Annotated in this window: 96 protein-coding genes and 3 pseudogenes (2 of these 99 only partly in view); 46 read left to right on the top strand and 53 right to left on the bottom strand. The window is 71.2% G+C overall.

What is annotated here, in order from left to right; all coding sequences use genetic code 11:
- A protein-coding gene (locus ACTMTU_RS01505; protein WP_441261564.1) for a TetR/AcrR family transcriptional regulator crosses the window boundary here: on the top strand, positions 1-318 show its 3' portion. The gene continues 285 nt to the left of window position 1, outside the view; only the last 318 of its 603 coding nucleotides appear in the window; the start codon falls outside the window, past its left edge; the stop codon is at positions 316-318.
- Between the two features lie 179 nt (positions 319-497).
- Here ACTMTU_RS01505 and ACTMTU_RS01500 read toward each other — a convergent pair whose 3' ends face one another.
- Entirely contained in the window at positions 498-758 is a 261-nt protein-coding gene (locus ACTMTU_RS01500) for a hypothetical protein (protein ID WP_441261563.1), read from the bottom strand.
- A 350-nt stretch (positions 759-1,108) separates the two neighbouring features.
- On the opposite strand from ACTMTU_RS01500, the gene ACTMTU_RS01495 reads away from it, so the two are divergent.
- Positions 1,109-4,156 carry a glycosyl hydrolase gene (locus ACTMTU_RS01495; RefSeq protein WP_441261562.1) on the top strand — a complete coding sequence of 1,016 codons (3,048 nt, stop codon included), beginning with the start codon at positions 1,109-1,111 and terminating at the stop codon, positions 4,154-4,156.
- Between the two features lie 189 nt (positions 4,157-4,345).
- Here the strand turns inward: ACTMTU_RS01495 and ACTMTU_RS01490 are convergent, their stop codons facing one another.
- Together ACTMTU_RS01490 and ACTMTU_RS01485 are read right to left on the bottom strand one after the other, a co-directional pair.
- On the bottom strand, positions 4,346-5,785 hold the full coding sequence (locus tag ACTMTU_RS01490) for an MFS transporter (RefSeq protein ID WP_441261561.1): 1,440 nt from the start codon (positions 5,783-5,785) through the stop codon (positions 4,346-4,348).
- Positions 5,786-6,009: 224 nt separating this feature from the next.
- On the bottom strand, positions 6,010-7,887 hold the full coding sequence (locus tag ACTMTU_RS01485; protein ID WP_441261560.1) for a DNA/RNA non-specific endonuclease: 1,878 nt from the start codon (positions 7,885-7,887) through the stop codon (positions 6,010-6,012).
- A gap of 272 nt (positions 7,888-8,159) precedes the next feature.
- On the opposite strand from ACTMTU_RS01485, the gene ACTMTU_RS01480 reads away from it, so the two are divergent.
- Positions 8,160-9,032, top strand: a complete 873-nt coding sequence (locus tag ACTMTU_RS01480) for a leishmanolysin-related zinc metalloendopeptidase (RefSeq protein ID WP_441261559.1) — start codon at positions 8,160-8,162, stop codon at positions 9,030-9,032.
- A 255-nt stretch (positions 9,033-9,287) separates the two neighbouring features.
- Here the strand turns inward: ACTMTU_RS01480 and ACTMTU_RS01475 are convergent, their stop codons facing one another.
- Positions 9,288-10,085 carry a VOC family protein gene (locus ACTMTU_RS01475; protein ID WP_441261558.1) on the bottom strand — a complete coding sequence of 266 codons (798 nt, stop codon included), beginning with the start codon at positions 10,083-10,085 and terminating at the stop codon, positions 9,288-9,290.
- Between the two features lie 325 nt (positions 10,086-10,410).
- Between ACTMTU_RS01475 and ACTMTU_RS01470 the strand changes: the two genes are divergently transcribed.
- On the top strand, positions 10,411-11,277 hold the full coding sequence (locus tag ACTMTU_RS01470) for a hypothetical protein (protein ID WP_441261557.1): 867 nt from the start codon (positions 10,411-10,413) through the stop codon (positions 11,275-11,277).
- A 62-nt stretch (positions 11,278-11,339) separates the two neighbouring features.
- Here ACTMTU_RS01470 and ACTMTU_RS01465 read toward each other — a convergent pair whose 3' ends face one another.
- Positions 11,340-12,836 carry an alpha/beta fold hydrolase gene (locus ACTMTU_RS01465; protein ID WP_441261963.1) on the bottom strand — a complete coding sequence of 499 codons (1,497 nt, stop codon included), beginning with the start codon at positions 12,834-12,836 and terminating at the stop codon, positions 11,340-11,342.
- Between the two features lie 586 nt (positions 12,837-13,422).
- On the opposite strand from ACTMTU_RS01465, the pseudogene ACTMTU_RS01460 reads away from it, so the two are divergent.
- The 7 genes and pseudogenes from ACTMTU_RS01460 to ACTMTU_RS01430 all read left to right on the top strand — a co-directional run.
- Positions 13,423-14,025, top strand: a pseudogene (locus tag ACTMTU_RS01460) (N-acetylmuramoyl-L-alanine amidase); the annotation flags it as partial.
- Positions 14,026-14,392: 367 nt separating this feature from the next.
- Positions 14,393-15,340 (top strand): hypothetical protein, encoded by a 948-nt coding sequence (locus ACTMTU_RS01455; RefSeq protein WP_441261556.1) that lies wholly within the window; start codon positions 14,393-14,395, stop codon positions 15,338-15,340.
- Between the two features lie 111 nt (positions 15,341-15,451).
- Entirely contained in the window at positions 15,452-16,198 is a 747-nt protein-coding gene (locus ACTMTU_RS01450; RefSeq protein WP_441261555.1) for an AfsR/SARP family transcriptional regulator, read from the top strand.
- 284 nt (positions 16,199-16,482) lie between these two features.
- Complete coding sequence (locus ACTMTU_RS01445) at positions 16,483-17,202, top strand: peptidoglycan-binding protein (RefSeq protein WP_441261554.1); 720 nt, start codon at positions 16,483-16,485, stop codon at positions 17,200-17,202.
- A 10-nt stretch (positions 17,203-17,212) separates the two neighbouring features.
- Positions 17,213-17,905, top strand: coding sequence for a peptidoglycan DD-metalloendopeptidase family protein (locus ACTMTU_RS01440; protein WP_441261553.1), 693 nt, complete (start codon positions 17,213-17,215; stop codon positions 17,903-17,905).
- Between the two features lie 105 nt (positions 17,906-18,010).
- Positions 18,011-19,468 (top strand): hypothetical protein, encoded by a 1,458-nt coding sequence (locus ACTMTU_RS01435; protein ID WP_441261552.1) that lies wholly within the window; start codon positions 18,011-18,013, stop codon positions 19,466-19,468.
- Positions 19,469-20,121: 653 nt separating this feature from the next.
- Positions 20,122-21,159 carry a hypothetical protein gene (locus ACTMTU_RS01430; RefSeq protein WP_441261551.1) on the top strand — a complete coding sequence of 346 codons (1,038 nt, stop codon included), beginning with the start codon at positions 20,122-20,124 and terminating at the stop codon, positions 21,157-21,159.
- Between the two features lie 121 nt (positions 21,160-21,280).
- Here ACTMTU_RS01430 and ACTMTU_RS01425 read toward each other — a convergent pair whose 3' ends face one another.
- The 7 genes from ACTMTU_RS01425 to ACTMTU_RS01395 all read right to left on the bottom strand — a co-directional run bounded on the left by ACTMTU_RS01425 (position 21,281) and on the right by ACTMTU_RS01395 (position 28,028).
- A complete protein-coding gene (locus tag ACTMTU_RS01425) occupies positions 21,281-21,862 on the bottom strand; it encodes a hypothetical protein (RefSeq protein WP_441261550.1) in 582 nt (193 codons plus the stop codon).
- Positions 21,859-23,025, bottom strand: coding sequence for an ROK family glucokinase (locus ACTMTU_RS01420; RefSeq protein ID WP_441261549.1), 1,167 nt, complete (start codon positions 23,023-23,025; stop codon positions 21,859-21,861). Before ACTMTU_RS01420 ends, ACTMTU_RS01425 begins: the two co-directional genes overlap by 4 nt.
- 83 nt (positions 23,026-23,108) lie before the next feature.
- On the bottom strand, positions 23,109-23,954 hold the full coding sequence (locus ACTMTU_RS01415; protein WP_441261548.1) for an ATP-binding cassette domain-containing protein: 846 nt from the start codon (positions 23,952-23,954) through the stop codon (positions 23,109-23,111).
- Positions 23,955-25,016, bottom strand: coding sequence for an ABC transporter permease (locus ACTMTU_RS01410; RefSeq protein ID WP_441261547.1), 1,062 nt, complete (start codon positions 25,014-25,016; stop codon positions 23,955-23,957).
- Positions 25,013-26,026, bottom strand: a complete 1,014-nt coding sequence (locus ACTMTU_RS01405) for a sugar ABC transporter substrate-binding protein (RefSeq protein ID WP_441261546.1) — start codon at positions 26,024-26,026, stop codon at positions 25,013-25,015. Before ACTMTU_RS01405 ends, ACTMTU_RS01410 begins: the two co-directional genes overlap by 4 nt.
- A gap of 151 nt (positions 26,027-26,177) precedes the next feature.
- Positions 26,178-27,176: a sugar ABC transporter substrate-binding protein gene (locus ACTMTU_RS01400; RefSeq protein WP_307709184.1), complete on the bottom strand. Its 999-nt coding sequence runs from the start codon at positions 27,174-27,176 to the stop codon at positions 26,178-26,180.
- Between the two features lie 132 nt (positions 27,177-27,308).
- A complete protein-coding gene (locus ACTMTU_RS01395; protein ID WP_441261962.1) occupies positions 27,309-28,028 on the bottom strand; it encodes a GntR family transcriptional regulator in 720 nt (239 codons plus the stop codon).
- 156 nt (positions 28,029-28,184) lie between these two features.
- Between ACTMTU_RS01395 and ACTMTU_RS01390 the strand changes: the two genes are divergently transcribed.
- A complete protein-coding gene (locus tag ACTMTU_RS01390; RefSeq protein ID WP_441261545.1) occupies positions 28,185-29,189 on the top strand; it encodes a Gfo/Idh/MocA family protein in 1,005 nt (334 codons plus the stop codon).
- Between the two features lie 30 nt (positions 29,190-29,219).
- On the opposite strand, the gene ACTMTU_RS01385 is transcribed toward ACTMTU_RS01390, so the two are convergent.
- From ACTMTU_RS01385 to ACTMTU_RS01365, 5 genes are read right to left on the bottom strand one after another with little or no spacing between them, the layout of a single operon-like run.
- The gene (locus ACTMTU_RS01385; protein ID WP_441261544.1) at positions 29,220-29,639 is read right to left on the bottom strand and encodes a PaaI family thioesterase; all 420 of its coding nucleotides are present in this window, start codon (positions 29,637-29,639) and stop codon (positions 29,220-29,222) included.
- A complete protein-coding gene (locus tag ACTMTU_RS01380; protein WP_441261543.1) occupies positions 29,626-30,540 on the bottom strand; it encodes a hypothetical protein in 915 nt (304 codons plus the stop codon). The genes ACTMTU_RS01385 and ACTMTU_RS01380 overlap by 14 nt, the downstream gene beginning before the upstream one ends.
- An 8-nt stretch (positions 30,541-30,548) precedes the next feature.
- The gene (locus ACTMTU_RS01375) at positions 30,549-31,754 is read right to left on the bottom strand and encodes a cytochrome P450 family protein (RefSeq protein WP_441261542.1); all 1,206 of its coding nucleotides are present in this window, start codon (positions 31,752-31,754) and stop codon (positions 30,549-30,551) included.
- Positions 31,755-31,763: 9 nt separating this feature from the next.
- A complete protein-coding gene (locus tag ACTMTU_RS01370; RefSeq protein WP_441261541.1) occupies positions 31,764-32,435 on the bottom strand; it encodes a response regulator transcription factor in 672 nt (223 codons plus the stop codon).
- Entirely contained in the window at positions 32,432-33,661 is a 1,230-nt protein-coding gene (locus tag ACTMTU_RS01365) for a sensor histidine kinase (protein ID WP_441261540.1), read from the bottom strand. Before ACTMTU_RS01365 ends, ACTMTU_RS01370 begins: the two co-directional genes overlap by 4 nt.
- Before the next feature lie 146 nt (positions 33,662-33,807).
- Between ACTMTU_RS01365 and ACTMTU_RS01360 the strand changes: the two genes are divergently transcribed.
- Positions 33,808-34,008, top strand: coding sequence for a hypothetical protein (locus tag ACTMTU_RS01360; RefSeq protein WP_307709177.1), 201 nt, complete (start codon positions 33,808-33,810; stop codon positions 34,006-34,008).
- A 183-nt stretch (positions 34,009-34,191) separates the two neighbouring features.
- On the opposite strand, the gene ACTMTU_RS01355 is transcribed toward ACTMTU_RS01360, so the two are convergent.
- The 3 genes from ACTMTU_RS01355 to ACTMTU_RS01345 form a co-directional block, all read right to left on the bottom strand.
- Entirely contained in the window at positions 34,192-34,590 is a 399-nt protein-coding gene (locus ACTMTU_RS01355) for a hypothetical protein (protein ID WP_441261539.1), read from the bottom strand.
- Between the two features lie 11 nt (positions 34,591-34,601).
- A complete protein-coding gene (locus ACTMTU_RS01350) occupies positions 34,602-35,528 on the bottom strand; it encodes a DMT family transporter (RefSeq protein ID WP_441261961.1) in 927 nt (308 codons plus the stop codon).
- A gap of 86 nt (positions 35,529-35,614) precedes the next feature.
- Complete coding sequence (locus ACTMTU_RS01345; RefSeq protein WP_441261538.1) at positions 35,615-36,235, bottom strand: dihydrofolate reductase family protein; 621 nt, start codon at positions 36,233-36,235, stop codon at positions 35,615-35,617.
- 176 nt (positions 36,236-36,411) lie between these two features.
- Here ACTMTU_RS01345 and ACTMTU_RS01340 point away from each other — a divergent pair, with 176 nt between their 5' ends.
- On the top strand, positions 36,412-37,143 hold the full coding sequence (locus ACTMTU_RS01340) for a 3-oxoacyl-ACP reductase family protein (protein ID WP_441261537.1): 732 nt from the start codon (positions 36,412-36,414) through the stop codon (positions 37,141-37,143).
- 262 nt (positions 37,144-37,405) lie between these two features.
- Here ACTMTU_RS01340 and alc read toward each other — a convergent pair whose 3' ends face one another.
- The gene (gene alc, locus ACTMTU_RS01335; RefSeq protein WP_441261536.1) at positions 37,406-38,527 is read right to left on the bottom strand and encodes an allantoicase; all 1,122 of its coding nucleotides are present in this window, start codon (positions 38,525-38,527) and stop codon (positions 37,406-37,408) included.
- Positions 38,528-38,530: 3 nt separating this feature from the next.
- On the bottom strand, positions 38,531-39,874 hold the full coding sequence (gene allB, locus ACTMTU_RS01330; RefSeq protein WP_441261535.1) for an allantoinase AllB: 1,344 nt from the start codon (positions 39,872-39,874) through the stop codon (positions 38,531-38,533).
- Between the two features lie 302 nt (positions 39,875-40,176).
- On the opposite strand from allB, the gene ACTMTU_RS01325 reads away from it, so the two are divergent.
- Positions 40,177-40,977: an IclR family transcriptional regulator gene (locus tag ACTMTU_RS01325; protein WP_053556767.1), complete on the top strand. Its 801-nt coding sequence runs from the start codon at positions 40,177-40,179 to the stop codon at positions 40,975-40,977.
- A 360-nt stretch (positions 40,978-41,337) separates the two neighbouring features.
- On the opposite strand, the gene ACTMTU_RS01320 is transcribed toward ACTMTU_RS01325, so the two are convergent.
- The gene (locus tag ACTMTU_RS01320; RefSeq protein ID WP_441261534.1) at positions 41,338-42,423 is read right to left on the bottom strand and encodes a DUF5937 family protein; all 1,086 of its coding nucleotides are present in this window, start codon (positions 42,421-42,423) and stop codon (positions 41,338-41,340) included.
- 99 nt (positions 42,424-42,522) lie between these two features.
- On the opposite strand from ACTMTU_RS01320, the gene ACTMTU_RS01315 reads away from it, so the two are divergent.
- Positions 42,523-43,764 (top strand): MFS transporter, encoded by a 1,242-nt coding sequence (locus ACTMTU_RS01315; RefSeq protein ID WP_441261533.1) that lies wholly within the window; start codon positions 42,523-42,525, stop codon positions 43,762-43,764.
- 89 nt (positions 43,765-43,853) lie between these two features.
- Here the strand turns inward: ACTMTU_RS01315 and ACTMTU_RS01310 are convergent, their stop codons facing one another.
- Together ACTMTU_RS01310 and ACTMTU_RS01305 are read right to left on the bottom strand one after the other, a co-directional pair.
- Entirely contained in the window at positions 43,854-47,150 is a 3,297-nt protein-coding gene (locus ACTMTU_RS01310) for a GH92 family glycosyl hydrolase (protein WP_441261532.1), read from the bottom strand.
- A gap of 64 nt (positions 47,151-47,214) precedes the next feature.
- A pseudogene (locus ACTMTU_RS01305) lies at positions 47,215-47,412 on the bottom strand (hypothetical protein); the annotation flags it as partial.
- 145 nt (positions 47,413-47,557) lie between these two features.
- Between ACTMTU_RS01305 and ACTMTU_RS01300 the strand changes: the two are divergent.
- Together ACTMTU_RS01300 and ACTMTU_RS01295 are read left to right on the top strand one after the other, a co-directional pair.
- Positions 47,558-47,659, top strand: a pseudogene (locus tag ACTMTU_RS01300) (DNA-binding response regulator); the annotation flags it as partial.
- Between the two features lie 145 nt (positions 47,660-47,804).
- On the top strand, positions 47,805-47,978 hold the full coding sequence (locus ACTMTU_RS01295; protein WP_005309793.1) for a hypothetical protein: 174 nt from the start codon (positions 47,805-47,807) through the stop codon (positions 47,976-47,978).
- A 281-nt stretch (positions 47,979-48,259) separates the two neighbouring features.
- Here the strand turns inward: ACTMTU_RS01295 and ACTMTU_RS01290 are convergent, their stop codons facing one another.
- Positions 48,260-48,586, bottom strand: coding sequence for a DUF5955 family protein (locus tag ACTMTU_RS01290; RefSeq protein ID WP_189465703.1), 327 nt, complete (start codon positions 48,584-48,586; stop codon positions 48,260-48,262).
- 120 nt (positions 48,587-48,706) lie between these two features.
- Positions 48,707-50,632 carry a serine/threonine-protein kinase gene (locus ACTMTU_RS01285; protein WP_441261531.1) on the bottom strand — a complete coding sequence of 642 codons (1,926 nt, stop codon included), beginning with the start codon at positions 50,630-50,632 and terminating at the stop codon, positions 48,707-48,709.
- 190 nt (positions 50,633-50,822) lie between these two features.
- Here ACTMTU_RS01285 and ACTMTU_RS01280 point away from each other — a divergent pair, with 190 nt between their 5' ends.
- The 5 genes from ACTMTU_RS01280 to ACTMTU_RS01260 all read left to right on the top strand — a co-directional run bounded on the left by ACTMTU_RS01280 (position 50,823) and on the right by ACTMTU_RS01260 (position 61,390).
- Entirely contained in the window at positions 50,823-51,437 is a 615-nt protein-coding gene (locus tag ACTMTU_RS01280) for a nucleotidyltransferase family protein (protein ID WP_441261530.1), read from the top strand.
- A 252-nt stretch (positions 51,438-51,689) separates the two neighbouring features.
- A complete protein-coding gene (gene aceB, locus ACTMTU_RS01275; protein ID WP_441261529.1) occupies positions 51,690-53,312 on the top strand; it encodes a malate synthase A in 1,623 nt (540 codons plus the stop codon).
- A 642-nt stretch (positions 53,313-53,954) separates the two neighbouring features.
- Positions 53,955-58,814, top strand: coding sequence for an RICIN domain-containing protein (locus tag ACTMTU_RS01270; protein WP_441261528.1), 4,860 nt, complete (start codon positions 53,955-53,957; stop codon positions 58,812-58,814).
- 81 nt (positions 58,815-58,895) lie between these two features.
- Positions 58,896-60,209: a hypothetical protein gene (locus tag ACTMTU_RS01265; RefSeq protein WP_441261527.1), complete on the top strand. Its 1,314-nt coding sequence runs from the start codon at positions 58,896-58,898 to the stop codon at positions 60,207-60,209.
- Positions 60,210-60,547: 338 nt separating this feature from the next.
- Positions 60,548-61,390, top strand: a complete 843-nt coding sequence (locus tag ACTMTU_RS01260) for an alpha/beta fold hydrolase (protein WP_441261526.1) — start codon at positions 60,548-60,550, stop codon at positions 61,388-61,390.
- Positions 61,391-61,782: 392 nt separating this feature from the next.
- Here the strand turns inward: ACTMTU_RS01260 and ACTMTU_RS01255 are convergent, their stop codons facing one another.
- A complete protein-coding gene (locus ACTMTU_RS01255; RefSeq protein ID WP_441261525.1) occupies positions 61,783-63,198 on the bottom strand; it encodes an amidase in 1,416 nt (471 codons plus the stop codon).
- A 401-nt stretch (positions 63,199-63,599) separates the two neighbouring features.
- Here ACTMTU_RS01255 and ACTMTU_RS01250 point away from each other — a divergent pair, with 401 nt between their 5' ends.
- Positions 63,600-64,076 carry a hypothetical protein gene (locus ACTMTU_RS01250; protein WP_441261524.1) on the top strand — a complete coding sequence of 159 codons (477 nt, stop codon included), beginning with the start codon at positions 63,600-63,602 and terminating at the stop codon, positions 64,074-64,076.
- A 164-nt stretch (positions 64,077-64,240) separates the two neighbouring features.
- On the opposite strand, the gene ACTMTU_RS01245 is transcribed toward ACTMTU_RS01250, so the two are convergent.
- Entirely contained in the window at positions 64,241-64,687 is a 447-nt protein-coding gene (locus ACTMTU_RS01245; protein WP_441261523.1) for an Lrp/AsnC family transcriptional regulator, read from the bottom strand.
- Positions 64,688-64,780: 93 nt separating this feature from the next.
- Between ACTMTU_RS01245 and ACTMTU_RS01240 the strand changes: the two genes are divergently transcribed.
- Both ACTMTU_RS01240 and ACTMTU_RS01235 read left to right on the top strand, forming a co-directional pair.
- Positions 64,781-65,599 carry an LLM class flavin-dependent oxidoreductase gene (locus ACTMTU_RS01240; RefSeq protein WP_441261522.1) on the top strand — a complete coding sequence of 273 codons (819 nt, stop codon included), beginning with the start codon at positions 64,781-64,783 and terminating at the stop codon, positions 65,597-65,599.
- Positions 65,596-66,027 (top strand): nucleoside deaminase, encoded by a 432-nt coding sequence (locus ACTMTU_RS01235; protein ID WP_441261521.1) that lies wholly within the window; start codon positions 65,596-65,598, stop codon positions 66,025-66,027. Before ACTMTU_RS01240 ends, ACTMTU_RS01235 begins: the two co-directional genes overlap by 4 nt.
- Positions 66,028-66,331: 304 nt before the next feature.
- On the opposite strand, the gene ACTMTU_RS01230 is transcribed toward ACTMTU_RS01235, so the two are convergent.
- Positions 66,332-66,976 carry a hypothetical protein gene (locus ACTMTU_RS01230; RefSeq protein ID WP_441261520.1) on the bottom strand — a complete coding sequence of 215 codons (645 nt, stop codon included), beginning with the start codon at positions 66,974-66,976 and terminating at the stop codon, positions 66,332-66,334.
- A 242-nt stretch (positions 66,977-67,218) separates the two neighbouring features.
- Positions 67,219-68,163, bottom strand: coding sequence for a helix-turn-helix domain-containing protein (locus tag ACTMTU_RS01225; protein WP_441261519.1), 945 nt, complete (start codon positions 68,161-68,163; stop codon positions 67,219-67,221).
- Positions 68,164-68,264: 101 nt separating this feature from the next.
- Here ACTMTU_RS01225 and ACTMTU_RS01220 point away from each other — a divergent pair, with 101 nt between their 5' ends.
- Together ACTMTU_RS01220 and ACTMTU_RS01215 are read left to right on the top strand one after the other, a co-directional pair.
- Complete coding sequence (locus ACTMTU_RS01220; RefSeq protein WP_441261518.1) at positions 68,265-69,344, top strand: saccharopine dehydrogenase family protein; 1,080 nt, start codon at positions 68,265-68,267, stop codon at positions 69,342-69,344.
- Positions 69,345-69,443: 99 nt separating this feature from the next.
- Positions 69,444-70,769, top strand: coding sequence for an MFS transporter (locus tag ACTMTU_RS01215; RefSeq protein ID WP_441261517.1), 1,326 nt, complete (start codon positions 69,444-69,446; stop codon positions 70,767-70,769).
- Between the two features lie 246 nt (positions 70,770-71,015).
- On the opposite strand, the gene ACTMTU_RS01210 is transcribed toward ACTMTU_RS01215, so the two are convergent.
- On the bottom strand, positions 71,016-71,357 hold the full coding sequence (locus tag ACTMTU_RS01210; protein WP_441261516.1) for a hypothetical protein: 342 nt from the start codon (positions 71,355-71,357) through the stop codon (positions 71,016-71,018).
- 249 nt (positions 71,358-71,606) lie between these two features.
- Between ACTMTU_RS01210 and ACTMTU_RS01205 the strand changes: the two genes are divergently transcribed.
- Positions 71,607-72,722, top strand: a complete 1,116-nt coding sequence (locus ACTMTU_RS01205; RefSeq protein WP_441261515.1) for an AI-2E family transporter — start codon at positions 71,607-71,609, stop codon at positions 72,720-72,722.
- A gap of 54 nt (positions 72,723-72,776) precedes the next feature.
- Here the strand turns inward: ACTMTU_RS01205 and ACTMTU_RS01200 are convergent, their stop codons facing one another.
- The gene (locus ACTMTU_RS01200) at positions 72,777-73,178 is read right to left on the bottom strand and encodes a DUF3662 domain-containing protein (RefSeq protein ID WP_441261514.1); all 402 of its coding nucleotides are present in this window, start codon (positions 73,176-73,178) and stop codon (positions 72,777-72,779) included.
- A gap of 52 nt (positions 73,179-73,230) precedes the next feature.
- Entirely contained in the window at positions 73,231-73,458 is a 228-nt protein-coding gene (locus ACTMTU_RS01195; RefSeq protein ID WP_441261513.1) for a DUF5133 domain-containing protein, read from the bottom strand.
- 305 nt (positions 73,459-73,763) lie between these two features.
- Between ACTMTU_RS01195 and ACTMTU_RS01190 the strand changes: the two genes are divergently transcribed.
- The 3 genes from ACTMTU_RS01190 (at position 73,764) to ACTMTU_RS01180 (ending at position 76,254) form a co-directional block, all read left to right on the top strand.
- A complete protein-coding gene (locus ACTMTU_RS01190; protein ID WP_441261512.1) occupies positions 73,764-74,090 on the top strand; it encodes a GYD domain-containing protein in 327 nt (108 codons plus the stop codon).
- Positions 74,091-74,252: 162 nt separating this feature from the next.
- The gene (locus tag ACTMTU_RS01185) at positions 74,253-74,651 is read left to right on the top strand and encodes a DUF4440 domain-containing protein (protein WP_441261511.1); all 399 of its coding nucleotides are present in this window, start codon (positions 74,253-74,255) and stop codon (positions 74,649-74,651) included.
- Positions 74,652-75,027: 376 nt separating this feature from the next.
- Entirely contained in the window at positions 75,028-76,254 is a 1,227-nt protein-coding gene (locus tag ACTMTU_RS01180; protein WP_441261510.1) for an NAD(P)/FAD-dependent oxidoreductase, read from the top strand.
- Between the two features lie 115 nt (positions 76,255-76,369).
- Here ACTMTU_RS01180 and ACTMTU_RS01175 read toward each other — a convergent pair whose 3' ends face one another.
- Positions 76,370-77,293, bottom strand: a complete 924-nt coding sequence (locus ACTMTU_RS01175; protein ID WP_441261509.1) for a hypothetical protein — start codon at positions 77,291-77,293, stop codon at positions 76,370-76,372.
- A gap of 173 nt (positions 77,294-77,466) precedes the next feature.
- Complete coding sequence (locus ACTMTU_RS01170) at positions 77,467-78,375, bottom strand: NAD(P)-dependent oxidoreductase (protein ID WP_441261508.1); 909 nt, start codon at positions 78,373-78,375, stop codon at positions 77,467-77,469.
- 85 nt (positions 78,376-78,460) lie between these two features.
- Here ACTMTU_RS01170 and ACTMTU_RS01165 point away from each other — a divergent pair, with 85 nt between their 5' ends.
- Together ACTMTU_RS01165 and ACTMTU_RS01160 are read left to right on the top strand one after the other, a co-directional pair.
- A complete protein-coding gene (locus tag ACTMTU_RS01165) occupies positions 78,461-78,832 on the top strand; it encodes a winged helix-turn-helix transcriptional regulator (RefSeq protein ID WP_441261507.1) in 372 nt (123 codons plus the stop codon).
- 319 nt (positions 78,833-79,151) lie between these two features.
- On the top strand, positions 79,152-79,730 hold the full coding sequence (locus ACTMTU_RS01160; protein ID WP_441261506.1) for a peptidoglycan-binding domain-containing protein: 579 nt from the start codon (positions 79,152-79,154) through the stop codon (positions 79,728-79,730).
- Between the two features lie 382 nt (positions 79,731-80,112).
- Here the strand turns inward: ACTMTU_RS01160 and ACTMTU_RS01155 are convergent, their stop codons facing one another.
- Complete coding sequence (locus ACTMTU_RS01155; RefSeq protein WP_441261505.1) at positions 80,113-81,123, bottom strand: ArsR family transcriptional regulator; 1,011 nt, start codon at positions 81,121-81,123, stop codon at positions 80,113-80,115.
- 153 nt (positions 81,124-81,276) lie between these two features.
- Between ACTMTU_RS01155 and ACTMTU_RS01150 the strand changes: the two genes are divergently transcribed.
- The 3 genes from ACTMTU_RS01150 to ACTMTU_RS01140 all read left to right on the top strand — a co-directional run bounded on the left by ACTMTU_RS01150 (position 81,277) and on the right by ACTMTU_RS01140 (position 86,442).
- A complete protein-coding gene (locus ACTMTU_RS01150; RefSeq protein WP_441261504.1) occupies positions 81,277-83,169 on the top strand; it encodes a BTAD domain-containing putative transcriptional regulator in 1,893 nt (630 codons plus the stop codon).
- Between the two features lie 123 nt (positions 83,170-83,292).
- Positions 83,293-83,829, top strand: a complete 537-nt coding sequence (locus ACTMTU_RS01145) for a hypothetical protein (protein WP_441261503.1) — start codon at positions 83,293-83,295, stop codon at positions 83,827-83,829.
- A 270-nt stretch (positions 83,830-84,099) separates the two neighbouring features.
- A complete protein-coding gene (locus ACTMTU_RS01140; RefSeq protein WP_441261960.1) occupies positions 84,100-86,442 on the top strand; it encodes a beta-N-acetylglucosaminidase domain-containing protein in 2,343 nt (780 codons plus the stop codon).
- A gap of 144 nt (positions 86,443-86,586) precedes the next feature.
- Here the strand turns inward: ACTMTU_RS01140 and ACTMTU_RS01135 are convergent, their stop codons facing one another.
- The 3 genes from ACTMTU_RS01135 to ACTMTU_RS01125 are packed head-to-tail and all read right to left on the bottom strand — an operon-like array spanning position 86,587 to position 88,196.
- Positions 86,587-86,793, bottom strand: coding sequence for a DUF5988 family protein (locus ACTMTU_RS01135; protein WP_441261502.1), 207 nt, complete (start codon positions 86,791-86,793; stop codon positions 86,587-86,589).
- Positions 86,786-87,640: an SGNH/GDSL hydrolase family protein gene (locus ACTMTU_RS01130; RefSeq protein WP_441261501.1), complete on the bottom strand. Its 855-nt coding sequence runs from the start codon at positions 87,638-87,640 to the stop codon at positions 86,786-86,788. The genes ACTMTU_RS01135 and ACTMTU_RS01130 overlap by 8 nt, the downstream gene beginning before the upstream one ends.
- The gene (locus tag ACTMTU_RS01125; protein WP_441261959.1) at positions 87,627-88,196 is read right to left on the bottom strand and encodes a PadR family transcriptional regulator; all 570 of its coding nucleotides are present in this window, start codon (positions 88,194-88,196) and stop codon (positions 87,627-87,629) included. The genes ACTMTU_RS01130 and ACTMTU_RS01125 overlap by 14 nt, the downstream gene beginning before the upstream one ends.
- 116 nt (positions 88,197-88,312) lie before the next feature.
- On the opposite strand from ACTMTU_RS01125, the gene ACTMTU_RS01120 reads away from it, so the two are divergent.
- Positions 88,313-88,747: a nuclear transport factor 2 family protein gene (locus ACTMTU_RS01120; RefSeq protein ID WP_441261500.1), complete on the top strand. Its 435-nt coding sequence runs from the start codon at positions 88,313-88,315 to the stop codon at positions 88,745-88,747.
- 80 nt (positions 88,748-88,827) lie between these two features.
- On the opposite strand, the gene ACTMTU_RS01115 is transcribed toward ACTMTU_RS01120, so the two are convergent.
- Entirely contained in the window at positions 88,828-91,443 is a 2,616-nt protein-coding gene (locus ACTMTU_RS01115; protein ID WP_441261499.1) for an MXAN_6230/SCO0854 family RING domain-containing protein, read from the bottom strand.
- A gap of 374 nt (positions 91,444-91,817) precedes the next feature.
- On the opposite strand from ACTMTU_RS01115, the gene bla reads away from it, so the two are divergent.
- Positions 91,818-92,753, top strand: a complete 936-nt coding sequence (bla, locus tag ACTMTU_RS01110; RefSeq protein ID WP_441261958.1) for a class A beta-lactamase — start codon at positions 91,818-91,820, stop codon at positions 92,751-92,753.
- 272 nt (positions 92,754-93,025) lie between these two features.
- On the opposite strand, the gene ACTMTU_RS01105 is transcribed toward bla, so the two are convergent.
- The 5 genes from ACTMTU_RS01105 to ACTMTU_RS01085 all read right to left on the bottom strand — a co-directional run bounded on the left by ACTMTU_RS01105 (position 93,026) and on the right by ACTMTU_RS01085 (position 99,169).
- Positions 93,026-93,256, bottom strand: coding sequence for a hypothetical protein (locus tag ACTMTU_RS01105; protein ID WP_441261498.1), 231 nt, complete (start codon positions 93,254-93,256; stop codon positions 93,026-93,028).
- A gap of 245 nt (positions 93,257-93,501) precedes the next feature.
- Positions 93,502-95,016 carry a methionine--tRNA ligase gene (metG, locus tag ACTMTU_RS01100; RefSeq protein WP_441261497.1) on the bottom strand — a complete coding sequence of 505 codons (1,515 nt, stop codon included), beginning with the start codon at positions 95,014-95,016 and terminating at the stop codon, positions 93,502-93,504.
- Between the two features lie 338 nt (positions 95,017-95,354).
- Complete coding sequence (locus tag ACTMTU_RS01095; protein WP_441261496.1) at positions 95,355-96,041, bottom strand: uracil-DNA glycosylase; 687 nt, start codon at positions 96,039-96,041, stop codon at positions 95,355-95,357.
- A 30-nt stretch (positions 96,042-96,071) separates the two neighbouring features.
- Positions 96,072-96,608 carry a hypothetical protein gene (locus ACTMTU_RS01090; RefSeq protein ID WP_441261495.1) on the bottom strand — a complete coding sequence of 179 codons (537 nt, stop codon included), beginning with the start codon at positions 96,606-96,608 and terminating at the stop codon, positions 96,072-96,074.
- Between the two features lie 20 nt (positions 96,609-96,628).
- Positions 96,629-99,169, bottom strand: coding sequence for a SpoIIE family protein phosphatase (locus tag ACTMTU_RS01085; protein WP_441261494.1), 2,541 nt, complete (start codon positions 99,167-99,169; stop codon positions 96,629-96,631).
- 271 nt (positions 99,170-99,440) lie between these two features.
- Here ACTMTU_RS01085 and ACTMTU_RS01080 point away from each other — a divergent pair, with 271 nt between their 5' ends.
- The 3 genes from ACTMTU_RS01080 (at position 99,441) to ACTMTU_RS01070 (ending at position 101,219) form a co-directional block, all read left to right on the top strand.
- On the top strand, positions 99,441-100,199 hold the full coding sequence (locus ACTMTU_RS01080) for an IclR family transcriptional regulator (protein ID WP_441261493.1): 759 nt from the start codon (positions 99,441-99,443) through the stop codon (positions 100,197-100,199).
- Between the two features lie 100 nt (positions 100,200-100,299).
- Positions 100,300-100,626, top strand: coding sequence for a putative quinol monooxygenase (locus ACTMTU_RS01075; protein WP_441261492.1), 327 nt, complete (start codon positions 100,300-100,302; stop codon positions 100,624-100,626).
- Between the two features lie 65 nt (positions 100,627-100,691).
- Complete coding sequence (locus ACTMTU_RS01070; RefSeq protein WP_441261491.1) at positions 100,692-101,219, top strand: DinB family protein; 528 nt, start codon at positions 100,692-100,694, stop codon at positions 101,217-101,219.
- 43 nt (positions 101,220-101,262) lie between these two features.
- Here the strand turns inward: ACTMTU_RS01070 and ACTMTU_RS01065 are convergent, their stop codons facing one another.
- A complete protein-coding gene (locus ACTMTU_RS01065) occupies positions 101,263-102,252 on the bottom strand; it encodes a fibronectin type III domain-containing protein (protein WP_441261490.1) in 990 nt (329 codons plus the stop codon).
- A 295-nt stretch (positions 102,253-102,547) separates the two neighbouring features.
- On the opposite strand from ACTMTU_RS01065, the gene ACTMTU_RS01060 reads away from it, so the two are divergent.
- On the top strand, positions 102,548-103,390 hold the full coding sequence (locus ACTMTU_RS01060; RefSeq protein WP_441261489.1) for a CAP domain-containing protein: 843 nt from the start codon (positions 102,548-102,550) through the stop codon (positions 103,388-103,390).
- Here the strand turns inward: ACTMTU_RS01060 and ACTMTU_RS01055 are convergent.
- From ACTMTU_RS01055 to ACTMTU_RS01035, 5 genes are all read right to left on the bottom strand, one after another.
- Positions 103,387-104,799 (bottom strand): YncE family protein, encoded by a 1,413-nt coding sequence (locus tag ACTMTU_RS01055; RefSeq protein WP_441261488.1) that lies wholly within the window; start codon positions 104,797-104,799, stop codon positions 103,387-103,389. The genes ACTMTU_RS01060 and ACTMTU_RS01055 overlap by 4 nt on opposite strands.
- Positions 104,800-105,035: 236 nt before the next feature.
- Positions 105,036-106,682: an adenosine deaminase family protein gene (locus ACTMTU_RS01050; RefSeq protein ID WP_441261487.1), complete on the bottom strand. Its 1,647-nt coding sequence runs from the start codon at positions 106,680-106,682 to the stop codon at positions 105,036-105,038.
- Positions 106,683-106,807: 125 nt separating this feature from the next.
- Complete coding sequence (locus tag ACTMTU_RS01045) at positions 106,808-108,106, bottom strand: sensor histidine kinase (protein WP_441261486.1); 1,299 nt, start codon at positions 108,104-108,106, stop codon at positions 106,808-106,810.
- Positions 108,103-108,795, bottom strand: a complete 693-nt coding sequence (locus ACTMTU_RS01040) for a response regulator transcription factor (protein WP_441261485.1) — start codon at positions 108,793-108,795, stop codon at positions 108,103-108,105. The genes ACTMTU_RS01045 and ACTMTU_RS01040 overlap by 4 nt, the downstream gene beginning before the upstream one ends.
- A gap of 53 nt (positions 108,796-108,848) precedes the next feature.
- Positions 108,849-109,205 (bottom strand): hypothetical protein, encoded by a 357-nt coding sequence (locus ACTMTU_RS01035; RefSeq protein ID WP_441261484.1) that lies wholly within the window; start codon positions 109,203-109,205, stop codon positions 108,849-108,851.
- Between ACTMTU_RS01035 and ACTMTU_RS01030 the strand changes: the two genes are divergently transcribed.
- Complete coding sequence (locus ACTMTU_RS01030; RefSeq protein ID WP_441261483.1) at positions 109,198-109,419, top strand: hypothetical protein; 222 nt, start codon at positions 109,198-109,200, stop codon at positions 109,417-109,419. The genes ACTMTU_RS01035 and ACTMTU_RS01030 overlap by 8 nt on opposite strands.
- Positions 109,420-109,548: 129 nt before the next feature.
- Positions 109,549-111,609 carry a pectinesterase family protein gene (locus tag ACTMTU_RS01025; RefSeq protein WP_441261482.1) on the top strand — a complete coding sequence of 687 codons (2,061 nt, stop codon included), beginning with the start codon at positions 109,549-109,551 and terminating at the stop codon, positions 111,607-111,609.
- Between the two features lie 236 nt (positions 111,610-111,845).
- On the opposite strand, the gene ACTMTU_RS01020 is transcribed toward ACTMTU_RS01025, so the two are convergent.
- Positions 111,846-112,712: a PhzF family phenazine biosynthesis protein gene (locus ACTMTU_RS01020; protein WP_441261481.1), complete on the bottom strand. Its 867-nt coding sequence runs from the start codon at positions 112,710-112,712 to the stop codon at positions 111,846-111,848.
- A 192-nt stretch (positions 112,713-112,904) separates the two neighbouring features.
- Between ACTMTU_RS01020 and ACTMTU_RS01015 the strand changes: the two genes are divergently transcribed.
- A protein-coding gene (locus tag ACTMTU_RS01015; RefSeq protein ID WP_441261480.1) for a carboxylesterase/lipase family protein crosses the window boundary here: on the top strand, positions 112,905-113,999 show its 5' portion. The gene runs 417 nt beyond the window's last position; 1,095 of the gene's 1,512 nt are visible here — the first part of the coding sequence; it begins with the start codon at positions 112,905-112,907; its stop codon lies off the right edge, out of view.

Here is a 113,999-nt window from a genome sequence, read left to right as displayed (position 1 = left end):
CTCTCCGTCGAACACCGTGACAACGCGGCGGACGGCTGCCCGGTCGCGGCTCTCGCCACCGATATCGCGCGCGGACCCGAAGGCCGCGAGGCGCGCCGTACCTACGCGGAGGGCGTGGCCGACTTCGCCGCGTTCCTCGCCCCCGCCGAGGCCGTCGCGGACGGCGAGGGCGTCGGTGGCGTCGGGGGCGGCGAGGGCGGCCTCGCCCGGCTGTGCACCCTGGTCGGTGCTCTGGTCCTGTCCCGGGCCACCCAGGGCTCCCCGCTCTCCGAGGAGATCCTCGCCGCCGCGCACGCGGCCCTGACGGAAGCCGGCTGACCGGGGGCCCGGCATCGGGCGCCGCGCGGCGTGTGCGCACCGGCCTCACCCGCGAGGTGACGCGGGGCCCGAGGCTTCCGTGCTCGCGGCCTGATCGGTCTGGCGTAGTTCCGTGCTCCCTACGGCAGTTGTCGTGCAGATGCGACACCTATCGTGCTCAGGCTCATCACAACGCAGCGTTACCGAAGCAAGATCCGCCAACTACTGTGCTCGTCCGCCAAGTAAAAATCTCGGTCGCACGGATCGAGCGCCGGCCGGGCGACGGCCGCGGTGGCCGCGGCGTCGGCGTCGGCGTCGGCGTCGGTGTCGGTGTCGGTCGACGGTCCGGCGTTCGGGACGGCGGCCGCCACGGTGGAGGCGGCCGCGGCCGCGGCGGCGGTGACGGTGACGGCGAGGACGTGGCGGCGGGTGGGGCTGGGCGCATGGGGTCGCGCGGACAAGAGCCGGCTCCTTCGGGGCAGGGAAGAAGCACTCGGTGACTGGCCGTTGCGCGCAGGGGCGGCGGGACGCGACGCGGTCCGATACAGCCGACCCTGCAGCGAGTTGAAACGTTTTTGTCACGCCGAACGGAAAGGTAGGCGGAGGCTTCATACGCGTCAAGAGTTCCGGCAAACACTCCCGGGCCCGGGGACCTCGCACGACGTTCCGAGCCCGGAAAAATACCTGCTGGTAGCGCCATCTGACACGACGATACGGAGGACTGATCCGCCTCGGCCAAGGCCTTGCGGGCCACGCCGCGGCCTGCGTATGTTCCAACCCGGCAATTAAAACGTTAAAAAGTAGGTGCGCGATGAGACACATCCCTGGACCGGAAGACACATCGGCGGACAGCAGTCTTCGGCGGCGGGCCCTGCTCAAGATGGCGACAGCGGCCGGTGTCGTGGCGGCGCTACCAGCAGCCACGGCCGGAGTCGCCGCAGCCGCCGGAGCGCCTGCTGCGCCCACGACGGCGCCTCACTCCGGCGGTGCCTTCGCCCGCTCGTTCGCCGCCCCCGGGGCACGGGTGCGCCCCAAGTTCCGCTGGTGGTGGCCGGACGCGCTGGTCGACGCGGACGAGATCGAGCGCGAGATCGACCAGATGGCCGCCGCCGGCTTCGGTGGCGTGGAGATCGCAGCGGTCACCCACAGCGTCTCCGAGCCGATCAACCCTTCCCGGCACGGATGGGGCACACCGGCCTGGGTCGCCGCCGTCGAGACGGCCCTTCACCAGGCCGCCAAGCGCGATGTCGTCGTGGACCTCACCATCGGTCCGGCGTGGCCCGCCGCCGTACCGGGCATCACGCCCGACAGCACCGCCGCGACCAAGGAGTTGGCGCACGGCGTCGCCGTCGTCACCGGCGGGACGGCGTTCACGGGACCCCTCCCCGAACCGGTGACCGCCGCGGCCACCGGCGTCACCGCCCGGAAGCTGCGGTCCGTGCAGGCCGCCCGCATCGTCGCCGGGACCTCGCCCGCCGCCTTCCCCGCCCAGCTCGAGAAGACCTCGGTCACCGACCTCACCCCGCATGTCTCGGCGGACCGGCTCCACTGGACCGCACCGGACGACGGGACCTGGCTCGTCATCGCCTGCTACGAACGCGGCTCGGGCCAGCGCCCCGAGGGCCCCGCGCACACCAGCCCGCTCAGCTACGTCGTCGACCACTTCAGCGAAGCCGGCACCCGGGCAGTGATCGACTTCTGGGAGAGCCGCATCCTCACCCCGCGCATGCGCAAGCTGCTGCGCGAGACCGGAGGCGCCCTCTTCGAGGACTCGATCGAGATGGAGACGCACGCGACGCTGTGGACGCCGGGCATCGTGGCCGAGTTCGAGCGCCGCATGGGCTACTCGCTTCTCCCCTACCTGCCCGCGCTGCTCCAGTCGAAGGAGAAGTACGCCTTCTCCTTCGACGCCACCACCAACAAGGCGGTCCGCCGTGACTACATGGAGGTGGTCACCGAGCTGTACGTCGAGAACCACCTGCTGCCGGTACAGAAATGGGCCAACGGCCTCGGCCTCGAACTGCGCATCCAGCCGTACGGCCTGCAGACCGACGCGATGTACAAGTCGGCGCTGCTGGACGTGACCGAGGGTGAGTCCCTCGGGTTCAAGAACCTCGACGACTTCCGCTGTCTGGCCGGCGGCCGGGACATGGGCGGCAAGCTGGTGCTCTCCAACGAGGCGGGCGGCACCGCGGGCGGCGCCTACGCGACCACCTGGGACACCACGCTCAAGAAGCTCGTCACCCAGTACGCGGCCGGCGTCAACCAGGCCGTGTTCCACGGGTTCGCGTACGCCGACGCCCCCGGCGCCGCCTGGCCGGGATTCGCCGCGTTCGCGCCGTACAACGGCGGCACCGGCTACGGCGAGGCGTGGGGTCCCCGCCAGCCCACCTGGGGTCATGCGGCGGACATCGCCGGATATCTGAGCCGTACGCAGCAGGTCCTCCAGACCGGCGTCAACAAAGTGGACATCGGCGTGCTGTGGCAGAAGGGCTACGCCGGATCCGGCCTCGGCGCCTCCTGGTTCTCCGCCGACGGCGTACCGGTCGGCTGGACGCATCTCTTCCTCGGCCCGCGTCTGCTCTCCCTTCCCGGCGCTGTCGTGCGCGAGCGCCGGTTCGCCCCGGACGGCCCGGCGTACAAGGCGCTCCTCGTCGACGGTGACGTCATGATCGGCCGTGAGCACACACTCCAGCTGGACGTCGCGGAGAAGCTCGTCGGCTACGCGAAGCAGGGCCTTCCGATCATCGTCATCGGCGACTGGAAGGACGGACACGTGCCCGGCCTGCCGAGATCCGGCGACAACGAGCGTCTGCTGCGGCTGATCGCCGAACTGCTGGCGCAGCCCAGCGTGTTCAACGTCCCCGATCGCCCCGACGTCCCCCAGGCCATCGCCGCGCTGGGCCTGAAGCGCGACGTCGAGTACGCGCAGTCGTCGATGCTCCTGCACACGCACCGGGCCGACACGGAGGCGGACTACTACTTCTTCGCCAACGACGCCGTCAGCAAGAAGGGTTCGACCGGCACGCCCATCAGCCACGACGTCACGCTCACCACCCGCAGGCCGGACGTCGTCCCGTACCGGCTGGACGCCTGGACCGGCACCATCGAACCGCTCACGTGCTACACCCGTCTCGACGACGGACGCATCCGGCTCCGCATATCTCTGGCGCCGGGAGCCACGACGATCATCGCGACGGCCCGGGCCGGCAAGTGGGCTCCCGGCCCCGCACCCAGCTGGAACGCGACATCCAGCCAGGCGTCCGAGGTCCGCCGCACGAAGGACGGCCGGCTGGAGATCCGAGACGGCCGGCCGGGCACCTACGCCACCACGCTCCAAAACGGCACCACCGTCAGCGCCACCATCGAGGACGTCGCCGAGCCGATGGCGCTCACGCGCTGGACGCTGACGGCCGAGGACTGGACGCCCGGGGCCACCGCGTCGAGCACCACCAAGCACCTGCGCACGATCGAGCTCGACGGGCTCAGGCCCTGGCCCGAGATCCCCGAGCTGGCCGATTCGTCGGGCGTGGGCAGGTACCGCACCACTGTGACGCTGGGACCGGCCTGGACCGGCGGCCACGGAGCCCTGCTGGAACTGGGCGAGGTCTTCGACACCTACCGGGTCACGGTCAACGGACGCGCACTGCCGCCCGCGGACCAGCTGACGGCCGTCGTCGACGTCGGCCCGTGGCTGCGCCGCGGCACCAACACCATCGAGGTGGAAGTGGCCACGTCGCTGCTCAACCGGCTGCGGGTCTCCAACGCACCGGTGTTCGGGGTCGCCAAGCGGCAGAACTACGGACTGGTGGGGCCGGTACGACTCGTCCCGTACGGGCGGGCCGTCACGGAAGTCTGACCGTCCGCACCGGCCGGCGGGTCGGCCACGGACCGACAGCGGTCGAACACGGCCCGGACTCGGCGCCTCCCGGAGGGCTGAGCATGCGCTGTCGAACTCGCGGAAAGGGGCCGCCCGATGTCTTCCTGAGACATCGGGCGGCCCCTGCGCATCGGACCTGCCCACCCCCGGTTTGCAGCAACCCATCGGCTACACGCCGACCTGCTCACCGTCCGAGGCAGGAGCGGCCTTGTTCGGTGCGGCTGCGGACTTCTCGCCACGCATGACCAGGAGGGTGATGACGCCCCCGACCGCGGCGATCACGGCGGCACCGACGAACGCGGACGAGAAGCCGTCGGTGAGGGCGGGCAGGTTGCCCGGCTCACCGGCTCCCTGGGACATGGCGAGTGCGGTCAGCGCGGCCAGGCCGAGGGCAGAACCCACGTTGTAGGTCGTGTTGACGATGCCGGACGCCAGACCCGCCTGCTCCTGCGGTGCGCCGGACATGGCGGCCATCATGGCCGGGATGTAGGCGAGCGACATACCGAGCGCCGCGACGAGCGACGCGGGAAGAACGTCGATGAGGAACGTACCGGTCGGCTCCACGGCCGACAGCCAGAGCAGGCCGGCGGCGAGGACCAGCAGACCGCCGGCGATCAGCGGCCTGGCCCCGAACCTGCCCATCAGCCGGGCCGTGATGGCCGTCATGAAGATCATGAGGAGCACCGTCATGGGCAGCAGCGCGGCGCCGGAGGCGAAGGCTCCGTAGCCGAGGACCTGCTGGAGGTAGAGGTTGAGGAAGTACCACATCGGGATCCACGCGGCGCCGAGCAGCGTCATGGCCAGGTTGGCCGAGCCGAGGCGCGGCACACGCCAGACCCCGAGCGGCATGAGCGGCTGACGCACCGACTTCTGGATCACGAAGAAGAGGATCAGCAGCGCCGCGGCGCCTGCCAGTTGCAGAACCGTGCCGGTCGAGGCCCAGCCGACCTCCGGCGCCCGGACGACGGCGAAGACGGTGAGCGCCAACCCTGCGGTGACGGCGACCGCGCCCAGTACGTCGACGGAACCGCGACGGCTCTCGACGGGCGGCAGCAGCTTGGTCGCGGCGAGGGTCGCCAAGCCGATCGGGACGTAGATGATGAACACCCAGGGCCAGCTCAGCCACTCGGTGAATACGCCGCCGAGGAACACGCCGGCCGTTCCGCCCGCCGGCGCGGCGGCTCCGTAGAGGGCCATCGCCTTGCCGAGTTCCTTCGGGTTGTGCCCGAAGAGCATCATCAGCAGCGTCATCGCGGCCGGCGCGATGAGCGCGCCGCCGACACCCTGGACCGCCCGGCCGACGACCTCGACCGCGGCTGTCTGGGCCGCCGCGGCGACGACGGAGCCGGCGATCATGACGACCCAGCCGGCGTTGAACACCTTGCGTGCGCCGAGCAGGTCTGAAAGACGTCCGCCGAGGAGCAACAGGCCGCCGAAGGCGATGACGTACGCGTTGAAGACCCACTGGAGCTCGCCCTGCGAGAAGCCGAGGTCCTTCTGCATCTCGGGGAGCGCGACCCCGATGATCGACGTGTCCATGATGACCATGAACTGGGCGGCCGCGAGCACGCCGAGCGCCCACCACCGCCGCGGATTGACCGTTGGCATGACCGTTTCTCCCTTGGCTCGCTATATACCCCCTGGGGGTATCTTTGAAGCGCACCGTAGCATACCCCTGGGGGGTACGCGAGAGACTTCACGACCTGTTCTCGGTCAGAAGGACATGCGGCGGAGACAGCAGGCACCGCAAGCAGGGCGCGCACCGGGCGCTGGGCTGCGCGCCGACGGGACCCGTCGGCACCACCGGCGCAGGCCTCCAGGCCCGGCACGCCCTAGCTCCAGTCGATGTCGGACTGACGCTCCAGCGGGGTCCGGTCCTCCACGGACTCCGGGACCAGCAGCGTGTCCGCCGCGGTCATCGCGGTGGGGAAGCGCAGGTGGGTCCGCGTCCGGATCTCGGACAGCTTGACCTGGAAGACCCGGAACTCGTCCAGTTCGAGGGCTTCGGGCACCTCCAGGTTCTGCGTCAGCAGGAACGCCTTGCACTTGAGCTTGCCGCCTTCGGAGAAGACGAGCACCTTCCAGAACTCGCGCGGGAGCTTGACCCCCCGGAAGACCCGGTCGTCCTCGTGGAAGACCGGCCCGCCGAACACGCTGACCTTGAGCTCGTCGACACGGACGTCCTCGAAGACCGCGTCCTCGAGGTGGCCCCAGATGCCGTTCCGCCCGCTCTGGTTGAAGTCGTCCATCTGCGGAGTGATGTTGGTGTAGAAGAACGAGTCCTTGTTGGCCTTCTTCGCCTCGGGCAGCGCGCCCCACACCACATCGGCGCGGCGCGCGATGTGGCCGCGGTCGAGCCGGTTGTTGCGGCCCTTGTAGAGCTCGTTGCTGACCTGGGCGGCGGCCGGAAGGCGCGGGTCCTTGACGAAGTCGATGCCCTTCCGGTCGAGCTTCTTGAGGGTGCCGCCGTCGATGTTCCAGGCCACCCAGACGGCGAAGCGCCGCGACGTGCTGAGGGCCAGCGAGAAGTGCGTGTAAGGGATCACCTCGGACCCGTTGATCCGGACGGCGTCCTCCTTGATCGATGCGTTGAGCTGCGGGGTTGCGATCGGTACCGCGAGGAAGCCCGGGTCGTACCCGGTCAGGGCCTCCAGCGATTCGGGGTCCGGCGGTGCGAGGGTGATCTTCAGTTCGTCGAAGACCGCCTGGGGGAGGCAGGCCAGAGCGCGGTCCTCGGGGTCCTCGTCCGCCTCGCCACCGAAGTGAAGACCCGCCATGACATCCGTGGGCCTTCCGGAACGGCCCGTGAACATCCAGACGGATCCGGAGTCGCCGGGCAGGCTGATCTCGTCTCCTTCTGCCGGGTGCCTGGGGTCGGGGCCTATCTCGAAGCATTCGATGTCGCGGACTCCGACCGACCCCCCGTAGTTGATGCTGACGATGGCGAAGGGCCTGCTCACGAGGCCGTGCGTGACCCCCGTGGTGCGGCCGCTCTTGACGACCTTGTCGTCGATCTGCGGTTCGCCCAGCTTCGTCGGCGTGACGTCGAGGTCGAGGATCTCCCTGGCGAAATCACGATCGGTGACCGTCGACACGGCGCAGTCGCCGACCCTGCCGAGGTGGGCGCGCTTGAGCCTGCCGAGACGGTTCATGGCGATGCGGCTGTCGTCGGCCTTGCCGGGTTGCACGACCACGTCGCCGAGTTCGCCCTTACGGCCGTTCAGCACGTGCCAGTTGCTCAGCAGGCACGGCGAGCCGTCGTTCCTGTCGAAGGCGACGCACCCGAAGGTGCCGGCGCTCACCTTGACGTTGCCGACGCTCACGCCGGGGCGGACCGGATCGACGCGCTTCTGTCGCTGCGGCGTCTCGCCCTCGGCCACCACGAGGAAGTGCGGCTTGTAGGAGCGCTGGACGACATCGGTCGGCACGGTGACGCCGTCACCGATGTCGATGGTCGCGGGGATCTCGGAGGTCTTCAATTCGTCCAGCCCCTCCGGCCGGACCTTTTTGTCGACCGTGAACTGAAGGGCCAGTTCCTTGCCCCGTTTCCCGTTCTTTTCCTTGTACCCGATACCGATCGAGGACACATTCGGGTCGCGGAGGAAGCCCGATCCCCGGGTACGGATGAACTGCTTGAGGTCGCTGATCAGCTTGTTCTGACCGCTTGGGGAGGGGCCGGGATCAGCGGACGCACGCTTCTTGGCAGCCATGGAAGGCTCCCTTCACGCATGGAGTTCAGGCGTGAGAAGCCCGACCGAAGTCATGGGGACCCAGCGGTGGTTGAACCCGAAGCGAACGGCCCGGGCTTCCCGCTCTGTCGTGCACCTTCCAGGATACGGCAGGGCCCGAACATGTAATGCCGTGCACTGCACGGAAAACAGACGAATATTCAACGATATTTGATTGCATCGCCTACAACTCTGAACAAGTTTAACGTTGTTCAGGGGGCAAAAGACGGCTACAAGCGATGGGAGCAGCAGCCATGGGCAGGCAGATCAATGACGCCTTCGAAACCTACAGAGCAGTCGCTGACATCGGCCGCGCCGAGGAGCTCGCAGCGACCACGTCTCCGTTCCAGATCGAGGTGCGGTTCCTCGGAGGGCTGACAGGCAGCCAGAAAAGCGTTTTCGCCGAGGCCGCGGACCGTTGGGCGCGCGTCATCGTAGGAGACCTGGAGACCGCGATCATCAACGATCTCACCGGCAGGGTCGTGATCGACGATCTCCTGATCGACGCCGAAGGCGTGCCGATCGACGGTGTCAACAACGTCCCCAACATCCTCGGACAGGCCGGCCCTACGCGGTTCCGCAGGGACGACGCCGCCAGCGGAGCGGGACTTCCCGTGAAGGGGCGCATGATGTTCGACAGCGCCGACCTGGCGCAGATGGAAGCGGAGGGCTCACTCCTCGACGTCATTACGCACGAGATGGGACACGTACTGGGAATCGGCACCGTCTGGCAGGACTTCGGCGTCCTGAAGGACTTCCCCGGCGACGACCCCACCTTCGTCGGACCGGGCGCCATGAAGGAGTTCGGCACACTCACCGGAGAAGGGCCCACCCCCGTGCCCGTCGCCAATGTCGGCGGCGCCGGAAGCGCGGGCGGCCACTGGCGCGAGAGCGTCTTCGACAACGAGCTCATGTCGCCGAACATCGACGGCAACGACAACCCGTTGAGCCGGCTGACGGTGGCGAGCCTGAGCGACCTCGGATACACGGTCGATCTCGACGCGGCACAGGACTACGAGCTGCCGGATCTTCTCGGGATCGCACGCTCCGGCCGCGTACCGACCTCGGTGCCGGAGCACATGGTGCTGCCGACCATCCCGACCCGTGTCCCGGCGGAAAGGCCCTGACGGACCTGGCCCGGCCGGCGTGCGGCGCGCACTGCGGCCGGCTCACTCACAGCGAGACGCACACCGTGCCGATCGCTCGACCGGGCACTTCCGACCGGGCGTCTCCTTGCGGCTCCGTCCGGGCGGACGGAGGGGAGGCTTCCACCGGTGGGCGGGACCCCCGGACGACGTACTGTGAGTGGTCAAGCACTCATATGAGTCGGAGCAAACCGGGCCGGTCGGCGCACAGCAGCCGCCGGCCCGGCCTTCCGGCGGTCAGCTCTCGCTCGGGGTCAGCACGACGAAGTCCGCGTTCGACGGGTCGAGGCAGACCGCCAGACGGCCGACGCCCTCCGCGTCCTCCGGCCCCATCTGCACGCTGCCGCCCTTCTCGTTGACCTGCGCGACCGCGGCATCGCAGTCGGCCACCGCGAACACGGGGTGCCAGTACGGCTTCCCGTCGGCCAGAGCGAGGTCCTCCTTGCGGAGCTGCATGAGGCCGCCGTGCATACGCTCCTCCGGCTGCCCGGCGGGAGTGATGAGGGAGTACGTGCCCCCGCCGCCCGGCAGCTCCATGTCGCTGAACTGCCAGCCGAAGATCCGGCCGTAGAAGTCCTTCGCAGCCGCGACGTCGCTCGTGTACAGCTCGGTCCAGGACAGCGAGCCCGGCTGGTCCACAAGGTCGACGCCCTTGTTCTGCCCGGGCTGCCAGACGGCGAACTGGCCCCCCAGCGGGTCGCTGTACTGCGCCATCCTGCCCCACTCGTCGAGGTCCCTCGGCGCCACCCGTACCGTGCCGCCCGCGCTCTCCACGGCCTGGGTCGTGGCATCCGCGTCGGCGACGCAGTAGTAGATCATCCAGGCGGGACGCGCGCCCTTCTCCGTGAGCTTGCCGAGCCCGGCGACGATCTTGCCGTCCTTCCGGAACATCCCGCCCTCCATGTCCTCCCCCTCCCCCATGGACTCGTAGTCCCACCCCAGCACCGCGCCGTAGAAGGCCGCGGCGGCCGGGACGTCTGGGGCACCGAGGTCCAGCCAACAGGGGGAGCCGGGGACGAAATCAGTGGTGATCACGACGATTCCCTTTCGCAGATCAGGTCTCGTCCCAGACTGACACCCGGCATCCACACTCCCCCGTCGGCTTGGCCGTGACGTCCCTCCACCAGATCCGTGAATGCACCAGATCCGTGAATGTCGTCCGCCCGGTCCTTGCGATGCCCGGGGGCGGCGGCAGCCGGCGCGCCGAGCCGTGGTGGGGTCCAGCGTCCGACCGTGGCGGCCCGGGCGCTGTCGGCACACGACAGCAGCGCAACTGCAGCGCGACCAAGATGGTTTCACGCGCTGCGATTGCCTAATCTCCTTGTGACCTCTTGGGCACGGCGACGCAAAGGACACGGGGATGAGCGGAAACGGGGGCGGTGCCGGGGCGCCCTGGAACCCGTACGGCGGCGGGCGCCCGCCGGGACCGGGCGGGCCACCCCTGCCGCCGCCGGGCCCTTGGCCGCCTGCCCCGGCGCCTCGGCGCCTGACCTTCGGGCGTCTCTTCAACCCGATCGCCGTGGGGCGCGCGGTGTTCACGCCGTCCCGTCCCGACCGTGTGCACGACCCGATGGTGAAGAAGGTCCAGGTCGTCCGGACGGTCGTCGGCCTGGTCGCCGTCACGTGGATGCTGCTGTCCTACGGGCTGGCCTCGGACGCCGACGCCGTGGTGGACGACCGCTTCGGCCAGATCCGTACGACCCTCATCGTGCTGGCGGTGACCTTCCCGGTCGCCGTCGCCGCTTTCGTCGCGGCGGCCCGCCCGCCCAACCGGCGTCTGTTCCTGCGCCGCGTGGGCAAGCCCGCCGGGGCGCTGCTCGCGCTGGTCGTCACCCTCGCCGTGCCGAGACTGATCACGGGGCTGGGCTACGTGACCGAGGACACGAACTGGACGGCATCCGCAGGGCGGGTGGTGCTTCTCTTCGCCCTGGGCGCGTTCCTGCTGTGGCTCGCCCCGTTCGGTCTCTACGGCATCGCGCAGTCGCTCGTGCACGTCTTCCGGACAGCGGACCTCCACGAGACGGTTCCGCCGCTGCTCGCGACGCTGCTCGTGTGGGAGGTCGCTCTCTTCGACCTGTTCCGCGGCGCCTACGACAGCGTGCCGTTCTGGGTGCGGATGGCCTTCACCCTGGGAGCACCACTGTCCGTCACCCTCGTGGCGATGTGGGAACTGCGGCGGCTGCGCACACGGCACGGCATCACCCTGCGCGGAGCGCTGCTTCGCTGAACCGTCACGACGAAGGAGGTCCTTCGGGGCGGGCGCTCGAGTCCGCCGTCCGGCCGCCGCCGTCACGTCCAGGGCGTGACGGTCAGCCGGATGCGAGCCTGCTCGCCGAGGATCGGCTGCGCGGAGGCGGGCAGCGGAATGTTTGCCACCCAGGTCCCCTCGCTGGTGTCCTCGTCCTGGAGCGAAGCGCCGCTGGGCTCATGGCTCCTGATGGTGCCGCGGATGAGTGAGTTCCAAGCGGCCCATGTGCCCTCACCGATGTCGACCACAAGGGTGTCGTCGAAGTCGGCGGTCTGCTCGAGGTGGTCGCTGAAGCTCAGCAACCCGCGCCTTTCACGCAGCGACAGGACGCGCAGCTGGAGCGCGTAGCGCATGGTCGTGTCGCTGCCGTGCGGCCGCAGGCCGCTGCACAGGAACACGGTGGTCAGCGGAACGTCCGCCAGGGCGCCCGACGAAGGCAGTTGAACAGGGCACCAGTGCTCGGCCGTCTGCTCGTGCATGACGATCGGCAGCCCCCGTACGGACAGCCGGACCTCGGCCTGCCAGGTGGTCCCTTCGACCGACGGAAGCCGGCAGTCGGCGAGCGTGGCCTCGACCTTGCGGTCGCCGAAGAGGAACCGCCGCAGGTTCTGGTAACCCTCCTCCGAGTTCACGAGGCCGTAGCGGCCGCTGTGGCTGCGGTGCACGAACGCCCTGTGTGCGCCGGGGACATAGGCGTTCTCGATCTGCACCAACCCGTCGCTGTGCGCGCCGACGACGGCGGCGGAGAGGCCGAAGGCGACGTCGTAGTCCTTCGGATTGGTGCCGACCAGGCAGAAGATGCGAGAGCGAGGAAATGCTTTCGGGTGCGTACTGTCGCGCTCGGGCATGTCCCGGGCGCGCCAGTCCGGTGGGCGTCCCTGTGGATCGTGGTCCGATGTCGGGGTCAGGTACTCGTACATGCGCTCCGGCCCGAACACCTCGGCACCGTTGAGGCCCGTCGCGTCACGCACCCTCTCGAAGAGGCCGAACCCGGCGTCGAAGGTGATGCCTCCGTGCGGTGATCCGTACGTGAAGACCTTGGCCACGCAGTCGGCCGGATCACGGCCGGCGTCGGGGAGCAACTTCTGCAGGAGGCAGCGGCAGATGAGCCCGCCCATGGAGTGGGCGACCAGGTGGACGTGCGTCGCCCCCGACTTCTCGCGAAGCTTGTCGATCAACTTCAGAAGGTCCGCGGCGGCATCCTCGATCCGGAACTTCTTCGGCTCCGCGCCCCACGTAGTGGCGGAGACGTCGTAGAAACGCAGAATCCAGATCGAATTGGAGGGGACGCTTTCATGGGTGTCCAGATAGGCATCCTGGCCGCCCTCCACCAGAATCCTGTAATCCTCGTCGAGGATGAGCCGCAGCAGCGGGCTTTCGAACTGGTGGAAGCTGGGCACGTTTCCCGCTCCCACTCGGACATGGGTGGAGCCCTCGTTGAAGCCGTAGAACGGGTCCTTGACGGTTTTGTCTATCCCTTCTGTGTCGCCGGCGAATCCCCGGACGTACACGATCGGGAGCCTGGTCGTGTCGGGCATGGGAACCTCGCTGTCCCCGGGCGGCATCTGCTTCCCGGACACCGCCCGTCTCGCTCCTCGCCGCCGACCGGTCGATGAGGGTGCTGCGGTGCGCCACCCCCGGTGCGGGCGCTCGGCTGATGTGACCTGTGTCCAGTGGATGAGCCGTGGACGAAGTCACGGAAATACCCCGCCCGTCGGGGTCCGGTCCCTCACCGCTTCCCGCGCCGGGACGGCGATATCGCCTTCAGTTTAGGCGCGATCAAGGGGGTCTACTACCGGAGTTCCGCGGATGGAACGCCGCGATTATCGGTTCGCATTCAACGAACCACGCATGAATGGCTTCGCATTCAACGAGCCGGACCAATTGAAGAGTGAATGGAGGCTGTCGGTCGTCAGGGCACCGGTCTACAGTGGGAATCGAGCTGGTCTGCACGACTTCAGATGTCTGACGACACCTCGAAGTTCGTCACCCTGCCGAAGGTGACCGGTCGCGCCGTTCGGAATCCCGCGGCCCCCGGCCATCGGTCGGCCGCCCTGTACGTCGGGACTTCCCGGCTCCTCGGGCTCGAAGCAGGAGCCGGTTCGAATTCTCGCAAGGAGAATCATGGCCACCCCACTCTCACCCGACCGGTTGCTTGCCGCGCTGCGCGCCGAAGGACTCACCGTTGTCGAACACCGGTCATGGCGAACCCACAACCGCAACCACAAGGGCCCCTGGGGCCCGCTGCACGGCGTGATGATCCACCACACGGTCACCTCCGGCACCAAGACCAGCGTGGAGCTGTGCTACAACGGGCACTCCTCGCTGCCCGGGCCGCTGTGCCACGGAGTCATCGCGAAGGACGGCACCGTACACATGGTCGGCAACGGCCGTGCCAACCACGCCGGGAAGGGCGATCCCGACGTCCTGCAGGCGGTGATCGACGAGGTCGCGCTGCCTCCGGACAACCAGGCCAAGGCCGACGGGAACGCTCACTTCTACGGCTTCGAGTGCGTGAACCTCGGTGACGGCCAGGACCCGTGGCCGCAGGCGCAGGTGGAGGCGATCGAGAAGGCGGCCGCCGCCATTTGCCGAGCGTTCGGCTGGAGCGAGCGCAGTGTGATCGGCCATCTGGAATGGCAGCCGGGCAAGGTCGATCCGCGGGGGATCGAGATGGCGGCAGTGCGCCGGCGTATCGCCGACCGCCTGGGCGTGGCGGCAGCCGGCACCCGGTGAACTCGGTGCCGCCCTGGAACTTGTAATGGCGAACACATGGCGGTCGATCTCGTCGTCCTCCAGATGCAGCGAGGTGAACGGGGGCTGGAAGGCCCGGTGTCCCCGCGGGGCGAGTTCGGGATGTGCCTTCATGAGTTGCTCACCAACCCCGTAGGGGTTCACCGAAGTTGAGGTATCCGCCGAGGAGGACGGACCCATGATGGGTGGCAGAGGCGGTACAGACCCCGACGTTACGGTCAAGGGATCCTCCTGGTATCAGCGTGCAAATGCTCACGTGGCACATCTCCAAGGGCAGCTGAACAAGTTCGAAGAACGACGGAAGTCCGGGGGGAAGGTGTCCGCCGAGGATGCCAGGACCGTGGCAACAGCGAATGCCCACCTTGATGCCGCCCGGAATACATTGCGGGACTGCTCCTGGTGGCAACGCCTTCTGGGCGCATCGGCGGACAGGGCTCTCGCGAATGTGCACGAAGCAGAAGTGGCTCTGCTCAGGATTGCCCCGGAAGCCGAGCTGCACGACAAAGGCCTGTATGCCCTCTCGCACGCCAAGCTGCACCTCACGCATGACGACGTACTTCTGCAGCAGCTCAGCGCCGCGTTGCACAGCCCTGAACGAAAAATATTCGGCCTCAGCCGGGCACCAAAATCACTGGGCTCGAACGACAGGGAATTGGCGGCCCTCACGCTGCACGCCGCCTACCAGGCGGAAGAAGCAGAAAGAGCACGAGTCCGGAGCTTCACCCAGATAGTCGTCATGGCCGCTGGAGCTCTCTGGCTGATAGCCGTGGCCCTGGGCATATGGGGCATCTTCGCCCCGGACGTTGCCGAGCGAGTGTGCTTCACGAACACGGAGGGGACGCCGGGCAGGGGAGGCGCGACCAAGGTCTGTCCCTTGGGAGAGACACCGAAGGCGGCAAGCATCTTCTTTCTCGAATTCATCGGACTGTTCGCGGCAGCCGTAGCGGGGGCCGTGTCCCTGAAGGGAGTCAGAGGCACTTCTGGGCCGTACCACGTGGCAACAGGGCTGATAATCCTCCGGCTCCCCGTCGGGGCGCTGACGGCGGTGGCGGGGATACTCCTGATGAGTGGCGAGTTTCTTCCCGGCCTGACCAACCTCGACACGTCGACCCAGGTATGTGCGTGGGCCTTCGCCTTCGGAGTCCTGCAAGAGTCCGTCACGCGCGCAGTCGACCGGCAGGGCCAGCATCTGATCGACAACGTCAAGGCGCCCGGCAGTAATGTCGGGGATGCCGAAAAGGAAAAGGAGGAAAAACGCGCACGAGCCCAAGGACCGGCCAATAGATAGGTGCAGCGGAACCGGGCGGGTAGGGCTTCGCTACTTGCACCGCTCGCCCGGCGGCCGGAAACTGAAGATGACGGGCTTCCTTGGGAGCAGGGTGGCGGTCACGAGGAACTGTTGAGCGAGGCGATCAAACTGGCATCCCCTCCCCCCCGGTTGTGGCTGCTCGGCCAGTTCCGACTGGAATTCGGGGCCGAGCCCGTGGAACTGTGCCGGAACGCCCAGCGCCTGCTGGCCTTCGTAGGACTGCGGGGACGGGTGTCGCGCACGGTACTCGCCGGCATTTTGTGGCCCGAGGTCACCGAAGAGCATGCCCGGGGCAGTCTGCGTACGACTCTGTGGAAGTTGCCGCGCGGCGATCGACCTTTGGTCCAGTGCTGCGGCGACTGGCTCGTGGGCACGGAAACGATGCAGGTGGACGTCCACACCTTCACCGAGACGGCACTCGGCGTCGTACAGGGCCACGGTTCACCGCTCCCCGGTCACCTGTCGCTCGGGCTGCTGGGAGGAGAGGATCTCCTGCCCGGCTGGGACGAGGACTGGGTGCTGCTGGAACGTGAACGCCTGCGTCAGTTGCGGTTGCACGCGCTCGACGCGCTGGCCGAGACGCTCGTCAGGCAGGGAATGCCGGCCCTGGCGCTGGAAGCGGCCTGGGCGAGTGTGCGCGCGGAACCACTGCGGGAAAGCGGCCATCGGGTCGTCGTGTCGGTGCACCTCGCAGAGGGCAACCTCAGCGAAGCGTTCCACCACTACCAGGCGTTCCGCCAGTTGTTGAACGAGGAACTGGGTGTGGAGCCGTCCCCCCGGTTCTCCCGGATGCTTCCTGTGCACCGGCGGGGCCGCGCCCTTGGTGACCGACCGTGAGCCGTGGTCTCCCGGCCGGACGACGGCGGTTGACGCTGAGCTGACGGCACGTCCGTAGCCTTGGTCGCGAAGGCGCGCCGGCATCGGTCGTCCTTCCGTACGTGGCGGACGACCGGGCGCCGGGCCGACATCGACCAGGAGGCCACCATGTCGCGGCGCCTCGCGAACAGACATCGGTGAATGCTGAGCCGGCGGCGGACCGTGTCCCGACGGCCCGTCCTCCACGACACGTCCGCACCGGCTCACCGTGCGGCCCCTGGAACCACGAGAGGAGGGGAGGCGTCATGGTCGCCCTGTCCAGCGTGCGCTTCGGCCTGAAGAACGAGGACGTGCGGATCGTACAGAAGGCCCTGATCGCCAGGGGTCACAGGATCCCGGGCGGAGCCACCGGGCTCTTCGGCGAACAGACCAAGGCCGCCTACCGTGCCGAACAGATCGCCCAGGGCTTCAAGGGAGCGGACGCCGACGGCATACCCGGGTGCACTTCCCTCACCGCACTGGGCCGTCACGCCGGCTTCACCGTCGACTGCAGAGGCGCCCGGCCCACCGCCGGCAACGGCAGGATCAGCCTCAGCCAGGTGACCTACGACGACCCTGACGACGACGCCGGGGAGGCTGCCATGCGGCGCTACGCCAAGAAGGCGTGCGAACTGACGGGAATGGAAACGCGGTTCGGCGTCCCGGCGTTGACCACCATCACCCGGCGCGAGTCCATCCACAACCACCCGAGGTTCAGGGTGAACCTGGTGGACGCCAACGCGCGCGGCCGACTCGCGCCGGACGGCCACCCGCAGAACTGCTCCCGCGGCGCCACGCAGTGCGTCCCCGCGACATTCGCCACGTACCACCAGGCGGGCACGGCGACCACGCCCTACGACGTGGTCGCGGACATGTGCGCGACGATCAACTACGTGCGCGACCGCTATCACGTGAACCAGTCGGGCTCGAACTTCGCCGCCCGTGTACAGCAGGCGGACCCGAACCGGCCTGCCCGCGGATACTAAGGAGACCGCCATGGTCGCACTCTCCAACGTCCAGTTCGGCAAGAAGAACGCGGACGTCCGCACGGTGCAGAAGGCCCTGATCGCACGGGGCCGCAAGATCCCTGACGGAGCCACCGGGCTCTTCGGCGAACAGACCAAGGCCGCCTACCGTGCCGAACAGATCGCCCAGGGCTTCAAGGGAGCCGACGCCGACGGTGTGCCCGGCTGCAAGTCGCTCACCACACTGGGCCGTCACGCCCGCTTCACCGTCGACTGCAAAGGCGCACGCCCCGCCGCCGGTGGCGCGGGCGCCCCGAGCAAGGGACGCGTGAAGTCCCCTGTGCCCGGCCACAGGGTCACCTTCGAATTCTTCTCACCCGGCCCGTACAAATGGAAGCCGGACGGCATCGGCCGGCACACCGGCCAGGACTTCGCCGCCCGGTCGGGCACCCCGGTGATCGCCGTACGCAGCGGCACCATCGCCTGGTCCAACAGCGCGGGGGGCGCGTACGGCCAGTGGATCGGACTGCGTGGGGACAACGGTCACATCTACACCTACTGCCACCTCTCACAGCGGCAGGTGAAGGCCGGCCAGAAGGTCGCCGCGGGCCAGCAGATCGGGAAGGTGGGAAACACAGGAAACTCCACCGGGCCGCACCTGCACTTCGAGATGTCGAAGGGGCGTGAATGGGCCTACGGCCAAGTCGCCAAGCCCCGCTACTGAGGCCGGGCCGCGGCACCGTGCTCGCGGGTCGGGCCGCGGCTCCGTGCTGCGCTGGACGGGTCAACCTGGTTTGCACGCACCCGGGGCGAATCTGATCGTGGCCCCATGAACAAACCCAAGGTGGTGGTGCAGCCACCGGACGGCCGCGGCCTGCGCGAGGTCACCATGGGTGGCCAGACGGTGGGCAGCGCCTGGTCACTGCGGGGGTTGAGAAAGCTTCTCCGTCGCCTCGGTCATCCGGAGGACGTGGATGTCGAGGACCGGTCACTCATAGTCTGGCTCGGCGGTGACAGCGGGACATGGCCGGCCCCCACCGGGCGGAGGCGCGCGACCATCGCGCTCATGATGGCGGGTCTGCTGGGCTCCATGGTCCTGCTCGTCGCCGTGGGGATGCCCGACGCCATCGGGGCCCTGACTTTCGCGGGGCGTGTCACCGGGTTCTTCTTCGCCTTCGCGGGGGCGGTGCAGGGCGTGGCGGCACTGGCGGTGCTCGATTACTGGGGAAAGCGCCGGCTGAGATTTTCCGGAGCAGTGATCCTGCTCGGCGCGTTCATCGCGCTGGTCACCAACGGCCTGCTGTCATTCATGTGGCTCGAGGAAAGAGAATACACACCCTATGTGCTGACGTACCTTCCGCTCACAGGCTGGTCCATCTGGGCACTCCAATTGCTTCTCAGGGAGAGGGCATGGACAGGCATTCCCTATCCCAAACAATTTGCGGCCGGTGTGACAGCAACGACGCTTCTGGCCACCTTCAACCTGGCATATTCTGCGCTCTATCAACCGACCTCGGCTCCGGTACTGTTCGACCTTGAAGTGAAATTCGGGACGCCGCAACCGGATGCGAAGCGGCAGATCATCCATCTCCCTGTCACCTTCCGGGCGCGCAATTCCGGAAAGGTTCCGGCTTACATCGCGAGCGACAATTACGGGATCTACGGGGTTTCCGTGAAGTACGCCAGTGACGGCAGCGGGCTCCGGGAGTGGAGAAGGATGATGGACGCCGATACGGAGGGATCAAGAGTAGGGCGCTACGTGAAGTCCCCCACCCGGGAGACGATCAGTGCCGCACGCTTCTACGGGCCCAGCAACTGGCTCGAGCCCGGTGAACAGTACGTCAGAGAACGAGTCGTCCAACTGCCCCGGTCCGCCACGTACGACATGATCGAGGCCGACCTGACCATGACCGTCATGCGGAAGGACCGCGGGCGGATCGACGACGCATTCGCGATCCCGCATTATTCCTGGCATACAGACACGCAGTTCTACTGCCCTCCCATTGAATGTGATGACCACATCATCAACCGCGGCAGGGTCCTCCACAACAACAACATGATCAATGTGACCCGCCGGCCTCGATACGTGGTTTCCTACTACGGGTGGACCGGATCCGGCGCCGAAAACGAATTCTATATCTTGTCACACAGACCACGAGAAGTCATTGATTTCAGGAGGGGGGCGGCAGAAGAGGACGAGCGAGAAAGAGAAAGGTATGGCGTTGCTCTCACCAATGCCATGGCCACAATTCCCTTCGCACGGCTCCTGGGGACGAACAGCAACTGACCAGTAGCGATAAGCGCGACCGCGCGGGGCCGGACCCGATTGATCGCGACACCTTTCACCTCTCACACATTTCCCGGTTCAAACAGTCACGGGCAACCAGCGGGCCGCGTTGCGGGATGCGCCGTCCGGGTAAAGAGTGGAAATCAGATCGCTCAAGCCGATACAACCGAGCAGCGCATCTGGAACACATCATGGCCATAGTCGCCCGGCGCAACCTCTACCGCGTGGCTGGAGCATGCGCCTTGGCCGCCTCGCTCGCACTGCCTGCCGGAGTGGCGACTGCGGCGGCAGCGCCTCACACCGGCGGCGGAAGCACGGCGGCACCCATTCAAACAACGCCTCCTCCCCCGCCGCCGGACGAACCTCCCCCAACGCCGGATACGCCTCCTCCCCCGCCCCCGGACGAACCTCCCCCTCCACCCGACACGCCTCCTCCCCCGCCCCCGGACGAACCTCCCCCTCCGGGGGACACGACCACGCCGGGCGAGACCACCACACCGGGAGAGACACCAGGTCCTGACGGGTCGCCGGGGACCGGAGAATCGGACCCATCGGTCTCCGGACAACTGGCTCAGCAGAACGAAGAGATCGAAACGGCAACGGCGAACCTGAAGGAGGCAGGAAAGAGCGCCCCTGCGGAACTCGCGCAGGCCGTGCAGCAGCTGACTGCCACGCTCAGGACGGTCCAGGATCCGATGACGGCACCGCAGGAGCGTGAAGAGGTCACCGATATCGCACAGCATGTCACCTCCGCGCTGGCAGTGATCAGCAACCGTGAGACACCCTCTGAACTGAGGGAGCAGCTGACCCCGATCGTGCGGCAGGTGGCCTCCGCGGTGACGGGCAGCCACGATCCGCGGGTGCCGCCCGAGCTGCGGGCAGGCACCATCTCGGCGGTGGAGCGGGCGACTTCGGCTTTGGACGTGATCAGTGACCCCGGGACGCCCCCCGAACTCCGGACCGAGTTGCTCCTGATCCTGAACCCGCTGACCGCCTCACTGACTCCGGAAGGAGCCGGTGGGTCAGGCGGATCGGAGAGCTCCGTCCCGGAACAGCCGACGGGGCCGCAGGGACCGAAGGCGGAGCTGGCCGGAGCGACAGAAATGGCGAGCGATCCGAGCATCCCCGCGGCGCAACGGCTCGACCTCGCGAGGACCACGGCTCGGGCCGCCTCGTTGCTGCCACAGATGGGTGATTCCGGTGGACCTCGGGAGGATCGGGCGAAGGCTGAGGAGGTCTTCCGCGAGCAGACCGAAGAGATGAGGGAGAAGCAGGAGGAAGCCGCTTCCGCCAGGGGTGTGCCGGACGTACCGCTGGGTGAGGCCGCGGAAGTGTGCACCAACGCCATATTCACGACCGTCTCCGATCGTGCTCTCGCGTTGAGTCTGAGGACTCTGCTTCCCCCGAAGTGGGAACTCGAGGGAGTTCGGGACTTCTGGAAGGCGAGAGACAAGGAAGACGACTCCCTCGACGTCATCGCGCAGCTCCGGACCGGAGAGCACGCCGACGCGCCGTTCGATGTGCGCCGGCTCACCCCTCGGCTCGCCGAACTCGTTCCGGCACGCGATCTGTTCGGGCGGCTCGGCATTCCGGCGCTCCATTGCCTGCAGGCCGCCTGGCACCTCGACCAGGCCGGGATCACGGCGGGGACCTGGGTCGAGAAGGCCCACGAGAAGAAGGGGGACAGCTGAGCCTGCCCGACCGGCCCGCCGGCCCGCGCCGAGTGGGCGACCCCCCGCCCCACGGAACCGTGGCCCTCATGAGGAGCCACGGGTGGGCCAGGAACCGGCTGTCGGACGGCTGAGCGGGCTCCTACGGGTTGGCCGTGGAGACCACGTACACCCAGGGGCGGTCCGGCTCCGTCAGGTCGACCATGATGTCCTTGCTCGGCCGCGGGTCCTTCTGGTTGTGGACGGTGCCGGCCCAGGCACGGCCCTTCAGCTTGAAGTTCCAGCCGACCACGGCCGAGTCCCGCTCGCTGATGGTGACCTTGCCGTTCTCGAGTGCCGCGCGGCTCGTCCCCGCTCCCTTCAGGAAGCTGTCGAGGCCCTTGGCCGAGGTGCGGAACTGGACGTACAGCCGGCTGGTCTTCCAGTTGCTGGTCTCGAAGTAGGAGACGCGCTTGGCGCCTTCGGGGACCGGCACCTCGAAGATGCGGCGCTTCATGATGGAGGGCCAGAAGTCGCGCAGGCCCTGGGCGGCGGACTCCGCCTCCTTGTCACGGCCACTGGCGCGGCTCTGCCCGGCGGAGATCACCAGGTAGCCGGCCGGGATGCCGATGAGCAGCACGATGACGATCGCGGTGATCCAGCGGCGCACGATCATGTGGCGCCGGCCCTCGGGGGTCGGCGGAGTGGGCTGCGGCGTGGGCTGGCGGGTGGTCAGCGTTGTCATGACGGCGGTTCCTGGGTGGGGCGTACAGAACTCGGGTTGCGCAGGGCCTGGGCGTAGCGCTCGTAGCGCTCGTGGCGTTCCACACGGCGGCGGTTGGCCCGGCGGAAGCGTCGGGCCACCAGCCGCGCGAGGTCGGCCGCGCCGACCATACCCGCTTCGGGGCCGAGCTGGGCCTTGGCGATCCGGGCCTCCGGGCGGTAGCCGCGGCCCGTGAGATGACGGCGGAACGCTTCTCTGGCGGGGCCGATCAGCAGATCGTCGGCGGCGCTGACGCCGCCGCCGATGACGAAGCACGACGGGTCGAGGGCGGCGGCGAGGTTGGCGATGCCGACACCGAGCCACTGCCCGATGTCCTGGAACAGCTCGACGCACATCGCGTCGCCCTCGCGGGCCAGCTCGGTGATGAGCGGCCCGGTGATGTCGCCGATGTTGCCGCCGACCCGGTCGATGATGCTGTAGGCGACCGGCGAGTCGGCGGCGGCGAGCTCGCGGGCCTCACGGACCAGGGCGTTGCCGGAGCTGTACTGCTCCCAGCAGCCGCGGTTGCCGCACGGGCAGCGGTGGCCGCCGGGCACGACCTGCATATGGCCGAACTCGCCGGCGACACCGAACTTGCCCCGCTTGACCTGGCCGTCCTCGAGGATCGCGCCGCCGATGCCGGTACCGAGCGTGATCATGACGATGTGGTCCTCGCCACGTCCGGCGCCGAAGCGCCACTCCGCCCAGGCGGCGGTGTTGGCGTCGTTGTCGACCAGTACGGGGACGGCGAGACGGGCGGAGAGGGCGTCGCGCAGGGGCTCGTTCCGCCAGGCGAGGTGGGGTGCGAAGAGCACCTTGGAGCGGTCCGCGTCGACCCAGCCGGCCGCACCGATGCCCACGGCGTGCACGTCGTGCCGGTCGGAGAGGTCGAGCACCAGCTCGCAGATGGTGTCCTCGACGACCTTGGGGCTCTTGGACTTGTCGGGGGTCTCGGTGCGGATCTTCTCGAGGATGAGTCCGTCGGCGTCGACGACGCCCGCCATCACCTTGGTGCCGCCGATGTCGATGCCGACCGTGGGTACGCGGGGCGCGGTGAGGTGCGAGCGCCGCTCGCGCGTGCCGACCGTCTTGAGGACGGTGGCGCGGGCGGTGCCTCGGTTCGTGAAGTCGCGGTACGTACTCAAGTCGTCCCTGCGGGGTCGTGGTGGCCGGTCGGAGTCCCGGGTCGGGCGGCGCCCGCCCTCCCGATGCTAGTAGGCCCGCGGGCTCAGTCCTTCCGGCGCGCCTCGCCGGCGGGCTCTCCGGTACCGGCGGCGTGGCCGCCGAGATGGGTGGGCGCCGGGGCGCGCTCCAGCTCGTGGCGGAGGTCCTCCAGCTCGCTTCCGCCCGCCATCTGCCGGGTGAGCTCGTCGAGTGTGACGCTCTGCTTGGTGTGGCTTCCGGACATCACACCGCGCTTGAGGAGCACGAAACGGTCGCCGACCAGATAGGCGTGGTGCGGGTTGTGGGTGATGAGCACCACGCCCAGACCCGCGTCGCGGGCCGCGGCCACATACTTCAGCACCACGCCGGACTGCTTCACACCCAGTGCGGCCGTCGGCTCGTCCAGCACCAGTACCTTGGCGCCGAAGTAGACGGCGCGGGCGATGGCCACGCACTGCCGCTCACCGCCGGACAGCGTCCCGATGGGCTGGTCGACGTCGCGGAGGTCGATACCCATCCGCAGCAGCTCGGCCCGGGTGGTCCGCCGCATCGTCTCCACGTCGAGGCGCTTGAAGGGGCCCTTGCCGCGGGTCGGCTCAGACCCGAGGAAGAAGTTGCGCCAGACCGGCATCAGCGGGACGACCGCCAGATCCTGGTAGACGGTGGCGATCCCCCGGTCCAGCGCCTCGCGCGGGCCGGTGAGGGAGGTCTCCTCGCCCTCGATGCGCAGGGTGCCGGCGTCGTGCCGGTGCAGTCCCGCGATGATCTTGATCAGGGTCGACTTGCCGGCGCCGTTGTCACCGAGGACACAGGTGATCTCACCGGCGTGGCACTCGAGGGAGACACCTTCGAGGGCCCGGATGTTGCCGTAGTACTTGCTGACGTCGTCGAGCTCGACAAGGGCACTCATTTAGGTGGTCGCCTCCGCACGCTTGCGTACCCATGCGTTGAGCAGGGTGGCCAGGAGGAGCATCGCTCCGAGGAAGAACTTGAACCAGTCCGGGTTCCACTCCGCGTAGACGATGCCCTTGCTGGTCATGCCGAAGATCAGCGCGCCGACGGCCGAACCGATCGCCGAGCCGTAGCCGCCGGTGATCAGACAGCCGCCGATGACCGCGGCGATGATGTACGTCAGCTCGTTGCCGACGCCCTCCCCGGACTGCACGACGTCGAACGAGAACAGCAGGTGCTGGCCGGAGACCCAGGCGGCGAAGGCCACACCCATGTACAGGAGGATCTTGGTCCGCTTGACCGGGACGCCCACGGCGCGGGCCGCGTCGGCGCCGCCGCCGACCGCGAAGATCCAGTTGCCGAAGCGGGTGCGGAGCAGGATCCAGGTGGCCAGCGCGATCAGCACGACCCACCACACGATGGTCGCCTTGATCGTCGTGCCGCCCACGGTGAACTCGCCGAAGACGCTCTTGGCGGACGGGAAGCCCTCCATGTCGCCGATGGACTTGGTCGAGACGGTGCCGCTGATGAGTTTGGTGAGGCCGAGGTTGAGGCCCGTCAGCATCAGGAACGTGCCGAGCGTGATGATGAAGCTGGGCAGTTTCGTACGGGTGAGCATCAGGCCGTTGAAGGCGCCCAGCCCGAGGGTGACCAGCAGGGAGACAAGGGCTCCGACCCAGACGTTGGCCGTCATCTGGTAGCTGAACATCGAGGAGATCAGCGCGGAGCTGGTCACCATGACACCCGCGGAAAGGTCGAACTCCCCGCCGATCATCAGCAGCGCGACCGGCACGGCCATGATGCCGAGGGTCGAGGCCGCGTACAGGACGGTGGCGAGGCTGGACGTCCGCAGGAAGGCGTCCGCGACGACGGAGAAGAAGACGAAGACGGCGACGGCGCCGACGACCGAGCCCAGCTCGGGGCGGCCCATCAGCTTCCGCAGCGGGGACGTGCGCAGCAGCCGCTCGTCCGTCCTGTCCGGCGCCTTGTCGGGTGTGGCCGGTGGTGCGCTCGTGCTCATCGGGTCCCCCGCTCCGTGAATTCCTCGAGCTCGGCGGCGTCCTTCTCGGTGATGATCTGGGGTCCGGTCAGGACGGGCCGCCCTCCGCCGAGGACGTCGGCGTTGTACTTGTAGAGCCACAGCAGGTCCACTGCCTGGTAGCCCTGGAGATAGGGCTGCTGGTCGACGGCGAAGCCGAGCGTGCCCTCCTGGAGTGCCTTCGCCACCTTGGGGTTGAGGTCGAAGGTGTCGATCTCGGCCTTGGACCCCGCGGTCCTCCTGGCCTGGACGGCGGCGTCCGCGAAGGGCGCGCCGAGGGTGACGACGGAGTCGATGGACCGGTCGGCCTGGAGCTTCGCCTCGATGGAGGCCTGGACGTCGGGCATGTTGGTGCCGTCGACGTACAGGTTCTGCATGTCGCCGCCGAAGGTCTTCTTCGCGCCCGCGCAGCGCTGCTCGTGGCCCACGTTGCCCTGCTCGTGCAGGACGCACAGGGCCTTCTTCTTGCCGCGCGCGTCGAGCTCGTCGCCGACGGCCTCGCCGGCGATCGTCTCGTCCTGGCCGATGTGGGTGAGGGCGCCGTACGCCTTGGACTGCTCGGATCCGGAGTTCACCGTGATCACGGGGATGCCGGCCTTGCGGGCCTTGGCGACGACGGCCTTCATCGCGTCGGGCTTGGCGAGCGTGACGATCAGCGCGTCGACCTTCTTGGAGATGTAGGAGTCGACGAGCTGCGCCTGCTGCTGTCCCTCGTCGCTGTGGGCGTAGAGGAAGTTGATGTTGTCCTTGGCGGCGGCCTGCTCGGCGCCGCTCTGGACGATGTCCCAGAACGTGTCGCCGTCGCCCGAGTGGGTGACCATGGCGAAGGTCCAGCGCGGCGTGTTCACCGCGGCCTTCCCGGCCGCGGCCTGGGCCTTGCGGGCGTCCTCCGCCCGCTTGCCGCCGGTGCTGCTGCATCCCGCGAGGGACATGCCGAGTACCGCCGCCAGCACCGCGCCGAGCGCGCGTACCCCTGTCCTTGCCCTTGCCACGACGTGGTGCCCTTCTTGCCGTACTCGCTGTCCTGCCTGCTGCGGCCGGCCCCGGGACGGACCCGGCCGGCCGCCCAAGTATCGGTCATCGCTGGTCGCGGGGTCGGCAGCGGGGGCGGGCAGGCGGCTGCGGGGGCCGCTTCGAGCGCGTTCACCGCGTGCCGTCGGCCGTGAGCTTCTCGAGCGCGGGGACATCCTTCTCGGTGACCAGGGCGGGACCTGTGAGGATCGGCTTGCCGCCGCCGATCACGTTGCCGTTGACCTTGTTGAGCCACAGTTCGTCGACCGCGAGATAGCCCTGGAGGTAGGGCTGCTGGTCGACCGCGAAGGCGATCTCCTTGGCCTTGAGACGGGCGACGACCTCCGCGTTGAGGTCGAAGGTGCTGATCTCCGCCGCCGACCCTGCGCCCTGCTTCGCCTTCACCGACGCGGCGGCGAAGGGCGCCCCGAGGGTGACGACGGCGTCGATGTCCTCGGCGCTCTGGAGTTTCGCCTCGACGGAGGAGGTGGTGGCGGGCATGTTGGTGCCCTCGACGTTGAGGTTCTCGACCGTGCCGTCGAAGGTCTTCTTCACGCCGGCGCAGCGGGCCTCGAGGGAGACGTTGCCCTGTTCGTGGATGACGCAGAGCGCCTTCTTCTTCCCCTGGGCGTTGAGCTCCTCGCCGACGGCCTCGCCGGCCACCGACTCGTCCTGGCCGATGTGGCTGAGCGCGCCGAGGCCGTCGGAGAACTCCGCTCCGGAGTTGATCGTGACGACGGGGATGCCCGCCGCCACGGCCTTCTTCACCACGTCGCTCATCGCTTCCGGCTTGGCGAGGGTGACGATGATCCCGTCGACCTTCTGGTCGATGTACGTCTGGACCAGCTGGGCCTGCTCCTTGCCCTCCGGGTTCGCCGCGTAGAGGAAGTCGACGTTGTCCTTGCGTGCGGCGACCTTGGCCCCGCTCTGGACGATGTCCCAGAAGGTGTCGCCCTGACCTGAGTGCGTCACCATGGCGATCTTCATCCGGGGGGTCTTCGCGGCCTCGCCGCCCGCGCCGTCCCCCGACGGCTTCTCGTCGGCGTCCTTGCCACCGGAACTGCTGCATCCGGCGACGACGACCAGGGCACATGCGGCGAGCAGGGCTGCTGCCGTGCGGGGGCTACGCATGGTGGGTCCGCCTTCTCTCCCGGCCGCCCGGTTGCGGCTGGGTGAGTTTCTACGGCTGCTCCGCGACCCCGTCAAGACTTTGTCCGAACATTCTTACGCGAGAGCCCCGCCCGCGGCCGGAGACGCGGTGATCTACGGCCGCACAAGGAGCTGGAACTCGAAGGCGTAGCGCGAGGCGCGGTAGACGTGGGAGCCGAACTCGACCGGCCGGCCCGTGTCGTCGAAGGTGGCGCGTTCCATCGTCAGGAGCGGTGCTCCGGCCGGCTCGCCGAGCAGTTCGGCCTCCTGCTCCGTCGCCGTGCGGGCGCCGACCGACTGGCGGGCGCTGTGCAGGGTGATGCCCGCGGCCCGCATCATCCGGTAGAGGCCGGTGGACTCCAGCCGTTCGGTGTCGCACTCGAGGAGGCCGGCCGGCAGATGGTTACGGAGCCGGGCCATCGGCTCGCCGTGGGCGTAGCGCAGCCGCTCGATCAGCCGCACGTCGCTGCCCTCGGGGACGCCGAGGGCGGCCGCGACCTCGGCGCTCGCGGGCTCGATCTCGTTGGTGAGCACGACCGTCGCGGGCCGCTGGCCGGCCGCCTCCAGGTCGTCGTAGAGGCTGCTGAGCTCCAGCGGCCGCCTGACCTGGCTGTGCACGACCTGGGTGCCGACGCCTCGGCGGCGCACCAGCAGTCCCTTGTCGACCAGGGACTGGATGGCCTGGCGGACGGTGGGCCGGGACAGCCCGAGCCGGGCCGCGAGCTCTATCTCGTTGCCGAGCAGACTGCCGGGGGTGAGCGCCCCCCTCTCGATGGCTGATTCCAGCTGCTGCGAAAGCTGGAAATAGAGCGGGACCGGGCTGGTCCGGTCCACGCTCAGCTGGAGCGACAGCGACGGTCCCGTCTCGTGTCTGGGCTGCTTGGGCACGTGAGGGAGCGTAGTCGCACGCCATGTTGACGGGAAGTCGTGAGGTTCGATTGTCAGGACAAAGTCTTGACAGCGCGGTGGCCCCACCTCCACCTTTGGGCCATGCGCATCGGACTCATCGGGACGGGACGTATCGGCAGCTTTCACGCGGGGGTGCTCAGCCGCCACCGCGAGGTGGGTTCCCTGGTCGTGGCGGACACCGACGCCGTCCGGGCGGCGGAGGTGGCGGACCGCTGCGGCGCCACCGCCGCGCCCAGCAGCAACGAGGTCTTCACATGGGGCGTGGACGCGGTGGTGATCGCCTCCGCGACCGCCGCGCACGCCGAACTGATCGCCCGTGCCGCGCGCGCCGGCATCCCGGCGTTCTGCGAGAAGCCGATCGCCCTTGACCTGCCGGGCACCCTCGGGGCGCTGCGGGCGGTCGAGGAGGCGGGGACCGCGCTCCAGCTGGGCTTCATGCGGCGCTTCGACGCCGGCTACACGGCGGCGCGCGAGCTGGTGCGCTCCGGCCGCCTCGGCCGGCTGCACACCGTACGGGCCATCACGTCCGACCCCGCGCCGCCGCCCGCGGCCTACCTGCCGCTGTCGGGCGGCCTGTACCGGGACTGCCTGGTCCATGACTTCGACATCCTGCGGTGGGTGACCGGCCGTGAGGTCACCGAGGTGTACGCGACCGGCTCGGACGCCGGCCACCCGATGTTCAAGGAGGTGGGCGACATCGACACGGCGGCGGCGCTGCTCACGCTCGACGACGGGACGCTGGCCACGGCGACCGCCACCCGCTGCAACGGCGCCGGCTACGACGTGCGGATGGAGCTGGCCGGCGAGCTCGACCAGGTCGCCGTCGGCCTCGACGACCGTACGCCGATCAGCTCCACGGAGCCGCACGGCCTGCCGCCCGTCGACAAGCCGTGGCCGGGCTTCCTCGAACGTTTCGCCCCGGCGTACGAGGCGGAGCTGGACGCGTTCGTGCGTCTGGTGGCGGGCGAGGCGGAGAATCCGTGCGACGGCCGGGAGGCACTGACGGCGCTGCGGATCGCGGAGGCCTGCGAACTGTCCCGCCGGGAGCACCGTCCTGTCCGGCTGGAGGAGATCCCGGCGGACTGACACGGCGGGCCGGTCACCGGCCCGCGGACGTCACGATGTCCCCGCGGACAGGACGGTGCCCTGTGCGACGGCGCAGAGGATCTCGTCCCCGTCGGCACCGACGGTGAGCAGATCGCAGCGGACGACGGCCTGCCGTCGTCCGGTGTGCACGACGGCGGCACGGGCGACCAGCGTTCGTCCGGTGGCGGGCCGCAGGTACTGCACGGAGAAGCCGCCGGTCAGCACGGCCGGCCCGAGGGTGGTCCCGGCGGCGAAGGTGATCGAATTGTCGGCGGCGTACGCGAGGACTCCGCCGTGCAGATATCCGTTCTGCTGGCGCAGGTCCTCACGGACGTCCACCTCGAGCACGGCCTCACCGTCGCCGAAGGCGGTGATCCGCGCGCCGAGCAGTCTGCTGAACGGCTGGCTGTCGAGCACCTTGCGCGCGGTGTCGAGATCAAGTCCGGTCATGTGCGCACTCCATGGAAGTCGGGTCGAGGGCGTCGAGCACGGCACGGAGCGCGGCTCGCGCCTCGCTCTCCGTGCCGTCGGCCGGCCGCGGTTCGTCGAGCTGTTCGATCCAGGCCCGGACTCCGGCGGACGGGTCCGGCGCGGCGAAGGCGAGCGCCCCGGCGCTCGCCGCCTGCTGCCGCTCGTGGGCGTCGTACCAGCAGGTCCACTCCCAGCCGGGCCAGCCGGGCAGCCGGCGGGCGGCCGCCGCCCCGCCGTGGAAGTTCCCGCGGGTCCAGGCGGCGACGCGACGGGCGGGTACATCGATGTGCACCCCCCCGTAAGGGATGCGGAGCAGCCTGGACACCCGGGTGACCGGCAGCAGGTGGCGGACGACGTCGGGGCCGTGTGCCAGCACGTCGGACACGTTCTCGCCGAAGACCGCGTGCGCCTGCGGACCCTCCCGGTAGGTCATCGTGACGGCGATCGTGAAGTCCGGCTCGTCGGGGGAGGCGGCGAACAGCGGGCCGCCGGGCCGGGTGCCGAGTTCCGAACGCACGGACTCCCGCTCCAGGCCCACGTGGGCGACGACGTCCTCCAGCCCGTCGTACGCCCAGCGGACCTCCCAGCCCGGCCAGGTCCTGGCGAGGACGGCGAACAGGGTCCGTCGCTCCTCGTACGTCTCCAGGTGCCAGGTGAACAGCAGCAGGACACGGCGGTCGTGGTCGACGACCGCCGCGGCCTCGCACGAGATGTCGTCCATCCAGCCGCGGGGCCCCACGGGCTCCAGACCGGCGATGAAACGGCCGAACTCCTCGGGCCCTTCCGCCGCGTCGACGGCCAGGCGCCGCCCGCCCCGGCGGAAGTAGAACTGCTGCCAGGCCCCGTCCCTGACCACCACATAACGTGCCCGCTCGGCCACGGCCGGCCCTACCAGCGCACCGGCAGCCGGCGGACACCACGCATCAGGAGGCCCGGCAGCCATTCGTACGTGTCCGCCGGGGAGTCCAGGGCGAGGTCGGGGCAGCGTTCCAGGAGGGAGCGGACGGCGATCCGTGCCTCCAGACGGGCCAGTGGCGCGCCGAGGCAGAAGTGGATGCCGTGCCCGAAGGCGAGATGGCCCCGGGTGTCCCGGCGGATGTCGAAGCGGTCGGGGTCGGCGTACCGGGCCGGGTCGCGGTCGGCGGCCGCCAGGCCGATCAGCACCATCGCGCCCTGCGGAACGACCTGGTCGCCGACCGGCACGGGCGCGGTGCTGAAGCGGACGGTCGCGGTCTCCACGGGTCCGTCGTAGCGCAGCATCTCCTCGACGGCGCCGTCGAGGAGGGAGAAGTCGGCGCGCAGGGCGGCGAGTTGGTCGGGGTGGGTGAGCAGGGCGCGCACACCGTTGGAGATCAGGTTGACGGTCGTCTCGTGGCCGGCGACGAGCAGGAGGTAGGCGAGGGCGCGCAGTTCGGCCGTGGAGAGCCGGTCGTCCTCGGCGGCGGGACCGTCCGCTTCGGCGGGGCCGGGGAGGGTGCGGACGAGGGCGGAGAGCAGATCGCCCGTCGGGGCGGCGCAGCGCTTGTCCTCGATGAGTTCGTCGAGGTAGACCGCGAGCTGCCGGACGGCGTCCTCCCCCGCTTCCTGGGAGGTCGGGGCGACCACCTCGTTCGACCACTTGCGGAAGGCGTCGCGGTCGGCGGCGGGGATGCCCAGGAGTTCGCAGATCACGACGATCGGCAGCGGGAAGGCCAGCGCGTCGACGAGGTCGGCACGGCCGGCCGGCAGCATCTCGTCCAGGAGATCGTCCGTGATCCGCTGGACGCGGGGCCGCAGCGCCTCCGCGCGACGCGGGGTGAACTCACGGCTGACCAGCTTGCGCAGCCGGGTGTGGTCGGGCGGGTCGAGCACGAGGAGGTTGGGGCCGATGACCTGCTCGTCGAGCATGGTCACGCCTATGGTGGCCGGCGATTTCGACAGCCGCGCGTCGGAGAGTGCCGCCCGTCCCTCCTCGTGGCCGACGATCAGCCAGAACTCCCCGCCGTCGGCCCCGCGCACGCGGTGCACGGGGCCCGATTCCCGCAATCGCGCGTAGTACGGATACGGGTTCGCGGTGAAGTCGGGCCCGTACTGGTCCAGATCAACGATGGTCACCGGCTCACCCTACGTGCGTTCCTCGTCGTCGAGCAGGCCCGCGTCGTGCGCCAACAACGCGATCTGGACACGGTTGTTGAGGTCCAGTTTGGCCAGGATGCGGGACACGTGCGTCTTGACGGTGGCGACGCTCATGTACAGCGTCGCCGCGATCTCCGCGTTGGAACCGCCGCGGCCGACGGCGAGCGCCACCTCCCGCTCGCGGCCGGCGAGCAGTTCGAGACGGCGCAGGGCCGCGGCCCTACGGGTGTCGGCGCCGCTGCCCGCCACATGGGTCATCAGCTGCCGGGTGACCGCCGGGGACAGCACCGGATCGCCGGCGGCGACCCTGCGCACCGCGGCGACGATCTCCGCGGGCGGCGTGTCCTTCAGCACGAACCCCGCCGCACCCGCACGCATGGCCCGCAGCACCTGTTCGTCGGCGTGGAAGGTGGTCAGCACCACGACCTCCGGCGCATCCGGCCGGCGGCGCAGCCGCTCGGTGGCGGCGAGGCCGTCCATGACCGGCATGCGGATGTCCATCAGGACCACGTCCGGCCCGTGCCGGTCGACGAGTTCCGCCACCTCGGAGCCGTCGGCCCCCTCCCCCACGATCTCGATGTCGCCGGCCCCGCCCAGCATGAGGGCGAGGCCTGCCCGTACGAGCGGGTCGTCGTCCACGACGATCAGCCGGATAGTCATGCGGACCACGGTAGCCAGGCCCGTACCCGGAATCCGCCGTCGCCCCGCACACCGTGCTCCAGCCGTCCGCCCGCGAGGGTAGCCCGTTCGGTCAGGCCGATCAGGCCCTGGCCGGATCCGGGGACCTTCGGGACCTCGCCGGCCGGGGCCTCGTTGTCGACCTGCACGGTGATCCCCTCCCCCGGGCTCCCGCTCAGTGAGAGGGTGACGTCGGTGCCCGGGGCGTGCTTGCGGGCGTTGGTCAGTCCTTCCTGGGCGATGCGGTACGCGGTACGGCCGGTGGCGGCGGGCACGCCGTCCGGGTCGGCGACGGCGTTGTCGAGCGTGACCCTCATACCGGCATCCCGGGACTCACCGACCAGTGCGGCGAGGGTCGCGAGCGTGGGCTGGGGCCGGTCAGGGCCGTCGCTGTCACCGGGGGCACGCAGCACGCCGATGATCTGACGCAGGTCCTGGAGCGCCTCGTGTGCGCTGTCGCGGATCACACCGGCGGCCCTGCCGACCTCCGCGGGCGGCGCGTCGGGCCGGAACTCGAGCGCTCCGGCGTGCACGCTCAGCAGTGTGAGCCGGTGCGCGAGCACGTCGTGCATCTCGCGGGCGATGGCCTCGCGGGCGAGCCGCTGCGCCTGCGCCGCGCGCAGGGCGGCCTCCGCCTCGGCCCGCCGGGCACGTTCACGCAGGGCGATGACCAACTGGCGGCGGGCGCGCACCAGCATGCCCCAGCCGACCATCAGGAGCACCAGTACGACCCCGGCGACCGTGGAGGCGAGGAAGGAGACGCTCGGGTCCGGCCGCAGGAGGGCCTGGACCGCGCCGGACACCATCGCCAGCACTCCGATGACGGCGACGGGCCGGAACGGGCGGTGCACGGCGAGGCTGAACAGGCTGAGCATCAGCGCGCCTCCGGCCGCCGGGGCGACCGCGGAGACGGCGACCATGGACGCGGCGAGTGATACGGGCGCCCGCCGGCGGACCCACAGGGCGCAGCAGGCGGCGGCGCCCAGCAGCTGATCGGCGACGATCACGGCTTCGGAATTCCCCGCCTGGGCACTGGCGTCGGCGGCCAGCACGCCGATCAGGGCGGCGGCCAGGAAGACGAAGGTGTCGACGACCCAGTCGCGTACGGTGCGCCGGGGCCTCGCCCTGCCCTGGTTGCCGGGCAGGTCGGGGTCGGGTGGGTCGGCCATGGCCGAGGGCAGCAGCCATGGGTATTCGGCGCGGATCATGTCGACAAAGCTACGAGGCCCGTGGCTCGGATGTGCCCTTCCGGGCGCCGGAAGCGACCAAAGTCGCGGGACCGGATACTTTCGTCGGCCGTGGTCGGTGCCGACGCCGGACGCGCGCGGACGCAGCACCGCGCGAGGCTGCGGGCATGAAGAAGATTCTCGAGGTCGGCGGGTTCCTGCTGTTCGTGTGGGGCGCGGCGGGTGTGGCCCACGAACTCACAGGCTGGTTCAAGCTCTGGGGAGTCGTGCGGCGCCTGAGCTTCCTCGACGGCCATGAGCTCTACGCGAGCATCGTGCTGGCGGTGCTCGGCGGGGTGATGATGGTGGCGTCGGACCGGTTCCGCTGAGGATCAGGTGCCGGCGCCCTGGTCGCGCCCCGCGTCCGACCACGCCGGCGCAGCGCGCCGCTTCGGGGCGGGACCGCGCCCGGCGCCGGACCGCGCCGAGCCTGACCGCGCACCGCCGCACCGGGCCGCACCCGCGTTGCCGCCGTCGAGCCGGGACATCGCGGGCCGCGCCGACCGCCGCCGTCAGGCCTTGTCCTTCGCCGGCCGCTCCGCGTCCATGAGCCGGGCGACCTCCGCCGCGTGCTCGCTCAGGCGGTTGCCGACGCTCCCGCTGGTGTAGAGCGCGGTGCCGACGACCGCGACCGGCACGGACAGGCCGAGGATGCCGAGGAGTTCGGGCCAGTCGCGCTCGGACTCGCATGTCGCGTCCTCGCCGCCCTCGTTGGCCGTGCCCCACTCCGTCAGCAGGCGGGACTCACACTCCTTGCCCTCGCCGTACGTGCTGTCGAGGGTGTACGGGAGGAGCAGCAGCACGCCGAACCACACCCACAGCAGCGCCGCCACGGACAACAGGGCGAAGCCCCAGGTCTGCGTCCGCTTGGCGCGGGCGCGGAAGGCCATGTCGTACTGAAGCGATCGCATGGGCGTCGAAACTAGCAGTCGGCCCTGTCGGCTGCGCGGCGCCCCCAGGTCGTCCCCGCGAGCACCAGAGCCGCGCCCACCAGGCCGACCGCGCCGATGTGTTCGCCGCCGATCGCGATGCCCGCGGCGGCGGCCCACAGCGGCTCGGTGCCGAGGAGCAGACTGACGCGGGACGGCGAGCTGCGGCGTACGGCCCACATCTGCACGAAGAACGCGAACAGCGTGCAGAAGACGGACAGGAACACCAGCCCGGCCCATTCACGTGGCCCGAAGCCGACGGCCACCGCCCACGGTGACGCCCCGCCGCCCGGCAGAACGGCCAGCACGGTGAACACGGCGACCGCCGCCCCGAGTTGCACCGTCGTCAGGGAGAGGGAGTCCGCGCCGCGGACCGCCTTGATCCTGGCCATGGCGAGCACATGGACGGTGCGGACCACGGCGGCCAGCAGCATCAGCAGGTCACCGGTGGAGGGGGTGGTGAAGCCCGCCCCCTGGGTCAGCAGCACCACGCCCGCGACCGATACGGCGGCCGCGGCGAGGAAGGACGACGGGGGCCGGCGCCGGGTCACCGCCGCCTCGGCGAGCGGCGTGAAGATCATGGTGAGGCTGATGATGAGGCCGGCGTTGGTGGCCGAGGTGTGGACCACGCCGTAGGTCTCGAGCAGGAAGACGGCGCTCAGGACCAGTCCGAGCAGCCCGGCCCCCCGCCACTGCGCGGCGGTCAGCGACCGCAGCCTGCGCCGTCCCGCCACGGCGAGCGCCGGCAGGACGAGCGCGAACCGCAGGACGAGGACGGCCACGACGGTGTGCGTGGTCGTGATGCCCTTCGCCGCGAGATAGCTGGCACCCCAGACGACGGCGACGACCAGCACCGGCAGGTCGGTGAGCCAGGCCCGGCGGGGGGCGAGTGCGGGTGCGGGTACGGCGATCGACGACACCTGGTCTCCAGCGGACACGACGGGGTGGAGACGTCAGCGGCTCGCACACGGGAGCGATCACCGTACCGGGACCCGCGCAGGGGTTGCTACAGCTCCTCCGCGTAGCTGCCGTACTCGGGGCGGCCGGCGAGCTCGTACGTGTGGATCGCCGCACCGCTGCCCGTGGTCCGCGCCTCGAGGTGCCTGAACGCCGTGGGCCTCGCACCCTCCGGGAACAGGCGCATGCCCGTGCCGAGCACGACCGGGAAGACGACCAGATAGAGCTTGTCGACGAGGTCGTGCGCCATCAGGGTCTGGGCGAGCTTGCCGCTGCCGTGCATCTGGAGTTCCCCGTCGGTGCGTTCCTTGAGTGCGGTGACCTCCTTGACGATGTCGCCGCGGATGACGGTGGTGTTCTCCCAGTCGGCCGACTCGAGAGTCGTCGAGACGACGTACTTGGGCAGGGCGTTGAGTTTGCCGGCGACCGGGTCGGCGGGGTCGGTCTGCTTGGGCCAGTAGCTCGCGAAGATGTCGTAGGTGCGGCGGCCGAGCAGAAAGGCCCCGACCCGCCCGAAGACCTCGTTGATGAACTGCCCGAAGTCCTCGTCCCCGTACGGCACGGACCAGCCGCCGTGCTCGAATCCGCCGGTGGTGTCCTCCTCGGGCCCGCCGGGGGCCTGGTAGACGCCGTCGAGGGTGAGGAACTGGGTGAGGGAGAGCTGTGCCATGGTTCCTTCGCCTTTCATCGCTTTTCAGCGGGTTTCGATGAGTCTCACAGCTCTGACCGCACCGGGCCCCCGAACTCATCGGCGCGCCGAGCGCGATGTCCGATCACCGCCAGCACGGGGCCACCGGAAGCGATGTGATTGAAGCCGCAACCACTTAGCGGATGTTGGAGGCTCGGATGAACGGCAAGGTGGCTCTGGTGACCGGCGGAAGCCGCGGGATCGGCGCGGCGACCGCACTGCGGCTGGCCCGTGGCGGGGCGGATGTCGCGATCACCTATGTGGCGGGGAAAGAGGCCGCGGAGGAGGTCGTGCGGCGGATCGAAGAGGTGGGCCGGCGCGGGGTGGCCCTGCGGGCCGACTCGGCCGACGCCACGGAGGCGGCGAACGCCGTGGACCGCACCGTGGAAGCCCTGGGCGGGCTCGACATCCTCGTCAACAACGTGGGTGTGGGCCTGCTCGGGCCGCTCGAGAGCATCACGCCGGCCGATGTGGACCGGGTGCTGGCCGTGAACGTACGGGGCGTCTACCTCACGTCCCGTGCGGCCGCCGCACGGATGGGGAGCGGCTCGCGGATCGTCACGATCGGCACCTGCATGACCCAGCGGGTGCCGGGCCCCGGGGGCACCCTGTACGCGATGAGCAAGTCCGCGCTGATCGGCCTCACCAAAGCGCTGGCGAGGGAGCTGGGCGGGCAGGGCATCACGGCGAACATCGTCCACCCGGGTCCGGTCGACACCGACATGAACCCGGCGGACGGCCCGTACGCGGACCCGCAGAAGGCGGACACGGCGCTCGGTCGCTTCGGGCGGCCGGAGGAGATCGCGTCGATGGTCGCGTATCTGGCGGGCGGCGAGGCGGAGTACATCACCGGCGCCGAGTTCTCCGTGGACGGCGGGCACGCGGCCTGAGACATGCGCGCGGGGCGCACCGTTGCTGTCGGCCGGTGCGCCCCGCGGGGCCGGGGAGGGTGTCGTACCTCCCCGTTCTGTGGCGGCTGTGCGCCTCCGGGCTCCTGGCGGACGCCTGCCGCCGGGCTCCGGCGGGTGTGAGCCGCCGAACTCGTGACGGACGCCCGCCCGCAGGGCTCCGCCGGGCACTGTCGGCCGACGCCCGCCCGCAGGGCGCTGCAGGGAACCCTCTGCCCACGCCGCCGGGCTCCGCCGGAAACGATCAGCCGCCGAGCTCCTGGTGACGGGCCGTCAGGCGGGCCGCGCCCTGCTCGGTCAGGGAGCCGAACAGCCGCAGGCGGGAGATGCCGCCGTCGGGGTAGATGTCGATCCGCACATGGGTGCCGACCACGGGGGCGTCGAGCACGAAGCGGTGGTTGGTGTCTGGCTGCAGCCGGGTGCGCCGCAGGACCTCGCGCCACTCGCCCTCGGCGCCGTCCCGTACGGACAGCGCCGCCCAGCCCGCGCTGTTGCCCTTCAGGTACGCGGTGTCGATCTCGACCGCACGGATCTCCGCCTGCCCGACCAGCTGGTAGCGGATCCAGTCGTTGCCCTTGTCGCGGCGACGGCGGGTCTCCCAGCCGTCGTCCATCTTGCGGGAGCGGCCGGGCTGGATGGTGTTGGTGGCCGGGGAGTAGAAGCGGTCGGAGGCGTCCTCGACCTGGCCGCCGTTCTCGAGCGCGACGAGGTCGAAGGTGCCCAGCGCGCCGAGCCAGGCGGGGTCGGGCACGACCTCGCCGTGGACGCGCAGGCGGGCGATGCCGCCGTCGGGGTGCTGGTTGACGCGCAGGTGCGTGAAGCGCTGCTCGACGTCGACGGCGAAGCCGTTGGCGGCGTGGCCGCCGACGGCGGTGCGCGGGACGAGCGTCGTCCACTTCACGTCGTCGCCGAGGAGCTCCTCCGGGGAGGGCGAGCCGGCGACCGAGGTGCCCTCGATCGACACGGCCTGCGGGTAGTTGCCGCGGAAATGCGCGGTGTCGACGACGATGCCGCGTACGACGCCGGGGGCGCCGAGGCGCACCAGTGCCCAGTCGTGGTCGTCGTCGGTGGGGTGGGGCTGCTCGGCACCCACGCCGCGGCGGCGGCGGGTCTCCCAGCCGTCCATGATCTTGCCCTTGTGGCCGAAGTGCTCGGGGTCGAACTCGGCGGGCTCCGGCTTCAGCAGGTTCTCGCGCTCGGCGAAGAACTCGTCGTTGGCGGCGACGACGCCCGCGCCGAGGCGGCGGTCGGCGAGGTCGGCGTACTGCGTGAACGGGAAGTCGGCCGCACGGTAGTCGGCGTACGGGTCGCCGCCGCCGTAGGGGCTGGCGTCACCGGTGAAGGAGGGGATGGTGGATGCAGACACGGTTCAGTTGTTCCTTTCGAGCAGCCGGCCCGTCGGCTCGGCCAGGTTGCCGTTCTCCACGATCCGCTTGCCGCGCAGCCACGTCGATCCGACCACCCCGTACAGCGTCCTGCCCGCGTAGGCGGTCACCTGGTTGCGGTGGTGCAGTTCCGCGGGGTCGACGGTGAAGGTCGCGTCGGGGGCGAGGACCGCGAAGTCGGCGTCGCGGCCGGCCTCGATGGCGCCCTTGGTGCCGAGGCCCGCCAGGTCGGCGGGGGCCTTCGCCATCCAGCGGACGACGTCGTCGAGGGTGTGGCCGCGCTTGCGGGCCTCGGTCCAGATCGCGGGCAGGCCCAGCTGGAGCGAGGAGATGCCGCCCCAGGCGGATGCGAAGTCCGGGGTCTTGAGGTCGGTGGTGCAGGGAGAGTGGTCGGAGACGATGCAGTCGATCGTGCCGTCGGCGAGGCCCTGCCAGAGCGCGTCCTGGTTCGCGGCCTCCCGGATCGGCGGGCAGCACTTGAACTCGGTCGCCCCGTCCGGGACCTCTTCCGCGGTGAGGGTGAGGAAGTGCGGGCACGACTCGACGGTGATCGCTACGCCCTCCCGCCGGGCCTCGGCGATCAGCGGCAGTGCGTCGCTGGAGGACAGGTGCAGGACGTGGACGCGGGCGCCGAGCCGCTTGGCGTGCGAGATCAGGTTCCCGATCGCGGTGTTCTCGGCGTCCCTGGGCCGGGAGGCGAGGAAGTCGGCGTATCTGGGCCCGCTCCGCTGCGGCGCGGAGGCGAGGTGGTGGGGGTCCTCCGCGTGCACGATCAGCAGGCCGCCGAAGCCGGAGATCTCGGCCATGGAGCGGGCGAGCTGCTCCTGGTCGAGCTCGGGGAACTCCTCGACGCCCGACGGGGACAGGAAGCACTTGAAGCCGAAGACTCCGGCGTCGTGCAGCGGCCTCAGGTCCTTGACGTTGGACGGGATCGCGCCGCCCCAGAAGCCGACGTCGATGTGCGCCTTGGGGCGGGCCACGTCGCGCTTGACGGCGAGGTGGTCGACGGTGGTGGTGGGCGGCAGGGAGTTGAGCGGCATGTCGAGCAGGGTGGTGATGCCGCCTGCGGCGGCCGCGCGGGTGGCGGTCCAGAAGCCCTCCCACTCGGTGCGGCCGGGGTCGTTCACATGAACGTGGGTGTCGACGAGGCCGGGGAGGACGACGTCGTCACCGAAGTCCTCGAGCCGGGCCCCGGCCGGCACGTCGGCGTCGTACGGACCCACCGCGGCGATCCGCCCGCCGGCGACGGCTACCGTCGCGGCGCGCGTCCCCTCGGGGGTGATCACGCGCGTCGAGCGCAGCACCAGGTCCACTTCCACGTCGGACACCCGCTCCCCTCACTTCCACTGCTCAGCGAAAATTCAACGAACTGTTGAAGGAGTCTTCCCCTCTCGTCGATACCCGTCAAGACCCGCCCGGGCCGGAAGATCACGCTTGTACGTTTCCACAAAGTGGAAGTACAATTCCACTGCGACGTGGTCGCTTCAGCCAGGAGCAGGCCCGCGCATCACCGCAGACACAGGGACAAACACGCCCTGACCGGCCACGACGCGACTCTGCGGGCGATGTTTCCCGGAGCCGCGCCCGGTAGGCTGCAGCCTTGCCCTGCCTGCCCGAAAGGACCGCCGACGTGCCGACGTCCAGCGCCAGCGCCACCGACGCAGCCAAGCCCGCCGCCAGCGGCGGCGTGCAGTCCCTTGAGCGCGCCTTCGACCTGCTCGAACGAATGGCCGACGCCGGTGGCGAGGTCGGCCTCAGCGAGCTCTCCGCCAGCAGCGGTCTGCCGCTGCCCACGATCCACCGTCTGATGCGCACGCTGGTCGCCTGCGGCTACGTACGCCAGCAGCCCAACCGCCGCTACGCGCTCGGCCCCCGGCTGATCCGCCTCGGCGAGTCCGCCTCCCGGCTCCTCGGCACCTGGGCCCGCCCCTACCTCGCCCGCCTCGTCGAGGAGACCGGCGAGACGGCGAACATGGCGCTGCTCGACGGCGACGAGATCGTCTACGTGGCGCAGGTGCCCTCGAAGCACTCCATGCGCATGTTCACCGAGGTCGGCCGCCGGGTGCTGCCGCACTCCACCGGCGTGGGCAAGGCGCTGCTCGCGCACACCCCCGCGGAAGAGGTGCGGGCGCTGCTGGCCAGGACCGGGATGCCCGCCGCGACCGAGAAGACGATCACGACGCCGGAGGGCTTCCTCGAGGCGCTCGAGCAGGTCCGCCGCGCCGGCTACGCGGTCGACGACAACGAGCAGGAGATAGGGGTCCGCTGCCTCGCGGTCTCCGTGCCCGACTCCCCCACCGCCGCGGCCGTCTCGATCTCCGGTCCGGCGGGCCGGGTGACGGAGGCGGCGACGGAGAAGATCGTGCCCATCCTCCAGGAGGTCGCGCTCGACCTGTCGGCGGCGCTGGCCAACACCAACGCGCAGAGCTGACGACGCCGAAGGGCCGGGGTCCGGGGCCGGTAAGCGTCGTGGATACCGTAGCTGGACCTCCGGCGGTTGCGGCCGGCGCGCTCCCCGGCTGACTGAGCACGGTGGGCGCTCGCGCCGGTAGCGCCCGTCGGCCGCTGTGCTCAACCGCCCGAGCGCGGCAGGCGCGCGCACCGGTACTGCCCGGCCGCCGGTGCGTTCCCCGGCTGCCCGCGGGCGGGAGCCGGGCGCGCCGGTACCGCCCGGCGGCCCGGGACGCTATCTGGTTACCCGAAGAGGCCCCTGTACCGCCCGGCGGCGTACGCCGAGTAGGACGAGGCTGCGAAGACGGCGGCCGTCCGCGTTCCGGCAGGCCGGAGCCGCTCAACGCAGTACGGCCGCCAGCAGGTCCGCCCCCAGCGCCGTCAGATCGGGCAGATTGAGGTGGTGCCGGACGTAACGACCCTGCCGCCGGGCGGTGAGCAGGCCCGCGCGGCGCAGGACCGCGAGGTGGCGGGAGACCTCCGGAGGTGAGAGTTCCCAGGCGTGGGCCAGCTCGCCGGTGGTGTGCGGGCCGCGGGCCAGGGTGCGTAGCAGCCGAAGCCGTACCGGATGTGCGAGTGCCTCCAGCCGCAGGGTGACCGTTTCCAGCGATACCGGCTCCGAGGGACCCGGCTCGGCGACGGGGTACTGCACCACCGGCTGCCACCCGGGCGCGTGCACCACCACCAGATGAGGGCTGCCGAAGACACTGGGGATGAAGGTGACACCGGCGCCGTGGGCGGCGGTCGCCTTGTCCTGCAACTTGTCCACGATGATGCAGTCGCCGTCCGGTGCCAGGGTGAGGGCGCCCGAGACCGATGCGAGCGCCGCGCCGATGCCCCGGCGCTTCAACAGGTCGTTCTTCAGGCGCAGATCGGTGGCGAGCTGCACGGCGACGCCCGTCCACGCGGCGTCGAAGAAGGCTTCCGCGCACTGTTCGAGGGTGCGGCGCACCCGCGCCCGCACAGCGGCCGGGTCCGCGAGCAGCCGTTCGGCGAAGGCCTCTTGCCGCGCACCGCGGGCCTGGGCCAGGTCCAGGGCCCGCTCGCGCGCGGTCGCGTCGGTGAGCGGCGACGCCCCGGCGGAGTGGACCCGGTTGCTGCCGCACGTGGCGACGAGCGCGGCGGTCGCGTACGTCTCGTCGTCGATCCGGTCCACGTCGTCCAACTCCTCGGCGAGGGTCGGCCGAGGCCTGGCGGGGATCAGGAAGTCGGCCTGAGAGGACCGCCAGAGGAACTCCGCCTCCCGCAGCCGCTCTGCCAGCTCCGGCCGCAACCCGGACCAGACGTCCCCGGCCCAGCCGGCGTGCTGCGGATGATGCCCGGGTTCGGCCAGCACGTGCAGCATCGCGGTCAGTTCGGCCAGCGGGGAGGCGGCGAACCGCAGCCGCTCGGACGGCAGCCCGCCGATGTCGATCCTCAACGTCATCCCCTCAGCATCACCGACCGGGCGACGGCGACGGGGCCCGGTTGACGGTGTCCGTCAACCGACGTGGCAGTCCCGGCATCCGAACGCACCGTTGCCGCCATGCCGACCACCACCAAGATCCGGCCCCGCACCCTCGTCCGTGCCTCCGGAGGCCCCCGCTACGCCGTCGCCCTGGCCGTCGACGCGCTCGGAACCGGACTGCTGCGGCCCTTTCTGCTGCTCTACGGGGTGACCGTGCTCAGGTTGTCCGCGCCGGCCACGGGCATCGCCATGACGCTCGGCATCGTCGTGGGTCTGGTGTGCATGCCCGCGGTGGGCCGATGGCTGGACCGGGGCGCACGCAGCACGGTCGTGGCGGCGTCGATGCTGGTGCGGGCGCTCGGCGTGGCGCTGCTGCTGTCGACCCCGGCGGGTCACGTATGGCTGTTCGCGACGGCGGCGCTCCTCCTCGGCATCGGCAACCAGGCGTGGCCGGCCGCCCACGCGGCCCTCGTGGCCACGGTCGCCCACGGCAGGGACCGCGACGCCGCTCTCGCGGCAGGCCGCGCCCTTCGCAACGCCGGTCTGGGGGTGGGCGCGCTCATCGCCACCGCGTGCCTGGCGGGCGGCACGACCGCCCTGCAGGCGCTGGCGGCCGTCACCGGGCTCGCCTGTCTCGTTTCGGCGGCCTTGGCGTGGTCGATCCGCCTGCACGCGCGTCCGGCCGCTGCCCCGGCCGAGGACAAGACCGACGGGCCCGCGCCTCGGATGCGGGCGCTGCTGGCCGCCAACGTGGTCTACGTCTTCTGCCTCAACGTCCCCGAGATCGCGCTCCCTCTGGTCCTGGTGACGCAGCTGCACGCGTCGCCGGTGTGGTCGGCGGCCATCTTCGTGGCCAACACGGTGCTGGTGGTCACCCTGCAGGTTCCCCTCACCGTCCTGATGTCCCGCTTCCCCCGGCGGCATGTGCTGGCTCTCGCCGGCGTGGTGCTCGCCGCGTCCTATCTCGGCTTTCTCGCGGCCACCTCCTTGGGACACGGCTGGGGCGCCCCCGCAGTCGCCGCGGTGTCCGTGGTCTGCACGATCGGCGAGATCATCTACGCCGGCAGCGCCACCGCGCTCGTCACCGCCCTCGCTCCGCCCCACGTCCTGGGACGTGCCCTCGCCCGCTTCGAGCTCTCCACCGGCTTCGGCCTCGCCGTCTCCCCGGCGGCCATCACCGCTCTCGCACCCCACGGCGCGGCCGCCCTCTGGGGGAGCCTCGCCGCTGCGACGCTCGTCTCCGCCTCCGCCGTCGCCACCGAGAAGGACCAGGGGGCGCGGCTCAGCGGTTACCGCCCCCGGACACGAGCAGGCTCATGAGCCCGCACATCGTGTCCGGCCACGGTCCGAAGCACCGGTGGACGAGAACCGGGACCGCGCGAACGCGGTCCCGGGCCCCGCGCCGTGCCTCAGACCAGCGTCAGCGCGTACACCTCCACCCGCGGGTCGTCCGGCAGGCTCAGCGAACGCACCGTCTTCCCGGCCTCGAGCGGCGCCGATGTCGCGAACAGCCGTACCGAAGGACCGTCGACGCCCTGGCCCCGCCGGATCCGGTGGTCCATGTCGAGCGCGACGGTGCTGCCGCCGGGTGCCGAGCCCGCCCAGTCGCCCACGGTCACGGGCAGTTCGGCGCTGGTGCCGTCGGTGTAGCGGACGACGATCGTCGTGGCCACCGTGCCGTTGTGGGCGGCCGCCACCAGCCGGAGCGCGCTGTGCCGCCCCGCCGGCAGGAGCATCGACTGCCCGCGCGCCTCGGTGAAGTTGGCGGCCGTACCGGACGCGTCGGGCGCCTGGTACGTGACGCCGTCCCAGGTCACCGGGCCGGCCTTCGGCAGCAGTGCGGCATCGTAGCTCCAGCCGCCGCCGTCGAAGTCACCCTCGTCGGAGGCGGCGACGGTCGCGGTGCCGTCGTGGTTCGCCTCCCGGGAGAGATCCACCGCGCACTGGCCGCCGTTCGCCGTCGCGCACCGGTTCGGCTCACGGACCTCGACGGTGGCCTCCCGCACCAGGCTCTCCACGCCGGTGCCCGTCACCTCGATGCGCACCGGGTAGGAGCCCGGCGCGGTTCCCGCCGGCACGCTCACCTCGGCCTCCACCGTGCGCTGCACGGGCAGCCGGCGGGAGTCGAGCGTGAAGGACGTCGGCATCCGCACCGCCCAGCCCTCAGGGGTCCGCGCCCGCACGGTGACCCGCAGCGCGCCGGGAGCCTGGCCCAGCACGTCGAGGGCGAGGTGGGCGGTCTGCGGTGTGTCGCCCCGCGGTACGACGTCGGAGCCTGCCCGCAGGGAGGCGTCCAGCCGGCTGCGGGAGTCGGCGGCCGCGCGGTTCACCGAGGGCGGCTCCGCGCTCCTGCCGGTGCCCCAGGAGGACGGCTCGTCGCCCAGTTCGTGGGCGAGGGTGCCGCCGTGGGCGACGGCGTCCCAGTCGAGCCAGGTCCGGCGCAGGTCGCGGCCGTCGAACGAGGACCGCTGGATGTAGCGGGTGGTGTCGCTCGCGCCCGGCGCCTTGATCGTCAGGGTGCCGCCCTGCTCCTCGCCGTACGTGCCGACGCGGACGGCGGCGGAGGAGAACTGCGGGCTGGAGACGGCGAGGAAGTCGCCGCCGCTCATCGTCGGGTAGAGGCCGAGGGAGGAGAAGACGTACCAGGCGGACATGGTGCCCAGGTCGTCGTTGCCGGTCATGCCGTCGGGGCCGTTGGTGAACAGGGTCATCGCCGCGCGGACGACGGTCGCCGTCTTCGCGGGCGCGCCCGCCCACAGGTACATGTACGGGGCGTGCAGATCGGGCTCGTTGTTCGGGTTGTAGGTCGGCTTGCCGTAGTAGTCGTACGGCGCGGAGATCCAGTCCTCGCGGGCCGTGCGCTCCGGATCGGTGAGCAGCTTGTCGTACGCGAAGAAGGAGTCGAGCCGCTTCTCGGTGGCGGACCTGCCGCCCATCAGAGTGACCAGACCGGCCGGGTCCTGCGGCACCAGCCACTGGTACTGGTGCGCGCCGCCCTCGTGGAACTGGTGGGCCGCCTCGACCGGGTCGTACGGCGTCAGCCACGTCCCCTCGGCCGTACGCGGCCGGAACTGACCGATCCGCGAGTCCCACAGGTTGCGGTACCACTGGCCGCGCGCCGCGAATGTCCGGGCGTCCTCCGCGTGGCCCAGCTCACGGGCCATCAGGGCCAGCGAAGCGTCGGCCGCGGCGTACTCGAGGGTCGCGGAGGCGGGGTGCTTGCAGTCGTTGTCTCCGCCCTTGTCCGCGCAGTCCTTGCCGAGCTCCAGGCCGGAGGGGACGTAGCCGCGCTCCTTGTAGTGCTCCACCCCGGAACGGCCGTTGTAGGGCGAACCGGCGGGCGGGGTGCTGGTCGCGTTCTTGCGCAGGAGTGCGTACGCCTCCTCCTCGTGGCCCGTGAGCAGCCCCTTGGACCAGGCCTCGACGAGGAACGGCGTCACGGGGTCGCCGGTCATGATGTTGGTCTCGCTGTTGGCGAGCGCCCAGCGCGGCAGCCAGCCGCCGTCGCGTCCGGCGGCGACGACCGAGAGCGCCACATCACGGGCCACCTGCGGCTGGAGCAGCTCGAGCAGCTGGTTCTGCGGCCGGTAGGTGTCCCACAGGGAGAGGTTCTGGTACGGCGTGAACCCGTCCGCGGTGTGCGCCTTGCCGTCGAAGCCGGCGTAACGGCCGTCCACGTCGCCGGCGAGGTTCGGGTGCAACTGGGCGTGGTAGAGCGCCGTGTAGAAGGCCCGTTGCCGCTCGACGGTGCCCCCGCCGACCTCGACGGAGCGGAGCTGACGCTGCCAGGTGGCCCGCAGATCGGCGCGGGTGGCGTCGAAGTCGTACGAGTCGCCGGTCTCGGCCGCCAGGTTCTTGCGCGCGCCCTCGATGCCCGTGTACGACAGGCCGACCTTGACGACCACGTCGCGGTCGTCGGCCGCGTCGAACGTCACCCAGGCGCCGTTGCCGCCCTCGCCCCCGGCATCACGGCCTCCGGGGGTGCGGGCGTCGCCGCGCCAGGTGCCGTGCGAGGCGAAGGGCCGGTCGAAGGTGGCGGTGAAGTGGACGGTGTGGCGGTCCTTGCCGGCGCAGAAGTTCCCGGCCTCCACGCGGCCTTCGACGGTGCGGTCGCCGATGACACGCACCTCGGAGTCGTACACCCGCTGGTTGGCCTTGCCGGTGTTGAACAGGACGTTGGCCTGACCGGTCGCGGGGAAGGTGTAGCGCTGCCAGCCGGTGCGGGGCGTGGCGGTGAGCTCCGCGTCGATGCCGTACGTCTTCAGGCCGACGCGGTAGTAGCCGGGCTCGGCCTCCTCGTCGTCGTGGGAGTAGGCGGACCGGTAGCGGGACGGATCGACGGTGTCGACCGCTCCGGTGGTGGGCATCAGGGGCAGTTCGCCGGCGACGGAGCAACCGACGCCGGAGAGATGGGTCTGGCTGAACCCGTGGATCCTGTCCTGCTGGTAGTCGTAGCCGCCCTGTCCGCCGGTGTCGGGGCTGACCTGCACCATGCCGAACGGGGCGCTCGCGCCCGGGAAGGTGTTGCCGAAGTTCTGCGTGCCGACGAAGGGGTTGACCAGCGCGGCGGGGTCCTCGGCCACCGGCGCGGCGGCCTGCGCGGCGGGAGCGGGGGCGAGGAGCCCGCCCCACGCCATGGCGGCCGCCAGCGGAAGGGCGGCGGCCCGCGTCGTGCGCGCCCGTATTCTCCTGAGCAGTGGGTGCATGGGCGTCCCTCTCCTGAAATCCATGGACCGGCGCGGAGACTTGACCATGCATCTGACATCGTTGTCAACGCCCTGGACCGATTTCCCGGCCGGCCGGAAACGGATTCAGCGCGGTCGTTCGGCGGGACGCGGCGAGCGCGGGGGTCAGCCGGCCGTCCGCCGTGGTGGCCGTGCGGTCCGTCCGTTCCGGATGCGTCCGGTCGTGCGTCACCAGCACCGTCGCCGTCGACCGCTCGCGGGTCAGACGCACCGGCAGATCCAGGTACCGGATCTCGAGCGCCGCTCGCCGGCCGGCGCGCCGCAACGGCTGTGTGCCCGCGCCCACGGGCCCGCGGTGCGGTTCGGTGTCAGCGGCACTGCCGTCGACCTGCCGACGGCCTACGACGTGGCTGCTGCGGACCGCTTCGCTCTTCCTGAGCCGGGCGACGGCGAAGTCCCACCTCGTACACATCCACGCCAAGCCGGGGGTCGATTCCCGCACGTCCGCGGTGGCGACGGCGCGGAGCTGATCCGACGGTGATCCCGCACGGTCCCGCCGACGGGGGCGCGAACCCGGCGCGGCCGGGTTCTGCGGCGTTCCCCCCTCGCGAAGCGACCGGTTTCCGGCCCTGCGGCTCGGGCAGCCGCAGAGGTGGAGACTACGAAAGGACCGACATGAGTGCCGGAGAGAAGGCCAAGGCCAAGGCCGAGCAGGTTGTCGGCAGGGCCGTGCGGAAGGCGGCCCACGCGATGGGCAAGGAGACCACCGCGGCCAAGGGCGCCGCCCTGGAGACACGGGGCAGGGCGCGCGAAACCAAGGAGAATTCGAAGCACGGATTCAGGCGCTGACCGCGTCACCGCGTGCGCCGGGACGCCCACCGGGGGCGGCGGCACGGGCGCGGCCGGGACACCCGCCGTATCCTTCCCGCCGCCCGGCGGACCGGATCCGTGCGGAGCACGAGGAGCGAAGAGATGCGTGTGATCACGTAGTCCGTGGAGGCGGGCGCACCGGACGGCATCCGGTGGACCCGGCTCCAGGGTCGGCCACGGCGCCGGCCGTACCGTGTACCCACCGGTGGACGCCCGTCTCCGCCATCGCGCGGCGGTGGCGGAGACGGGCGTCCACCGGATCAACGGCGCTGCGGCGGTGCCTCACCGAAGAGGTCGACGGCGGCGCGCACCTGCATCAGCGCGGGCGACAGCGCGCTCACCGAGCCGACGGCGCCCGCGATCAGCAGCAGCGAGCGCCGCATCCGCGGGATCTCGGGGTCTCCCGCCGCCACCATCGCCGCCAGCACCGCCAGTTCGTCCTCCGCGATCCCCCGGTCGCTGAACTCGGCGGGATAGCCCGCGAGTTCGCGTCTGAGCCTGGCGACGGCAGCACGCAGCTCCGCCGCTCTCGGCTCCTCGCCACTGCCCCTGCCTGTCACCCGCGTCTGCCCCACGCTCCGCAACAAAGCCAGCCCCTCGCACGTCCTTGTGCACTCCACGGTCCCGCCGGGGTCGTGGTCAACGCCCGAGGGGTGCGGGCCAGTTAACGCCATCCGGGTGACGGTGCGCCACCGTGCGGACGCAATTCAGGACGTCGGAACGACGTCCATCGCGTTGCGCCACACGGTCACATCGACGGAGATGAACTTGCTGGGGTCGTTCTCCGGCGACTTGCCCTGGTAGGTGAGCAGGCCGACATGGCCGGAATCCGTCAGCACGCAGATCTGGGAGCCCTTGGAGAGCAGCCCCGTTTCGATGGTGGTCGTGTAGCGGGTGTCGTTACGGCAGGTGTCGAGGTCGCCGGTCTGCCCGGTGCGGAGCAGGATCATCCGGCCGGTCTCGGTCTCGACCTGGTTGAGGTCGCCCTCGTACTCGAAGTCCGCGTTGGAGTCGTCGTTGACGGGCTTGACCGGATCGTGGTCGAGGAAGACGTGGTAGTTGTTCACGATGTCGAGCCCCGTGTAGGTCTTGGGCTCGGGGTCGGGAACCACGTCGCCGGGCGCGGTGTCGAGTCCGTCGCCCTCGTTGCCGGGCGTGGAGGCGCCACCGGACGGGGTGCTGCCGGCGGGCTTGGACGATTCGGGGGCGCCCTTGTCCTGGCTCTCGGTCTTCTTGCCCGAGTCCTTGTCGGAGAGCGCCAGATACGCGCCGCCGCCCGCGGCGCCGCCCAGCACGAGAGTGGCCACCAGCGCGATGGCGAGCGTGCGGCCCTTCTTCTTTTTGGGCGCGGCGTCCGGTCCCTGCTGTGCGACGGTGCCGTACGGCTGAGGGCCGGTGTGCTGGTGGTGCTGCGCCGTTTGCGGGTAGCCGTAGCCGGGGGCCTGCTGCGCCGACTGCGGATAGGCGTACGTGGGCTGCTGCGGCTGGGTCCCGGGCTGCTGGTGAGCGGCCTGCTGCGGCTGCATCATGTGCTGCTGCGGCTGGGCCGGCGGCTGCTGGTGCGTCTGAGGCTGCGGGGCGGGACCGAATCCGGGCGGCGGCGTCGACGGCGCGGCGTGCGCGGTCGGCTGGTGGGTCGGGGCGGGCGCGGCCGGGGCCTGGGGGGCCGCCGTCGGCGGGGTCACGGCGGGCTGGCCGGCCGCGGGGGTGACCGGCGGCGCGGGCGCCGCCTTGCGGGTCGTGATCTCGGCGGCGACCGCGCTGGGCAGCCACTCCTCCGGGCGCCGCAGCACCGTTTCGGCGTTGGCCGCCTGGCAGATGCTCAGGATCTCGGCGACGGAGGGCCGGTTCTCCGGCTCCTTGACCATGCAGCGTGTCACCAGCTCGCGCAGCTCGTCGGGGAGTCCGGTGAGGTCGGGCTCCTCGTGCACGATCCGGTAGAGCACGCCGTGCGAAGTGCCTTCGCCGAACGCCGCCTTGCCCGTCGCCGCGTACGCCGTGAGCTGGCCGAGGGCGAAGATGTCGGTGGCCGGGGTGACATGGCTGCCCGCGGCCTGCTCGGGCGCCATGAACGACGGTGTGCCGATGGTGACCCCGCTGCTGGTGAGCGAGGTGGCGTCGGCGGCGCGCGCGATGCCGAAGTCGATGACGCGCGGGCCGTCGGCGGCGAGGAGGACGTTGGCGGGCTTCAGGTCACGGTGGACGATGCCGGCGCCGTGGATGATCTGCAGCGCCTCCGCGATGCCGGCCACCAGCAACAGCACCGTCTGCACGGGCAGTTTGCCGTGCTGGGCCACGGCGTCCGCGAGGGACGGACCGGGGACGTAGGCGGTGGCCAGCCAGGGCTGCTCGGCGTCGGCGTCGGCGTCGATGACGGGCGCGGTGAACAGGCCCTGCACCCGCTGGGCGGCCTGTACCTCCTGCGCGAAACGGCGCCGGAACTCGGCGTCCTGGCCGAAGTCGGGCCGGATCACCTTGATGGCGACGGCGCGTCCTCCGGGCGTGTAGGAGAGGTAGACCTTGCCCATGCCGCCGGCGCCGAGGCGGGCGGCGAGCTTGTATCCGGCGACGTGCTTCGGATCGTCCTCACCCAGCGGCTTGAAGACCGTTCCCTGGTGTGCGCGGCCACTCATCGACTCTTGATCCCCCATGGCGAACCTCAGTATGGAAGGTGCACCTTATCCAAGTCGCACCCTGCTCTCCACGTCGGACGACGCCCGCCCCACGGGCGGTTGCAGGAACGCGTGGGCAACGCCCGTTCGGAGCAGCGTCCCACGGGGCGGATGTCCGTGTATTCGCCCTCTTATGGGATAAGGAGTCCCCATGTCCTCTCCCCGTACTCCGACGGACCCTCACCAGCCGGTCGTCGCCGGATTGTTGCTCGCGGCCGGCGGCGGCAGGCGGCTGGGCGGCCGACCGAAGGCGTTGCTGGAACACCGCGGCAGTCCGCTCGTCGAGCACGCCGTGCGGACGCTGCGCGAGGGCGGCTGCGGTCCGGTGCATGTGGTGCTGGGCGCGGCGGCGGACCGCGTACGGGAGGAGGCGGACCTGACCGGATGCGTGGTGCGGGACAACCCGGCGTGGGAGGAGGGGATGGGGTCGTCGTTGCGGGTGGGGCTCGCCTCGCTGGGAGCGGCGGACGCGGCGCTGGTGCTGCTGGTGGACCAGCCGGGGATCGGCGCGGAGGCGGTGGCGCGGGTGCGTGCGGCCTACCGCTCCCGTTCGTCGCTGGCGGCCGCGGCGTACGGGGGGCGGCGGGGGCATCCGGTGCTGTTCGGCGCGGACCGCTGGGACGGGATCGCGGCGGGGGCCGAGGGCGATCAGGGGGCGCGGGCGTATCTGCGCGCCCATGCCGACGCGATCACGCTCGTCGAGTGCGGCGACGTGGCACAGGAGTACGACATCGACACCCCGGAGGATCTCCGGTACCTGCTGTGAACGGCGTGGCACGGTGCGCCACGGTCTGTCGACCCGGAGAATCTCGATATCAACAAACCATTGAACTTCCACCATGCGGTAACTAGTATCCACTGATCAGAAGCGCCTGACTGCTCGGACGGCGCCTTCGGCCGTACCCCGGAGCCACTGGCACTGAGTGCCGTCACCGGCGACCCGGCGGCCGCACGGCGCCCCCGCACCGCCCGTGAAGCATGCGAAGCATGTGAAGCTCGCTGAAGGAAGTGACAGCTCATGTCCGCACCAGCGCCGTCCCCGCTGGCCATCGTCGAAGCCGAGCCCCTGCCCCGGCAGGAAGAGGTCCTCACCGACGCGGCCCTCGCGTTCGTGGCCGAGCTGCACCGGCGCTTCACCCCGCGCCGCGACGAGCTGCTCGCCCGCCGCGCCGAGCGCCGCGCCGAGATCGCCCGCACCTCCACCCTGGACTTCCTCCCGGAGACCGCCGCGATCCGCGCGGACGACTCCTGGAAGGTCGCGGAGGCCCCCGCGGCCCTGAACGACCGCCGCGTGGAGATCACCGGACCGACCGACCGCAAGATGACCATCAACGCCCTCAACTCGGGCGCGAAGGTCTGGCTCGCCGACTTCGAGGACGCGTCCGCCCCCACCTGGGAGAACGTGATCCTCGGCCAGCTCAATCTCATCGACGCCTACGAGCGCCGGATCGACTTCACCGACCCGAGGTCGGGCAAGACGTACGCCCTGAAGCCCGCGGCGGAGCTCGCGACCGTCGTGATGCGCCCGCGCGGCTGGCACCTCGCCGAGCGCCACATCACCGTGGACGGAATCCCGGTGCCCGGCGCGCTGGTCGACTTCGGCCTCTACTTCTTCCACAACGCCCGGCGCCTGCTGGACCTCGGCAAGGGCCCGTACTTCTACCTGCCGAAGACCGAGTCGCACCTGGAGGCCCGCCTCTGGAACGACATCTTCGTCTTCGCCCAGGACCATGTCGGCGTCCCGCAGGGCTCGGTCCGCGCGACCGTGCTGATCGAGACGATCACCGCGGCGTACGAGATGGAGGAGATCCTCTACGAGCTCCGCGACCACGCCTCCGGTCTGAACGCCGGCCGCTGGGACTACCTGTTCTCCATCGTCAAGAACTTCCGTGACGGCGGCGAGAAGTTCGTCCTCCCGGACCGCAACGCGGTGACGATGACCGCCCCGTTCATGCGGGCGTACACCGAACTGCTGGTGCGCACCTGCCACAAGCGCGGCGCGCACGCGATCGGCGGCATGGCCGCGTTCATCCCGTCCCGCAAGGACGCCGAGGTCAACAAGGTCGCGTTCGAGAAGGTCAAGGCCGACAAGGACCGCGAGGCCGGCGACGGCTTCGACGGCTCCTGGGTCGCCCACCCGGACCTGGTGCCCATCGCGATGGCCTCGTTCGACGCGGTCCTCGGCGACCGGCCGAACCAGAAGGACCGCCTGCGCGAGGACGTCTCCGTGGCGCCCGGCGACCTGATCGCCGTCGACTCCCTCGACGCCAGGCCCACGTACGAGGGCCTGCGCAACGCCGTCCAGGTCGGCATCCGCTACATCGAGGCGTGGCTGCGCGGCCTCGGCGCCGTGGCCATCTTCAACCTGATGGAGGACGCGGCGACGGCGGAGATCTCCCGTTCCCAGATCTGGCAGTGGATCAACGCGGGCGTCGTCTTCGAGAACGGCGAGCGCGCCACTCCGGAGCTGGCAAGGAAGGTCGCGGCGGAGGAACTGGCCGCGATCCGCGAGGAAGTCGGCGAGGAGGCCTTCGCGTCCGGCAACTGGCAGCAGGCACACGACCTGCTGCTGAAGGTGGCCCTCGACGAGAACTACGAGGACTTCCTGACGCTGCCCGCGTACGAGCAGCTCGTCGGCTGACGCCTGCCCCCCTGCGCCGCGCCGCGCTTCGCACCACTCCCGCACCGCCCCCGGTACCGCACAGCACCGGGGGCGGTGCCTGCGCTGTCCGCGGGCGGAGTGGTGCGCTCCACCTGAAGGTGACTATCGGTCAACTTCTGGCCGGAAAACCTTACGCCGCCGCCCCTCCTTCACAGGAGACACACAGGTAACACCGCCGATGAGCACGAGATTTGCACAGCAGGTTCGACCAAAACTCCCGCACATGCTGCCGTGGAGTCCGGCCCGAGCGCTGAAATCGGCTCTTGCTCATCCAGGTTGACCTGTGCCTATGGTGATCGCCGCGCGCGTGGTGGATCTTGACCAATCCACCGTGGCGCGCACACCAACCGGCGGCCGGGGGAACAGTGCCGCCACGGGGAGGGATGAACCGTCATGCCGCGACACCGGCTCACCACGCAGGCCGGCTCCGACCAAGCTGCCTGCCGCGCCTGTTCCGACGCCGGAACAGTCGCCTGATCCGCGCGCACCGGTTCCGCCTCCTCCGACGGGCCGCCCCCTACTGCCCTCGTTCACCACGAAGGATGCCTTGTGCGCCCCAGACCAGGGTTGCTCAGACCCCGATCACGCAGATCTCCGATACTCACCCCCCTCGTCACCTCCGTGGCGGCGCTCGCCGTCCTCGGCGGCCTGGCCGCCCAGCCTGCTCCGGCGCAGCAGTTCGCCGGGCAGCGCACCGCCGCGGCGAGCGACTCCTACGACTGGTACAACGACACCCCCGCGGAACAACTGCGGCAGGACCAGTGCCTGATGTCCGACGTGCTGCGCCTGGGCGGACCGTCCATGGCCGCCGTCGCACAGGACGGCCTCAACCAGCCGCAGGACAAGCTCCGCGCCCTCGCCGACCGGCAGCACTGGGAGAACACACCGCTCGCGCAGGCGTACGCCAAGGACCGGGACGCCGCGGGCAAGGAGCTGGACGCCCTCCACGCCGTCCGGGACGGCTGGCAGGCGCCTCTTCAGGGGCTGACCACGCCTGCCGGTTTCACGGAGACCGGCTTCCACTGGCCGCCGGGCACACGTGAGGGGGAGGACTTCTACGCCCAGACCGGTCTGACCAAGTGGACCGCCGACCGGTTCTGGAAGGACGAGAGCGACTTCTACGAGGACCCGACTCCGCCGGCGGACGACGCGACACGCAAGGCCGTCAGCGATCTCGGCACCCCCCTCTACCCGGAGGACACCGACCCGTCGCTCCCCTCCGACGAGTGGAACCGCGCCCTCGTCGAGCGCGCCGCCTTCGAGTGGCTGAACGAGTCGGGCATCGACCCCACCGGCGCGGACGACGCCCGCGTCTTCCTCTCCTCCGGCGGCTTCCCCCGCACCGCACCCGCCGCGGGTTCGGCCGAGTTCCGTATCGCGGTCGAGGACCTGAAGACCCGGTTCGCGTCCTGCGCCTGGCGTGACCCGCTCGACCCGAACAAGGTTCTCGAGCCCCTCAGCGCCACCGCCGCCGCCGAGTGGCAGCAGGAGATCGCCTCGCAGGCCGTGCAGCGCAACCAGCTGCTGGACGCCAACAAGAACGCCACCCAGGCACTCGCCGCCGGTTCGAAGGCGCTGGGCGAGATGCTGGGGCATTCGTGGGTCGCCGACCACCTGGCCCGCTGGCAGGACTTCTGGTCCCCGGGCGGTGTCGGCTGGATCGGTGACAGCCCCGTGGTCGTCGAGCTGCGCGGCACCACGGGCAAATGCCTCGACGTCGAGGGCGCCAAGAAGACCAATGGCACCCCGGTCCAGGTGTACAAGTGCAACGGCTCGGCCGCGCAGCAGTGGCTGGTCGAGGGCGACGACCGGGGTCTGCACCTGCGCAACGTCAACTCCCAGAAGTGCCTGGACGTGTCCGGCACGAACTCCGCCGACGGCACGAAGATCCAGATCTGGACGTGCGGCAGCAGCCCGGCGCAGACCTGGGAGTACAACGTCCGCGCGACCACGCCCCTGAGGAACGTGGGTACGGGCAAGTGCCTCGACCTGCCCAAGTACGACGACAGCGTCAACGCTCGGCTGTGGACTTGCAGCGGCGCCGCCCCCCAGCGGTTCGGCATCGAGCCGTCCGGCCACAGCGGGGAGGCCATCCCCAAGGCCCAGTTCGACAAGGCGAAGAAGGGCGTCGCCGCCGCCCAGGCCGGGGCGAAGGCGCAGCTCGCCGTCCTGAAGAAGCACGCCGCCGCGGCGAAGACGGCGGCCACCGCCTCCGACACCGCGGAGCAGGCCGCCTACGCCGTCGCGGACAAGAACGGCGCGCCGCGTGGCCGCGGCCTGCTGGTCGGTCAGCAGAAGGCGCAGGTCACCCAAGGCGCGGCTGCCGCGCTGGAGGCCATGGTGAAGGCCGGCGAGACCGCCGAGGCCGCCACCCGCGCGTCCGCCGGCGACAGCCACACCATCGCGCAGCGCGCCTTGGCGCAGGCCGCGCAGTCGAAGGCGGAGTTCCGCAAGGAGGCGGCGCACACCGCCGAGTTGCAGGCGAAGGCCGCGGCGGACGCCGCCAAGGTGCACCGGGACAACGCCAAGAAGGACAAGGAGACCGCCGAGGCCAAGCTCGCCGAAGCCGTGCAGGCGGAGGCGGACGCCAAGGCGGCGGCTGCCGAGGCGCACGCCAAGCGGTTGTCGGCGGAGGCCGAGGAGAAGACGGCCGAGAAGGAGAAGGCGACCGCCGCGGCCAAGCAGTCCGAGGCGGCGCATCACCGTAAGACCGCCGAGGCCGAGGCGTCGAAGGCGCAGTCGGCCAAGGAGGCGGCGGAGTCGGCCGAGGGCACTGCGGTCGAGAAGAAGAACGCGGCGGAGAAGGCCCGCGACAAAGCGCGTGATCTGCGGGACGACGCGTGGGACGCGGAGCAGAAGGCGAACGCGGCGCGTGCCAAGGCGATCGCGAAGGAGGCGTTCGCGCAGGCGCACGAGTCCGATGCCAACGCCAAGGAGTCGAGGGCGGCGGCCGACGCGGCGGCGGGGCACGCCGATGACGCGGAGGCGGCGGCGGGCCGGGCCCGTACCGCGGCCGACTCCGCGACGCAGGCGGCGGCCGACGCGGACGCGGCGGCCACCCGTGCCGAGGCGGCCGCGAAGCGGGCCCGCTCGGACGCGGATGCCGCGCAGGCGGCGAAGCTGAAGGCGGACGCCGCGGTGCGGACCGCGACGAGCGCCGCCGCGGACGCGATCCAAGCCTCCAAGCACGCCGCTTCGGAGGCGCAGACCGCGGTCAAGCTCGCCAACGAGGCGGACGCGCGGGCCAAGGCCGCCAAGGGCCATGCGGACGAGGCGAACATGGAGGCCGGCAAGGCTCTGGCGGCAGCGGCGAAGGCGGCGGGCTTCGCCCATGTCACCGCCCAGGCCGCCGTCGACGCCGGGAACGCCGCCGCGCAGGTCGCCAAGCCGGCGAACGACGCGATCCAGCTCGGCTCCCCGTACGCCACCACGGACTCGGCAGCCGGCCTGGTCGTGCTGACGGGCCAGGCGTCGAAGTCGATCGCGGAGCAGCAGAAGGCCGTCGCCGACGCGCACGCCAAGAACGCGCAGCAGGAGGCCGCGCTCGCCCAGAGCCTGGCCGAGGCCGCGCAGGGCGACGCGAAGGCCGCGTATCAGCACGCCGCGAACGCCGCGGGCCACGCGGCCCGCGCGCGTACCTACTCGAAGGAGGCACTCGGCTACGCAGCCGACGCCGCCAAGGCCGCGTCCAAGGCGGCGGCGTCGCTGGCCCGCACGATCGAGTACGGCCGCCAGGCCACGGCGGACGCCGCGGCCGCGGACAAGGCGGCCGGCCGCGCCGAGGGCCACGCCAAGGACGCCCGCGAGTCCGCCGACGCGGCCGCGCTGGACGCCCAGGCCGCCCGCGACGCCGCAGCCGCGGCCGAGCAGGCCGCCAAGGACGCCCGCGCGGCGGCCACCCGCGCCGACGCCGCCGCCTCCGCGGCCGAACAAGCGGCGAAGGACGCCCAGAAGTACGCCGAATCCGCCCAGCAGGCAGCGGAATCCGCCGAACGCAAGGCCGCCAACCAGCAGGTCTCCACGGGAGCCGGCACCGGCATCGGCGGCACCTGGTACGTCGTCGACGAAGACACGATCAAGGTCACCGACGCCAAACAACTCAACGACTGCGTCATCGAGATCGGCTTCGAAGGCTGCACCGTCACCTTCGACGTGACGTTCACGGCGACCGTCGACTTCTACCTCTGCACCGACCCCGAGGTGCCGGCGACGGCGTCCGGCTGCCCGCCGGAGAACACCCTGCTTCTCGAGACCAAGACCTTCCCGGGTCTGAAGCAGGAGGTCACCCGGTACTTCAGCAAGCTCGACCTGATCCAGCAGACGGTCGTCTACCGGCTCATCAAGGCCGTTCTGGTCCAGGACTTCGTCGACTGCTATCACGGCAGCGCCGGCGCCTGTGCCTGGGCCGCGTCCAACTTCATCCCGGGCAAGGCCTTCGCCAAGATCGCCGAGGGCATCCGTGCCCTCGACGCCGCCATGCACACCGGTGTCGGCGTCGCCGACGCGTTCAAGGCGCTCAAGACCCTGGACCTGGACCCGGCGACCCTGGCCAAGCTCCAGAGCACGGTCAACACCTACGAGGACGTGGCCACCGCCTGCAGGGTCAACAGCTTCCCCGGCGACACGCAGGTCCTGATCCCGGACGGCACCCGCAAGGCCATCCGCGACGTCCGCACCGGTGACCTCGTCCTGGCGACGGACCTGTCGTCCGGACGGTCCGTCGCCCGGCCGGTGGTGGACACCTTCCGGCACGACACGCAAAGGCTCGTGGACATCTCGGTGGCGGACGGTGTGCTGACCAGCACCGTCGGCCACAGGTTCTACGTCGAAGGCCGCGGCTGGGTCCTGGTCTCCGACCTCCGGGTGGGCGACAGGATGCGCACACCGGACGGCTCGCTCCGTCCCGTGACCGGACTCGCGCAGCGGGGCGACCTCTCCCCCACCGAGGTGTTCGACCTGACGGTCGACGGTCTGCGCACGTTCTACGTCCGCCCCGAGGGGTCCGCGCAGGACCTCCTCGTCCACAACTGCACCAACATCGTGGCCGACGAGGGCGTCGGAGGGGCACACACCCTGGAGCAGCACGTCAACAAGACCGATGCCCAGATGATGGAGAAGGCCAGGAAGGCGCAGGGCGGGGTCGCCGGCAGGTGGACCGACGAGGCGACCGCGGCCCGTGCGGTGGACGAGGCCATGCAGCAGTGGATCCGGGAGCCCCGCAATGCGGAGCGGCTGGACGCCTGGGTGAAGAAGGAGGCCCAGAAGCAGGGCAAGCCGGGCTACATCTTCGACGCGAAGCGGGATGCCCTCCCCATCGAGTGGACGCTCAGGAACGAAGGGTCCCTCGGCACCGTCTTCAAGGTCGGTGGCCCCGCTGCCGGTGAAGCGGCGAGCAACAAGGTGAGGATCCTGCTGAAGTACGTGGGCAAGCAGCACAAGCCCAGCAAGTACGTCGTCTTCACGGCCTACCCGCTGCCGTGACCGCACCGCACTGATCCACACCGACGAGAACCGCGGGCACCCCTCCGGGCGGAGGGGTGCCCGCACCCATCAGGAGGCCCCATGCCGCACCGGACGCGCCCGATCCACTACGTCGACCATGAGGCGGACTTCGGCCTCAGCGGCCTGGCCGGGACCGTCTGCTCCCGTTCGACGCTGCGCCTCGACGGGCCGACCGTGCTCGCCCTCGCGCGGCGGGCCGCGACCGAGGACGAGGACGAGCAACTGGGCAGGGACGCCCGGCTGCTGCTGGACTCTCGGCTTCCGGACACGGTCGTCCACACCGTGTGGCTGGCCGCCACGCGCGGCTGCTTCGACCCGGTGGAGGAGGGCACGGACATGCGGGCGTGGCTGCGCCGTGTCGCCGGCGTGTGCCCGGCACCGGGAGCGGAGCCTGGCGGGTTCGACGGCGGCGCACGGGTGGAAGCCGGGCCGGTGGTGCCGGAGGAGGAACTGAGCCGTGCCGTCACCGCGGAGATCGACCTGACCGCAGCCGGTCTCGAGCGCCGGGTCGCCGTACCCGGCATCGTCGCGGCCCTGCACCGGCTCGTGCGTGATGCGGACGCGGACCTCGGGTTTCGCATGTTCCTGCGTGCCGCGAAGGCCTACGCCGTTCCGATCGAAGCGGACCAGTACGACCGGCTCCTCGCGATCGGCGACCGCCTGGCCTACCCGGGGTCCGCCGTGTACGAGGAGCTGACCGTGAGGTGGCCCCCCGTCGACCCCGGCCGGCGCGACTTCGCGTACGGGCGTTTCGGGCTGCCCGTCCTCGCGGCCGTCTTCTACGGGTCGGGCCGGCGTGACGAAGGGACGCTGCGCGAGAACATCGAGCGCGTCACCCATGCCGACGCCGGGCTCGTCCCGGGATCACAGGCGGCGGTGCTTCTGGAGGACGTACAGCGCCTGTCGCGCTCCGCCCTGCCGGACGACGCGGTGACCGCGCTGTGGCGAGCGGCGTCGGGACGGTGGAACGACACCGACGACTTCGACGCCGACGGTCGGACATGGCTCGAGCAGATCGCCGAGGTGTGCCAGGAGCGGCTGAAGGACGTGGACCCCGCCTACGTCCCCCTCGTGTCGCCCGCCCGGACGGAGTCGGCGGACCTGGTCCTGCGCGAGGTCCGGCAGGCCGCCCCGGAACTGACGGACCGCCCGGAGCACGCCGGAGCCCCGGCGCTCCGCAGCGCCGTGCCGGCGCTGGAGGCGTGCGTCACAGCCGTCGACCCGGACCTCGCGTTCCGCCTGCTCCTGCAGACTCTCGGCACCTGCGACGTCACGATCGACGGAGACCGCCGGGCCCGCTTCGAGGCGATCGCCGAGCGGCTCGGCTACAGCGAGGACCATGTCGAGGACCGGTTGCCCGTCGATCCGTGGTGACGCCCACGCCACCGGGCGGGCGCGGAACAGCGGAACCTCGACGCCACGGCGCGCCGATCACGCGTTGCCCGGCACTTGGACGCGGTCCGGACCCGCTACGGCGAGCACCACGTGTCCGACGCACTGGAGCGGTTCGTTGAGCACGACTGACCCGGGGGCGGTGCCGCGGACGGCGGGCCGGAGTCCAGGGACGGGCGCGATCACGGCAGAGTCGGGAGCGACCGAAGCGCCCCCGGCCCCTGCCACCCCTGCTGTACGGAACCCCCTGCCGGTACGGCCCGGTCGGCACAGGGCAGCGGCCGTTTGACCCTCCCGGAAGGTGCTGGCAGGGTCGGGCCATGCTCACCTTCCGCGCCCCTGACGGGACAGTTCTCGCGTGCCATGTCTCCGGCGACGGCCCGCCGTTGATCTGCCTGCCGGGCGGCCCCATGCGGGCATCCGCCTACTTCGGCGACCTCGGGGGCCTCGCAGCGGCCGGCCACCGGGTGGTCAGCGTCGACCTGCGCGGGACGGGCGCGTCCGCGGCCGCCACCGACCCCGCCTCGTACCGCTGTGACCGGTTGGTGGACGACGTCGAGGCGCTGCGCCTGCACCTCGGTCTCGACCAAATGCGTCTCCTCGGACACTCGGCCGGGGCGGAGTTGGCGACTCTCTACACGGCCCGGTACCCGAAGCGTGTCTCCGACCTGGTGCTCGTGACGCCCGGCTCCCAGGCCGTCGGTGGCCGGGTCACCGCCGAGGACCGCTTGGAGATCGCGCGGCTGCGGCGTGAAGAGGAGTGGTTCCCTGCTGCCTTCGAGGCGCTGCAGGCGATCACCGAGGGACGGGCGACAGACGCCCATTGGGAGGCTGCTGCCCCCTTCACCCACGGACGGTGGGATGCCGCGGCCCGCGCCCACCGGGCGGCGGGCGCGGAACAGCGGAACCGGGAGGCTGCGGCGGTGTACGACGCGGAGGGCGCCTTCACCCCCGCGGCGACTCGCGAAGCACTGGCAGGGTTCGAGGGACGGTCTCTGCTGCTGGCAGCCGAGTTCGATGTCGCCGCACCGCCGCGCAAGGTGGCGGCGGCCGCCGAGGCGTTCCCTCGGGCCGAGACCGTCGTTCTGCCGGGAGCCGGCCACTTCCCATGGCACGACGCCCCGGAGGGGTTCGTCCGCGCCGTCACCGGCTTCCTGGGCTGACCCCGGCTCGAGCGGAGGGTCCTCACTCGTTCTCCGGAACACGGACCCCGTGACTTCTTCGGCCGGTGCCCAACGGGCAAGGACACCCCGCGACCGCTTGGCTGCCCATCGCGGAGCTGTGCCGCCAGGGCAGGCTGGACTGGTCTGCTTGATCAGTTCCTCCTGCGACATGCCGGGGGCATTCGGCCGTCAGCTCGCAGAGCGCGAGACGTGAATCAGCCGTGAACCGCCGAATCGGTCGACCTCGGCGCAGTGGCGCGTCGGCGTGTTCACCGTCCACCGGCCGTCCACCGCTCACCCGCCGGGCGGGGGCTGCCTCATGTCAGGGAACAGAGGTGAGACAGGTGAGGGCACGGTGACGTCTGTGGTGCCGCAGACGCCGGCCCCCGAGATCAGAGGTCCTGGATACGCCGGAAGGGACGCTCGGCCTCCAGGACGAACGCGACCTCCAAGAGGGTCCGTTCGTCGCCGGGGCGGCCGGAGAACATGACACCGATGGGCAGCCCCTCGTCTGTCACGCTCGCGGCGGGCACCGAGATGGACGGCGTGCCGACGACGTTGTTGATCGGGGTGAACGCCACGTACGCGAGGATCCGTTCGATCAGCGTCGGGAAGGGGACGGTCGGGGCGAGGTGGCCGATCGGCGGCGTCGTGTGGGCGAGTACGGGCGAAAGCACGAGGTCGACCCCACGGAACGCCGCCGCGTACGCCTCCCGCGTACGCCTCAGCCTCCGCACCACACCAGGGGTGCTCGACCACTTCTTCACGTACATCTCGCGAAGTCCTCGGCTGAGACCGTCCATGCGGCGCCGGTCGAAGCCGTCGCCGAGGGTGCGGCCCGTGACGCCGATCAGGAACGACAGCATGCCCCAGTAGGTGAGGAAGTCTTCTGTGAAGCGGGGGTCGATCGCCGGCTCCACCGGCTGAACGGTGTGGCCGAGCCGCTCGAGCGTCGCCGCCGTGTCCATGACGGCCGCGCGGCCGGCGTCGTCGGTTCGGACTCCGTTCGGCGAGTCGAGCATGAGCCCGATGCGCAGCCGCCGCTCCGAGGGGCCTTCGACCAGGCCGACGGGCGGCAGCTTCGGGTTTCGCCAGTGCGTCTCGGCGGCGGCCAGGAACGCGGCGGAGTCCCGCACCGTGCGGCTCACGATGCCGTCGCCCACGATGTCGAGCGGCAGTTGGCGGCTCTGCGCATTGGCCACGACCCTGCCGCGCGTCGGCTTCAGACCGACGAGTCCGCAGCAGGCAGCGGGAATGCGGATCGAGCCGCCGCCGTCGTTGGCGTGCGCGACGGGCACGGCCCCGGCCGCGACGAGCGCCGCGCTGCCGCCCGACGAGCCGCCCGCCGAGTGGCCGGTGCCCCATGGGTTGCGGACGGGTTCCGCGTCCTCGTACTCCGTGGTCGGGCTGAACCCGAACTCGGGCAACCGGGTCTTGCCCAGCACGGTGACTCCGCTGCTCAAGAACTGCCGGGTGAACGGCGCGTGCCGGCGAGCGGCCCTCGGAGCGAACGCGGCGCTGCCGTGTCCGGTGGGCAGTCCCCGGTAGTCGGTGTTGTCCTTGACGAAGGTCGGCACCCCCGCGAAGACGCCGCCGGCCTCCCGGTCGGGTGCGGGGGCGTCCATGTGCACCTCGACGGCGTTGAGCCGCGCCTCCATCGCCCTGACCCGCGCCACCGCGTCACGGGCGGCCTCGGCGGCGCCGACCTCCCGACGCCGGATCGCCTCGGCGAGCCCGACCGCATCGTGCTCCCCGAGAGCATCGTCACGGAACGCGTGCACCGTTGTCTGTTCCTCGAAAGTCGTCACCGCTGGCTCCGCCCGTGGACGCGTGGATGGTTGTCCGGCATCATTCCTTACCGGCGAGTAGCAGACGAGGGCCGGTACGAGACCTCCACACGATCCGGTCGCACCGACCCCACCGGGGCACCACCCCGGCAGCAACGCCGGTCGCGGTCCTGGCGCGGGGCGCGGCGTCGGCCGCCCCCGTTCCCGCCGCCCTCTCGGCCGGCATCGCGACGGAAACCGGGATCGAGCTCCCCCGCCCCGCGGGCCGCCACCCCGTCGGGACGCAGACCCTGCACCTGACCGACCACCGGCGCAGCGACCCGTGGATGCCTTCGGCCGCCAGGGAACTCATGGTGTCGGTGCACTACCCCGCACGGACCGGAAGGGGGCGTTAGGGGCACCGTAGCCTTTCGTACGCGCTCATGATCGACCCCCGGCGGATCGGCGCGGCAGGACACTCCGTCGGAGGTGCCTCCGCCGCCACGCTCATGGCTCAGGACCGGCGTGTGCGCGCCGGTGTCAACCCGGACGGGGACTTCTTCGCCCGTCTTCCCGAGACGGGTCTGGACGCCCGCCCGTTCATGATGATGGGGTCCGCAGCCGACCACGGCCCCGGCAACGCCGAGAGCGACTGGCAGGCGGCCTGGGCCCGTCTCGACGGCTGGAAACGCTGGCTGACGGTCTCGGGCGCCGAACACTTCTCCTTCACGGATCTGCTGGTCCTGGCGGAGCAGCTCGGTCTGGCCGATCCCGCCGCGCCGCTCCCGGCGGAGCGCGCATGGCAGCACACGCGCGACTACACGGCCGCCTTCTTCGACATGCATCTGCGTGGCATGTCACGCCCCCTGCTCGACGGCCCCGTCGCCGATCGTCCGGAGGTCGAGTTCCAGCCGCGGTGACCCGCGGTCCTCGCCGTCTTCGCCGTCGACTTCTTCACGCGACCCGTCGACGGCTTGCTCGCGAGGCGCGGCTTCTCAGTTGGCGAGCAGCCACCATGCGGTGTGGGCAAGGGTGGCCCGTATCAGGTCGGCGTACGGGTACGCGCCGGACGGTCGGTTGCCGGTCAGGGCCGGTCCGGTCCGCGGTAGGGCAGGGTCTGGCTGTAGACCACACTCGTGGTCGTGCTGCCGAAACCGGCCAGCTCGTCCATGAGTGTCTCCAGATGGCCCATGGAGGTCGCGGCCACCTTGAGGGTGTAGCAGTCGTCACCCGTCGTACGCAGGCACTCCAGGATCTCCCTCCGCTCGGCGAGCAGCCGGCGCAACGGCTGGTGGTGGTTGCCCGGGTACTTCAACCGGACGACGGCGAGCACGGGGTAGCCGACCTTGGTCAGGTCGACCACCGCGTGATAGCCGGTTATGACGCCCAGGGCCTCCAACTGCCGCACCCGTTCCGTGGTGGCCGAGGGGCTGAGGCTCACGCGTCGGCCCAACTCGCTGATCGAGATGCGTGCTTCCTGCTGCAACTGGGTGATGATCGCCCAGTCGACGTCATCGAGGTTCGCGGTCATGCCGCGAATCTACCGGGAAATCGACGGCAGATCGCCGCTACGACCAGGAAGAGTTCGTTCCGTGTTTCTGGTTCGCCGGGATAGCCTCCGGTCATGCAACTGGGCGTCAACGTACCCAACTTCGGACCAGGAACAGATCCCGGCGTGCTGCGCGAGTGGGCACGGATCACCGAGGGGCTCGGCTTCGACCTCCTCATGATGTCGGACCACGTGGCCGTCACCCCCGACGTGGCCGAGCAGTACCCGGAGCCGTTCTACGAACCGTTCACCACCCTGTCCTGGCTGGCCGGTGTCACCACCGGACTGCGCCTGGGCACGACCGTGCTCGTCATGCCCTACCGGCATCCGCTGCTGCTCGCGCGTATGGCAGCCAACCTCGACCTGCTCAGCGGCGGGCGGCTCGTGCTCGGCGTCGGCATCGGCTGGGCACGTCAGGAGTTCGACGCGCTCGGCGTGCCGTTCGCCGAACGCGGCAGGCTCACCGACGAGTACCTGGCGGCCCTGCGGAACGCCTGGCGTGAGGAAGCCGACGGCCCCACCACCTCGGTACCCATCTGGGTCGGCGGCAACAGCGAGGCCGCCGTGCGGCGCGCCGTCAGGTTCGGCGACGCCTGGCATCCCCTGAGGAACACGATGCCCTGGCTGCGCTCGGCCGTGGCGGACCACTCGCTGCCGGGGTTCACGCCCCGCATCGCACTGCGGCTGACCACGGCGCCGGTCGACGATCCTGACCGGCTCGCCGGCGTCGGAACCATCGAGCAGGTCCTCGAAGATCTCGACGAGTTGCGACGGCTCGGCGCCGACACCGTCGTGCTCGACCCCTACGACGGAGATCCGGAGGAGACCCGCCGGCCCCATGTGGCCTGGCAGGCACTCACGGCCGTGGCCACACACTGGAGGACACCATCATGATCTCTCCCGCCGACGCGGTGCACCTGCGGCGGGCGATCGCCCTCGCGGCCCACGCCGTCACGCTGGGCGACGCGCCGTACGGCTCCCTGCTGGTCGGCCCGGACGGCGCGACTCTCGCCGAAGCACACAACACGGTGCAGCGCGACAACGACATCAGCGCCCACCCGGAACTGAAGCTCGCCCGCTGGGCCGCCCGGGAACTCGACAAGGACACGGCCGCGCGCACCACCCTGTACACCAGCTGTCAGCCTTGCGGGATGTGCGCCGGCGGCATCGTCCGCTCCGGTCTCGGTCGCGTCGTCTACGCGCTCTCCACCGAGCAGCTCATCGAGCTCAACCCGGCCGGGGCCTGGCCGACGGTCACTGAGCTCGGTCCTGCCCTGTTCCCCGAGGCCCGCGCCCCCATCGACGCCTACTACCAGTCGTGACACCGTCAGCAGGCGTACTGGGCGGCGCCCGGCCGACTCCTGCAGCGCACTCCGTGCAAACAGCGCGCCACTGGTCGGCTCCGTGGAATCGAGCCGGCTCCCGTGGACGGGCCGGTCACGACGAGCCGGCACCCGTGGACGGCCCGGGCAGCACGGCCGTGGTGCTTCTCATGGCGAGGCCGAGCCCCGCCGGTCGCCGGACCGGCCGGGATCGGCGTCGCGTGTTCACGACCACCGGTCAGCCGTCGAACAGGTCGACGGTGAGACCAGCTGCAAGACCACGAAGTGAGCGGCCGCGCGACGATCAGCCGTCGCCCGGCCGGGGCGGCGGTGCCCCTGACCCGCGCTGCTCCTGCACCCGGCGCCGCGCGTTCAGCGCCCATTCCTCGACCCCGTGGCGCAGCTCGTGCAGGCCCTCGTCGAACCGCCGCCACGCCGGAGCGGGATCCCCCGCCGGAAACGCTCCCGCGTAATCGTCGAAGTCCTCCAGGAGTCGGCCGGCCAGACGGGACAGCCGCTCCGCGTCCGCCACCTCGGGATCGTCCGCGGACAGACGCAGAGCGGAGTGGCGCAACAACAGGTCCTGGTACAGCTCCTGCGCACGAGTGAGCCCCTCCCCCACCGCGTTCCCGCGCCCCAGCCCTTCCTCGAAGTACCGGGGCCCTACAGCGGCCAGGTGGACGAGCGCCATACGCACGTTCTCGATGCCGTTCAGGAACTGCGCGTACGCATCCCGCCGGGCCAGCCAGAGCGCGTCCTCCCGATGCCCGTCCAACTGGAGCCGCACACCGGCCAACGCCGCCTCGACCTGTGCCCTCCCCGCCTCGCGAGCGGCATCGAGGGCGGCCTTGTTCGCGCGGCGGCCCGTGTGCAAGGCCGCCAGTGCCATGACGAGCGTTGCCCCGACGCCGATGCCCGCGGCCCAGACGGCCGCCTCCCCCTGGTCCATGGCCGGATTGTGGCACCGTGGCCGGGGTGCGTGCACTGCCTCCGGCTGCGCATCCGGTTGGGCCGCCGTGCCGCCAACTGCACTGTGTCGACATCTGGCGTGACCGGCCGGAGCCGCGGCGGTGAGGGCGCCATCGACGGCAACGAGACCGTGCCGGCTGTCTTCCACGCCCCGCTCGCCTCTGTCCGGCGTCTCCCGCACCCGGGCCGTACACCGCTCGAGCCGTCACCGGCCCCGAGCGATCAGCGGGATCGTGAGCGGAAGGTGCGGCGGTAGGTGTCCGGCGGTACGCCGACCGTACGGTTGAAGTGCCGGCGCAGCGTCGTCGCGGTGCCCATGCCGGTGGCCGCCGCGACGGCGTCGACACTGTCGTCGGTCTTCTCCAGCAGTTCCTGGGCGTGGCGGATCCGCTGGATCAGCAGCCATTGCAGCGGGGTGGTGCCGGTCGCCGCCCTGAAATGGCGGGCCAGGTGGCGCGAGCTCATCCGTGCCTGGCGGGCCAGGTCCTCCACGGTCAGCGGCTGGTCGAGCCGTTCGATGATCCAGGGAAGCAGGGAGGCGAGCGGATGGTCGTCCTGGGCAGGCACCGGGGTTGTGACGAACTGGGCCTGACCGCCCGCCCGGTGCGGCGGTACGACCAGGCGGCGGGCGACGGCGTTGGCGACCGACGAGCCGTGGTCGAGGCGCACGAGGTGCAGGCAGAGGTCCAGAGCGGCGGCCTTGCCGGCGGAGGTGAGCACGCTGCCGTTGTCCACGTAGAGGACGTCCGGGTCGACCTCCAGCCGGGGGTAACGGGCGGCCAGAGCCTCGGTGTGTGCCCAGTGCGTGGTCGCGCGCTTCCCGTCCAGCAGGCCGGCCGCGGCCAGTACGAACACGCCCGTGCAGAGGGAGACCACACGCGCGCCCGCCTCGTGGGCCGCGCGCACCGCGTCGACCAGGTCGGCGGGCGGGTCCTCGTCGACGTCGGCCCAGCCGGGGACGATCACGGTGTCGGCGTGCCGGAGCCGGTCGAGCCCGGAGTCGGGCGCGAGCAGGAACCGGCCGACCGGCACGGCGACCGGTCCGCAGACGGTGACGTCGTACCAGGGGACCGTCACGCCGGCCGGGGCGGCGCCGAACACCTCGTACGCCAGGGACATTTCGAAGTGCAGCATTCCGTCGGTGACGGCAAGCGCGACAGTAGCCATGTCGGGAATTGTACGGGTCATGTCGTTCCAGACACTCACGATCGGTCGCCCCTGCCCGCCAGGATGTACTCAGTGGATCACTCGAGCACAGGAGAGAACCGATGGGATCGGGACAGTTGGTTACGGTGTACGGCGCGTACGGGCACACCGGGCGGTTCGTGGTGACGGAGCTGCGGAAGCGCGGGTTCGTCCCGGTTCTCTCCGGCCGCGACGCCGGCAAGCTCCAGGCACTGGTGGCGTCCTTCCCCGGCCTCGAGGCCAGGGCGGCGTCGGTCGACGATCCGGCGGCGCTCGACCGCGCGCTGGCCGGGACGACTGCGGTGATCAACTGTGCCGGACCCTTCGCCACGACTGCCGCGCCCGTGATCGAGGCGGCGCTGCGGGCCGGGATCCCTTACGTGGACGTGGCGGCCGAGATCGAGGCCAACGTCGACACGTTCGCGCACTTCACGGACCGTGCCCGCGCCGCGGGAGCCGTGGTCGTTCCCGCGATGGCCTTCTTCGGCGCCCTCGGTGACCTGCTGGCCACCGCGGCGATGGGCGAGTGGACGGCTGCCGACGAGGCGCACGTCGCGTACGGGCTGAACAGTTGGCAGCCGACCGGCGGGACGCGGGACGCGGGTGCGGTCTCCCGGCAGCGGCGGGGTGGCGCACGCGTCGTCTACCGGAACGGTCGGCTGGACTACCGCCGGGACGAGGCGACGACCCTCAAGTGGCCCTTCCCCGACCCGCTGGGCGCCCGGGAGGTCATCGGGGAGTTCACGATGGCCGACGTCGTCACCGTCCCCAGCCATCTGTCCATCCCGGAAGTGCGCACCTACATGACCGTCGAGGCGGCCCGGGACCTGTCCGCGCCGGACACGCCGGCTCCCACCGCGGTCGACGAGGACGGGCGGTCCGCGCAGACCTTCCTGGTCGACGTCGTCGTGCGCTCCGGCGGCAACGAGCGGCGGGCCGTGGCGAGGGGCCAGGACATCTACGCCGTCACCGCGCCGCTCGCGGTGGAAGCGGTCGACCGCATCCTCACGGGACGGACCAGGACGGTCGGCGTCGCCTCGGCCGGCGAGATCTTCGACGCGTCCGACTTCCTCCGCGCACTGTCCGCACACCTCTCCGTCGAACTGCCGGCCACGGCGGGCGGGCCGGTGGGCACGCACCTCGACACCGTCGAAGGGCCGTAGCAGCAGGGCGGGCCTCCGCCGCACTCCGGTCTGTGGACGTCGTGCGGCGGCGTCGCGGCACCATGCGTGCGGGCGCCCTGAGTTGGGGAGGCCGTGACCATGGCCAAGATCCCACCGCGAGAAACGCCCCCGCCGCAGACGGCTCCCGCCCCGACGGTCACCACCGCCGCCGCCGTGCACCCCGTACGGCAGTTGCTCGCGGCCTCCGTCGGCAACGCGGTGGAGTGGTACGACTGGTACGCGTACACGTTCCTCGCCACCTACATCGCCGATCAGGTCTTCCCCGAGAGTTCCGGCAACTCGCTCGTGCCGCTGCTGTCGACGTTCGCCGTCTTCGCCGTCGGATTCTTCATGCGCCCCGTGGGCGGGCTGATCATGGGCGCGGTCGCCGACCGGCACGGCAGGCGCGCGGCGCTCACGGTCACCATCCTCCTCATGGGCGGCAGCAGCCTGCTGGTCGGCCTGACACCGACGTACGCCGCCGCCGGGATCCTCGCGCCCGTGGTGCTGGTCCTGGCGCGGCTGCTGCAAGGCCTCTCCGTCGGCGGCGAGTTCGCCGCGTCGACCACCTTCCTGGTCGAGTCGGCGGGGCCGGGACGACGCGGGCTGTTCTCGTCGTTCCAGTACGTCTCCACGTCGATCGGGCAGCTCGCCGCGTCCGGTGTCGCAGCCCTGCTGGTGAGCGTGCTCGCTCAGGGGCAGATGAACGGCTGGGGCTGGCGCGTGCCGTTCGTGATCGGCGCCCTGCTCAGCCTCGTGGGCTTCTGGATCAGGCGCAGCGCCCACGAGACGCGGAGCGCGGAGCAGCAACAGGGCCCGCGTCCGCGCCTGTTCGACGCGCTGCGGCACCATCCTCGCGAGTCGCTGCTGATCTGCGGCATCACGGCCGGCGGCACGCTCGCGTACTACACGTGGACGTCGTACCTGCCGACGTACGCGGAGCTCAACACGGACATCGACAAGGCGGACGCCCTGATCGCCGGGACGCTGTCGCTGGCGTTCTTCACCCTGCTCCAGCCGGTCGGCGGGCTGCTGTCCGACCGCTTCGGCCGCAAGCCGTCGCTGCTGTTCTTCGGGGTCGGCTTCGCGGTGCTGAGCGTGCCGCTGCTGCGGGCGGTGAACGGCTCGTTCCTGTCGCTGCTGCTCGTGCAGTGCGCGGGCATGGTCCTGCTGACCGGCTTCACGTCGATCTCGGCGGCCGTGAACGCCGAGGTGTTCCCGGCACGGGTACGGGCGGCCGGCATCGGCTTCCCGTACTCCCTCACGGTCGCCGTCTTCGGCGGCACCGCCCCGTACGTGGGCACGCTCTTCAAGGACCTGGACCGTCCGGGCCTGTTTCCCTGGTACGTCGCGGTGCTGTGCCTCGTCTCGTCGGCGGTGTATCTGCGGCTGCCGGAGAGCGCGCACAAGAAGCTGGAGCGGTGAGCACGCTCGGCCGCCGGGGCAGGGACACGGCACCCTGGTCGAGCGCCACGGTGCCGTCATGCCGACGGTCGTTACGCGTCGTTGGCGCAGCGGAAGTGGAGGTTGCCCGAGGAGGACTCCGGGGGTGCGGTGCCGGGTGCCGTGCGTGTGGAGTGGACGGGCCCTCAGGGCAAGCCCGGGTGCGCCGCGGACCGGGGGCCCTCGGATGAGGCTCGGCGGCACCGCGAGCGCCTGTGCAGGCGCGGATCAGTCCGCGTAGACGGCCCTGTCCTCCACGCAGTTGGATACCTTCTGCTCCAACAGGAATCTGTCTGCGGGGCGTTGCGACGTGGGGTCGGGCACAGGCATCGTTCCGGCCGCCGGGGCGGCGACGGTCGCTGCCGGCGTGGGGCAGCCGCCCCCGAAGGGACAGTGCACCGGGTCGAGCTCCGGCGTGCCGCAGTCGGGGGAAGGCTTCGGTGCCGTGTACGGCGAGGGTGGCTTCACCGGTGGGGCACTGCGTTCGATGAGCTCGGTGGCGACGTATCCGGAGAAAGCGACGAATGCCGCGGCGGCTGCCGCCAGGCCCGCCGAGCGGTGACCGGTCACCGGCCGCACCCCCGTGCGGCTCGCCGACTCCCCTGCGCATGACGGATGTTGCGCCCGAGCACCGCCGCCCCCTCCGTGATCGATGCCGCACCGCGGCCACCGTACAAGTGTCGGAGAGCACCGCCCACACAGCTCGGCGGAGAAGGGGGGCCGGGCACCCTGTCCCGTGCGCGCTGTCGGACCGTCGCCCACCGTCCCCGGAACAGCCGCGATGACGAAGCGGGAAGCAAGTGCCAATAGGGTGATCCCATGTCTGTCACGTTGAGTTCCACGAGAACCCGCGCCGCGCTCAAGACGTCGGCGCGTATCTCCGTCGAGTTGCTGCTCGTCCTCGTGGCGACCGCGGTGGCCCTGTGGGTACTCGGCCGGATGTGGTCGGTCGTGTGGCCGCTCATAGTCGGCCTGCTCCTCACGACGCTCACGTGGCCCCTGACCCGTTTCCTGCGCCGGCACGGCTGGCCTCCCGCCCTGGCCGCGTCGACGGTGACCGTACTGTTCCTCGCGGTCGCCGCAGGCGTCGTGGCACTGATCGCGGTGCCGGTGGCGTCCCAGTCCGGCGAGCTGACCGACGGCGTGGTCGAAGGCATCCAGAAGCTGCGCGGATGGGCCGCCGGGCCGCCGCTGAACATCGGCGACGTCCAGATCAACCAGGCCTTCGACAGCGCGGTGGCCCGCGCCCAGGAAGGCGTCGGCAGCATGGTCTCCGCCGTGGTCACCGGAGTGGGCACCGTGGTCAACGGCGTGGTCACGGCCGTCCTGGCGCTCTTCCTGATGTTCTTCTTCCTCAAGGACGGCCCGCGCTTCCTGCCGTGGCTCGCCCGTCAGTTGCCCGGCCGGCTCGCCACCGACGTCCCGACCGTGGCGGAGCGCGGCTGGGAGACCCTGGGCTCGTTCGTACGTTCCCAGGCGGCCGTCGGTCTGCTCGACGCCGTCCTGATCGGCCTCGGCCTGTGGATTCTCGGCGTACCGCTGGTGCTCCCGCTCGCGGTGCTGACCTTCGTCTCCGCGTTCGTGCCGATCATCGGCGCCCTGTTCGCCGGTTTCGTCGCCGTACTCATCGCACTGGTCTCCAACGGCCTGACGGACGCGCTGATGGTGCTGGCCGTCATCGTGGTGGTGCAGCAGCTCGAGGGCAACGTCTTCCAGCCCATGATCCAGAGCCGCGGGCTGGGGCTCCACGCGGCCGTGATCCTTCTGGCGGTGACGCTGGGCGGCAGCCTGGCCGGCATCGTGGGCAGCCTGCTCGCCGTACCGGTCGCCGCGCTGATCGCGGTCGTCTGGAACTACATACGCGAGCAGCTCAGCGACCCGCCCCGGGAGCCGGAGACCGACGAGCCGCACACCGCTGCCGCCGTCCCGTCGTAACAGCCACGCACGAGCGGACCGTGAGCCACGACGGGCCCTGACGGGGGCGGCAGTTCAGTGCGGCGGGAACGAGTCCGCGCGGACCTGCGGCGCAGGGGTGCTGGAGACCCGGTAGCGCCCGTTGGGCAGATGCGCGGAGGCGGTGTCGGTGATGTGCACCGTGAGCGGGCCGGCCCATTCGTAGCCCTTCTCCTCACCGTGACGGGCGAGTGTGTCGATCAGCGCCTGGCCCAGTTCCTCTTCCCTGCGGGCGAGTTCTCTGTGGACGCTGTCGGCGAGTTCGATCTCGTAGGCGTTCGGCACCACGACACGGCTTTCGCTGCAGACCACGGCGTGGTCGTCGCATTCGCGCCGCAGGGCGTCGAGCAGTTCCACGGGCTCCCTGTGGAACATCTTGGCCAGCAGCGCGCCCTGCTTGCGCTCGAGGGCAAGTTCCCATCGGCTCAGCGTTCCCATGGCCGTTCTTCTTGCCCGAGGACGCGCCGTCACGCCTGCCCGATGCGGTCGTTCAGGCCGTGAGCAGAGAATCGTCCTCGGGCCGGGCGCCGGGCAGCCGGTGGCGGGCTGCGATCAATGCCGCGTCGATGTCCCCGGTGCCGGTGGAGACGCACAGGGTGTAGGCGATGTCGTCCATACGCTGCCGGCTCTCGGCGCTGCCGTTCTCGGCGTGCAGGACCTTCAGCGTCTCGTACTGCTCGACCAGGTTTCCAAGGATGACGGGGTGGGCCATCAACACAGTCGTCTCCTTCCGTTGCTGCCCTTGGGGGCACTGGGAGCTTCGTGGGGAGCGCTTTCCCTCCCTTCCGCCACTCATGCCCCAGAAGTAGCTCGGAATCAGTGAAATCAGTGAGGAGCTTCACCCGGTCCTGCCCGACGGAGGCAGCCCGCGATTGCGGCTGAGGAACCCCGCGAAAGGCTGCCGGGCCTATCGGGGGAATCACCTGGCACGGGTCGCGCGGCACCCTTTCCCGGCCGGCGCCGCCGGTTAATGTTCGACGCCCGTCCGCACCTCGCCCGGACCGGCGACGAGAGGGAGAGACCATGCCGCTCTATCTGTCGAGATTCAGTTACACGCCGGAGAGCTGGGCCAGGATGATCGGCAACCCGGAGGACCGCAGAGGGGCCGCTCAGGCGTACATCGAATCGGTCGGGGGAAAGCTCCACGGATTCTGGTACGCCTTCGGCAAGCACGACGGCTACACCCTGTGGGAAGCCCCCGACAACGTGTCCATGGCAGCAGTCGCCCTGGCGATCACCGGCGGCGGAGCGCTCAGTTCACTGGAGACGACCGTCCTCCTGACGGTCGACGAAACGATGGACGCCCTGCGCAAGGCCGCGAACGTGCGCTACAAGGCGCCCGGCGCCTAGAGCGTGCGCTGGTCCTGGGCCTCGGTGGGGACGGGCCGTTGCCATTCCCTCGGCCGAGGGAAGCAGGGTGCATGGACTCGTGCACGACGGTCTGCTCGACGACGTACCGCAGCCTGTCGAAACCGACGATGTCCGGTGCCCCCTCGCTGTTAATGTCGCGCCATGTCCAAGATCGAGATAGACGCTGTGACGGCCGAGTTCTTCGATGCCTTCGACAACCGGGGCGGCAAGACCGCCGACGTGGCCCGGATCCGCCGGCTGGTACTTCCGGGTGGCGTGATCGTCAAGACCGGCCCGGAGCTCACGGTCTACACCGTGGACGAGTTCATCGAGCCTCGCCGGCGGTTGCTGACCGACGGTCGGCTGGTCGAGTTCTCCGAGTGGGAGACCTCCGAAAAAACTGAGATCGCGGGCGATATCGCGTCGCGGTTCGGCGAGTACCGCAAGTCCGGGATCTTGGACGGTGAGCCGTTCGAGGGAGGCGGGACCAAGACCATGCAGTTCGTCCGCACCTCGGAGGGCTGGCGGATCACGGCGTTTGCCTGGTACGACCAGCCGTGACCGCAGGAGCGGTCGGCTGCGGCTGCCGAGCAGGGCGTCGGGACGCCTGCGGGAATGCCCGGGAACTCCACCGAGCGGTGCCGTCGATGTCGTGAGCCGGTGGTTCGCAGGCCGCCATGTCCAGCGTCCAGCGCGGGCGAAGAGCGGCGATGCGCCCGAGCGCACATGGTCGCAACTGCGGCGTTGGTGCACCCCGGGCGTGATCGGCAACCGGCTGTGACCGGAACCGGGCCTGGCTCTGCGGCTTCTCGTCCACGCAGAGGACCCGTACCCCCGCACGAGCCCCCGCCTGCGGAGTGATCTGTCGCACACGCTGTCACAGCGATCGACCGGCTGGTGTCTTGAGGCCGAACCCCTCGACAACCAAGGAGACACCATGACCGGCAACACCGAAGTGGTCGTGATCGGCGGCGGATACTCCGGCGTCATGGCCGCCAATCGCCTGAGGCAGCGCGGGGACGTGACAGTGACCCTGATCAACCCGCGTCCGACCTTCGTCGAGCGGATCCGCCTGCACCAGCTGGTGGGCGGGTCCCACGAGGCGGTCGTCGAGTACCGAGACGTTCTGGCCGAGGGCGTCCGGCTGGTCGTCGACACCGTGGCACGGATCGACGCCGCCGGGCGCAGCGTGACGCTGACGGGCGGCGGCTCGGTCGGCTACGACTACCTGATCTACGCGGTGGGCAGCGGCAGCGCCGACCCGAGTGTGCCCGGAGCGGCCGAGTTCGCCTACCCGCTCGCGAGCCTGGAGGAGGCGCAGCGGCTGCGGCCAGTCCTCGAAAAGGCGCCTGCGTCGGCCGTGGTGACGGTGGTCGGAGCCGGTCCGAGCGGCATCGAGACGGCGGCCGAGCTGGCGGAGGAGGGCCGCAGCGTGACCCTGGTGTGCGGCGGGGTGCTCGGCCCGTACCTGCATCCTCGGGGGCGGCGCTCGGTGACCGAGCGGCTGGCCGAACTCGGTGTGACCGTGGTCGACGGTCCCGGCACGTCGGTGACGGCGGTGACCCGCGATGCCGTGGGGCTCGGTGACGGCCGCGAGCTGCCGAGCGACGTGACCATCTGGACCGCCGGATTCGGCGTGCCGGACCTGGCCGCACGCAGCGGGCTGAGCACCGACTCAGTGGGCCGCCTCCTCACGGACGAGACGTTGACCAGCGTGGACGACGTGCGCATCGTCGCGGCCGGCGACTCGGCGGCGCCGTCGGACCTGCCGCTGCGGATGAGCTGCCAGGCCGCGATGCCGCTGGGCGCGCGGGCCGCGGACACGGTGCTCAGCAGGATCGCCGGGGAGCAGCCGTCGCACCTCAACCAGGCGTTCGCAGGCCAGTGCATCAGCCTGGGCCGACGCGCCGGCATCTTCCAGTTCGCCCACAGGTACGACGTCGCGGTGTGGTTCCACATCGACGGTCGCCCTGGCGCGAAGCTCAAGGAGTTCGTGTGCAAGGGCGTCGTCAAGCACCTGGCCGACGAGGCGCACAAGCCCGGTTCGTACGGCTTGCACCGCGTGTCAGGAGGCTCCAAGCGCCGGGAACTGCTGGCGGCCGGGCAAGGAGAGGCGCCGGCGACCGAGCCTGCCCGAGTGGCCGGAGAACGTACGGCCCGCTGACCGTGCTCCCAAACCGGGCGGGGCACCGGACAAAGCCGCCCCGAGGGACGCGATCTCACCCGCGCCACCCGCACGCGCCGGCTACGCAAAGGCGCAGCCGCGTTCGTGCCGGGGATCAGCGCCGTGTCGGGAGGCCCAGTAGGCCGGTGAGTTCGGCGTCGGTGGCCGGCCTGAGTGTCGACAGGATGTGGCGGGCCGCCGAGAGGTCCGTGTGACGGCCTTGCACTGTCACGGTGCAGACGAGGCCGTCGCGGCGCAACCGCAGTTCCTGGTGCTCGTAACCGCCTTCGTACGTGAGCAGTTGGCGGCCTTCGCCGTCGTCCACGCAGTGGATCGGGTCACCGAAGGGAACGGGGCAGCCGCGCGCGTCGGCGCGGCGGGTGTCGTGTCCGGCGCGTTCCACGCCGAGATGCAGTCGTACCGATTGGGGCCTCTCGTACTCGGCACCGAAGGTGTCCGCGCCCGCGCCCAGGGCTCGCAGCGTGTAGCCCGACGGCGGATCGCCCACGCGTAGCAGGCCGCGGTCCACGCCGTTGGCGGCGAGATGCTCGTCGAGAGTCGGCGGCTGCGAGGCGTCCCGGTAGGCGTACGCTCCGCCGCCGACGAGAACGGCCGCCGCCCCGAGCGAGCCCAGTTTGATCCGGGCGCCGGGGAGGAACAGCGCGGCCGCGAGCGCGTAGCAGGAGCCTCCGGCGGCGTAGAGCGGAAGGGCATTCTCGAGGCGGTCGATCTCGAAGTTCACCACGGCGGCCACGGACGCGCCGGCCGTGCCGGACACGTAGACGGTCACCGTCCATGTCCACCGGCCGCGTCGCCGATGGGCGAGCGGAACGATCGTGCGGGCGGCGCTCGCGACACCCGCGAGCGCCCCCAGCCCCAGAACGGCCCCCAGGGCGAGGAGGCCGCCGCGGACAGTCGTCCCGTCGACGAAGAGGGCGATGAGCACCACCCGCAACTGCACAGCCGTCAGAACGCCTCCGGTGATCCAGACGGCTGCCAGATGGGCGGCTCGGCGCCCCGCTTCCTTCGTCCCTGCCATTCTCGTGATCACGCCGGATCGGCGGGCCGCGGTTCCCTGGCCGGCCCGGCGCGGTCCTGCGCGGTGCCGGGTCGGCCGAGGGAGCGGTACCCGTTCACCTGCGAACCCGATGCGCAACCTCGCGCAGCGGGCCGGCTGTTACGGGACCCACTCCGAGATCCGCCGCGGTCGGTTCAGCGCGGTGCTCGGATGCCGTCGATGATGCGCGTCCAGTTGTCGCCGCCGTTCCCGTCCTCGATCGCGCGCCGGTAGTGGGCCTGCACGGCCAGCGGGAGGGCGAGGTCGAGGCCGAGGGACGTGCTGGTCTCGACGATGTGGTCGGACGTCGCGCCCATCATGGTGACGGTGCTGAGGTCGCCGGGGTGCTCTCCGGCATCCAGTGCGGCGCCCGGGCTTCCTTCGCCGGCCCTCAGCATGTCGCCGGTCGAGTCCGTGAGGGTGAGCAGCTCCGGCAGCGCTTCCTGGGCCTTCATCCCCGCATGGCCCAGCATCGCGGTGGCGTGCATCAGTCCGGACAGGGTGGTGAGGAACACCGCGAGGTGGGCTTGGTACATCATCTGGGCGAGGCCCGGGTCTTGCCCGAGATACTTGGGTGTACCGAGCGGTGACAACGCCGCCAGGTGACGGTTCATCACCTCGTCGGGGCCGCTGTAGTAGATGTAGGCCGCCTCTGTGCCGACCATGGGTGCCGGCGTCATGACGCCGCCGGTGAGGAAGGCGGCGTCGTGGCCTGCCGCCCAGGTCGCTGCCTCGCGGCTGCGGTCGGGAGTGTCGGAGCTCAGGTTGACGAGCGTCCGGCCGGCGAGCGATCCGGAGGCGTCGGCGAGGATGTCGTACATCGCCCGGTAGTCGGTGAGGCTGAGGATGACCAGGTCGCTCGCTCCGACCGCCTGGCGGGGTGTCGCCGCGAGCGTCGCTCCGTCGGCGACGACGCCGTCGGCGCGGGCGGCCGTGCGGTTCCAGACGGTGACCTGGTGGCCACGGGCGAGGAGGGTCCGGGTCATGGCCTGTCCCATCGGGCCCAGCCCGATGACGGTGACGGCGCTGCCTTGCGTGGTCTCGAGGTTCTGTCGTTCGTTCACCCCTCCATGCTCGGAGAGTGCCACTATTCTCGGTAGTACCCACTATTTACTGCGGTACTTACCTTCTTGTAAGGGGCGATCAGTGATGGCCAAGGCGCCGAGGTGCGGGCCTTACATCTGCGGCGTCGACGCCGCGCTCGACGTGGTGAGCGGCAAGTGGAAGGGGCTGATCCTCTGGGAGCTCGACACCCATCGTGTACGCCGCTTCGCCGAGCTCCGTCGCGGTCTGCCGGGAGTGAGCGAGAAGATGCTGACCCAGCATCTTCGCGAGATGGAGGCCGACGGCCTCGTGCACCGGGAGGTCTACGCCGAGGTGCCGCCGCGGGTGGAGTACTCCCTGACCGAACACGGGCGCACCCTCAATCAAGCGCTCGGGCCGCTGGGCGCGTGGGGGACCGAGCGCATCCGCCGCGAGGCCATCGAAGTGGTCGACGTGGCCGCGACCTCGCACCGCTAGGCCATTTCCTTCGGGGCATCTGATCCGTCGGGCCAGGCGCCGCCTCAACTGCCGTGGCCCGTCGGGGCTTTGAGCACCCGGGCGCCGGTTCCGGCTGCCGCGAGGTGCCGTGAGTGCAGGCGCTTCCAGCTCCGCCGGGTGAACGCCGCCCCGGCACCCCGCCTCCGTACCGGGTCACCTCCGCAGGTCCGGAATCCATCGTTGACCAGCGGTTTCCAGCTGCCTGCAAGATTGCTGCACGGTCACTTGCGCACGATCGTGCCGACGCCGGGTCATGCGACCGCCACGGCGTCGACACGACACCAAGGAGCGATCCACCATGCGCAAGATCCTCGCCGCGGCCGCCGTGCTGTCCGGGCTGGCGACCGCCCTCGCTGCCATCCCCGCGCATGCGGCGGTTTCGAAGAACTCGGGTGCCTACTCCAGCTCGTTCGTGGACGGCGCCGGCGCCCTCACCGACGACTTCGGTGAGCAGGCCGGTGAACTCGGCAACTCGCTCTGCTACGGCTGCGGCAACTCCTCGAACACCGACGTCGTCGTCCTCTGGCAGAGCATCCTGGCCGCGGAGGACTTCCTCACCCTGAGCGAGATCGACGGGCAGTTCGGGCCTGCGACCAGGGACGCCACGAAGGCCTGGCAGCGGCGCTACGGCCTCACCGCCGACGGCATGGTCGGCGACGCCACCTGGAGCAAGGCCGACGACCGGCTGAGATGGCTGTCCAGTTCACGCGTCAGCTATACCGCCAGTTACCAGTCGGGCGCGGTGACCTTCCACCGCGGCGATCCCAACATTGCTCAGGACGACGGTGCCTACAAGCTCGTCGAGGTCTACCGGTACGACCACGTGAAGTCGATGGGCGGCCTGCGCATCGAGTTCAACTCGCTGACCACTCTCTGACCGAACGACCGACCGGAGGGGAAGCCACCATGGACAAGACCCGCCGGCAGCTCGGCCTCCAACCGGCCTCGCCGGCGCCGCGCCCTGACCGCCGTCGGCGTGGGCGGCCCCGCCCACGCCGCGCCCCGCCCCCGGGTGGCGCGGTGCGACGTCCGCGAACGGATGGCGCATAGACGCCGGGGTGGTCGCCGTGTTCCCGGTCTCCGGTGCCGCCCGCACCGTGGCGCTGCACCGCGACGCGGCGGCGGTGCTGCTGCACGTCGCCCGCCGCCGGCTCCCGACCGCCGCGCCGAGGCACGCCGTCTCGAACGCGCGCAGGCGGGACCGGGTGCCGCCGGTGGGCACCACCGCGTGCTCACCGGCGGCACGTGCGATCACGTCGTCAATCGTGCGCCGCCGTCCCGGCTCCCCGTGTCGCGGCCCGTAGCATCGCCGCTCCCACCGGCGTCAGCGTGTGCAGAACGGACGGCCCATGACGGACACTCGTGAGGAGTCCCGCGTCGCGCAGCGCGGTCGCGTGCCTGCTGGCGGACGACGCCGAAACCCCCGCCGCGCGAGCGATCTCACCGGTCGTGGCGCCGGCGGAGGTGGCGTACAGGGCGATCGCCCGGGCCCGGCCCAGCAGGGCGGTCAAGGGCTTCCCGGGGTCGTCGCCGCCGCCCGGGGGCGGCTCGTGGAGCATCGAGTACCAGAGGACGGGAGGCAGTTCCGGATCGGCGAAGGCGACCGGTTCGGCCCAGTTGAAGTACGAGGGGACGAGCGTGAGCCCCCGCCCGTGGAGATACAGGTCCCGGTCCGCCGCCTGGGTGGGGTAGGTGACCTCCAGGACCGGTGGCCGCCAGCGCATCATGGGCCCGAGCCCCGCGAGCATGCCTTCGACTCCCCCGTCGAGGAGGCCACGGCAGCGCGCCGCCCGCTCGGCCTCCAGCTTCGCCAGGACCACTTCCTCGTACGGGACGACGACGGCCTCGTGATACGCGCGCAGCAGCCCGACGAGTTCCCTGCGCGCCGCCGGTTCGACCAGCCGCCCGCCCCATGCCGGCGCACCGACGGTCCGGTCGAGGATGGTCACTTCCTCCAGGATCCGTTGCGGCGGGGTGGCCAGGATCGACTCCACGCCCGCCTCGAAACCGTCCAGGGCACCGGCCGGCGTCAGGAAGTCCGGAAAATACTCGGCCCGCGGATACAAGCGCAGGAGAACGTCCCGCACGGACCGCTCCAGCCCGTTCTCCCGTAACCGCTGTCGCGCCATGCGGGTCCACCCCGCGTAGGCCCACGCTCCCTTCCGCGACTGCAGCCGGTGCAGGCTCGCGGCGATCTCCCAGAGCGGATCGGGTCTGCTGGCCAGTCTGGTCCGCCCCAGGTCGGCGTCACTGAAATGAATGCGGAGCATCGCGTTCTCCCCCGTTGCGCTCAGCTTTTGCACTCAGCCGCAACAGCATGGCTCAGCTCCGCCGTTGTCGGCAAAGCTGACGCCGGGCGTGTCGGACGCCGCTTCGGGAATGCGAGCACCGGCGGGATGCCGGTCCACGGGGGGCGAGGACGTGTGAGCGAGTTCCGGCTGTTCGGCGGCATCGAGGCGGACACCGGCGGAGGGCTCGTACCGCTGGGGCCGCTTCGTCAGCGGACCGTGCTGGCCGCCTTGTTGATGGACGCGGGCCGCACGGTGCGGATCGATGAGCTGGCGGACCGGGTGTGGGGCGGCCGGCCACCGCAGCGGGCGAGGGGGACGCTCTACAGCTACGTGTCGCGGCTGCGGCGGGTGTTGCGTGGTGCGGGCCCGGAACGCAGGGGTGGTGGGTACACCCTCGCCGTCGGCGAACCCGCCGTGGACGTGCACCTCTTCCGTGATCTGCTGCGGCGGGCGCGGGCCGCGGACGACAGAACGGCGCTGGTGCTGTTCCGGGAGGCCTTCGCGCTGTGGCGGGGGGAGCCGTTCGCAGGGGTGGACACTCCGTGGTTCAACGCGGCGCGGCAGGGACTGGTCATTGAGCGGGAGGTCGCGGAGTCGGACTACGTGGAACGGCGGTTGCGGCTGGGTGACCATGCCGCACTGCTGCCCCTGCTGTCCGAGCGGAGCGCGGCCCGGCCGCTGGACGAACGGATCGCCGGCCAGTACATGCTCGTGCTCCATCGCACCGGCCGGCAGGCCGATGCGCTTGCGCACTACCGTCGGACCCGGGCCACGCTCGCCGAGGAGCTGGGCATCGATCCGGGGCACGAGCTGCAAGGGCTCCACGCGGCGATGCTGACGGGGAAGCCCTTGCTCGCGGCGCCGGCCGGGCCGGACTGGACGGTCCAGCGTCAGCTGCCGATGGGTGTACCCCGCTTCGTCGGGCGTACGGGTCTGCTCCGGCGCCTGGCGTCGGAGCTGGCCGTCGGGGCGGACGCGCCGGTTGTGCTGTGGGGGTCGCCGGGTGTCGGGAAGTCGGCGCTCGCGGTGCGGCTGGGGCATCGGTTGCGGGAGGCTTTTCCGGACGGGCAGTGGTACGTACGGCTGTCGGGCAACAGCGTCCGGTCTCGCGATCCGGGTGAGGTACTGGCCGCGCTGTTGCGGGCCTCCGGGCAGCGGCCGGGGGACATTCCCGAGCTGCTGGACGACCGGGCGGCGGCCTTCCGGAGTCGTCTCGCCGGTCGCAGGGTGCTTCTCGTACTGGACGAGGCGGCGGACGCGGAGCAGGTGCGGCCGCTGCTGCCCGGGACGCAGGGGGCGGCCGTGCTGGTGACCAGCCGGTCGGACCTGCGGGGCCTGGTGGCGAGCCATGCCGCCCGTACGACGTTCCTGGAGGTGTTCGCCCCGGCCGAGGCCCGTCTGCTGCTGGCCGACGCCGTCGGCGCGCGGCGGGTGGAGGAGGAGCCGGAGGCGGCCGACCGCGTGGCCGAGCTGTGCGCGTACCTGCCGCTGGCGTTGCGCATCGCCGGCGTCAACATCGCCGCGCGGCCCGGGCGCTCGCTCGCTGACTGTGCCGTGGAACTCGCCGGTGACGGGCGGCTCGCGAAGCTGTCCGTCCCGGGTGATCCGCATGCCGCTGTCCGTACCGCCTTCGACCGCTCCCACGCCAAGCTGGCACCGGAAGCGGCCCGGCTGTTCGCCCTGCTCGCGCTGCACCCCGGGCCGGACTTCACCGTCGAGGCGACGGCCGCGCTGCTCGACGCACCGGTCGCAGTCGCTTCGCGGCTGCTCGACGCGCTGGTGACCGCGGCCCTCGTGCAGCGGACCGCCGGCAACCGGTTCCGGTTCCACGACCTGCTGCGGCTGTACGCGGCCGAGCACTGCGATGCCGTCCCGGACATGGCCGCGGCCTGGCGGCGGTTGTGCGGTGCGACCGGTATCTCGCCACTGTCGATGCCGCGGCGGCCTTCGACGGCAGCGGGAACGTGCGGCTGCCCCGTGCGCGTCCGGCGTCCTCACGCTTCGGCGACCGGTATCAGCAGCTGAGAGGCAGCGGGCCGAAAGATCACCGGGCCTTGCGACATCGCAGGCAACACCCCTTGTGGGCAGGGTGGTTCGGCCGGCCATGGGGCTGTCACGGTGTCGGCCTTCCGGCTATACCGTGTGACCATGTCCGCGTTCATACAGCAGCTTCCTGCCCTGATCGGTGTGGTGGTCGGTGCCCTGGGCTCGTACCTGGCGATCACGCGGGGCGACGCGGCCCGCTTCCGCCGCGAGCAGGCGGCCCGTTGGGAGGAACGGCGGCTGACGGTCTACGCCGACTACGCCAGGGCGCTGAAGAAGACCGTCACCCTGGCGTACCGGATCGCCGCGCATCTCGGCAACGACCCCCACCCGCACCCGCTGTCGCCCGAGGAGGCGGCGCCCCACCTGGCCGAGGCCGCTGTCGCCCGGGATCCCGCCGGGGAGGCCCTGTTGATGCTGGGGAGTCCGGACGTGGTGGAGAAGGCCCGCGAGTGGGTCGTCGCGGTGATGGACATGGAAGCGTTCCTGCGCGCCGGGACCGTCAGCCCCGCCACATGGTCAGCGATGCTGGAGCGCCAGCGCACCGCGCGCGAAAGGTACTACGCGGCCGTCCGGAACGACCTGGCGCTCCCGCCCGGACACTCCGGGGAATGGCGGGTCCCGTCGGCCCAGGGTTCCTGAGGACGCACCGCCCCTGACCCCTGGGCCGACGGCTCCGGGCGCCGCGCGCGTCCCCGCCCCCGCGTCTTCGAGCGCTCGCCACGGGCCGAACGCGCTCCCCCGCCCCCGCGCAAAAGTCCAAGTCCGCCGTGGACGCATCCATGGACAGCCCCGGACACTCCGCCGGTACGGTGTGCCGCAGTTCGCGGTCTAGACCACTCTGGAGGTCTCGTGAGAAGGCACGGAAGAACGGTCCGCCTGTCCCTCGCCGCAGCAGCCTCGGCCGCCGCCATGACGGTGGGCATCCTCTCCCCCGTCCAGCAGGCCGGGGCGGCGCCCACCGCCCCGCTTCCCCCCGTCTCCCCCACACCCCGGTCGATCGACCGCGCCGGCGCCGACGCGGTCGTCACCGACCGGGTGCTCGTCGTCGCCGACGCCCGCACCGACGCCGCCGCCCGCGACCGTCTCGTCGCGGAGCTGAAGCGCCACGGCGCCGACCGTGTCGACGTCGTCGCTCCGGGTCGTGAACCGGCTGCCGCGAGCGGGCTGTTGACCGTGAGGCTCGGCCCGGGCGACCGGCCCGACATCGCCGCGGCCCTCGGCGACACCGCCGTTCCCGGCAGTGCGGAGGGCTACGCCGTGCGCGTCGCGGGCTCCGGCGGGGCGGGGCACCGGATCGCCCTCGCGGGCAAGGACGCCGCGGGCCAATTCTACGCCGTGCAGACGCTGCGCCAGCTGTTCGTACGCGGCGACGACGGCTGGAAGGTGGCCGGCGCCGAGGTCAGCGACTTCCCGTCCATGCCGTTGCGCGGCACCATCGAGGGTTTCTACGGCACGCCCTGGACGCACGCCGAGCGCCTCGACCAGATGGACTTCTACGGCGACGTGAAGGCCAACACGTACATCTACGCACCCAAGGACGATCCTTATCACCGCGGCAAATGGCGTGAGCCCTACCCCGCCGACAAGCTCGCCGAGCTCGGTGAGCTGGTGCGGCGGGCGACCGCCAACCACGTCCGCTTCACGTTCGCCGTCTCCCCCGGCGAGTCCATCTGCTACTCCGACGCCGCCCACCGCAAGGATCTCAAGGCCAAACTCCAGGCGATGTACGACCTGGGCACCCGGGCGTTCTCCATCCCCCTGGACGACATCAGCTACACCCGCTGGAACTGCGAGGGCGACAGGGCGGCCTACGGCGAACCGGGCCGGCAGGCCGCCGCCGAGGCACAGGTCGACCTGCTCAACGATGTGCAGCGCACCTTCGTCGCCACCCACCCCGGCGTACGGCCCCTTCAGATGGTGCCCACCGAGTACGGCGACCTGACGGACACCGCGTACAAGCAGACGATGAGGGCCACCCTCGACCCCGCGGTCGAGGTGATGTGGACGGGCACCGACGTCGTGCCGCCGAGCATCACCAACCAGCAGGCGGAGGGCGCGGCGAAGCTGTTCGGACGCAAGGTCTTCGTCTGGGACAACTATCCCGTCAACGACTTCGGCAACACCCGGGGCAGGCTGCTGCTCGCCCCGTACGACAAGCGCGAAGCGGGCCTGTCCGCGCATCTCGCCGGCATCGTCGCCAACCCGATGAACCAGCCGTACGCCAGCAAGGTCGCGGTCTTCGGCGCGGCCGACTTCGCCTGGAACGACGCGGCGTACGACGCACGGGCGAGCTGGCCGAGTGCCATGGCGTACCTCGCGGGCGGCGATCGCGAGGCGACCGAGGCACTGCTGGTCCTCGGCGACCTCGAGCACATGGCGCCCACGTTCGGCGCCACTCCCTGGCAGGAGCAGGCGCCGGAACTCGCGCGCCGGGTGGCGCGGTTCTGGACGTCGTGGGACGCCGGGAACCGTGCGGAAGCGGTCGCGTCCCTGCGCGGCTACGCGACGAGGATCGAGCAGGCGCCGGCCGTCATCCGGAGCGGCTCCGTGGAGCGTGGTTTCACGGTGGACGCGGCACCGTGGCTCGACGCCACCGAGCTGTGGGGCAGGGCGATGGTGCGGATGCTGGACGCGCTCGAAGCCCGGCAGGCCGGTGACCGGGACAGGGCCGACGAGTTGCGGGGCGAGTCGGTCGGGATCCAGCGGCAGGCCACGGCCGTACGGGTGGACCCGCCGCGCAACTCCTGGGGCTCCGCGCAGCCCAAGGTGGGCGACGGTGTCCTCGACGTGTTCCTCGTGCAGGCCGAGGTCCGGCTCCAGCTGTGGGACGTCGCCGGCGGCGGGGAGAACCTCGCGCCGAAGGGGAGGGCAACGGCGTCCAGCGTCGAGCAGAACCTCGACCGCCTGGCTGCCCGGCACGTCAACGACGGTCTGATGGGCACGCGTTGGGCGTCCGGCTACACCGATGACGAGTGGGTGCAGGTCGAACTCGCCGCACCGTCGAAGGTGGCCGCGGTGACGCTGGCCTGGGAGAGCGCCTGCGCCACCGAGTACACGGTCCGGACGTCCGTGAACGGCACGGACTGGAAGACCGTTGCCACGCAGCGCCCGGAAGAGTGCGGCAACGACGTCGTGCGGCTTCCGGCCGACGACGAAGCCGTGCGTTACGTGCGGATGCAGGGCGTCGACCGGAAGACGACCTGGGGCTACTCGATCCACGAGCTGGGCGTGTACGGGGCGCCCGCGTCCTGAGGCATCGGCACCGGGCGGCCCCTTCGCCACCAGGCCGCCCGATGCCGGCCACGGCCGGCCCGATTCTGCGCGGGCCGTGGTCCTGCGGGCCTCGGCCCGCCGCTACGAGCTACGAGCTACGAGCTACGAGCGGACCCTGCCGCGTCAGCCCGGGAGCTCCGTGCGCTCCCACCATTCGTACACCGGCAGTTGGCCCTCGTCGGTGTTCTGCGTGCGCGTCGTGGACTTGAAGTGCTCGTATCCCCCGCGGAACGGGATCTTGAGCTCCTGCCCCGGGTCGTCCACGGGAACGATTCGCTCGGGGAGGTCATCCGGGCCGCCCTCCAGGACGGCCTTCATCGCGTCACTCATGGAGGTCAGTTTCCCCGTGCGGCTGTCCCTCTCCGCCACGACGCGCCGGGGCCTGCGGGTCCGGCGTCAGGACGGGGAGGAGCTGCGGGCGTTTGGCCGTGCGGCCGTCGCCGGACGAGCGGCCGCGCAGTCGGCGGCCGAGCCAAGGGCCGAGGAAGGCGGCTGCCCAGCGCAATTCGGCGGCGGCCGTCCCCCGGGCGGGGGAAGCGGGCGCGACCGGCGGCAGGGGGTGCGTCCAGGTGTCGTCGCTGCCGGGCAGCGCGAGGGCGTGTGCGACGGCGGCGGCGATCCGGGCGTGCCCGAGCGGGCTCGCGTGGAGGCGGTCCGGACTCCACAGCCGGAGGTCGGTGACCACCGCGTGGCGGCCGGTCTCGGCGACGACGACGCCGTGGCGCCCGGCCGCGTCGCGTATCCGGTCGTTGAGCGCGGCGACGCGGGGGCCGAGCGGCCTGGCGAACGGGGTGATCCGGGTGACGTCGGGGAAGGTGACGGTGGCGACGCGGGCCCCCTGGGCGGTGAGCGCGGCGAACACCGCCTCCAAGTGGGCGCCGACCTCGTCGGCGTCGAACCGTGGCCGCAGCAGATCGTTCACCCCGGCGACCACGGTGGCCAGGTCGGGCCGCAGCGCGAGGGCGGGGGCGAGCTGCTCGGTGCGGACGTGGCGGGCCAGGCGTCCTCGTACGGCCAGATTGGCGTACCGGGTGCCCGGGTGGTGGCGTGCGAGGTGTTCGGCGAGCCGGTCGGCCCAGCCGCGCAGGCCCACCGTGTCGTCACCGTCGCCGAGTCCCTCGGTCTGGCTGTCCCCCAGGGCGACGTAGCGCAGGCCCTCCCCTTCACTCGCGGACATCGGCGGCTGCCCTTTCCCGCAGGACGGCGATGGTGCGTACGCACCAGTCGTGGTTGCCCTGCTCGAAGGCGAGGCCGCGCAGGCATGTCAGGTAGGGGCCGACGCGTTCCCCGTGGCGGAGGAACTCCTCCTCCGTACGGTCGCCCCGCATGGTGCGCAGCAGTTTGCCGAATAGTTCGACCTTGGCCTCGGCCATGGCCGCACGCTCGGCGAGCCGGCCGATCAGTGTGTCCGTGTCGACGTGGTCGGCGGCCTGGACCTTGACGACGAGGTCGTCGCGCATGAACGACGGCTTGGCGGCGGTGCCGGTGAAGTGGTCCAGTTCGGCCAGGCCGGCGTCGGTGACCTTGAACAGACGCTTGTTGGGCCGGTTCTCCTGGACGACCTCACGGCCGGTGATCAGCCCGTCCTTCTCCAGGCGGGTGAGCTCTGCGTAGAGCTGCTGCGGCTGGGCGTGCCAGAAGTTCGCCACACCGAGGTCGAACGCCTTCACCAGCTGGTATCCGCTCAACTCCTCGTCGAGCAGCGCCGCCAGAACAGCGTGCCGCAAGGCCATCGGGCCCGCCTCCTTCTTGCGCTCGTACACGGACGCCGACCATGATACTCATGAATCTGACTAGTCATTTTCATGAGTAGAGAAGAATCTCGGCAACCAGGCAGAAAAGAGACACCATGGCTACCGCAGCAGAGCGCTTCCGCACCGCCGTCGACACCCGTGACCTCACGGTTCTGGACGAGCTGTTCACCGACGACGTCCGCTTCTACAGCCCTGTGAAGTTCACGCCGTTCGAGGGGAAGCCGATGCTCCTCGGCCTCTTCGGCGTCCTGATGCGCGTATTCGAGGACTTCCGCTACATCGGGCACTACGACGGCGCGGCGGAGACCGGCGCGGACGGCGTCGAGGCCCCGTCGGCGATCCTGCCCTTCCGGGCGACCGTGAACGGCAAGCAGATCCACGGCATCGATCTGTTGCACTTCGACGACGACGGCCGGATCAAGGAGTTCACCGTCATGGTCCGGCCGCAGTCGGCCGTCCACGCTCTGGGCGAGGCGGTCCTCGCCGGACTGGTCGCCGACGGCCTGGTCCCGGCTCCTCACGGCCGATGACGGTCCGCGCCGACCGGTGACCGCCCGGGCCGGCGGGCTCCCCCCACCCGGCGGTCCCGGCGGCCGCCGGGCTGGTGTGCTCAGCGGGCGGCGAATGCCGTGACGACGTCCGCTGCGCCGAGCAGTCGCACGCGTGACGCGTCCAGCCGCTGCGGGTACAGCGCGAAGACTTCGCACCCGTCGGGGAGTTCGATGTCCCCGCGCAGGAGGAAGGCCAGACCCGCCCCGGACGCACGGCACTCCGCATCCCCGCCCATGTCCGTGTCCGTGTCCGTGTCCGTGTCCGGTGAGCCGATGCGGGCCGCGAAGGCGGACACGTCCTCACCGTCCCGGCGTACGTACACGACCGAGGCCGCGTCCTCGCGGCGCAGCACCACCCGGGACGCACGGGCCGCGGCCTGCCGGCAGGCCAGTTCGCCCAGGCTCACGCGGGCCCCCGACGCGAACAGCCCGGTGAGGCTCCGGCCCAGCGTGGCCAGGGCCGTCGAGTGCCGCCACACGGAGTGCTGTGTACCGGTCACGCCCTTGGCGACGTCGAGCCAGCGCATGGTCCGTGCCGGCAGGTCGACGACGAGCGGCACGCAGGCACGTTCGCCGCCGGTCAGGTCGAAGCGCTGCTCGACGGAGCGCGGTTCGAAGACCGGGCCCGCGCCTCCGGGCGCGTCGCGGACCATGAGTCCGGCGAACGCCTCCGCCAGGTCCCCGAAGGGCACGTTGTTGTACGAGTAGACGACCGCGACCGCATGGCGCACCCCCGCCGCGGCGAGCCGCTCCAGGTCGAGGTCGACGAACTCGCTCGCGCCGAGCGGCGGCGGCGCGTCCTGGAGGTCGCCGGAGTGCACGGCCGCGTCATGGGCGTGCCGCAGGTTCGTGTAGTCACAGACGCCGACCTGCTGCCAGTCCGCGTCGAACATCGCCACCGACAGGTCGAGGTCCGTCCGGCCCGAGGTGGCGCTCTCCGTCCAGTGGAGGAACAGCCGCAGCGTGCGGCCGTCCGGCACCGCCAGTTCACTTCCGCGCGGCAGGGTCACGAAGGCACGGGAAGCGGTGCGCTCGGTGAACGGAGCCATGACGCCGGCCAGTTCGGCGTCGAGGACCGCCGTGTCCACGCGCTGCCCCGTGCCCGCCCGGCGGGACAGCTCCGCCGAGAGGACGCCGACGACGTCCTGCACCGGAGAGGCGGTCAGTGCCGCGCGTCCGTCGTCCGCGACGTGCGCCTTCGCGGACGCCCCCTTGGGGAAGAACACCCGCACCGGCTGTTCCCGCGTGCGGACGCGGATCGCGCCGAGCGCGGACAGCAGCACCGCCGGCGCCACCCGGCCGATCACGCCGCTCAGCGCGGTGACGACCGCCTGTCCCTCGGTCTGCCTGCCGTCGGCGAGCCGGAGCAGATGGTCGAGCCTGCGGACCAGTTCACCCGGGCGTTGCGCGAGCAGCGCAACGGCACCCGTGACATCGGCCGACGTGAGGGCGGCCTCGACCTGCGCGCTCCAACTGTGGGCGGTGACGACCGGTCCGGTGGCGTCGATGCCGTCGGCATCGGCCGCCGCCGCGCGCAGCACGGCGGAGAGGCTGTCGTCCCCGAGGCGGGTACCGCGGAGCGCGGCGAAGGCCAGCGCCGCGCGCGGGTGACGGGCCGCGTACTCGAAGGGGTGCAGACGCTCGGCCGCGTGTATCCAGGCGCGGCGGTGGCGTCGCATGTCCTGGGCCGCCTGGGCCGGGTCGAGCGCGTCGAGCAGGGACAGCAGTCCTCGGCGCAGCGGGCGGGGCACGGCCGCGAACCGCGGGACCGACACCAGTCCGGCGTCCCCGCCGGAGCGCAGGGCCAGTACGCGCAGCACGTCCGTCGCGGTGTCGACGAGTCCGGCCGCGTACGGCAGGGTCGCGGTCAGGTCGTCGGGGTCGTCGAGCAGCCAGGCAACGAGCCGGGCCTTCGTCTCCCGTGCGGGGACGACGGCGGGCAGCGTGTCCAGGCCGGTGCGGGAACGTGCGGCCAGCAGGGAGGTCAGGTCGTCGGCGTCCTGCGGGCGCGGAGCGCCGGTCCGCGTAAGCAGGGTGTCCAGTTCGTACGCGGCATCGGCCTGACGTGCGGTCAGGTCCCCGCCGAGGGAGAGCAGCCGCATGCGCCGGGGAGCCGCGCGTCGCCCGAACAGCCGCCGGGGGCGCTTGGGCTTCAGGAACGGGTCGGCGGGATCGATACGGCGCTGGCACACCGGGCAGGCCGTGAAGTCGGCGCCGTCGAAGCACGTACCGCACACCAGGTGCGCACACGGCGAGACGGGCACGACGGAACCCTCCGTACCGCAGAGCACGCACGGCTGCGCGGGCTCCTGGAAGAGCACCGTCAGCACGCGGTCGACGTAGTACCGGTGCGGGTCGGCCGGAGTGGTTTCCGGGAAGCCGCTGAACAGCGGCTCATGGGGCCGGTCGGCGCCCAGCGCCTGGTCGATGTCGTGCAGCAGGGCACGGCCCGCCGCTCCGAGGGCTCGCGCGTCGAGCGCCGCGAACGCGGTCCGCAGAGCGGGTGCGACGAGGTAGCCGCGGTCGGCGAGGTCGGCCTCCAGCAGTGCCGCGCCGGCCTCTCCGGCCGGGTCGGACACGGCGCCGGTGCCGGTGCCGGGCAGGTAGACAGCACCCCGGCGGGACAGCAGTACGGCGGCGAGAGCGCGCGGCCGGGCGGTGACGGTGACGGACATGTTCTGATCCCCCCTCCCGGACAGGGGCCGGGTGTTGCGCGGGGCGGGAAGTGAGCACGCTGATTCATCAGAAGAAGTCAGAAGGAAGCACACTCGGGAGCCGCCCCGCGCAGCATGAAGCTAGCACCGGCCAGGCGGGCCGATCACCTGCTTTTCCGCATGTGGACCCGGCGGCTCCGGGGACCCACACCGCCGGACGCGCTGCCTCGGCATGCCGGAGCATGCCTGCCCCCTTCGCCGCCGGGTGCGACACGCCGCCGCCCCTGCCGGGCCCGTTCAACTCGCTTTGATACGACGGACACTGTGACCGGGGCTCCACGCCGCTGGGTGGACAGCCTCGGGCACGGCCGACCACCAGAAGGCGTACGAAGAGGATCTCTGTGGCAATCTCCCGTCGTGCCTCGCTCACCGCGCTGGCGGCCCTCGCCGCCGCCCCGCTCACCGGATGCGCCGCCCCCCGCGCCGACGCCGCGCCACCGAGTGCGTCCGCGTCATCCAGGACGGCGCCGGCACCGAGGGCGTCCGCAGGGCCGTCGGGCCGCGCATTCGCCCGACTGGAGCGGGAGTTCGATGCCCGGCTCGGTGTGTACGCCGTCGACACGGGCAGCGGGCGGACCGTCACCCACCGGGCCGACGAGCGCTTCGCCTACTGCTCCACCCACAAGGCACTGACCGCTGCCGCGGTGCTCGAGCGGAACTCCCTGGCCGGCCTGGACAAACTCGTCCGCTACACCCGTGACGACCTCGTCGACCACTCACCGGTCACGGAGAAGCACGTCGACAGCGGCATGACACTGCGCGCCGTGTGCGACGCCGCCGTCCGCTACAGCGACAACACCGCCGCGAACCTCCTCTTCGACGAGCTCGGCGGACCCAAGGCCTTCCAGGCCACGCTCGCCGCCCTGGGTGACACGGTCACGCACGCCGACCGTCTCGAGACCGCCCTCAACGAAGCCACGCCGGGCGACATCCGCGACACGAGCACCCCGCGCGCCCTCGCCGGCGACCTGCGCGAGTACGTCCTCGGTGACACTCTCGACGCAGGGAAGAAGGCGCTGCTGACCGACTGGCTCAGGCGCAACACCACGGGCGACGCTCTCGTACGCGCCGGCGTCCCGGACACCTGGGTGGTCGGCGACAGGAGCGGCGGAGGCGGCTACGGCACCCGCAACGACATCGCCGTCGCCTGGCCGCCCGGGGCCGCCCCCGTCGTCATCGCCATCCTGTCCAGCCGCGCCGCCGAGGAGGCGGAGTACGACGACAGGCTCGTCGCGCGAGCCGCCGAGGTGGTGGTGGCCGCCCTGGCGTAGGCGGCCCCCGTCAGAGGACCAACGCGAAGGCGGGGCACCGCGGTCGCGGCCCGCACCGGGGTGGTCCGGGCCCGAACGGGCCCTGAACAGGGCCGATTCCGGCCCGGTTCGGGGGCGGTTCAACCCCGGTGCGGGCCGGTTCGGGCCGGGTGCGGGCCCGGACCACGCCCGGTGCGGGCCGGTCGGGCCCGGCTCCGGCCCGGCACCCGCCCGGACACACCTCGGTTCAGACCCGGTGCGAGCCCGGACGCCCGGTTCAGCCCGGGTCGGGCCTAGTACGGCTGCGCCAGTACGTGCGCCGCGCCCGGGAGGCCGGTCTTGAGGAGTTCGTCCTCCTCGGGTGTGGTCTCGTTGGACAGTTGGCCGGCCTTCTCCGCCAACAGCCCTTGGCCCGCCTGTCGTTGAAAGTCGAATAATGTCTGGCCGCTGGTGACGCCCCACAGGGCCACCAGTGCGATACCGGGGACGAAGGCCAGGACGAGCAGGGCCGTCCGCAGGGACATGGACGTCGAGCCGGTCCGCCGTGAGGCGCGCGTGCGCAGGGCAATGCTCCTTGACGAGGGACCGACCTGACGGCTGGTCAAATCCAAGGCGCGCTCCGATGCGTGAATATTAGTCATACTGCGACACCACAAAGGACCCGGGACCCTGCCCAAGCATCATCCTTCACTCACACCACCGTCACCGGACAGGGCCGGGGATGGGCCGTCGGAGCAGGTCAACGCCTCCCCGACGGCCCGTGGACCCGTCACACCTCGATCCGGGGGAACAGCGGAGCGGCCGCGGGAAGGACTCCGCCGACGGCCGTGCACTGCTCCCTGATACGGGCCGCGGCCCCCGGCAGGAACGGGTCCAGCCGGTCGCCCAGCACCAGACATGCCTGCAGGAGGGCGTCGAGAGCCCGGTCCAGGCGCTCCTGCGCATGGGGGTCTCCCGCCCTTTCCGCCTTGGCCGACTCCCAGGGCCGTGTGGCGTCGATGCAGCGGTTGGCCTCCTCCACGATCGTCCACACCGCGGCCGCCGCCCGGCGGAAGTCGAAGCCGGCGAGGGCCGCCGCGATCAGCCGGGGGCTGTCCTCGCACGCCTCGGCCAATGGCTTCGAGGTGAGCGCGAGGGGACGCGAAGCCGGAGGACGGCCGTCACGGTAACGGTGGACCATGGTGACGACACGGTTCACCAGGTTGCCCAGCCCCCCGGCGAGGTCGCTGTTGGCGCGGTCCACGAGGCGGTCCCGCGTGAAGTCCGCGTCGCCGACCCTGGGTACGTCACGCAGCAGCCACCAGCGGACCGCGTCCGTGCCGGCATCGGCGGCCAGTTCCGCCGGATCGACCGTCGTACCGCTCGACTTGCTGATCTTGCGGCCGTCGACGGTGAGATAGTCGTGGACGAGGATGTCGGTCGGCAGCGGCAGCCCGGCCGACAGCAGCATCGCCGGCCAGTACACGGCATGGAACCTGAGCACACCCTTTCCCGCCAGGTGGACGCGCCTGCCGCTACCGCGCCACCACTTGTCGAACGCCTCGTCCCCGGTGCCGTACCCGAGACTGGTGACATAGTTGCCGAGCGCGTCCCACCACACGTAGACGACCTGGTCGGGGTCGCCGGGGACGGGGATGCCCCAGCCGCGGGCGCGGCTCTGGGAGCGGGAGACGGAGAAGTCGTGCAGACCGCCCTCGATCAGGCCGAGGACCTCGTTGCGGCGTGAGGCGGGTTCGATCCGCAGGCGTCCGTCCGTGATCAGTTCCCGCAGGGTGCCGGCGTAGCGGGAGAGCCGGAAGAACCAGTTCTCCTCGGACACGGTCTGAGGCTTTGTCCCGTGGTCGGGACATCGGCCCTCGTCCAGGTCGGCGGGGGTCCAGAACTGCTCGCAGCCGACGCAGTACAGCCCCTCGTAATGCCTGCGGTACAGGTCCCCCGCGTCGGCGCACCGCTGCCACAGCCGCTCCACACCGGCGCGGTGGCGCGGGTCGCTGCTGGTGCGGATGAAGTCGTCCGACGACAGGGCGAGCGGCCCCCGCAGGGCGGCGAACGCGGCGGCGTTGCGGTCGACCAGTTCCTGGACCCCGATGCCCTCCGCCTCCGCCGCGAGGACGTTCTTGAGGGAGTTGTCGTCCGTGCCGGTCAGGAAACGGACCTGCTCGCCGGACTGCCGGCCGTGCCGGGCGAGCACGTCCGCCTGGACCAGTTCCAGGGCGAAGCCCAGATGCGGCCGGGCGTTGACGTACGGGATGGTCGTGGTGATGTAGGTACGGGTAGCGGTCATGGAAGCCTCCTCCTGTCCCGGGCGGGGCTTCCACCTGCACATACGCGAAAGAGGCCCCGTCTCCGGGGCCTCGGTACGTCACACGTCCGACTCAGCGGCCCCGTCTGCGGGGCATCATCGGGAACGCGTGCGTGGTCATGCGGGGAGGCTAACAGAGCCCGGCGGGGCGGGTCCGGTCATTTTCCGTCGGCAGCGCCGTGCGCCTTCTCATGCGGCCAAGGCGCGGTCGATGCGACGCAGGACCGTCTTGTGGGTGACATGCCTGCGCAGCCCGTCCAGTTCCAGCCGCGCGTCCCCCGTGCCGATGCGCGCCCGGGCGCGAGTGACCGCCCGCGGCGTCAGGGCGCCTCGGCGCCCTCCGGCGTCGTGAGCCGGGCCACCTCGCGCATGGTGCGCAGGATCTCCGGCCGCGCCGCCGGGCGGGAGGCGAGGCCCCGGGGGCTGGGGTGCCAGGTCGCCAGGGTGCGGACCGCAGGGGCGTAGCGGGCGACGTACGCGGCCCAGCCTGCCTGGGCGCTCCGGCCCATGGGCACGACGACCTCCAACTTCGGCAGCAGCGAGATCACTTCGTGGAGGAACGGCACCGCGCGCTGTACTTCCGTACGTCCCGCCGTGGTGATCCGGTCGGCCGTGCCCAGGTACCACGGCACGACGTTCCAGTGCAGGGAGTGCTCGTAGGGCAGCCCTGCCTCGCGGCGCAGCAGCCAGCAGTTCTGGGCGGTCGGGTCGTTGTTGTCGACGGAGATGATTCCGCTGCCCGTACGCCGCAGGCCCGCCTCGTTGCCCCCGGCCGTCCGGCCGGGCGCCTCCAGCAGGAAGAGGCTGCGCGCCTCGACTCCGCCGGAGGCCGGGTCGAACCACGGAACGGACTCACCCTGACCCAGCCGTTCACGCAGGTCGGCCACCCAGTCGTTGAGCGGCCGCACCGACGGACCGGTACGTACTGCCTTGAGCCGCGCGGTGAGGAAGACGGGATCCCGCAGGCTGCGGGGAGCCGTGGTGGGCGCGAAGCTTTTCGGAGACATGTCGCGCAGTATGCCCCTTACGGGCACGAGTCAGCGTGAATTGCCTGCGCGTGCCGCCGAGTTGGCCGTCCCTTCCGCCGCGGAGGCCGCCACGGCGTCGAGCTCGTCGATCGCCTGAGCGGCCTCCGCGCGTACCTCCGCGTCGGGGTGACGGAGCAGCGGCTCGACGGCCGCCCTGGCCGCGGGCTCATGGGCGGCCGAGAGGATGAAGGGCACGTAGGTCAGTTCCCGCGGGTGCAGCACCGCCGTGACGTCGGCGATCGGCCCGAGGAGCGCGTACGGAATCCGGTAGCGGACGACCGCGTGCGACAGGGCGTTGAGGCCGGCCTCCTGTACGTCGCGGTCACGTTGCGAGGTGACCGCCTGGACGAGAACGGCCACCATCCGTTCGGCATCGGCCTGTTCGAGGCAGCCGGCCTCCAAGAGGTCGCCGAGTTCGTCGGCCGCCACATCGCGACGCACCGCCTCCTTCGCGGTATCGCGGTCGACGAGGTCCGGGCGGTCGAGCGTCGCACAGAGGACTTCCACGCGGTCGAGGGGAGCGCGGGGGTGTCGTGACGCGGCCATGCGCCCAGTGTCGCAGCCGCTCACGCCGTGGGCACGCCGTCCGGGAACGCCTGTTCCGTCCAGATCGTCTTGCCGGAGCGGGTGTAGCGGGTGCCCCAGCGCTGGACGAGCTGGGCGACGATGAACAGGCCGCGGCCGCCCTCGTCCTCGGCGGTGCTGTGCCGCAGGTGGGGTGAGGTGTGGCCGGTGTCCGCCACCTCGCACAGGAGCGTGCGGTCGCGGATCAGGCGGAGTTGCAGGGGTCCCTCCGCGTACCGGACCGCGTTGGTGACCAGTTCGCTGACGACCAGCTCGGTCGAGAACGCCAGTTCCTCGAGGCCCCAGGTGCTGAGCTGCCCGGTGATGAGCTCCCGTGCGCGTCCGGCCGCCACCGCTTCCGCCGGCAGCTCCCACATCGCGACCTGGCCGGCGTCGAACTCGCGGGTACGGACCAGGAGGAGGGCGGTGTCGTCGGCGGTCGTGCCGCCCGGCAGGAGTTCTGTGATCACCCGGTCGCACAGTTCTTCCAGGGGCAGGTCCCGGTGGTCGGCCAGCACTTGGCCCAGCATGTCGAGCCGCTCGTCGATGTCGCGGTCCCGGGCCTCCACCAGACCGTCGGTGAACAGGGCGAGGAGGCTGCCCGCGGGCAGGTCGATCTCCATCGACTCGAACGGCAGCCCGCCGAGTCCCAGTGGCGGTCCCGCGGGCAGCTCCGGGTAGTGGTACGAGCCGTCCATGGCCACGACCGCCGGCGGCAGATGACCGGCCCGTGCCATCGTGCAACGGCCGGAAACCGGGTCGTAGACCGCGTAGATGCAGGTCGCGCCCGTCGTCACGTCGGGATGCGGGCCGGCCGCGACGTACGCTCCCGCCGCCTCTCCCGTGCGCTCCTCCCCCGGCACCTGGAACGCGTCGGAGGTGGGCACCACCAGGTCGTCCAGCCGGGCGAGGAGTTCGTCGGGCGCCATGTCCAGCTCGGCGAGGGCCTCCACGGTGGTGCGCAGCCGTCCCATCGTGACCGCGGCCGGCAGTCCGTGGCCGACGACGTCACCGACGACGAGCCCGACGCGTGCGCCGGAGAGCGGGATGAGGTCGAACCAGTCGCCGCCGACCCCGGTGGCACCGTCGGTCGGCAGGTAGCGGTGCGCGACCTCCACGGCGGAGTGCCAGGGAAGGTGCTGCGGGAGCAGCTCCCGCTGGAGGGTGAGGGCCGCGGCGTGTTCGCGGGTGAAGCGGCGGGCGTTGTCGATGCAGACGGCTGCCCTGGCCACCAGTTCGTCGGCCAGGGCCACCTCGCCGTTGTCGAAGACCGCCGGCCGGCCCTCACGGGTGAAGGTGACGAGACCCAGCGTCTCGGAGCCGACGCGCAGCGGTACGACCAGCGCGTTCTCGTCGACCACCTTGCCGCCGGAGGACAGGCTGCGGAGCTGGGGAGTCCCGGGCGGGTACTCGCGGACCGTGCGGCCGACCCGCGCCGGCGCCCTGGCGACCCTGATGAAGCCGCCTCTCGGTGGCCAACCCGCTTCCGGTTCGCCGCCTTCGAGGACGCCCGGTGCGATGTCGACCTCGACCGCGGAGGCGAAGCCGGGCACAGCCACGTCCGCGAGTTCCTGCGCGGTGACCACCGCGTCGAGGGTCGTGCCGACACGGCGCCCGGCCTCGACGAGCAGGGCCAGCCTGTTCTGGGCGTCGTAGCGGTCGGTGATGTCGAAGGCGTCCTCGCAGACGCCCAGCACCCGGCCCTCCGCGTCCTCCAGCCGGTAGTACGAGCACGACCACAGGTGCTCCCTGCCGGGATCGCTGGGCAGCTGCCCGAGGAAGTGCACGTCGAGCACGGGTTCGCCGGTGTCGAGGACCTGGCGCATGACCCCGTCGAGCGTGCGCGGGTAACCCTCGGTGACGAGCGTGCCGCCCGGGTACAGCTCGTCCGCGTGCGTGCCCCGGTACTGGGCGAACGGCCGGCCGATCTCCGCACTGGAGGCGGCGTTCGCCCAGGCCAGCCGGAGATCCGTGTCGTAGATCGCCAGTCCGATCGGTGACTGGGTGGCCAGGCCGTCGAGCATCGCCAGACGGGACTCCCACACCCGCAGCCGCTCGGACTCCGCGAGGACGAGAACCCGCGCGGCCGTCCCGTCGCCGGCCAGTTCGGACACCGCCGCTTCCACCGGGACGCCGTGACCGTCGCGGTGCCGCGCGAGCCGCGGCTCGTGGCCGCGGAAGGGCAGCCCCGGAGCGCCGGGCTCCGGGGCGGGTGCGGAGACCGCAGGGGGAGGGCCTCCCGTGGACGGAGCAGCGGCCGGTGCGGGCTCCGACGGGCCGGGCGGCGTACCGGACCCGACTGTGAGCGCGGTTCCGCACAGGAACACGTCGACAGGCCGGCCGAGGATGTCCTCGGGTCCGTATCCGAGCAGCGCCTCGGCCGCCGGGCTCCACCCGATGACCTTGTTGAGAGCATCGAGGACCACCGTGGCGGCGACAGCGATGTCGAGCGGGCCACGGAGATCCTCGCCCTCCACCGATCTCCATGTCCGCCAGGCGCTTGCCGCGTCCCACGTGCCCGCAGCCTGCACAGACCCGTTCATCCTCTTCAGAATCTGCCTGCCCCGCCGGATGCACAAGCGTTGCCGGTGAGGCGGGGAGGCCGGGAGTGAGCCGCCGGGAGCGATCGGGCCGTGCGTAGCCGGTCAGGTTTCGGCGCTCGGCCCGCCTGCCGTCGTCGGTCACCCGTACGCGGAGGGCAACGTATCGGTCCTGGGGCCGCGCCGGCCGGGACCGGCCCGGACCGATCGTCTTCGGGGCTTTAGGCTCGGGCGGAGTCAGCGGCGGAACGTCGGCCCCGGAAGGAACATGAGCATGGCCAAGCCCGTCGGTCCGAACGGGCCGCAGTCGGTCGACCGCGCGCTGGAGATCCTCGACGCCGTCGCGGAGGCTCCGGGACCGGTCGGGGCGAAGGCGCTCGCACGGCGGCTCGGATGCTCGCTGTCGACGGTGTACCACCTGCTGGCGCCGCTCACCGCCCGCGGGCACCTGGTCCGCACCACCGCCGGATACGCCCCGGGACCCCGGGTGCCCGCGCTGCACCGGTCCTTCCGGCGGCACCTGGGGCTCGGGCCGCAGACGGCCGAGCTGCTGCCGCGGCTGCGGAGGGCCACCGGGGCGGAGGCGTACTTCACGGCGTACCGCGACGGCCGGATCGTCATGATCGACAGCACGGTGCCCGTCACGGACGTCGCCCATCCCTTCGTGCCGGGGCCGGAGACGCGGGCGCATGCGACCGCCCACGGCAAGGCGCTGCTGGCGGCACTGCCACGGGCGGCGCGACGGCGGTACCTCGCCGAGCACGGCATGGCCCGTTTCACCGACCGCACCATCACGGGCGCCGAGCGGTTCGAGGCCGAGCTGGCGCGGGTGCGGGGGCAGGGCTTCGCCGTGTCGATCGGCGAGGCGGACCCGGCGTTCACCTGTCTGGCCACGACGCTCCCTGAGCGGCCCGGCGGTGCGGACGGTGTATTGCATGCCGTGTCGGTGTCGCTGCCGACCGCCGAGTTCCGGCGCCGGCACGGGGAGATCCGGGCGGCGGTGGCGCAGGCCGCCTCGGGCGCGCCCTGGTGAGGCGCGCAGCGCGACGAGGCAGGGGGGACGTTTTCCGGCAGGGCCGGAATGCGGCGCGTCACAGATGGTTCCCGGGCTGCCGGAGCGCGAACGTGTACCCATGATCTTCATCGCCGTCAGGTTCACCGTCCGTCCCGAGTACAGCGACCGCTGGCTCGACATCGTCGACGACTTCACCCGCGCGACCCGCGCCGAACCCGGAAACCTCTTCTACGACTGGTCGCGCAGTGTCGACGATCCGAACAGGTTCACGCTGCTGGAGGCCTTCGCCGACGCGGACGCGGGGGCGGCGCACGTGGCCTCCGACCACTTCCGGGCGGGCATGGAGTCGATGGCCACCGCGATCGCCACCACTCCGGAGATCATCAACGTCGAGGTGCCCGGCCAGGGTTGGAACGAGATGGCCGAGCTGAGGCCGGCGCAGTAGCCCACCGTCCGGCAGGGGCGGCAACGTCAGGTCGGCTGTCACCGGCGTGTGCGAGGGTGCTGCGTATGGACACGACACCCGATGGACGCCCGATCCCGCCCCCGCATGCCGGTGAACGGGCCATGCTGGAAAGCTGGCTGGACTTCCACCGTGCCACGCTGGCGCTGAAGTGCGCCGGCCTCGACGACGACCAGGTGCGCCGCGCCTCCGTGACACCGTCGTCGATGACGATCCTGGGCCTGGTCCAGCACCTCGCCGAGGTCGAACGGAACTGGTTCCAGCGCGTGTTCGCGGGCCACGACGTCCCGCTGCTCTACGGCGAGGACGGCGGATTCGGCTACGCCCTCGCCGCGGACCGCGGGATCGACGAGGCCCTGGCCGCGTGGCAGGCCGAGGTCGGCCGGAGCCGTGAGCTGATCGCGGATGCCTCGCTCGACGACTCCGGCACGCTCTCGAAGGAGAACGCGGCGGTGCTCGGCGGCGAAGGAGTGTCGCTGCGCTGGATCCTTGTCCACATGATCGAGGAGTACGCGCGCCACAACGGCCATGCGGATCTGCTCCGGGAGAGCATCGACGGCGTCACGGGCGCGTAGCGTCGGCCGTCGCCGCGGCACGAGGCGCGCGCACTCCGCCTCCTCAGCGGACCACCACCGTCCGCTGGGCCGAGAAGTCGCCCCACTTGCCGTCCGGCAGCTTCGCCCGGAGCTTGACGCTGTAGCGGGTGCCTGGTTCGTCGGTGACGGTCATGGTGTACACGGCCGTCCCGGCGGGCGGCTCCGCACCCCAGACGATGGTGGTCGCCAACCTGCCGTTCAGATACAGCTGGTGCTCCTTGACCGGGGCGCCCGTCCGCGGCGGGGTCCATCGCAGCTCGACGGCGCCCTTGCGGGCACTCGCCTCGAGATCGGTGGGCGCCGTGCTGCCGCCGCTGCCGCCCGGCGCGGACGGGGTGGTGAGATCGACGGGATCGCTGTCCGGCGACGAGTTCTCCGCCGCGTCGCGGGCCCGGACGGTGAAGGTGTAGACGGTGCCGGGCCGCAGGCCGGTGACGCGTGCGCCGGTCTGCGTGCCGCTGACGCTGTGGACGCGTGAGTCCTCCTGGTAGATGTCGTACGAGGTGACGCCGGTGTCGTCCGTGGCCCTCTCCCAGGTCAGGGTCACCGCGGTGCCGCCGTCCGTACGGCCCTGGACCTTCGCCGGCCGGCTCGGGGGCCGGCGGTCGTCCGGGGCGGGGGCCGGGGTGGTCACGGATATCGGGGCGCTGGGCGCCGACAGGTTCCCGGCCGCGTCCCGCGCCCGCACCGTGAAGCTGTACGCGGTCCGCGGCGCCAGTCCGTCGACGTCCACCATGTGCTTGCTGCCCGGCAGGGACTTGACCTTGGTGCCCTTGCGGTAGACCTCGTAGCCGGTGACCGCCTTGTTGTCGGAGGACTTGTCCCACATGACGTGTACGGACGTGGCACTGCCCGCCTGGGCGGTCACGCCGGAGGGCGTCGACGGCGGCTTGTCGTCCGGGGCCTCACCGGCGCAGGCGGTGAGGGTCATGAGGGCTGCCAGGGCGGTGCAGGCCGAGAGAAGGAGGACGGCGGGGCGGGGCGGCGTGACGAAGGTGGGGGGACGGTGCACGGTCGGGCCTCCGCGTGACGGACGACGGGCATTGGTCCAGACCTGTATGCCACAGTCCCGTGTTCCCCACAAGGCACCCGGGGCCCCGGCCCCACCGCGGCGGCCTCGCTGCCTTCGTACCTTGCGTGAGCCTGATGCCTTCCTTATGGCTTCTTGAAGAAGCCCTCAGGGAAGGGACGACACCGTTCGAACCGGCTTACGATCTCGGCAACCCCCCACCGTGATCCCGGTGGGCGCAGCGGCGCCCTCCGGGATCACGATTGCTCAGCCGTCTTCCTTCCGAGGTGTCGTAAGCATGGGTTCTCGACGAGCCGCTCGCCCCAACGCCCGCTCGCACGCCCGGCCCAGGACCGGCCTGCGGGCCCGCAGCGCCGTACTGGCACTCGGTGTGATCACCGTGACCGCCGGGGTCGGGATCACTGTGGCCACGGGCGGGGACGAGGGCGGAGCGAGCCGCGTGGAGACCAACGCCGCCGGGGACGCCGCCGAGGCGGGCGGCGAGGAGACCGCGGCGAGCCCGTCGCTCCTCGCGTCACCCTCCCCCTCGGCGAGCGCGAGCGCCTCGCCGAGCCCGAGCGTCACCGCCTCCGCCGCGCCGAAGCGGGCGCCGAGCCCGTCGGCGTCCACGACGAAGCCCCGGCCACGGACGACCACGCAGACGGCGACCGGCGCTCCCACGGGCGGCGACCGCCCGGCCTCTTCCTCCGGCGGGTCCGGTTCCGGCACATCGGGCGGTTCCGGCGGCACGGATCCGAGCGGCCCCGAGGCCCAGGTCCTGTCGCTCGTCAACAAGGAGCGCGCGTCCGCGGGATGCTCGCCGCTCACCGCCAACGCGAAGCTGACACAGGCCGCCGACGACTACAGCGACGTCATGGCCCGCAGCGGCGTGATGTCGCACACCGGGCCCGACGGCTCCACGATGACGAGCCGCGTCGAGGCCGCCGGATACGTCTGGTCGACGCTGGGCGAGAACATAGCGAGGGGGCAGGCGGATGCCGCGTCCGTGATGAATTCATGGATGAACAGCCCCGGCCATCGCGCGAACATACTGAACTGCTCGTTCAAGGAGCTCGGCGTCGGCGTCCACTTCGGCGACGGCGGCCCGTGGTGGACGCAGAACTTCGGCGCCGGCCGCTAAGGCCTGTCCGGCGAGTCATGTGACAATGTCGCCTCCCGGTCCACCGTGTTGCCTCCCACTCCGCCGACGACGGTGCCGTTGCCTTCGCCACCGGCAGGGGTGTCGTCGCCCCGGTCATCGGTGAGCTGGTCGTTGCCGGGCCCGCCGGTCAGCGCATCGTTGCCGGCACCTCCGCTGAGACTGTCGTTGCCGGGCCCGCCCTCGATACGGTCGTTGCCCGTGCCGCCCCGGAGCGCGTCGTTGCCGGTGCCTCCGCACACCACGTCGTTCCCGCCGGCGCCGTCGACCCTGTCGTTCCCGCCCAGCGCGAAGATCACATCATTGCCGGGCGTGCCGGTGACGGTGTCGTTCCCGTTCGTTCCCCTGATCGTGGGGGTGGCGTTCTCACAGGTCGGCGCCGGCGCCTGGACCACCGCTGTCGCCACCCCTTGGGGGGCCTCGCCGACGCCGATGGGTGTACCGGTCACCGTGTCGGTGGCGGTGTCGATCACCGACACGTTGTTGTCGCCCGTGTTGGTGACGTAGACCTGGGTGCCGTCCGGGGTCACCGCCACTCCCCACGGGCCGCTGTTGTCGCCCATGGGAATGGTGTCGGTCACGGTACCGGTGGCGGTGTCGATCACCGACACGGAACCGCTGCCGCCGGTGAAGGGGCCGAAGTTGGTGACGTAGACGCGGGTGCTGTCCGGGGTCACCGCCACCCCCAGCGGATTGTCGCCGACAGGGATGGTGCCGGTCACTCCGGTGACGAAGTTGTACGCCGACACGGTGTTGTCCTCGGAGTTGGTGACGTAGGCGCGTGTGCCGTCGGGGGTCACCGCCACCGCCCACGGGCCGTCACCGACGCCGGCGGTGGCGGTCACGCTGTTGCTGGCGGTGTCGATGTACGCCACGGAGCCGTCGTGGTTGTCGGCGACCATGGCGAGGGAGCCGTCCGGGGTCACCGCCACCCCGATCGGGCGGCTGCCGACGCCGTGGATGGTGGTGATCACCGTGTTGGCGGCTGTGTCGATCACCGACACGGTGCCGTCGTCGGAGTTGGTGACGTAGGCACGGGTGCCGTCCGGGGTCACCGCCACCCCGACCGGTTGGTTGCCGACATCGATGATGTCGATCTGCGTGTTGCTCGCGGTGTCGACCACCTCCACGGTGTCGCTCAGGCAGTTGGGGACGTAGGCACGGGTGCCGTCCGGGGTCACCGCCACCCCACAGGGGCCGAAGCCCACGTCGTCGCCGACGGGAATGCTGGCCGCCACCTCGTCGGTGCCGGTGTCGATCACCGAAACGGTGCCGCTGCTGAGGTTGGCCACGAAGGCGTAGGTGCCCGGAGGGACGGCGGCCACCGGTCCCGCCGGGACAGCGATCACCGACACAGCCGCCATGACCAGGGACGACAGCCCTCCGGCCACGCGCCGTCTCCACCGCCCTTTCACCGCCGCACACCTTCGTCTGCCCCCCGCGGCACCCTCCACGACCACGGCAACACGGTCCTGCTCAAGACTCTGATCCACTCTCACCACTGCTCCTCACTCGGCCGGACATCCAATGCGACGGGGGCAATCTGCTTGCCGAGGAGGTGTGTGGTCGGCCCGACCGCCCTCAACGGCACACGGAGAGGGCCCCGGGGCCCCCGGGGCCCTCTCCGTCATCCTGCGGTTCGGACGAGCGCGTCGGCGGTACGGGACTCGTTCCTTGACGGCCTGGCGCCGTAGGTGCGTTCGAAGGAGCGGAAGGCGTCCTCCTGCTTCCATTCCACCGCGGCCTTGGCACTGGACGCGAGGAACCGGGCGCAGCGCGGGCCGGGGTCGGGGTCGCCGAGGCGGTCCCGTGCGCACTCCGGGACGACCTCGTAGCCGTCGCGGTCGCGCCACAGACTGCGGCCCTGCAGGAAGCCGTACTCCAGGGAAGTGCGGGCCAGGTCCTTCAGCACCGGGTAGTCCAGCTCGTAGGTGAGCGCGGCCCGCTGGTACTCGCGGCTGATGTCGGTCCGCTCCACGCCGGGGTCGTCGGTGGCGAGGGCGACCGGGACGCCGTACTTCCGGTAGAGCGGGAAGGGGTGCCGCCGGCCCGTGACGCCGAGAACCTGCGCGTTGCTGGTGAGCGGGACTTCCACCAGCACGTTCCGCCGGGCCATCCGGCGCAGCAGTTCCCGGTCGTCGTCCTCGTGGCGGATGTCGACACCGTGACCGACGCGGTCGGTGCGGGCGGTGAGCACGGCGTCACGGACGTGGAAGCGCAGATCCTCGGGCTTGACCAGGCCGGGGACGAGCTCTCCCGCGTGCAGGGTGAGGGGAACGTCGGGATACACACCGCGCAGGTAGTTCAGCATGCGCATGTGCAGGCGGTAGTCGGCGACCGCCACGGGATCCTCCTCGGGTCCCACGAGGTTCAGCGAGACGAAGCGGGCGTCGCGTCGGGCCAGTTCCATACCGAGCAGCATCTGGGCGAAGACCAGTTCGCGCGGTCCGCCCCGGTCCACCTGGGCGATGAGCCGCACCGGCAGCGCGCACCCGGCGTCGGGGCGTTCGGTATCGCAGTGCGCGGCGGTACGGAACTCCTCCATCATCGAGTCCGTCTCCGTCATCGCCTGCTGGACGACGGCGTCCATGCCGCCGTCGGCCAGCATCTTGTCCCGCAGTCGGGCCAGGTCACTGTCGTACCCGACCTTGGTGGCAAGGGCGTCGGCGGCGTACCAGGCGGGGGTCAGCATGGTCTCGAGGTAGAACTGGTTCTGCTTCGCCGCGGAGGTGGAAACCTCGGCCAGCATCCGTCCGGGCTGGAGACTGCTGACCGCCCCGAACTTCCCGAACGTGGCGAAGAAATGGTCGTGACTGCTCTCCCCCTGACCGGGCGTGAAGTCCTGCATGGACCACGCGCGGATGACCTGACGCCGGAAGCCGGGGTCGGTGTCGGTGTCGGCCGCCGGGCGGGTGTTTCCCGTGCAGGGCGGCGCGCTCGCGGTGAGGGTGGTGGTGTCGATGCAGTAGCCGGCGTCGACGGCGATTCTCAACAGCAGCTCGGTGGTCGCCGCGCCTGAGAGGTGGTTGTGGAGGTCCGCGCCCTTGGGCAGGGCCCTGAAGAACGCGGCCAGCGCCTCGGGGCGGTCGCGTACGTCTCGCAGGTACGCCGAGACGCGGGCCTCGGCGCGAGTGGGTTCGTTCGCTTCGTCCGCCGTGGCACGGGACGGCTGAACGGGCGTCAGGACCAGCGCCAGTGCGGCGCTCAGGACCGGCGCGAGCCGGGCGGTGCGGCGCCGCGCGGAAGACAGGACGGAGGGGGGCATGCCGATCATCCTCAGGCAGCCGTACCGTGGGACGAATGTCCGACATGCCGCTTTTCACCCAGGCGACGCATCCGGCTGAACCTGGCCGGACTCGGAAGACCACAGGGAACTTCGCCGCAGGCGCCGTAGGCCCCTCACACCAGCCCGAAGGACACCCGCACGCGCGCGCCGCCCATCGGGGCGCGGGTGATCTCCAGGTGGCCGTCCGCGGCCTGCGCCGCTCGCGCCACGATGTCCAGGCCGAGCCCGGTGCTGCCCGCGCCTCCGCCGCCGACGCCGCGGGTGAGGGCCGCCTGCGGATCGGCGACGCCGGGGCCGGCGTCGTCCACGGTCAGCACCACCCGCCGGTCGTCGCGTTCCACCCGTACGGCGAAGGCGGTGCCCTGCGGGGTGTGCCGGAAGACGTTGCCGATCAAGGCGTCCACCACCGCGGCGAGGTCGTCCTCCAGGAACCGCACGGGCGTCCGGCGCGGCGTGAAGGAGCGTTCGCAGATCCGGTTCTGCTGCTTGGCGAGCACCGACCAGAAGTCGAGTCGCATCGCGACGACCTCCGTCACCTCGCAGGGCCGCACCGGCGCCTGGCCGCTTCCCTGGCTCGCGGCCAACGGGGTACGGGCGGCGGTGATGATCGAGTCGAGTTCGCTCTCGAGCTGGGAGACGGCCGCGGTGATCCGGCGGGCTCCCGCCGACGGGCCCATGAGATCCGCCTCGAGGTAGAGGGCGGTCAGCGGGGTGCGCAGACGGTGCGAGAGGTCGGCGACCATCTCGCGTTCGATGGCGAGCAGTTCCACGACACGGTCGGCCATGGTGTTGAACGCCGAGCCGGCGTCCTGGAGTTCCGGCGGACCGTCCGGTTCCACCCGCACGTCCAGGTCGCCGGAGCCGAGCGCCAGCGAGGCGCGTTTCAGGCTCTGCGAGGACCGGACGACCCGGGCTCCCAGCCGGTCGGCGACGAGCACGGAGCCGCCCACCAGCCCCAGGGCCAGAAGCGACATCACACCCCAGGAGGCCCACACCCCGCGGGTCAGCTCCGCGGCCGGCACATACGCCTCGACGACGGCGACCCGGTCCCCCGGCAGGACGACGGGCTGGAGGTAGACCCATCCCTCCGCTGTGTCCATGGCCAGCGTGCCCCGGCTGCCCACCGCCCGGTCGAGCGCTTCCCGCGGGGCGTGCGGGGTGCCGACGAACCCGCCGTCCGGGAGCCGTACGGCCAGCCGGTCGTGGGAGTCCAGCTCCGCGACGGCCTGCTGGACGTCACTCCGGCGGGTGGTGAGGGCGAGGACGGGCGACAGGGCGGACGCCCGCTGTTCGGCGGCGGTGGTCACCCGGTCGCGGGCCTGCTCGCGGACCAGCAGGGCGAGGGGGATGAGGAAGGACAGCGCGACCATCGACGTCACGGCCAGCGCGATCCCGGCGAGTGCGCGTCTCATGAGGGCGAGCTGACCAGTTTTATGCCGATTCCTCGCACTGTGTGGAGATATCGGGGGCGCGACGCCTTTTCGCCCAATTTCCTGCGGAGAGCGGAGAGATGGACGTCCACGGTCTGGTCCTCCAGATACGGCTGCTGCCACACCTCGGCGAGGATCCGCTTGCGGGACATCACCTGGTCCGCGTGTGCCGCCAGATACGCGAGAAGATCGAACTCCCGGCGGGTGAGAGCAAGCTCACGCGCGGCGAGATGGGCGGTGCGGGCCCGAGGGTCGATCCGCAGCTCGCCGACCTGGACGACGGGCTGCCGGTCGGCCGCCTCCACGGCCGGCCCGGACCGGCGCAGCACGGCCGCCAGCCGGGCGGCCAACTGGCCGCCGGAGAACGGCTTGACCATGTAGTCGTCGGCCCCCGCGTTGAGCAGCCTGATGGTCTCCGTGTCGTCGTCGCGGGCGGTGGCGACCAGGACGGGCACCCGGGATATGCCCCGGATCATCCGCAGGACGTCGAGCCCGTCCAGGTCGGGCAGCCCGAGGTCGAGCACCACGATGTCGGGCGGGCACTGGGTCACTTCGCGCAGCGCCTCGAAGCCCTGGTGGGCGGTCTTCACCGCGTACCCGTGTCCGGTGAGGACCTCGATGAGCGCGGCCCGGATGACAGGGTCGTCCTCGACGACAAGTACGGAGGCCATGAGCAGGCACGTTAGCCGGTCCGTCAGTATGGTGTCGTGTCCCGCCTTCCGCGTTATCTGCTCATCTGGCTGTCATGCACCGCGGCCAGTGTCACGGCCGTGATGATCACGGTCCATTTCGTGGTGGGTTCGACGAGACCGACGGCACCGGTCGCCCAGTCCGCGCCCGGGGACTTCGCGGCATCGCCCCGGTCGTCCTCCCCCGCGGCCGGCCCCTCCCCCGCGCCCAGCCCCGAGCCGACGCCGAGCGTGCGCACGCCGTCGCCGTCGCCGTCCCCGACGACCGAGAAGCCGCGTACGGCGACGCCGACGCCGGCGGCGCGCACGACGCCGCCCCCGCCCGAGGAAGAGCCCGCCGCGCCCCCGGACAACGGCCAGGGCTGCGAGGAGGGCGGCTCGGGTGTGCACACGATCTCCTCCCAGGGCGGCAAGGCGACGGTGCGCTACGGCAGCGGCGGTGTGTGCCTCATCTCTGCCGTGCCGAACGAGGGCTTCACGGTCAGCACGTCGCAGACCGCGCCCCAGACGCTGACGGCGACCTTCTCGGCCGCCCGCCACCGCTCGGAGATCACCGCCACGACCGAGCCCTCCGACCGGGCGAGCGTGCGCGAGACGTCGTTCTGACCGCCTCGTTCCGACGGTCTCGTTCCGACTACCGCCTCCGGCCGGCAACCTTTCCGGCCTGCGGCGGCAACTGCTTGGCATGCCCCTACCAAAAGAGGGGGCGACCCCCACGCAGAACGGGAACGACGCATGATCGAGACAGGCGGCAAGGCGCGGCACCGCCGCGGAAGAAGGGCGCTGCGGGTCGGTGTCCCACTGGCCCTGACCGCGGCGGTGGGTCTGGCGTACGGGACGGACGTCGGAATCCTCGGGCAGGACGTCCGGCAGGAAGCCGCGGCGGCGGGCACCGCCGCGTGGACCGATGACGTCGCCGACGGTTTCGCGTCGGTCGACGCGCTGGGCCAGAAGGGGACGTACGGCGGGCGGGACGGCAGGACCGTCACCGTACGGACGCAGGCGGACCTGGAGAAGTACGCGACCGCGGCCGAGCCCTACGTCATCGTGGTCGCCGGCACGATCGCGATGAACCCCAAGGGCAAGGAGATCAAGGTCGCCTCCGACAAGACGATCGTCGGCTCGGGCACGTCGGGCCACATCGTCGGAGGCGGCTTCTTCCTCGGACAGGGCGTCCACAACGTGATCATCCGGAACCTGACCATCCGGGACTCGTACCACGGCACGTGGAACGACAAGGAGAACGACTGGGACGCCATCCAGATGGACGGCGCGCACCACGTCTGGATCGATCACAACGACCTGCGTCACATGGCCGACGGCCTGATCGACAGTCGCAAGGACACCACGTACGTGACGGTGTCCTGGAACAGGCTGAGCGACAACAACAAGACGTTCGGCATCGGCTGGACGGAGAACGTCACCGCCGACCTCACGATCCACCACAACTGGTTCCTCGAGACCGAGCAGCGCAACCCGTCCACCGACAATGTGGCCCACGCCCACCTCTACAACAACTACCTCCAGGACGTACCCGGCACGGACATCACGACCTCGTACGGCAACTACGCCCGCGGCAGGACCCGGATGGTCCTGGAGAACAGCTACTTCCAGGGCATGCGGAACCCGGTCACCAAGGACAGCACGGCCGCCGTCGTCCAGCGCGGCAACGTCTTCTCCGGCACGAGCGGCCGCAACGAGAGCGGCGGCACGGCGTTCGACCCCCGGGCGTACTACGACTACACACTCGACCGGGCGGCGGACGTTCCCGCGCTGCTGAGGTCGGGGGCCGGACCGAGGGCGGCCATCGGAACGGCGGCCATCGCCCCGGCCGCCGCGGGCACCCTCACGGTCGCCAAGGACGGCACCGGCCAGTACACGAGCGTGCAGAAGGCCGTCGACGCCGTCCCGGCGGGCAACACCGCCCGCGTGGTGATCAATGTGAAGCCCGGCACCTACCGCGAGACGGTCAAGGTTCCCGCCGACAAGCCCCACATCACGATCCAGGGGACGGGCGCGAGCCGCAAGGACACCGTCATCGTCCACGCGAACGCCGCCGGCACGCCGAAGCCGGACGGCTCAGGCACCTACGGCACCAGCGGCAGCGCCACCGTCGCCGTGGAGGCCGACGACTTCCAGGCCCGCAACCTCACCGTCTCCAACGACTTCGACGAGGCGAAGAACCAGCACCTGAACGGACACCAGGCGGTTGCCCTGCGCACCGCCGCCGACCGCGTCGTCCTCGACAGCCTCATCGTGAGCGGCGACCAGGACACCCTGCTGCTGGACACCCGTTCCAAGGAAGCCCTCGGCCGGGTCCACATGTCCAACTCCTACGTCATCGGCAACGTGGACTTCATCTTCGGCCGCGCGACCGCCGTGATCGACCGGTCCGTCATCACTCTCAAGAAGCGGTGGAACGGGACCTCCGCCGGCTACGTCACGGCCCCGAGCACCCCCGCGCACCGCAAGGGGTTCCTCATCACCCGCTCCACCGTGAACGGCGACGTGTCCGCGGGCAGCTTCCACCTCGGCCGCCCGTGGCACGCCGGCGGGGACGCCACGCTCGACCCGCAGACCACGGTCCGCGACTCCAGTCTCAGCAGCGCGGTGCGGACCGCGCCGTGGACGGACATGGGCGGCTTCTCCTGGAAGGACGACCGTTTCGCCGAATACCGGAACACCGGCCCCGGGTCCGGACCGGCCGGCACGAACCGCCCCCACCTGACCGACGCCCAGGCGGCCGGGCAGGAGCCCGCGGACTGGCTCGGCGACTGGACCCCGACCGCGGGGTGACCTGCGCGACGGGGGCGCCGCACGGCGCGGCGATCACGCCGCACGGTCCGGCGCCTCCGCGAGGGGGCCGGCCGGGCGGGCAGCGCCCACCGCTAGGCGGGACCGGGCTGTGCCATGCGCGATTCGCCGGGCAGAGACCGGTCGGGCAGCGCCCACCGCGCGGGGCGGGACCGGTCCGTGCCAGGCGCGATCCGCCGGGCAGCGCCCCCGCACGCCGCGCCGCATCCGTGGCCGCGTCAGGCGATCCGTGTGCCGGCCCCCGCCACCCGTACCCGCTTGTCGCCCGCGCGCAGTTCCACGGTCAGCAGACCGGGGCGGCCCATGTCCGCGCCTTGGTGGAGGGTGAGCACCGACGCCTCGGGGACGAGGCCCAGCTCGCGGGCGTACGCGCCGAACGCGCCTGCCGCCGCCCCCGTCGCCGGGTCCTCGACGACGCCGCCGACCGGGAACGGGTCGCGTACGTGGAAGACGGTCTCCGACTCCCGCCACACCAGCTGGACCGTGGTCAGGTCGAGACGGCGCATCAGCGCCTCCAGGCGGTCGAAGTCGTACGCAAGGTCCGCCAGCCGTGCCCGGGTCGCGGCGCCGAGCACCAGGTGCCGGGCGCCCGCGAAGGCGATACGCGGCGGCAGCGCGGGATCCAGGTCGGCGGCCGGCCAGTCCAGCGCGGCCAGCGCCTCCGCGACGTCCGCGTCCGCGATCTCCTCGCTGTGCGGCTCGACCGTGGTCAGCGTCGCCCGCAGTGCGCCGTCCTCCTCGGTCACGGTCACGGGGACCGTCCCGGCGCGGGTCGCGAACACGAGGTCGCCGGGCCCGATCCGCTCGCCGAGTGCGACGGCGGTGGCGACGGTGGCATGCCCGCAGAACGGCACCTCGGCCTTGGGGCTGAAGTAGCGGATGGTGAACACCCTGCCCGGCTCGCCCTCGAGCCCTTCGGGCGGCGCGGTCACGAACGCGGACTCGCTGTACCCGACCTCCGCGGCGATGGCGAGCATCCCGGCGTCGTCCAGTCCCGCGGCGTCCAGGACGACCCCGGCGGGATTGCCGCCCTCGGGATCGCCGGAGAATGCGGTGTAGCGCAGGACTTCGTTCTTCGTCGTCATGATCGTCGGAACTACCGGGCGGGGCGGTCTTGTTCCCGGCCGGTGCCCGGGTCTGACGGGATCGACATCGCAGCCGCGTCAATCGCTGTGATCTTGGTGTTGGTGCCCGCGGCCGGTGCGCTGGGATGCTGGCCTGCGGGAGCCGGCCCGGGACCGCGGGCGGCTCGACGGCGAGATGGGGGTTGCGTTTCCGTGGTGGTGTTCCGGACGAACGACGGGCCTGTGCGCGGGCGCCGGGTCGCGGACGATGTGGTGGCCGTGCTCGGGATCCCGTACGCCGCTCCTCCTTTCGGGGCGGCGCGGTTCCGGGAGCCGCTGCCCGCCGAGCCCTGGACGGAGGTGCGGGACTGCACGCGTTTCGGGCCCGTGGCCCCGCAGTCGGCCGAGCTGCCGGGATCCCCGTCGTGGTCGCCCGGTGACCAGGACGTCCTGACGCTCAACGTGTGGGCGCCGGTGGGTGCGGCCTCGCTGCCGGTGCTGGTGTGGATCCACGGCGGGGCGTACACCTTCGGGTCGTCGGCGCAGCCCGACTTCGACGGGACGGCCCTGGCACGCGACGGCGGGCTGGTCGTGGTGACGGTCAACTACCGTCTGGGGTTCGAGGGCTTCGGACACGTGCCGGCGGACGGGGACGGCACGCGTCATCCGGACAACCGCGGGCTGCTCGACCAGGTCGCGGCGCTGCGGTGGGTGCGCGAGAACATCGCCGCGTTCGGTGGCGCCCCGGACAACGTCACGGCGGCCGGCCAGTCCGCCGGCGCGACCTCTGTGGCCGCTCTGATGGTGATGGACCGGGCCCGGGGGCTGTTCCGCCGTGCGATCGCGCACAGCGCGGTCGGCCCGTGCTGGTCGGCCAGGCTCGCGCGGGAGATCACCGCGCGGGTCGCGGCAGCGGCGGGCGTCCCGGCGACGGCCGCGGCCCTGGCCGCGACACCGCCGGAGACCCTGGTCGCCGCCTCCGACGCGGTCGCGGACGCCTACCGCCGCGACCCCGCGTCGGGGCACCTCCACTACGACCCGGTGCTCTACGCTCCGGTCGCCGACGGTGACGTGCTGCCGGCGGACCCGCTCGCCGCCGTGTCCGCGGGGGCCGGGAGGGACGTGGACCTGCTCGTATGCCACACCACGCAGGAGTACTGGCTGATGGACGCGGTCAGCAGCAGCGCGAAGGTCACGACCTGGGACGGGCTGAAACGGTTCGCGGCCGATTTCGGACTGCCGGACGACCTGCCCGAACGCTACCGGGCCCTCCTGCCGGACGACGCGCCGGTGCTCGACGTGTACCTC

The organism is Streptomyces sp. OZ13, assembly GCF_052068155.1.
Classification (GTDB): domain Bacteria; phylum Actinomycetota; class Actinomycetes; order Streptomycetales; family Streptomycetaceae; genus Streptomyces.
The sequence above is the reverse complement of the archived record's forward strand: the minus strand, read 5'-3'. Positions and strand labels throughout refer to the sequence as shown.

Bases quoted from the DNA above. Each gene is read 5' to 3' on its own strand.
- ACTMTU_RS01250 (WP_441261524.1), top strand. From the start codon at position 63,600: ATGATCGACCCCCGGCGGATCGGCGCGGCAGGACACTCCGTCGGAGGT.
- ACTMTU_RS01230 (WP_441261520.1), bottom strand. From the start codon at position 66,976: ATGGACCAGGGGGAGGCGGCCGTCTGGGCCGCGGGCATCGGCGTCGGG.
- ACTMTU_RS01465 (WP_441261963.1), bottom strand. From the start codon at position 12,836: ATGCCCGACACGACCAGGCTCCCGATCGTGTACGTCCGGGGATTCGCC.
- ACTMTU_RS01245 (WP_441261523.1), bottom strand. From the start codon at position 64,687: ATGACCGCGAACCTCGATGACGTCGACTGGGCGATCATCACCCAGTTG.
- ACTMTU_RS01140 (WP_441261960.1), top strand. From the start codon at position 84,100: ATGACGGTGGGCATCCTCTCCCCCGTCCAGCAGGCCGGGGCGGCGCCC.
- aceB (WP_441261529.1), top strand. From the start codon at position 51,690: ATGTCCGCACCAGCGCCGTCCCCGCTGGCCATCGTCGAAGCCGAGCCC.
- ACTMTU_RS01280 (WP_441261530.1), top strand. From the start codon at position 50,823: ATGTCCTCTCCCCGTACTCCGACGGACCCTCACCAGCCGGTCGTCGCC.
- ACTMTU_RS01385 (WP_441261544.1), bottom strand. From the start codon at position 29,639: ATGACCGGACTTGATCTCGACACCGCGCGCAAGGTGCTCGACAGCCAG.
- ACTMTU_RS01370 (WP_441261541.1), bottom strand. From the start codon at position 32,435: ATGACTATCCGGCTGATCGTCGTGGACGACGACCCGCTCGTACGGGCA.
- ACTMTU_RS01295 (WP_005309793.1), top strand. From the start codon at position 47,805: ATGAGTGCCGGAGAGAAGGCCAAGGCCAAGGCCGAGCAGGTTGTCGGC.
- ACTMTU_RS01440 (WP_441261553.1), top strand. From the start codon at position 17,213: ATGGTCGCACTCTCCAACGTCCAGTTCGGCAAGAAGAACGCGGACGTC.
- ACTMTU_RS01090 (WP_441261495.1), bottom strand. From the start codon at position 96,608: ATGGCCGCGTCACGACACCCCCGCGCTCCCCTCGACCGCGTGGAAGTC.
- ACTMTU_RS01240 (WP_441261522.1), top strand. From the start codon at position 64,781: ATGCAACTGGGCGTCAACGTACCCAACTTCGGACCAGGAACAGATCCC.
- ACTMTU_RS01120 (WP_441261500.1), top strand. From the start codon at position 88,313: ATGGCTACCGCAGCAGAGCGCTTCCGCACCGCCGTCGACACCCGTGAC.
- ACTMTU_RS01155 (WP_441261505.1), bottom strand. From the start codon at position 81,123: ATGCTCCGCATTCATTTCAGTGACGCCGACCTGGGGCGGACCAGACTG.
- ACTMTU_RS01095 (WP_441261496.1), bottom strand. From the start codon at position 96,041: ATGTCTCCGAAAAGCTTCGCGCCCACCACGGCTCCCCGCAGCCTGCGG.
- ACTMTU_RS01425 (WP_441261550.1), bottom strand. From the start codon at position 21,862: ATGACAACGCTGACCACCCGCCAGCCCACGCCGCAGCCCACTCCGCCG.
- ACTMTU_RS01075 (WP_441261492.1), top strand. From the start codon at position 100,300: ATGATCTTCATCGCCGTCAGGTTCACCGTCCGTCCCGAGTACAGCGAC.
- ACTMTU_RS01365 (WP_441261540.1), bottom strand. From the start codon at position 33,661: ATGATCCGCGCCGAATACCCATGGCTGCTGCCCTCGGCCATGGCCGAC.
- ACTMTU_RS01225 (WP_441261519.1), bottom strand. From the start codon at position 68,163: ATGGCTACTGTCGCGCTTGCCGTCACCGACGGAATGCTGCACTTCGAA.
- ACTMTU_RS01400 (WP_307709184.1), bottom strand. From the start codon at position 27,176: ATGCGTAGCCCCCGCACGGCAGCAGCCCTGCTCGCCGCATGTGCCCTG.
- ACTMTU_RS01435 (WP_441261552.1), top strand. From the start codon at position 18,011: ATGAACAAACCCAAGGTGGTGGTGCAGCCACCGGACGGCCGCGGCCTG.
- ACTMTU_RS01145 (WP_441261503.1), top strand. From the start codon at position 83,293: ATGTCCGCGTTCATACAGCAGCTTCCTGCCCTGATCGGTGTGGTGGTC.
- ACTMTU_RS01185 (WP_441261511.1), top strand. From the start codon at position 74,253: ATGTCCAAGATCGAGATAGACGCTGTGACGGCCGAGTTCTTCGATGCC.
- ACTMTU_RS01480 (WP_441261559.1), top strand. From the start codon at position 8,160: ATGGGCAGGCAGATCAATGACGCCTTCGAAACCTACAGAGCAGTCGCT.
- ACTMTU_RS01345 (WP_441261538.1), bottom strand. From the start codon at position 36,235: ATGGCACAGCTCTCCCTCACCCAGTTCCTCACCCTCGACGGCGTCTAC.
- ACTMTU_RS01105 (WP_441261498.1), bottom strand. From the start codon at position 93,256: ATGTCCCTGCGGACGGCCCTGCTCGTCCTGGCCTTCGTCCCCGGTATC.
- ACTMTU_RS01060 (WP_441261489.1), top strand. From the start codon at position 102,548: ATGGGTTCTCGACGAGCCGCTCGCCCCAACGCCCGCTCGCACGCCCGG.
- ACTMTU_RS01265 (WP_441261527.1), top strand. From the start codon at position 58,896: ATGCCGCACCGGACGCGCCCGATCCACTACGTCGACCATGAGGCGGAC.
- ACTMTU_RS01070 (WP_441261491.1), top strand. From the start codon at position 100,692: ATGGACACGACACCCGATGGACGCCCGATCCCGCCCCCGCATGCCGGT.
- ACTMTU_RS01390 (WP_441261545.1), top strand. From the start codon at position 28,185: ATGCGCATCGGACTCATCGGGACGGGACGTATCGGCAGCTTTCACGCG.
- ACTMTU_RS01020 (WP_441261481.1), bottom strand. From the start codon at position 112,712: ATGACGACGAAGAACGAAGTCCTGCGCTACACCGCATTCTCCGGCGAT.
- ACTMTU_RS01445 (WP_441261554.1), top strand. From the start codon at position 16,483: ATGGTCGCCCTGTCCAGCGTGCGCTTCGGCCTGAAGAACGAGGACGTG.
- ACTMTU_RS01050 (WP_441261487.1), bottom strand. From the start codon at position 106,682: ATGATCGGCATGCCCCCCTCCGTCCTGTCTTCCGCGCGGCGCCGCACC.
- ACTMTU_RS01180 (WP_441261510.1), top strand. From the start codon at position 75,028: ATGACCGGCAACACCGAAGTGGTCGTGATCGGCGGCGGATACTCCGGC.
- ACTMTU_RS01190 (WP_441261512.1), top strand. From the start codon at position 73,764: ATGCCGCTCTATCTGTCGAGATTCAGTTACACGCCGGAGAGCTGGGCC.
- ACTMTU_RS01115 (WP_441261499.1), bottom strand. From the start codon at position 91,443: ATGTCCGTCACCGTCACCGCCCGGCCGCGCGCTCTCGCCGCCGTACTG.
- ACTMTU_RS01165 (WP_441261507.1), top strand. From the start codon at position 78,461: ATGGCCAAGGCGCCGAGGTGCGGGCCTTACATCTGCGGCGTCGACGCC.
- ACTMTU_RS01415 (WP_441261548.1), bottom strand. From the start codon at position 23,954: ATGAGTGCCCTTGTCGAGCTCGACGACGTCAGCAAGTACTACGGCAAC.
- ACTMTU_RS01470 (WP_441261557.1), top strand. From the start codon at position 10,411: ATGAGCGGAAACGGGGGCGGTGCCGGGGCGCCCTGGAACCCGTACGGC.
- ACTMTU_RS01360 (WP_307709177.1), top strand. From the start codon at position 33,808: ATGAAGAAGATTCTCGAGGTCGGCGGGTTCCTGCTGTTCGTGTGGGGC.
- ACTMTU_RS01200 (WP_441261514.1), bottom strand. From the start codon at position 73,178: ATGGGAACGCTGAGCCGATGGGAACTTGCCCTCGAGCGCAAGCAGGGC.
- ACTMTU_RS01235 (WP_441261521.1), top strand. From the start codon at position 65,596: ATGATCTCTCCCGCCGACGCGGTGCACCTGCGGCGGGCGATCGCCCTC.
- ACTMTU_RS01485 (WP_441261560.1), bottom strand. From the start codon at position 7,887: ATGGCTGCCAAGAAGCGTGCGTCCGCTGATCCCGGCCCCTCCCCAAGC.
- ACTMTU_RS01025 (WP_441261482.1), top strand. From the start codon at position 109,549: ATGATCGAGACAGGCGGCAAGGCGCGGCACCGCCGCGGAAGAAGGGCG.
- metG (WP_441261497.1), bottom strand. From the start codon at position 95,016: ATGACCGCTACCCGTACCTACATCACCACGACCATCCCGTACGTCAAC.
- ACTMTU_RS01040 (WP_441261485.1), bottom strand. From the start codon at position 108,795: ATGGCCTCCGTACTTGTCGTCGAGGACGACCCTGTCATCCGGGCCGCG.
- ACTMTU_RS01410 (WP_441261547.1), bottom strand. From the start codon at position 25,016: ATGAGCACGAGCGCACCACCGGCCACACCCGACAAGGCGCCGGACAGG.
- ACTMTU_RS01260 (WP_441261526.1), top strand. From the start codon at position 60,548: ATGCTCACCTTCCGCGCCCCTGACGGGACAGTTCTCGCGTGCCATGTC.
- ACTMTU_RS01080 (WP_441261493.1), top strand. From the start codon at position 99,441: ATGGCCAAGCCCGTCGGTCCGAACGGGCCGCAGTCGGTCGACCGCGCG.
- ACTMTU_RS01490 (WP_441261561.1), bottom strand. From the start codon at position 5,785: ATGCCAACGGTCAATCCGCGGCGGTGGTGGGCGCTCGGCGTGCTCGCG.
- ACTMTU_RS01135 (WP_441261502.1), bottom strand. From the start codon at position 86,793: ATGAGTGACGCGATGAAGGCCGTCCTGGAGGGCGGCCCGGATGACCTC.
- ACTMTU_RS01130 (WP_441261501.1), bottom strand. From the start codon at position 87,640: ATGTCCGCGAGTGAAGGGGAGGGCCTGCGCTACGTCGCCCTGGGGGAC.
- ACTMTU_RS01160 (WP_441261506.1), top strand. From the start codon at position 79,152: ATGCGCAAGATCCTCGCCGCGGCCGCCGTGCTGTCCGGGCTGGCGACC.
- ACTMTU_RS01175 (WP_441261509.1), bottom strand. From the start codon at position 77,293: ATGGCAGGGACGAAGGAAGCGGGGCGCCGAGCCGCCCATCTGGCAGCC.
- ACTMTU_RS01340 (WP_441261537.1), top strand. From the start codon at position 36,412: ATGAACGGCAAGGTGGCTCTGGTGACCGGCGGAAGCCGCGGGATCGGC.
- ACTMTU_RS01220 (WP_441261518.1), top strand. From the start codon at position 68,265: ATGGGATCGGGACAGTTGGTTACGGTGTACGGCGCGTACGGGCACACC.
- ACTMTU_RS01495 (WP_441261562.1), top strand. From the start codon at position 1,109: ATGAGACACATCCCTGGACCGGAAGACACATCGGCGGACAGCAGTCTT.
- ACTMTU_RS01315 (WP_441261533.1), top strand. From the start codon at position 42,523: ATGCCGACCACCACCAAGATCCGGCCCCGCACCCTCGTCCGTGCCTCC.
- ACTMTU_RS01355 (WP_441261539.1), bottom strand. From the start codon at position 34,590: ATGCGATCGCTTCAGTACGACATGGCCTTCCGCGCCCGCGCCAAGCGG.
- ACTMTU_RS01045 (WP_441261486.1), bottom strand. From the start codon at position 108,106: ATGAGACGCGCACTCGCCGGGATCGCGCTGGCCGTGACGTCGATGGTC.
- ACTMTU_RS01320 (WP_441261534.1), bottom strand. From the start codon at position 42,423: ATGACGTTGAGGATCGACATCGGCGGGCTGCCGTCCGAGCGGCTGCGG.
- ACTMTU_RS01285 (WP_441261531.1), bottom strand. From the start codon at position 50,632: ATGAGTGGCCGCGCACACCAGGGAACGGTCTTCAAGCCGCTGGGTGAG.
- ACTMTU_RS01085 (WP_441261494.1), bottom strand. From the start codon at position 99,169: ATGAACGGGTCTGTGCAGGCTGCGGGCACGTGGGACGCGGCAAGCGCC.
- ACTMTU_RS01310 (WP_441261532.1), bottom strand. From the start codon at position 47,150: ATGCACCCACTGCTCAGGAGAATACGGGCGCGCACGACGCGGGCCGCC.
- ACTMTU_RS01125 (WP_441261959.1), bottom strand. From the start codon at position 88,196: ATGGCCTTGCGGCACGCTGTTCTGGCGGCGCTGCTCGACGAGGAGTTG.
- ACTMTU_RS01205 (WP_441261515.1), top strand. From the start codon at position 71,607: ATGTCTGTCACGTTGAGTTCCACGAGAACCCGCGCCGCGCTCAAGACG.
- ACTMTU_RS01215 (WP_441261517.1), top strand. From the start codon at position 69,444: ATGGCCAAGATCCCACCGCGAGAAACGCCCCCGCCGCAGACGGCTCCC.